At 59.1% G+C, this 81,874-nt stretch carries 75 protein-coding genes and 1 pseudogene (1 of these 76 cut by a window edge); 26 read left to right on the top strand and 50 right to left on the bottom strand.

Features of this window, described 5'->3' with window-relative positions; translation table 11 throughout:
* From HU743_RS15480 to HU743_RS15490, 3 genes are all read right to left on the bottom strand, one after another.
* Positions 1–359, bottom strand: the 5' end (the start) of a protein-coding gene (locus HU743_RS15480) for a fimbria/pilus outer membrane usher protein (protein WP_186649542.1). It extends 2,062 nt beyond the left edge of the window; only the first 359 of its 2,421 coding nucleotides appear in the window; it begins with the start codon at positions 357–359; its stop codon lies off the left edge, out of view.
* Complete coding sequence (locus HU743_RS15485) at positions 359–1,066, bottom strand: fimbria/pilus chaperone family protein (RefSeq protein WP_186649544.1); 708 nt, start codon at positions 1,064–1,066, stop codon at positions 359–361. The genes HU743_RS15480 and HU743_RS15485 overlap by 1 nt, the downstream gene beginning before the upstream one ends.
* Before the next feature lie 165 nt (positions 1,067–1,231).
* Positions 1,232–1,894, bottom strand: coding sequence for a DUF1120 domain-containing protein (locus tag HU743_RS15490; protein WP_186649547.1), 663 nt, complete (start codon positions 1,892–1,894; stop codon positions 1,232–1,234).
* 342 nt (positions 1,895–2,236) lie between these two features.
* Here HU743_RS15490 and HU743_RS15495 point away from each other — a divergent pair, with 342 nt between their 5' ends.
* A complete protein-coding gene (locus HU743_RS15495; protein ID WP_186630861.1) occupies positions 2,237–3,799 on the top strand; it encodes a phospholipase D-like domain-containing protein in 1,563 nt (520 codons plus the stop codon).
* Positions 3,800–3,932: 133 nt separating this feature from the next.
* Here the strand turns inward: HU743_RS15495 and HU743_RS15500 are convergent, their stop codons facing one another.
* Both HU743_RS15500 and HU743_RS15505 read right to left on the bottom strand, forming a co-directional pair.
* Positions 3,933–5,078 (bottom strand): MFS transporter, encoded by a 1,146-nt coding sequence (locus HU743_RS15500; protein WP_186649550.1) that lies wholly within the window; start codon positions 5,076–5,078, stop codon positions 3,933–3,935.
* A gap of 189 nt (positions 5,079–5,267) precedes the next feature.
* Positions 5,268–6,761 (bottom strand): aldehyde dehydrogenase, encoded by a 1,494-nt coding sequence (locus HU743_RS15505; protein ID WP_186549742.1) that lies wholly within the window; start codon positions 6,759–6,761, stop codon positions 5,268–5,270.
* A gap of 227 nt (positions 6,762–6,988) precedes the next feature.
* On the opposite strand from HU743_RS15505, the gene HU743_RS15510 reads away from it, so the two are divergent.
* Entirely contained in the window at positions 6,989–7,351 is a 363-nt protein-coding gene (locus HU743_RS15510; protein WP_186649552.1) for a cupin domain-containing protein, read from the top strand.
* Between the two features lie 203 nt (positions 7,352–7,554).
* Here HU743_RS15510 and rpmG read toward each other — a convergent pair whose 3' ends face one another.
* Positions 7,555–7,710: a 50S ribosomal protein L33 gene (gene rpmG / locus HU743_RS15515; RefSeq protein ID WP_016772554.1), complete on the bottom strand. Its 156-nt coding sequence runs from the start codon at positions 7,708–7,710 to the stop codon at positions 7,555–7,557.
* 11 nt (positions 7,711–7,721) lie between these two features.
* Entirely contained in the window at positions 7,722–7,955 is a 234-nt protein-coding gene (gene rpmB, locus HU743_RS15520) for a 50S ribosomal protein L28 (protein WP_007920377.1), read from the bottom strand.
* A 446-nt stretch (positions 7,956–8,401) separates the two neighbouring features.
* Between rpmB and HU743_RS15525 the strand changes: the two genes are divergently transcribed.
* On the top strand, positions 8,402–9,991 hold the full coding sequence (locus HU743_RS15525) for an ABC transporter substrate-binding protein (RefSeq protein WP_186649555.1): 1,590 nt from the start codon (positions 8,402–8,404) through the stop codon (positions 9,989–9,991).
* 78 nt (positions 9,992–10,069) lie between these two features.
* Here HU743_RS15525 and radC read toward each other — a convergent pair whose 3' ends face one another.
* Positions 10,070–10,744 (bottom strand): DNA repair protein RadC, encoded by a 675-nt coding sequence (gene radC, locus HU743_RS15530; protein WP_186619256.1) that lies wholly within the window; start codon positions 10,742–10,744, stop codon positions 10,070–10,072.
* Between the two features lie 133 nt (positions 10,745–10,877).
* On the opposite strand from radC, the gene coaBC reads away from it, so the two are divergent.
* The 4 genes and pseudogenes from coaBC to argB all read left to right on the top strand — a co-directional run bounded on the left by coaBC (position 10,878) and on the right by argB (position 15,175).
* Positions 10,878–12,086, top strand: a complete 1,209-nt coding sequence (coaBC, locus tag HU743_RS15535; protein WP_186630862.1) for a bifunctional phosphopantothenoylcysteine decarboxylase/phosphopantothenate--cysteine ligase CoaBC — start codon at positions 10,878–10,880, stop codon at positions 12,084–12,086.
* A 5-nt stretch (positions 12,087–12,091) separates the two neighbouring features.
* Positions 12,092–12,547 (top strand): dUTP diphosphatase, encoded by a 456-nt coding sequence (gene dut, locus HU743_RS15540; protein WP_186649557.1) that lies wholly within the window; start codon positions 12,092–12,094, stop codon positions 12,545–12,547.
* A 301-nt stretch (positions 12,548–12,848) separates the two neighbouring features.
* A pseudogene (locus HU743_RS15545) lies at positions 12,849–14,252 on the top strand (phosphomannomutase/phosphoglucomutase); the annotation flags it as partial.
* A 17-nt stretch (positions 14,253–14,269) separates the two neighbouring features.
* A complete protein-coding gene (argB, locus tag HU743_RS15550) occupies positions 14,270–15,175 on the top strand; it encodes an acetylglutamate kinase (protein ID WP_150593448.1) in 906 nt (301 codons plus the stop codon).
* Between the two features lie 196 nt (positions 15,176–15,371).
* Here the strand turns inward: argB and pyrE are convergent, their stop codons facing one another.
* Entirely contained in the window at positions 15,372–16,016 is a 645-nt protein-coding gene (gene pyrE, locus HU743_RS15555) for an orotate phosphoribosyltransferase (protein WP_008062842.1), read from the bottom strand.
* 81 nt (positions 16,017–16,097) lie between these two features.
* Between pyrE and HU743_RS15560 the strand changes: the two genes are divergently transcribed.
* Complete coding sequence (locus HU743_RS15560) at positions 16,098–16,877, top strand: exodeoxyribonuclease III (protein ID WP_007920349.1); 780 nt, start codon at positions 16,098–16,100, stop codon at positions 16,875–16,877.
* A gap of 63 nt (positions 16,878–16,940) precedes the next feature.
* Here the strand turns inward: HU743_RS15560 and gltS are convergent, their stop codons facing one another.
* The 3 genes from gltS to rph form a co-directional block, all read right to left on the bottom strand.
* Complete coding sequence (gene gltS / locus HU743_RS15565; RefSeq protein ID WP_186649563.1) at positions 16,941–18,149, bottom strand: sodium/glutamate symporter; 1,209 nt, start codon at positions 18,147–18,149, stop codon at positions 16,941–16,943.
* A 371-nt stretch (positions 18,150–18,520) separates the two neighbouring features.
* A complete protein-coding gene (locus HU743_RS15570; protein ID WP_016772541.1) occupies positions 18,521–18,889 on the bottom strand; it encodes a DUF4870 domain-containing protein in 369 nt (122 codons plus the stop codon).
* Between the two features lie 29 nt (positions 18,890–18,918).
* Complete coding sequence (rph, locus tag HU743_RS15575) at positions 18,919–19,641, bottom strand: ribonuclease PH (RefSeq protein WP_122594509.1); 723 nt, start codon at positions 19,639–19,641, stop codon at positions 18,919–18,921.
* 268 nt (positions 19,642–19,909) lie between these two features.
* On the opposite strand from rph, the gene HU743_RS15580 reads away from it, so the two are divergent.
* The 6 genes from HU743_RS15580 (at position 19,910) to HU743_RS15605 (ending at position 25,214) form a co-directional block, all read left to right on the top strand.
* Positions 19,910–20,773, top strand: a complete 864-nt coding sequence (locus HU743_RS15580; protein ID WP_186630703.1) for a YicC/YloC family endoribonuclease — start codon at positions 19,910–19,912, stop codon at positions 20,771–20,773.
* 12 nt (positions 20,774–20,785) lie between these two features.
* Positions 20,786–21,406 (top strand): guanylate kinase, encoded by a 621-nt coding sequence (gene gmk / locus HU743_RS15585; RefSeq protein ID WP_186619262.1) that lies wholly within the window; start codon positions 20,786–20,788, stop codon positions 21,404–21,406.
* A 168-nt stretch (positions 21,407–21,574) separates the two neighbouring features.
* The gene (gene rpoZ / locus HU743_RS15590) at positions 21,575–21,838 is read left to right on the top strand and encodes a DNA-directed RNA polymerase subunit omega (RefSeq protein WP_186649565.1); all 264 of its coding nucleotides are present in this window, start codon (positions 21,575–21,577) and stop codon (positions 21,836–21,838) included.
* 57 nt (positions 21,839–21,895) lie between these two features.
* A complete protein-coding gene (gene spoT, locus HU743_RS15595) occupies positions 21,896–24,001 on the top strand; it encodes a bifunctional GTP diphosphokinase/guanosine-3',5'-bis pyrophosphate 3'-pyrophosphohydrolase (RefSeq protein ID WP_007954439.1) in 2,106 nt (701 codons plus the stop codon).
* A gap of 24 nt (positions 24,002–24,025) precedes the next feature.
* Positions 24,026–24,406, top strand: a complete 381-nt coding sequence (locus HU743_RS15600; protein ID WP_186649567.1) for a RidA family protein — start codon at positions 24,026–24,028, stop codon at positions 24,404–24,406.
* A gap of 67 nt (positions 24,407–24,473) precedes the next feature.
* Positions 24,474–25,214, top strand: coding sequence for a hypothetical protein (locus HU743_RS15605; RefSeq protein ID WP_186649568.1), 741 nt, complete (start codon positions 24,474–24,476; stop codon positions 25,212–25,214).
* A 138-nt stretch (positions 25,215–25,352) separates the two neighbouring features.
* On the opposite strand, the gene HU743_RS15610 is transcribed toward HU743_RS15605, so the two are convergent.
* Positions 25,353–26,210, bottom strand: coding sequence for an SDR family oxidoreductase (locus HU743_RS15610; protein WP_186649570.1), 858 nt, complete (start codon positions 26,208–26,210; stop codon positions 25,353–25,355).
* Between the two features lie 188 nt (positions 26,211–26,398).
* Here HU743_RS15610 and exbB point away from each other — a divergent pair, with 188 nt between their 5' ends.
* From exbB to HU743_RS15640, 6 genes are all read left to right on the top strand, one after another.
* Positions 26,399–27,352, top strand: a complete 954-nt coding sequence (gene exbB, locus HU743_RS15615; protein WP_024014803.1) for a tonB-system energizer ExbB — start codon at positions 26,399–26,401, stop codon at positions 27,350–27,352.
* 6 nt (positions 27,353–27,358) lie between these two features.
* The gene (gene exbD / locus HU743_RS15620; protein ID WP_007920333.1) at positions 27,359–27,787 is read left to right on the top strand and encodes a TonB system transport protein ExbD; all 429 of its coding nucleotides are present in this window, start codon (positions 27,359–27,361) and stop codon (positions 27,785–27,787) included.
* Positions 27,784–28,530 (top strand): energy transducer TonB, encoded by a 747-nt coding sequence (locus HU743_RS15625; protein ID WP_186649572.1) that lies wholly within the window; start codon positions 27,784–27,786, stop codon positions 28,528–28,530. The genes exbD and HU743_RS15625 overlap by 4 nt, the downstream gene beginning before the upstream one ends.
* Positions 28,531–28,808: 278 nt before the next feature.
* Entirely contained in the window at positions 28,809–29,738 is a 930-nt protein-coding gene (locus HU743_RS15630) for a hydrogen peroxide-inducible genes activator (RefSeq protein ID WP_186546032.1), read from the top strand.
* A 9-nt stretch (positions 29,739–29,747) separates the two neighbouring features.
* Complete coding sequence (gene recG / locus HU743_RS15635) at positions 29,748–31,823, top strand: ATP-dependent DNA helicase RecG (RefSeq protein ID WP_186649574.1); 2,076 nt, start codon at positions 29,748–29,750, stop codon at positions 31,821–31,823.
* 79 nt (positions 31,824–31,902) lie between these two features.
* Entirely contained in the window at positions 31,903–33,303 is a 1,401-nt protein-coding gene (locus tag HU743_RS15640) for an aminoacyl-tRNA deacylase and HDOD domain-containing protein (protein ID WP_186649576.1), read from the top strand.
* A gap of 65 nt (positions 33,304–33,368) precedes the next feature.
* Here the strand turns inward: HU743_RS15640 and HU743_RS15645 are convergent, their stop codons facing one another.
* Together HU743_RS15645 and HU743_RS15650 are read right to left on the bottom strand one after the other, a co-directional pair.
* The gene (locus HU743_RS15645) at positions 33,369–35,987 is read right to left on the bottom strand and encodes a hypothetical protein (protein WP_186649579.1); all 2,619 of its coding nucleotides are present in this window, start codon (positions 35,985–35,987) and stop codon (positions 33,369–33,371) included.
* Between the two features lie 187 nt (positions 35,988–36,174).
* Positions 36,175–36,552 (bottom strand): helicase, encoded by a 378-nt coding sequence (locus HU743_RS15650; RefSeq protein WP_186619269.1) that lies wholly within the window; start codon positions 36,550–36,552, stop codon positions 36,175–36,177.
* A gap of 574 nt (positions 36,553–37,126) precedes the next feature.
* Here HU743_RS15650 and HU743_RS15655 point away from each other — a divergent pair.
* Entirely contained in the window at positions 37,127–37,498 is a 372-nt protein-coding gene (locus HU743_RS15655) for a DUF6124 family protein (protein ID WP_186649582.1), read from the top strand.
* 115 nt (positions 37,499–37,613) lie between these two features.
* On the opposite strand, the gene HU743_RS15660 is transcribed toward HU743_RS15655, so the two are convergent.
* From HU743_RS15660 to HU743_RS15820, 33 genes are all read right to left on the bottom strand, one after another.
* On the bottom strand, positions 37,614–37,775 hold the full coding sequence (locus tag HU743_RS15660) for a hypothetical protein (protein WP_186649584.1): 162 nt from the start codon (positions 37,773–37,775) through the stop codon (positions 37,614–37,616).
* Between the two features lie 37 nt (positions 37,776–37,812).
* Entirely contained in the window at positions 37,813–38,529 is a 717-nt protein-coding gene (locus tag HU743_RS15665) for an N-acetyltransferase (protein WP_238351747.1), read from the bottom strand.
* 119 nt (positions 38,530–38,648) lie between these two features.
* Complete coding sequence (locus tag HU743_RS15670) at positions 38,649–39,236, bottom strand: lysozyme inhibitor LprI family protein (RefSeq protein ID WP_346656523.1); 588 nt, start codon at positions 39,234–39,236, stop codon at positions 38,649–38,651.
* A 4-nt stretch (positions 39,237–39,240) separates the two neighbouring features.
* The gene (locus tag HU743_RS15675; protein WP_186649588.1) at positions 39,241–39,696 is read right to left on the bottom strand and encodes a cell division protein; all 456 of its coding nucleotides are present in this window, start codon (positions 39,694–39,696) and stop codon (positions 39,241–39,243) included.
* 137 nt (positions 39,697–39,833) lie between these two features.
* Complete coding sequence (locus HU743_RS15680) at positions 39,834–41,201, bottom strand: lysozyme inhibitor LprI family protein (RefSeq protein ID WP_186649635.1); 1,368 nt, start codon at positions 41,199–41,201, stop codon at positions 39,834–39,836.
* A gap of 99 nt (positions 41,202–41,300) precedes the next feature.
* Positions 41,301–42,161: a tetratricopeptide repeat protein gene (locus HU743_RS15685; RefSeq protein ID WP_186649590.1), complete on the bottom strand. Its 861-nt coding sequence runs from the start codon at positions 42,159–42,161 to the stop codon at positions 41,301–41,303.
* Between the two features lie 201 nt (positions 42,162–42,362).
* Positions 42,363–43,097 (bottom strand): hypothetical protein, encoded by a 735-nt coding sequence (locus HU743_RS15690; RefSeq protein ID WP_186619276.1) that lies wholly within the window; start codon positions 43,095–43,097, stop codon positions 42,363–42,365.
* A complete protein-coding gene (locus tag HU743_RS15695; protein WP_186649591.1) occupies positions 43,094–46,135 on the bottom strand; it encodes a hypothetical protein in 3,042 nt (1,013 codons plus the stop codon). Before HU743_RS15695 ends, HU743_RS15690 begins: the two co-directional genes overlap by 4 nt.
* Positions 46,135–47,136 (bottom strand): sel1 repeat family protein, encoded by a 1,002-nt coding sequence (locus tag HU743_RS15700; protein WP_186649594.1) that lies wholly within the window; start codon positions 47,134–47,136, stop codon positions 46,135–46,137. Before HU743_RS15700 ends, HU743_RS15695 begins: the two co-directional genes overlap by 1 nt.
* 38 nt (positions 47,137–47,174) lie before the next feature.
* Positions 47,175–49,211, bottom strand: a complete 2,037-nt coding sequence (locus tag HU743_RS15705; protein ID WP_186649595.1) for a type VI secretion system tip protein VgrG — start codon at positions 49,209–49,211, stop codon at positions 47,175–47,177.
* A 28-nt stretch (positions 49,212–49,239) separates the two neighbouring features.
* Entirely contained in the window at positions 49,240–50,241 is a 1,002-nt protein-coding gene (locus HU743_RS15710; protein WP_186649598.1) for a serine/threonine-protein kinase, read from the bottom strand.
* Positions 50,238–50,966, bottom strand: a complete 729-nt coding sequence (locus HU743_RS15715) for a PP2C family serine/threonine-protein phosphatase (protein ID WP_186619281.1) — start codon at positions 50,964–50,966, stop codon at positions 50,238–50,240. The genes HU743_RS15710 and HU743_RS15715 overlap by 4 nt, the downstream gene beginning before the upstream one ends.
* On the bottom strand, positions 50,966–54,505 hold the full coding sequence (tssM, locus tag HU743_RS15720) for a type VI secretion system membrane subunit TssM (RefSeq protein WP_186619282.1): 3,540 nt from the start codon (positions 54,503–54,505) through the stop codon (positions 50,966–50,968). Before tssM ends, HU743_RS15715 begins: the two co-directional genes overlap by 1 nt.
* 14 nt (positions 54,506–54,519) lie before the next feature.
* The gene (icmH, locus tag HU743_RS15725) at positions 54,520–55,395 is read right to left on the bottom strand and encodes a type IVB secretion system protein IcmH/DotU (protein WP_186546071.1); all 876 of its coding nucleotides are present in this window, start codon (positions 55,393–55,395) and stop codon (positions 54,520–54,522) included.
* Between the two features lie 5 nt (positions 55,396–55,400).
* A complete protein-coding gene (gene tssK / locus HU743_RS15730) occupies positions 55,401–56,732 on the bottom strand; it encodes a type VI secretion system baseplate subunit TssK (protein WP_186546073.1) in 1,332 nt (443 codons plus the stop codon).
* 2 nt (positions 56,733–56,734) lie between these two features.
* Positions 56,735–57,235 carry a type VI secretion system lipoprotein TssJ gene (gene tssJ / locus HU743_RS15735; RefSeq protein WP_186546075.1) on the bottom strand — a complete coding sequence of 167 codons (501 nt, stop codon included), beginning with the start codon at positions 57,233–57,235 and terminating at the stop codon, positions 56,735–56,737.
* A 5-nt stretch (positions 57,236–57,240) separates the two neighbouring features.
* Positions 57,241–58,437, bottom strand: coding sequence for a type VI secretion system-associated FHA domain protein TagH (gene tagH, locus HU743_RS15740; RefSeq protein WP_186649600.1), 1,197 nt, complete (start codon positions 58,435–58,437; stop codon positions 57,241–57,243).
* A gap of 18 nt (positions 58,438–58,455) precedes the next feature.
* Positions 58,456–58,596, bottom strand: coding sequence for a hypothetical protein (locus tag HU743_RS15745; RefSeq protein WP_003229566.1), 141 nt, complete (start codon positions 58,594–58,596; stop codon positions 58,456–58,458).
* 333 nt (positions 58,597–58,929) lie between these two features.
* On the bottom strand, positions 58,930–60,450 hold the full coding sequence (locus HU743_RS15750; RefSeq protein WP_186649602.1) for a sigma 54-interacting transcriptional regulator: 1,521 nt from the start codon (positions 60,448–60,450) through the stop codon (positions 58,930–58,932).
* A gap of 10 nt (positions 60,451–60,460) precedes the next feature.
* Complete coding sequence (gene tssH, locus HU743_RS15755; RefSeq protein WP_186649604.1) at positions 60,461–63,118, bottom strand: type VI secretion system ATPase TssH; 2,658 nt, start codon at positions 63,116–63,118, stop codon at positions 60,461–60,463.
* An 11-nt stretch (positions 63,119–63,129) separates the two neighbouring features.
* The gene (gene tssG, locus HU743_RS15760; protein ID WP_186649606.1) at positions 63,130–64,137 is read right to left on the bottom strand and encodes a type VI secretion system baseplate subunit TssG; all 1,008 of its coding nucleotides are present in this window, start codon (positions 64,135–64,137) and stop codon (positions 63,130–63,132) included.
* Positions 64,101–65,888 (bottom strand): type VI secretion system baseplate subunit TssF, encoded by a 1,788-nt coding sequence (tssF, locus tag HU743_RS15765; protein WP_186649608.1) that lies wholly within the window; start codon positions 65,886–65,888, stop codon positions 64,101–64,103. The genes tssG and tssF overlap by 37 nt, the downstream gene beginning before the upstream one ends.
* Before the next feature lie 27 nt (positions 65,889–65,915).
* The gene (locus HU743_RS15770; RefSeq protein WP_186649610.1) at positions 65,916–66,371 is read right to left on the bottom strand and encodes a hypothetical protein; all 456 of its coding nucleotides are present in this window, start codon (positions 66,369–66,371) and stop codon (positions 65,916–65,918) included.
* Complete coding sequence (locus HU743_RS15775) at positions 66,368–66,766, bottom strand: hypothetical protein (RefSeq protein ID WP_238351748.1); 399 nt, start codon at positions 66,764–66,766, stop codon at positions 66,368–66,370. Before HU743_RS15775 ends, HU743_RS15770 begins: the two co-directional genes overlap by 4 nt.
* Positions 66,767–66,768: 2 nt before the next feature.
* Positions 66,769–67,740: a DUF6402 family protein gene (locus HU743_RS15780; RefSeq protein WP_186649612.1), complete on the bottom strand. Its 972-nt coding sequence runs from the start codon at positions 67,738–67,740 to the stop codon at positions 66,769–66,771.
* An 11-nt stretch (positions 67,741–67,751) separates the two neighbouring features.
* Positions 67,752–68,276, bottom strand: a complete 525-nt coding sequence (locus tag HU743_RS15785) for a PAAR domain-containing protein (protein ID WP_186649614.1) — start codon at positions 68,274–68,276, stop codon at positions 67,752–67,754.
* 11 nt (positions 68,277–68,287) lie between these two features.
* Positions 68,288–68,695 carry a type VI secretion system baseplate subunit TssE gene (gene tssE, locus HU743_RS15790; protein ID WP_186649616.1) on the bottom strand — a complete coding sequence of 136 codons (408 nt, stop codon included), beginning with the start codon at positions 68,693–68,695 and terminating at the stop codon, positions 68,288–68,290.
* Positions 68,696–68,704: 9 nt separating this feature from the next.
* On the bottom strand, positions 68,705–70,180 hold the full coding sequence (gene tssC, locus HU743_RS15795) for a type VI secretion system contractile sheath large subunit (protein WP_016772499.1): 1,476 nt from the start codon (positions 70,178–70,180) through the stop codon (positions 68,705–68,707).
* Positions 70,181–70,208: 28 nt separating this feature from the next.
* Positions 70,209–70,712, bottom strand: coding sequence for a type VI secretion system contractile sheath small subunit (tssB, locus tag HU743_RS15800; protein WP_003229587.1), 504 nt, complete (start codon positions 70,710–70,712; stop codon positions 70,209–70,211).
* A gap of 32 nt (positions 70,713–70,744) precedes the next feature.
* Entirely contained in the window at positions 70,745–72,307 is a 1,563-nt protein-coding gene (tssA, locus tag HU743_RS15805; protein WP_186649618.1) for a type VI secretion system protein TssA, read from the bottom strand.
* A gap of 643 nt (positions 72,308–72,950) precedes the next feature.
* On the bottom strand, positions 72,951–73,226 hold the full coding sequence (locus HU743_RS15810) for an HU family DNA-binding protein (protein ID WP_003213368.1): 276 nt from the start codon (positions 73,224–73,226) through the stop codon (positions 72,951–72,953).
* A 190-nt stretch (positions 73,227–73,416) separates the two neighbouring features.
* The gene (locus tag HU743_RS15815; protein WP_186649621.1) at positions 73,417–74,565 is read right to left on the bottom strand and encodes an FAD-dependent oxidoreductase; all 1,149 of its coding nucleotides are present in this window, start codon (positions 74,563–74,565) and stop codon (positions 73,417–73,419) included.
* Positions 74,566–74,585: 20 nt separating this feature from the next.
* The gene (locus HU743_RS15820) at positions 74,586–74,753 is read right to left on the bottom strand and encodes a rubredoxin (RefSeq protein ID WP_003177199.1); all 168 of its coding nucleotides are present in this window, start codon (positions 74,751–74,753) and stop codon (positions 74,586–74,588) included.
* Positions 74,754–74,954: 201 nt separating this feature from the next.
* On the opposite strand from HU743_RS15820, the gene HU743_RS15825 reads away from it, so the two are divergent.
* Positions 74,955–75,515 (top strand): chorismate lyase, encoded by a 561-nt coding sequence (locus tag HU743_RS15825; RefSeq protein ID WP_186619289.1) that lies wholly within the window; start codon positions 74,955–74,957, stop codon positions 75,513–75,515.
* On the top strand, positions 75,515–76,405 hold the full coding sequence (gene ubiA / locus HU743_RS15830; protein WP_186649622.1) for a 4-hydroxybenzoate octaprenyltransferase: 891 nt from the start codon (positions 75,515–75,517) through the stop codon (positions 76,403–76,405). The genes HU743_RS15825 and ubiA overlap by 1 nt, the downstream gene beginning before the upstream one ends.
* Before the next feature lie 112 nt (positions 76,406–76,517).
* Here ubiA and HU743_RS15835 read toward each other — a convergent pair whose 3' ends face one another.
* A complete protein-coding gene (locus HU743_RS15835; protein ID WP_186649625.1) occupies positions 76,518–76,901 on the bottom strand; it encodes a hypothetical protein in 384 nt (127 codons plus the stop codon).
* Between the two features lie 150 nt (positions 76,902–77,051).
* On the opposite strand from HU743_RS15835, the gene phoB reads away from it, so the two are divergent.
* The 3 genes from phoB (at position 77,052) to HU743_RS15850 (ending at position 80,629) form a co-directional block, all read left to right on the top strand.
* Positions 77,052–77,741, top strand: coding sequence for a phosphate regulon transcriptional regulator PhoB (gene phoB, locus HU743_RS15840; protein ID WP_007896474.1), 690 nt, complete (start codon positions 77,052–77,054; stop codon positions 77,739–77,741).
* 137 nt (positions 77,742–77,878) lie between these two features.
* Positions 77,879–79,165, top strand: coding sequence for a phosphate regulon sensor histidine kinase PhoR (gene phoR, locus HU743_RS15845; RefSeq protein WP_189684900.1), 1,287 nt, complete (start codon positions 77,879–77,881; stop codon positions 79,163–79,165).
* A gap of 123 nt (positions 79,166–79,288) precedes the next feature.
* A complete protein-coding gene (locus HU743_RS15850) occupies positions 79,289–80,629 on the top strand; it encodes a hemolysin family protein (protein ID WP_186546126.1) in 1,341 nt (446 codons plus the stop codon).
* 172 nt (positions 80,630–80,801) lie between these two features.
* Here the strand turns inward: HU743_RS15850 and HU743_RS15855 are convergent, their stop codons facing one another.
* Entirely contained in the window at positions 80,802–81,698 is an 897-nt protein-coding gene (locus HU743_RS15855; RefSeq protein WP_186619293.1) for a M23 family metallopeptidase, read from the bottom strand.
* Positions 81,699–81,874 lie beyond the last annotated feature (176 nt).

Below are 81,874 nucleotides of genomic sequence, written 5' to 3' on the forward strand. Positions count from 1 at the left end.
ACGGCGTGGGTAAAACGCCGGGCAAACAGCTCGCATCCCGGCTCGGTTATTGCGCCGACGCGATCCAGCGGGCTGATGCCGCCACGCTCGAGCAACAAGGGCGAAAAACACAACTCGCCCTCGGCATCGAACGTCACCTGCAACCGCCCCTTGGGCACGCCATTGACCGCCAGTGTCACCGTCTGCGGGCCCTCGCGAAAGCGCGGCGCCTGACTGAAATACTCGGCCAGGCGCGGATCCAGCCCGCGCGACCTGAGCAGATTCTGATCGAACTGCACGCTGGCCGGCGCGGCGCTGCCAATCGATGAATAACCCAATGCGCCCGCCAGCAAGAGCCCGGCACCGCAACCCGGTCGCATCAGTCCGGTCCCAACGGGGCATCAAAGTGCGAAACGGCGAAACCGTAAGTGGTCACCGGGTACAGCCGTACCTTCGTCTGCGCCTGACCCGGCGCGGCAGGCCCAGCCAATGTCAGGGTTTCGCCGGGCAGGACGTAAGTGCGCCCCAAGTCCATCGCTTGCTGTTCCGGCAGCAACGTCACCGAGTGTCGCAGGCGTACAACATACGGGCTGGGATTGCGCACCTCGATCCGCTCGCCCTGGCGTGACCAACGCAAATGCTTCCATGGCTCGCGATCGACCAGCAGGTTCGCCGGCCGCAGAATCGCCGGGATATTCTGTCGCACGCTCAGATCCACCCGCGCCTTGCCCGTCGAATCCTGCGGCGCGATCCCTTCGAAGACCACACGTTTGAGACGCTCGGTCTTCAACGGCTCGGCGCTGCGCAGGATGAATCGCACCCGCTGGGTGGCGCCAGGTTCAACCCGGGCTACGGGCGGTGTGAGCAATAACAGGGACTCGGTGTCCTGCGGTACATCTTGGACCGATGTGTGCAGCAGCGCCGGATGTGACTCGCTGTTGGTGACATTGATTGCCGCCTCGCCCACTCCTTCCTCCAACACCATGACCGGTGTTTCCGGAACCATCCCCGCCGCCTGGCTCGCACCCGGCAGCCATGAAACAGCCAGCAGCACGCTGGCAATGACGTTGCGCACGAAGGCGTTCATCTCGTTTCCCACAGGCACGCGCGCAGCCGGCATTGATGCCGGGCCGCGGGCCAATTCGTTGTTTTGATTGAACGTAACAGGCCCGAAAAAAACCCGGCGCCGGTCGAAAGTCACTGCGTTTTTTCAGCACTGCCAACCCAATGCATGGCAGCAGTGCGCGTCACGTCAGAGGTAGAGCAGCTCGAATGTCGCCGAACCGTTAAGGGCGATCTCGGAGGTAATCGGAAGGTCCTGCGCGGGTCCGATAACCGGCACCAGCGTCATGGGAAAGATGTGCACGACGCCCGGTGTCGGGCCTGCCGCGAGGGACGCGCCCCATGAGTAGCGAAGGTTGCCACCCTCGGCGTTCTTGCCCACCAGTTTGGCCGTCTCGGGGCTGGTCCAGTTGTCCATACCCCCTTGCTTGTACATGACCATGGAAGGCTGACCATCAACAGTGGGTGTACCGAAGCGCAAACCGTAGCCACCGATCTTGGCGCCGGCCACTTCGCCAATGCCGTAGATGTACATCGCCCAGTCCGTACCATCGACAACAATCCCGGGCAACTGAGTACTGGCCTGGTTGTCATGCACTTTGATCGCCATGGGCGCGTTTGCCGAGCAATTGACGCTAAGCGTGATGTTGTGGTTTTGCAGCTCGGTCTGCCGGTCACGGTTCAGCGAACTGGCAGGAATATTGCCCAGCTCCACGGTATTTCCCCCGGAAAATCCAGGGATGCACGAGGTCGGGATGATGGTCCCGGTGATCGACAGATCCGCACTATCGGCCATGGCCAATGTCGGTATCAGGGCGCTTGCGACAGCAATTGCACGAAAGGTTTTGCGCATGAAAATTCTCACTCCATAAGAATCGAAAGATGACAGCCAAGTGGATTTCTTCTGCATGAAAAACGGAAATGTCCTTCTCTGCGTTGTCATTATTCCGATTACTTGCGCCCAGCGATGTAAGAGGAGGTAACAATGCATGTTGGAAAAATCGCTGCAACACGTAGCTGATCAGAGCCGGAAAATTCGTCAGTTTGTTGAATACCCTGCATCCGACCGACAGTCACAGACTACAAACCGCTCTGCCCTGCCCCACGGATCGACTGCCCTCGCCGCGAACAACACTTCATCACCGGCGTGCCATACTCCAGGCCCCACCCCTGAGCGGAGAAATCTGACTTGAGAATCGGACTCCCCCAGCCGCTGGTACCGTTGCTCTTGCTGCTACTTGCCGGTTGCGCGACTGTTGATGTCCCTCGGCAACCCAGCCAGGCTTTGCCGGCGAAAGAGTCAGCGTTCGGCCGTTCGATTCAGGCGCAGGCTGCCCCCTACAAAGGGCAATCGGGGTTTCGCCTGCTCTCTGACAGCGGCGAGGCGTTTACCGCCCGGGCGGAGCTGATTCGCCATGCCCAGGTCAGCCTCGATTTGCAGTACTACATCGTCCACGACGGCATCAGCACGCGGATGCTGGTGGATGAAGTGCTCAAGGCTGCCGACCGCGGCGTGCGTGTGCGCATCTTGCTCGACGACACCACCAGCGATGGCCTCGATCAGATCATCGCCACGCTGGCGGCGCATCCGCAGATCCAGATTCGCTTGTTCAACCCACTGCACCTGGGGCGCAGCACTGGCGTCACGCGGGCGGCGGGACGGCTGTTCAATCTGTCCGTGCAGCACCGACGCATGCACAACAAACTGTGGCTGGCAGATAACAGCGCGGCCATCGTCGGCGGGCGCAATCTGGGTGATGAATATTTCGACGCCGAACCCAATCTGAATTTCACGGATATCGACATGCTCAGCATCGGCCCGGTGGCCGAGCAGCTCGGGCACAGTTTCGACCAGTACTGGAACAGCGCGCTGAGCAAACCGATCGACGAATTCCTCTCCAGCCAACCCACTGCCAGGGATCTGCAGAACACGCGTACACGCCTTGAGGAATCGCTGGAAGAAACCCGCAAGCAGAACCACGCGCTGTATCAACAACTGATGAAATTCACCACCGACCCGCGCATGGACATCTGGCGCAAAGAGCTGATCTGGGCGTGGAATCAGGCGTTGTGGGACGCACCGAGCAAGGTGTTGTCCAAGGGCGAGCCAGATCCGCACCTTCTGCTGACCACGCAGTTAGGCCCGGAACTGACCGGGGTGAGCAAAGAGCTGGTCATGATTTCGGCATATTTCGTGCCGGGCCAGCCAGGGCTCGTCTACCTGACCGGGCGCGCCGATGCCGGGGTTGCCGTGAGCCTGTTGACCAATTCGCTGGAGGCCACCGACGTGCCAGCGGTGCATGGCGGTTACGCGCCGTATCGCAAGGCCTTGCTGGAGCATGGGGTAAAACTCTATGAGCTGCGGCGTCAGCCTGGGGATAACTACGGCAGCGGCCCGCGAGTCTTCTACAGCCGCTCGTATCGCGGCTCGGATTCCAGCCTGCACAGCAAGGCGATCATCTTCGATCGACGCAAATCGTTTATCGGCTCGTTCAATTTCGATCCGCGCTCAGTGCTGTGGAACACCGAAGTCGGCGTCCTGGTCGACAGCCCGGAACTTGCCGAGCATGTGCGCGCACTGGCGCTGCAAGGCATGGCGCCGACCTTGAGTTACCAGGCAAAACTTGAACACGGCCAGGTTGTCTGGGTCACCGAGGACAACGGCCAGATGCATACGCTGACCAAAGAACCGGGGAGCTGGTGGCGGCGCTTCAACTCATGGTTCAGCACCAGCGTAGGCCTGGAGCGGATGCTGTAATCAGACAGCGGACTAATTGTGGCGAGGGAGCTTGCTCCCGCTGGGCTGCGCAGCTGCCCCAAAGATCTTGTGAGCGCTGCGCACTCAAGCGGGAGCAAGCTCCCTCGCCACATTGTTTATCCGAAACGCCGTATCAGGCAGGCTCGGTCATCGGGCCGAAAGCGCCTTGGCGCAATAACAGCAGCACCAACCCGAACGCCCCCACCGCCATCAGCAGCGGCAACGCATGCCCGTTGATCCACTGACTCCCCGCCCCCGCCGCCAGCGGCCCGACCAGACAACCAACGCCCCACAGCTGGGCAATATGCGCATTGGCCCGCACCAGCGCGTCGTCGCGATAACGCTCGCCAATCAGGATCAGCGAAAGGGTAAACAAGCCGCCGGCACTCGCACCGAACAACACCCACAATGGCCAGATCAGCAGCGTATCGAGTAACGCCGGTATCGCCAGACTCGACAGCATCAACACCACCGCACAACCGGCAAACAGCGTGCGTCGCGACAGATAATCGGCCAAGGCGCCAATCGGCAACTGCAGCAGTGCGTCGCCGACCACCACGGTGCTGACCATCGCCAAAGCGATGTCCGCCGTGAAGCCCTGTTGCAGGCAATACACCGGCAACAAGGTCAGGATCATCGCTTCGAACGCGGCAAACAACGACACCGCCCAGGCAATCGCCGGCAACTCGCGGGCAAAGCCCCACAACTCGCTGAAGGTTACGCTGCTGGCCTCACTGCCGGGCGCGCCACTGCGCCCCAAGAGCAACAACGGCGAGACGGTCAGCAGACCGACCCCCACCCAAAAACCGTAATCATGTTCAGTGCCGAGCGCCCCCAGCAGCAGCGGACCGGACAGTTGGCTCAACGCGTAGCTGCTGCCATACAAAGCAACCAGCCGCCCGCGCCAGTTTTCGACCACCAACTGATTGATCCAGCTTTCGCCCAGAATAAACACGATGGTCAGGATCACGCCGATCATCAGGCGCAACACCAGCCAGATCGGGTAGCTCGGCAACAGCGCCAGCAAACCGATCGACAATGCCCCGGCCCACAGGCACAGACGCATCAGGTTCGCCGTGCCGAAATACGCGGCGAGGTGGCTGGAAACCTTCGCGCCCAGTAGCACCCCGATCGCCGGCATCGCCGCCATCACACCGATGGCGAACGAGCCATAACCCCAGCCCTCCAGGCGCAACGACACCAACGGCATGCTGACCCCAAGGGCCAGACCGACACTCAAGACAGACGCCAACACGGCGAAATACGTCGCCCACCGCATGTTCCACGCTCCTGTGGATTGTTTTTATGAATACGCCAAACCACTGTGGGAGCGAGCCTGCTCGCGAATACGGTTCCACATTCAGCGAATTTGCTGACTGGTACACCGCTTTCGCGAGCAGGCTCGCTCCCACAGGGGATCTGCTTCGTTTGGAGGATCTGCTCTCGCAAACAGATCCTTTTTAACGACCTACAGCTTGATCCAAGTCGCCTTCAGCTCGGTGTACTTGTCGAACGCGTGCAGCGATTTGTCGCGACCGTTGCCCGACTGCTTGAAGCCACCGAACGGTGCGGTCATGTCGCCGCCGTCGTACTGGTTGACCCACACGCTGCCGGCGCGCAAGGCCTTGGCGGTCAGATGCGCCTTGGAAATGTCCTGAGTCCACACCGCTGCGGCCAGACCGTATGGCGTGTCGTTGGCAATCTGGATGGCTTCTTCGGCGGTATCGAAAGCAATCACCGACAGCACCGGGCCGAAAATTTCTTCCTGAGCAATCTTCATGGCGTTGCTCACGCCGTCAAAAATCGTTGGCTCAACGTAGGTGCCACCGGTTTCCTGAAGGATGCGCTTGCCGCCCGCGACCAGTTTGGCGCCATCGCTGTGGCCGGATTCGATGTAGGACAGCACAGTGTTCATTTGCTGGGTGTCGACCAGCGCGCCGACGTTTGTCGCCGGGTCCAGCGGGTTACCCGGTTTCCAGGTTTTCAACGCCTCGATCACCATCGGCAAGAATGTGTCCTTGATCGAACGCTCGACCAGCAGACGCGAACCGGCGGTGCAGACCTCGCCCTGGTTGAAGGCGATGGCGCTGGCGGCGGACTCGGCGGCAGCTTGCAGGTCCGGCGCATCAGCGAAGACGATGTTCGGGCTCTTGCCGCCAGCTTCCAGCCAGACGCGCTTCATGTTCGATTCGCCGGCGTAGACCATCAGTTGCTTGGCGATTTTGGTCGAACCGGTAAATACCAGCGTATCGACGTCATTGTGCAGACCCAACGCCTTGCCGACGGTGTGGCCATAGCCCGGCAGCACGTTGAGTACGCCTTTCGGAATCCCGGCTTCAACGGCCAACGCAGCGATGCGGATAGCGGTCAGCGGCGATTTTTCCGACGGTTTGAGCACCACCGAGTTACCGGTCGACAGCGCCGGACCGAGTTTCCAGCAAGCCATCATCAGCGGGAAGTTCCACGGCACGATGGCAGCGACCACGCCCACCGGCTCACGCGTCACCAGACCCAGTTGGTCGTGCGGGGTCGCCGCGACTTCGTCGTAAATCTTGTCGATCGCTTCACCACTCCAGCTCAGCGCCTGCGCTGCGCCCGGTACGTCGATGTACAGCGAATCGCTGATCGGCTTGCCCATGTCGAGGGTTTCGAGCAGCGCCAGTTCTTCCGCATGCTGTTTCAGCAGGCTGGCAAAGCGGATCATCGTGGCTTTGCGTTTGGTCGGCGCCAGGCGCGACCAGACGCCGGAATTGAAAGTGGCGCGGGCGTTTTCCACGGCACGGTCGGCGTCGGCGGCGTCACAGCTGGCGATTTTGCCGAGCAGACGGCCATCGACCGGGCTGATGCATTCGAAGGTTTCGCCGGAGACGGCGTCGGTGTATTCGCCATTCAAAAAGGCGCGACCTTCGATTTTCAGATCGCGGGCGCGTTGTTCCCAGTCGGCACGAGTCAGGGTGGTCATTCGGGTGTCCTCCTCTTATTGAATACAAGCGCTGCGGCGCTCTTCAAGAATACTGCCCGGCCAGCCTGCACTTTCGGCCCAAGGCACCCGCCACCCTAAACCAGCGGCCGGGTTTGTTTCAATATATTTGACATAAGCCAGCGATACGGCCTTGCCGTGTTCATTTTAATAAACATAGACTTTGGCCCATTCCAGCCAACGCGCCGTCATTGCGGGAGAAAACAACAATGAACATCCAGAACGTCGTCGACATCAGCCAGGCCAGCAGCGAAGCCGAGCGCTATCGCCCGGACCCGACCAAAGTGCTCAAGGGCGACCCTGAGCAGGCGGTGTTTCACCAGTACGACAGCCCATGCGGGCAGATGGGTGTGGGCGTGTGGGAAGGCGCGGTGGGTCAGTGGACGGTGAACTACACCGAGCATGAGTATTGCGAAATTCTCCAGGGAGTTTCGGTGCTGCGTGACAGCGACGGCAATGCCAAGACCTTGCGGGTGGGCGATCGCTTTGTGATTCCGGCGGGGTTTCGCGGGACGTGGGAAGTGCTGGAGGCTTGCCGCAAGGTTTATGTGATTTTTGAACAGAAGGCTTGAGATGTTTGCTGGCTGATCGGCCCTCATCGCTGGCAAGCCAGCTCCCACAGGTTTTGTGCATGACACAGGTTCAGTGAGGACTGGCGATGAATGTGGGAGCTGGCTTGCCAGCGATGAAGCCCAACCGGTCACCGCAGAATCCAAGGCAAAAAAAAGGCCCGCATCTCACGATACGGGCCTTTTTCGCAGTCAGGAAAAATCAATTACTTGATTTTGCCTTCCTTGTACATCACGTGCTTGCGAACAACCGGATCATATTTCTTGATCTCGATTTTGTCCGGGGTAGTACGCTTGTTCTTGTCGGTAGTGTAGAAGTGACCAGTACCGGCGCTCGAGATCAAACGAATCAATTCACGCATGATTAGCTCCCTTAAATCTTGCCATCGCGGCGAAGTTCGGCGAGCACGACAGTGATGCCACGCTTGTCGATGATACGCATGCCTTTGGCAGATACGCGCAGACGCACAAAACGTTTCTCTTCTTCAACCCAGAAGCGGTGATGCTGCAGGTTCGGCAGGAAACGACGACGGGTTTTGTTGTTTGCGTGGGAAATGTTATTCCCAGTCACCGGACCCTTACCGGTAACTTGACAGACTCTCGACATGCCTCAGCCCTCTAAAACCACATGCCCAACCCGGCATGGGTTGGCCGCTTAATCTCTCAGTCATTTGGCGCCAGGCGCCGCGTTTCTTTAGAGGTCTTACCGGCTACACCTACAGTGAAGGAACCGGGCCCCTAGAAAAGAGCGCTGCTTTATACCAGAAAGACCGGGGAGCAACAACAATCGGTGTGCAATCAATCGGCAAAAAGGCGTTTTTTCCCGCTGCGAGCGCCTTGGACAAAGGCCGCAACCGATTTTGACCACTCGTCGCAGAAATCCCATCTTACAGGGGATTCAGACTTTTCATCACGCCGTTATCGAGCGGAACCGCATCAGCATGCCCCTGAAAATGCAAAAAGGGGATAGTCATTTGCAATCCAGAGCTCTAGGGTAGGACTTTTCCAGACTGCACTTGCAGATGGGCCTTCGATCTGTAAAGGAAACCGACCATGCGCCTCGCTGCCCTACCCCTGTTGCTCATCCCGTTCCTGCTCAGCCCATTGGCCCAGGCCGCCGCGTTGAGCGTCTGTACCGAGGCCAGCCCTGAAGGGTTCGATGTGGTGCAGTACAACTCGCTGACCACCACCAATGCCTCGGCAGACGTGTTGATGAACCGCCTGGTGGATTTCGATACCGCCAGCGGCAAGGTCGTGCCGAGCCTGGCCGACAGTTGGGAGGTCAGCAGCGACGGCCTGGCCTACGTCTTCAAGCTGCGTCCGAAGGTGAAGTTTCACACCACCGAGTACTTCAAACCGAGCCGCGAGCTGACCGCCGAAGACGTCAAATTCAGTTTCGATCGTATGCTCGACCCGGCCAACCCGTGGCACAAAGTTGCCCAGAGCGGCTTCCCTCATGCGCAGTCGATGCAACTGCCTGCGCTGATCAAAAAGATCGATGCGCTCGACCCGCTGACGGTGCGTTTCACGCTTGATCACCCGGATTCGACCTTCCTCGCGACCCTGAGCATGGGTTTCGCCTCAATCTATTCCGCTGAATACGCCGACAAGCTGATCAAGGCCAACGCCACGGACAAGCTCAACAGCCAGCCGATCGGCACCGGGCCGTTTGTGTTCAACCGGTTCCAGAAAGACGCGGCGATCCGCTACAAGGCCAACCCGGATTATTTCGGCGGCAAGCCCTCGGTCGATCCACTGATTTTTGCCATCACCCCGGACGCCAACGTGCGCCTGCAAAAGTTGCGGCGCAATGAATGCCAGATCGCCCTGTCACCGAAACCATTGGACGTACAGGCGGCGCTGAAAGAGCCGACGTTAAAAGTCGAAAAGACTGACGCATTCATGACTGCTTTCGTCGGCATCAACAGCCAGCACCCGCCGCTGGACAAGCCGGAAGTACGCCAGGCGATCAACCTCGCGTTCGACAAGGCCAATTACATCAAAGCTGTGTTCGAAGACACCGCCGAAGCGGCCAACGGCCCTTACCCGCCGAACACCTGGAGCTACGCCAAGAACCTGCCGGGCTACCCGCACGACGTAGCCAAAGCCAAGGCGCTGCTGGCCAAGGCCGGTTTGAAGGATGGCTTCCAGACCACCATCTGGACGCGTCCGTCAGGCAGCCTGCTCAACCCGAACCCGAGCCTTGGTGCGCAGATGCTGCAATCTGACCTGGCAGAAATCGGCATCCAGGCGGAAATCCGGGTGATCGAGTGGGGTGAGCTGATTCGTCGCGCCAAGGCTGGCGAGCATGACCTGCTGTTCATGGGCTGGGCCGGCGACAACGGCGACCCGGACAACTTCCTCACGCCGCAGTTTTCCTGCGCGGCGGTAAAGTCCGGCACCAACTTCGCGCGTTACTGCAACGCCGATCTGGACAAGCTGATCAGCGCCGGCAAGACCACCAGCGAACAAGGCGTGCGCACCAAGCTGTATGAACAGGCACAGGTGCAGATCCAGCAGCTGGCATTGTGGCTGCCGTTGGCGCACCCGACGGCGTATGCACTGACACGCAAGGATGTGCAGGGTTACTCGGTAAGCCCGTTTGGCCGGCAGGATTACTCCAGAATCAGCTTCAAGCCCTAAGCGGCAAGCCGCAAGCCAGAGCCCTCCGCGCAACGCTCTGGCTTGCCGCTTGGAGCTAGATGCTTGCCGCTGCTTTTGTTACATCCAGCCACACTCCGCCATCGACAGCGGCTCGCCATCGCCAATGATGAAATGATCGAGCACCCGCACATCGATCAGCTCCAGCGCCTTTTGCAACCGTTTGGTCAGCACACGATCCGCCTGACTCGGATCGGTATTACCGGACGGATGGTTATGACAGAGAATGACGGCCGCCGCGTTATTGGCCAGCGCCCGCTTCACCACTTCCCGTGGATGCACACTGGTATTGTCGATCGAGCCGCGAAACAGCGCTTCGAAGTTTAACACCTGATGTTTCGAATCCAGGAACAGGCAGCCGAACACCTCGTGCGGCTCATGTCGCAGCATGGCCTTGAGGTAGTCGCGTACGACCTGAGGGTTTTCCAGCGCGGGTTTCTGCCGCATTCGTTCTGCCAGATGCCGCCGCCCCATTTCCAGCACCGCCTGTAACTGCGCATATTTCGCCGGCCCCAGGCCCAACTGCTCGCTGAACGAGCCAAGATCGGCGTCGAGCAGAACGCGCAGGCTGCCGAATTGGCTCAAAAGGTGTCGCGCCAGATCCACAGCGCTTTTGCCGGAGACTCCGGTGCGTAGAAAAATCGCCAGTAATTCGGCGTCCGAAAGGCTTCCCGAGCCCTGTTCCAGCAGTTTCTCCCGCGGCCGTTCCGCCGCTGGCCAATCGCGAATACTCATACACACTCCCTGTCTGTGGGCGCCGCTGTTCCGTAGCGGTCGCTGTGATATCTTAGCCCATCTTTTTTGCGGTCGATTCAACCCTGGGGAGGGGCATCGCACTGCAGTCATCAACGAAATGAAAGGCAGACCTATGCAGCGGCTGTATCGGAAACGCATCGTTCTGGGCGTCGGCGGCGGCATTGCGGCCTACAAGAGCGCCGATCTGGTTCGCCGCCTGATCGACCAGGGCGCCGAAGTGCGTGTGGTCATGACCCATGGCGGCGCCGAATTCATCACCCCGCTGACCATGCAGGCCCTGTCCGGCCACCCGGTCCATCTGGACTTGCTCGACCCGGCCGCCGAAGCCGCCATGGGCCATATCGAACTGGCCAAATGGGCCGACCTGGTGCTGATCGCCCCGGCTACCGCTGACCTGATCGCCCGCCTCGCCCAAGGCATCGCCAACGATTTGCTGACCACGCTGGTGCTGGCCACCGACGCCGTCGTCGCCGTTGCGCCGGCAATGAACCAGGCCATGTGGCGCGACCCGGCGACCCAGGCCAACCTGCAAGTCCTCCAAAGCCGTGGCCTGAAGACCTTCGGCCCGGCCTCGGGCAGCCAGGCCTGCGGCGACGTCGGCATGGGCCGCATGATGGAAGCCACCGATCTGGCGCTACTCGCCGCCGATTGCTTCCAGCGCCTGGCCCTGACCGGCAAGCATGTGGTCATTACCGCCGGCCCGACCCAGGAAAACATCGACCCGGTGCGCTACATCACTAACCACAGCTCCGGAAAAATGGGTTTCGCCCTCGCCGAAGCGGCTGTGGAAGCCGGCGCCCGCGTCACCTTGATCAGCGGCCCGGTGCATCTACCGACCCCGGATCGCGTCACGCGCATCGATGTGGTCAGCGCCCGCGACATGCTCGCCGCCTGTGAGTCGGCGATCCCGTGCGACGTCTTCATCGCCTCCGCTGCGGTGGCGGACTACCGCCCGGAAGTCGTCGCCCCGCATAAACTCAAGAAAGATCCTACGAGCGGTGACGGCTTCGTCCTGCAAATGGTGCGCAACCCGGACATCCTCGCCACCATCGCGACCCGTCCCGACCGTCCGTTCAGTGTCGGCTTCGCTGCCGAGACCGAACACCTGCTCGACTACGCTGCGCGCAAGCTGAAAGACAAGAATCTCGATCTGATCGTCGCCAACGACGTGGCCAACCCGAGCATCGGTTTCAACAGCGAAGAAAACGCCTGCAGCGTCATCGACCGTGAGCTGCACGCCACGGTTTTCGCCCAGACCAGCAAAAGCAAGATCGCTCGCCAACTGGTCACTTTTATCGCCGAACGTCTGAACCAGGTTTAATTTACATGCACGCTTTGCAAGCCAAGATCCTCGACCCACGCATCGGCACGCAATTCCCGCTGCCGCAATACGCCACTCCGGGCTCCGCCGGCCTCGACCTGCGCGCGATGCTGGAACAGGACATTGTGATCAAACCGGGTGAAACCGTGCTGATTCCCACCGGCCTCTCGGTGTACATCGGCGACCCGAACCTCGCTGCACTGATCCTGCCGCGCTCGGGCATGGGCCACAAACATGGCATCGTCCTGGGCAACCTGGTCGGCCTGATCGACTCCGATTATCAAGGCCCGCTGATGGTGTCCTGCTGGAACCGTGGCCAGAGCGATTTCACCATGACCGTCGGCGAACGTCTGGCGCAACTGGTCCTGGTACCGGTGGTGCAGGCGCACTTCGAAATGGTTGAAGAGTTTGTCGAGACCGAGCGCGGCACCGGCGGTTTCGGCCACACCGGCACCCAGTAGCGCAGAAACACTACTGTGGCGAGGGAGCTCGCTCCCGCTGGGCTGCGCAGCAGACCCAAAATCTTGTGGGCGCTGCGCACCCAAGCGGGAGCAAGCTCCCTCGCCACAAATTTTGTGCAATGGATGGCGCACGGTTAAGCGCGGAATATCAAGGTTTTGCTGGCCGCAAGCCACGCCAGCCGAGGTGTCATGGCCCTTTCATACCACGAACTCTCTGTGGAAAACGCCGTCATACCCTTCAGTTTGAGCCTGCCGTCGAACGTTTCGCCGGTCTGTCCCGCCCTTTCGAGATGGAGCATTTCCGCAGATGAGCACCCCCGCCAAGATCGCCCCGAAGCTGCCTGACAGCATTTTCCGCGCCTACGACATTCGCGGCACCGTGCCGGAATACCTCAACGGTGAAACCGCTTACTGGATCGGCCGCGCCATCGGCTCGCAGAGCCTGGCCCAGGGCGAGCCGAACGTGTCGGTCGGTCGTGACGGCCGCCTGTCCGGCCCGGAGCTGGTCGCGGAACTGATCCGCGGGATCGCCGAAAGCGGTTGCCACGTCAGCGATGTCGGCCTGGTGCCGACGCCGGCGCTGTACTACGCCGCCAATGTGCTGGCCGGCAAGTCCGGGGTCATGCTGACCGGCAGCCACAACCCGTCGAACTACAACGGCTTCAAGATCGTGATCGCCGGCGACACCCTCGCCAACGAGCAGATCCAGGTGCTGCACGAGCGCATCAAGAACAATGACCTGAGCACCGGCCAGGGCAGCGTCACCCAAGTTGAAATCCTCGACCGCTACAACACCGAAATCGTCCAGGACATCAAACTGGCCCGCCGCCTGAAAGTCGTGGTCGACTGCGGCAACGGCGCGGCCGGCGTGATTGCTCCACAACTGATCGAAGCGCTGAATTGCGAAGTGATCCCGCTGTTCTGCGAAGTCGACGGCAACTTCCCGAATCACCATCCGGACCCGGGCAAGCCTGAGAACCTCGTCGACCTGATTGCCAAGGTCAAGGAAACCAACGCCGATATCGGCCTGGCCTTCGACGGCGACGGCGACCGCGTCGGCGTAGTGACCAATACCGGCAGCATCGTCTACCCGGATCGCCTGCTGATGCTGTTCGCCCGCGATGTGGTGGCACGCAATCCGGACGCGGAAATCATCTTCGACGTCAAATGCACCCGTCGCCTGGTGCCGCTGATCAAGGAATACGGCGGTCGGCCGCTAATGTGGAAGACCGGTCACTCGTTGATCAAAAAGAAAATGAAACAATCCGGCGCGCTGCTGGCCGGTGAAATGAGCGGGCACATCTTCTTCAAGGAGCGCTGGTTCGGTTTCGACGACGGCATCTACAGCGCCGCACGTCTGCTGGAGATCCTCAGCAAGGAAAAATCCACCGCGGAAGAGTTGTTTGCCACCTTCCCGAACGATATTTCCACGCCGGAAATCAATATCCATGTGACCGAAGAGAGCAAATTCAGCATCATTGATGCACTGCACGATGCTCAGTGGGGCGAAGGCGCCGACCTGACCACCATCGACGGCGTGCGGGTCGATTACGCCAAAGGCTGGGGCCTGGTGCGCGCCTCCAACACCACACCGGTGCTGGTACTGCGTTTCGAGGCCGATGACGAAGCTGAATTGCAGCGCATCAAGGATGTGTTCCACACCCAACTGAAACGCGTTGCACCTGATCTCCAACTACCGTTCTGATCCACCCGGAGCCCTGAATGACCCTCGAACGCGAAGCCGCCGCCAACACTGCCAAGGTCCTGTCCGAAGCGCTGCCTTATATCCGACGCTATGTCGGCAAGACCCTGGTAATCAAATACGGCGGCAACGCGATGGAAAGCGAGGAGCTGAAAACCGGCTTCGCCCGCGACATCGTGCTGATGAAAGCCGTGGGCATCAACCCTGTGGTCGTGCACGGCGGTGGTCCGCAGATCGGTGATCTGCTCAAGCGCCTGTCGATCGAGAGTCATTTTGTCGACGGCATGCGCGTCACCGACGCGGCGACCATGGACGTGGTGGAAATGGTGTTGGGCGGTCAGGTCAACAAAAGCATCGTCAACCTGATCAACCGCCACGGCGGCAGCGCCATCGGCCTGACCGGTAAAGACGCCGGGCTGATTCGCGCGAAGAAGCTCACTGTTACCCGCCAGACCCCGGAGATGACCCAGCCGGAAATCATCGACATCGGTCATGTCGGCGAAGTGGTCGGGATCAACACCGAGCTGCTGAACCTGCTGGTCAAAGGCAACTTCATCCCGGTGATCGCGCCGATCGGCGTGGGTGAAAACGGCGAGTCGTACAACATCAACGCCGACCTGGTGGCCGGTAAAGTCGCCGAAGCCCTGAAAGCCGAGAAGCTGATGCTGCTGACCAACATCGCCGGCCTGATGGATAAATCGGGCACCGTGTTGACCGGCCTGAGCACGCAGCAGGTCGACGACCTGATCGCCGACGGCACGATCTACGGCGGCATGCTGCCGAAGATCCGCTGCGCACTGGAAGCGGTTCAGGGCGGCGTCGGCAGCTCGCTGATCATCGACGGTCGCGTACCGAATGCGATCCTGCTGGAAATCTTCACCGACACCGGCGTGGGCACGCTGATCAGCAATCGCAAGCGTCCATAAGCGCCAGCGCCAACAAAAAGACCCCGCTCAGTCTGACTGAGCGGGGTCTTTTTATTGCCTGCAACTTTGGTGACATACCCTCTTTTGTGGCGAGGGAGCTTGCTCCCGCTGGTCTGCGTAGCGCCCCGGAAGGCGGGTGAGCGCTGCGCACTCAAGCGGGAGCAAGCTCCCTCGCCACACAAGCTCATACCACAGTTCAGACGCCGAACTGGGCGCGGTACGCTTCCACGGCCGGCAAGTGCTGCTTGAGCTGCGGATCGTCGGCGAGGAACTCCAGCACCTGATTCAGCGAAACAATGCTGATCACCGGGATACCAAAATCGCGCTCCACTTCCTGGATCGCCGACAGCTCGCCGTTGCCACGCTCCTGACGGTTCAGAGCGATCAGCACGCCGGCGGCCTTCGCGCCATCCTGGGAGGCGATGATCTGCATCACTTCACGGATGGCGGTACCGGCGGTGATCACGTCATCGATGATCAATACGTCACCGGTCAGCGGCGCGCCGACCAGGCTGCCGCCTTCGCCGTGGGCCTTGGCCTCTTTGCGGTTGAAGCACCATGGCAAGTCACGCCCATGATGTTCGGCCAGCGCAACGGCAGTGGTCGCTGCCAGCGGGATGCCTTTGTAGGCGGGGCCAAACAGAACGTCGAAAGAGATACCGCTTTCGGCGATGGCAGCGGCGTAGAAACGCCCCAGTTGCGCCAGGGCCGAACCCGAGTTGAACAGGCCGGCGTTGAAGAAGTAGGGACTGGTGCGTCCGGACTTCAGGGTGAACTCACCGAAGCGCAAAACCCCGCGATCGATGGCAAAACGAATGAAATCGCGCTGATACGCTTGCATGAAAAAACCCCAAATACCACGGATTTAGCTAATTAGCTTGACGCCGTGTATCATACACGCACGCGATTTTTGGGGCCATTTATGCGGATCATCAGTGTGAACGTCAATGGTATTCAGGCTGCAGTCGAGCGTGGTTTGCTCAGTTGGCTGCAAGCACAGAATGCCGACGTCATCTGTCTGCAGGACACCCGTGCCTCCGCCTTTGAACTGGATGACCCAGCCTTCCAACTGGATGGCTACTTCCTTTATGCCTGCGATGCTGAAGTCCCTGCCCAAGGTGGCGTGGCTTTGTATTCGCGGTTGCAACCGAAGGCTGTCATCAGCGGTCTCGGTTTCGAGACGGCCGACCGCTACGGGCGCTACCTGCAAGCAGATTTCGACAAAGTCAGTATTGCCACCTTGCTGCTTCCCTCGGGGATGAACGGCGATGAGGACTTGAACCAGAAGTTCAAGCTCATGGACGATTTCGGCAAGTACCTGGACAAGCAGCGACGCAAACGTCGCGAGTACATTTATTGTGGCTCGCTGTATGTGGCGCAGCAGAAGCTCGACATCAAGAACTGGCGCGACAGCCAGCAATCTCCAGGCTTCCTGGCGCCGGAACGCGCCTGGATGGACGAGATTGTCGGCAACATGGGCTATGTCGATGCCCTGCGCGAAGTCAGCCGTGAAGGCGACCAGTACAGCTGGTGGCCGGACAACGAACAGGCCGAGATGCTCAATCTGGGTTGGCGCTTTGACTACCAGATTCTGACACCTGGCCTGCGGCGCTTTGTGCGCAGCGCACGCCTGCCGCGTCAGCCTCGGTTCTCGCAGCATGCGCCGCTGATCGTCGACTACGACTGGACGCTGACCATCTAAGTCGTATCGCAGCCATTAAAAAAGCCCGCACCGTAAGATGCGGGCTTTTTCATGCGCCTCGTACTAGACGGCGGCAAAAAATGGCAAGGTCAGATAAAGCTTGATCACGATAACGTTGATGATGTCGATGAAAAAGGCGCCCACCATCGGCACCACCAGAAACGCGATCTGCGACGGCCCATAGCGCTGCGTCACTGCTTGCATGTTGGCAATGGCCGTCGGCGTGGCACCCAGACCGAAGCCGCAATGCCCCGCAGCGAGCACGGCGGCATCGTAGTTACCGCCCATCACCCGGAACGTTACGAAAATCGCGAACAGCGCCATGACCAGCGCCTGCACGGCCAGAATAATGAAGATCGGCAATGCCAGCGCCGCCAGATCCCACAACTTCAGCGACATCAGAGCGATCGCCAGAAACAGCGAGAGGCTGACATTGCCCAGCACAGAGACTTCACGTTCGAATACCTGATACAAGCCAAGCGCTGATAGCCCGTTACGCAACACCACGCCTACAAACAGAACACAGACAAAGGTCGGCAATTCGAAGACAGTACCGTGAAGCAAGCCATTCAACAGGTTGCCCGCGAGCAGGCTGACGGCAATCAGCGCCAGCGTTTCAACGAAGGAAAAGGGCGTGATCGAACGTTCCTTGTTCGGCTGCTCAAAACCTCTTGGTAGTCGCGGCACTTGTTGCGGACTGCAACCCGGCACTTGCACGCGCTTGATCAGCAACCTGGCAACGGGCCCACCGATGAGACCCCCCAGGACAAGACCGAACGTCGCCGAGGCCAGCGCCAGTTCCGAAGCCGAGGCCAAGCCATATTTCTCGCTGAATACCGTGCCCCATGCAGCGCCGGTACCGTGGCCGCCGGCAAGCGTGATCGAGCCCGTCAGCAAGCCCATCAACGGATCGAGCCCGAGCAGGGTTGCCAAGCCGATTCCCATGGCGTTCTGCACCACCAGCAATCCAATGACCGCCAGCAGGAAGACCCCGACAATCCGGCCGCCCTTTTTCAGACTGGCAAGGTCCGCACTCAATCCAATCGTGGCGAAGAAAGCCAACATCAACGGTGTTTGCAAGGACGTATCAAAGCGCACCTCAATATCAAAGGTGCGCAATATCAACAGAAGCAAGGCAACCACCAGGCCACCCGCTACCGGTTCAGGAATATTGTAACTTCGCAAAAAGCCAACACGCGTAACAAGTCCGCGCCCGAGCAGTAATACCAAAGAAGCGGCCACGAGCGTGCCGTAAAAATCGAGCTGAATCATGTGGATTATTCTTTGCTGAATATTCACGAGGCGAGCGTTTACCTGAGCTCGACTGGTGAATTGGCTGATTGTCTCAACACTGATTTCCGGGAAATTCAATAACCGTCGATGGCTTGAACATATCGAAATGTTTCAATCGAAACATTGCACGAACAACTTTAACAACCCTCTCACGCTAATAACAAGGACAGGTATAAGCACTTGCTCGCTCAGTTGTGACCAAAGGTGTAATGGCGAAACATGGATTAATAATTAGCAAACCGCACATCGCCAAGAGATTATTCCTACAACAAAAAAACAATTATTCAGTTGCACAAACAAAAATGCCCCGACAAGTCAGGGGCATTTTAATATTACAAATCAGCGGACCGTTACTTGATCAATCGCCAAGTGAACGGATATCGGTAAGGAAAACCTTCGTTGGCTTTGACACCTGCAATAATCGTCAGAACCAAAGCAGCAATCGCGAGCAAACCAAACAGGAAGAAACCAATGATCAAAAGCATGAGCAGGAAGCAGATCATCGAAGCAATCGCGACAGTGATCTGAAAATTCAGCGCTTCTTTGCCCTGCGCATCGATGAACGGATCTTTCTCGCGCTTCATCTGCCACAGAATCAAGGGTCCGATCAGATTGCCGAACGGAATCCAGATCCCCAGCAAGGCGGACAAGTGACAAAACATCGCCCACTGGCGAACCTCTTGGCTCGGCTTGGGCAGTAACTCTTGCTCATCACTCATCGCACTCTCCTTGTAGACGTGAAAACTGCTCAGTCAGCCAGCGCCGCCTTTTGCAGTTCAAAGATCTCGTTCATGCCTTTTTTCGCCAGCTCCAGCATCGCGTTCAAGTCTTCCGGCTGGAACGGCGCACCTTCAGCGGTGCCCTGTACTTCGATGAAACCACCAGTGCTGGTCATCACCACGTTGAGATCGGTCTCGGCAGCGGAGTCTTCCAGGTAATCCAGATCCAGTACGGCTTCGCCCTGGTACATGCCGACCGATACCGCGCCAATCATTTGCTTGAGCGGGTCGCCGCCTTTAAGGCCGCCGCGCTTCTTGATCACTTTCAAGGCATCAACCAGCGCAACCATGGCGCCGGTGATGGACGCGGTGCGGGTGCCGCCATCCGCCTGGATCACGTCGCAATCGACGTACAGGGTCACGTCGCCGAGCTTCGACATGTCCAGCGCCGCTCGCAGCGAACGGCCGATCAGGCGCTGGATTTCCAGCGTGCGGCCGCCCTGCTTGCCACGGCTCGCTTCGCGCTGGTTACGTTCGCCAGTGGCGCGCGGCAGCATGCCGTACTCGGCAGTCAACCAGCCCTGACCCTGGCCTTTGAGGAAGCGCGGCACGCCGTTTTCGACGCTGACGGTGCAGATGACTTTGGTATCACCGAATTCGACCAGTACGGATCCCTCGGCGTGTTTGGTGTAGTTGCGGGTGATGCGGATCGAGCGGAGCTGATCGGCAACGCGACCACTTGGACGTTTCATAGGGACACCTGTACTGAGGACGGAAAACTGCCAAGCATTATAGAGCGCTGCACCGCGCCTGGGCACTTGTTAAAAACGCTGGCCGACGGCCGAAGGCCCTGAGTCGCGCATAACCGACGGGCTGCAGCGCTTTGTCACACCGTGTGTTTGGGCGCATTCGCCGCACTGCGCTACAATCCTGCGCCTTTGCTGCCAGTCGGCTTAAATTCACTGAAATCGCGCCTGCGGAACACCCTGCTGCGCCGATCTGCATTGCGAGGTCACCGCCATGGTGCACAGCATGACCGCCTTCGCCCGCGTCGAGAAAGCCGGCGCTCAGGGCACCCTGAGCTGGGAACTGCGCTCGGTCAACAGCCGCTATCTGGAACCGCACCTGCGCTTGCCGGAGTCGTTTCGCGACCTCGAAGGCTCGGTACGTGAAGCGCTGCGCCAGGGGCTGTCGCGGGGCAAACTGGAGTGCACGCTGCGCTTCACCGAAGAAAGCACCGGCAAAACCCTGCAAGTCGATCGCGAGCGCGCCGCGCAACTGGTCGCCGCCGCGGAAACCGTCGCCGGGCTGATCAGCAATCCCGCCGCACTGAATCCGCTCGAAGTGCTGGCCTGGCCCGGCGTGCTGGTGGGCGATGCGACTGACCCGCAGGCATTGAACGCCGACGCGCTGGCCCTGTTCAATCAAGGCCTCAGTGAGTTGAAGGCCGGCCGCGAGCGCGAAGGCGCGGAGCTGGCACGGCTGATCAATGAGCGCCTGACCTCCATCGAAGCGGACGTCGTGACGCTGCGCGAACTGGTGCCGCAGATGCTTGCCACCCAGCGCCAGAAAGTCCTCGACCGCTTCGCCGACATGAAGGCCGAGCTCGATCCGCAGCGCCTGGAACAGGAAATGGTCATGCTCGCGCAAAAGAGCGACGTGGCCGAAGAACTGGATCGCCTGAGCACCCACATCATCGAAGTTCGCCGGGTGCTCAAATCCGGCGGTGCGGCCGGGCGACGCCTGGACTTCCTGATGCAGGAGCTCAATCGCGAAGCCAACACCCTGGGCTCCAAGGCCTTCGACCCGCGCAGCACCCAAGCCGCCGTCAACCTCAAAGTGTTGATCGAGCAGATGCGCGAACAAGTGCAGAATATTGAGTAAGGCTACCCTGACATGAACCACCACACCGGCACCCTGTACATCATTTCCGCGCCATCGGGCGCGGGCAAAAGCAGTCTGGTCAAAGCGTTGACCGACGCCAATCCAGAGATCCGCGTTTCGGTCTCGCATACCACCCGCGCCATGCGTCCGGGCGAAGTGGACGGCGTGAACTACCACTTCGTGACCCGCGAAGAGTTCGTGAAAATGGGCGAGCACGGTGATTTCCTTGAGCGCGCCGAAGTCTTCGGCAACTTCTACGGCACCTCGCAGAGCCGCCTGCAACAGACGCTGGACGAAGGCCACGACCTGATTCTGGAAATCGACTGGCAAGGCGCCGAGCAAGTGCGCAAGCTGATGCCGCAGGCGCGCTCGATCTTTATCCTGCCGCCGTCGCTTCAAGCCCTGCACCAGCGCCTGACCAACCGCGGCCAGGACAGCGACGAGATCATCGACGGCCGGATGCGCGAAGCCGTCAGCGAGATGAGTCATTATGTCGATTACGACTACCTGATCATCAACGACGATTTCGCCCACGCGCTCGACGACCTGAAGGCGATTTTCCGCGCCAATCAGCTGCAACAGAAACGCCAGCAGGTACGTTTCGGCAAATTGCTGGCCGAATTGCTCGGTTAAAACAGCACTTCCCAAAATGCCTGCAAGCGCTTTACATTGGTGCTTGCAGCGCGTTGAAGGGCTTGGTCAAAAAATCAGCGCTTCCCTAATCGCTGGTGATTTTTTAAACTGCTCAGTCCGCTCGCCCAACCGGGCAGCGCGCATATTGCATTCGCTCCGAGGAATACCATGGCCCGCGTAACCGTTGAAGACTGCCTAGAACACGTGGAAAACCGCTTTGAGCTGGTCATGCTCTCTACCAAGCGTGCCCGTCAACTGGCCACCGGCGGCAAAGAGCCATTGGTCCAGTGGGAAAACGACAAGCCGACCGTTGTCGCGCTGCGTGAAATTGCTGAAGGCCTGATGAGCTACGAGTTCATCGCCGAGCAGGAAATCGCCCAGGATGAACCGCTGTTCGCAGCGTTCGAGGACGAGTCGAACGAGGCCGTCTAAGCCTATGCCTGGTCGACGTAGCACGGCGCGGGGTCAAAGCTTTCGGCAGGAATCATCATGCCGAGCATAGACGCCCTCGCCGATCGCTTATCGACCTACCTCGGCAACGACCAGGTCAACCTGGTCCGCCGAGCGTACTTCTACGCCGAACAAGCCCATGACGGTCAACGCCGTCGCAGCGGCGAGGCGTACGTCACGCACCCTCTTGCCGTGGCAAATATTCTTGCCGACATGCACATGGACCATCAGAGCCTGATGGCCGCGATGCTGCATGACGTGATCGAAGACACCGGGATTGCCAAAGAAGCGCTGCAGGCGCAGTTCGGTGAAACCGTGGCCGAACTGGTCGATGGGGTCAGCAAACTGACTCAAATGAACTTCGAGACCAAGGCCGAAGCCCAGGCGGAAAACTTCCAGAAAATGGCCATGGCCATGGCACGCGACATCCGCGTGATCCTGGTCAAGCTCGCCGACCGCCTGCACAACATGCGCACGCTGGAAGTGCTGTCCGGCGAAAAACGCCGGCGCATCGCCAAGGAAACCCTCGAAATCTACGCGCCCATTGCCAACCGCTTGGGCATGCACGCGATCCGCATCGAGTTCGAAGACCTCGGCTTCAAGGCCATGCACCCGATGCGTTCTGCGCGGATTTACCAGGCGGTCAAGCGCGCCCGGGGCAACCGCAAGGAAATCGTCAACAAGATCGAAGAATCCCTCGGCCATTGCCTCGCCATCGACGGCATCCAGGGCGAAGTCAGCGGTCGGCAGAAACACCTCTACGGCATCTACAAGAAAATGCGCGGCAAGCGTCGGGCCTTCAACGAAATCATGGACGTCTACGCGTTCCGGATCATCGTCGACAAGGTCGATACCTGCTACCGCGTTCTGGGTGCTGTACATAATTTGTACAAACCGTTGCCGGGGCGCTTCAAGGATTACATCGCGATTCCCAAGGCCAACGGCTATCAGTCGCTGCACACCACGCTGTTCGGCATGCACGGTGTACCGATCGAGATCCAGATCCGCACCCGTGAAATGGAAGAAATGGCCAACAACGGCATCGCCGCCCATTGGCTGTACAAATCCAGCGGCGACGAGCAGCCCAAAGGCACTCACGCCCGCGCCCGGCAATGGGTCAAAGGCGTGCTGGAAATGCAGCAACGTGCCGGCAACTCGCTGGAATTCATCGAGAGCGTGAAGATCGACCTGTTCCCGGACGAGGTCTATGTGTTCACGCCAAAGGGCCGGATCATGGAGCTGCCGAAAGGCTCCACGGCGGTCGACTTTGCCTACGCCGTACACACCGACGTCGGCAACAGCTGCATCGCCTGCCGGATCAATCGCCGCCTCGCACCGCTGTCCGAACCGCTGCAAAGCGGCTCAACGGTGGAGATCGTCAGCGCCCCGGGCGCACGGCCGAACCCGGCATGGCTCAACTTCGTGGTCACCGGCAAGGCGCGTACGCACATTCGCCACGCACTGAAACTTCAGCGCCGCTCGGAGTCCATCAGCCTCGGCGAACGCCTGCTGAACAAGGTCCTCAACGGTTTCGACAGCGCTCTGGAGCAGATCCCGGCCGAACGCGTCAAAGCGATGCTCACCGAATACCGCCTCGAACTGATCGAAGACTTGCTCGAAGACATTGGCCTGGGCAATCGCATGGCTTACGTGGTCGCCCGGCGCCTGCTCGGCGAAGGCGAGCAACTGCCAAGTCCGGAAGGCCCGCTGGCGATTCGCGGCACTGAAGGTCTGGTGCTCAGTTACGCCAAATGCTGTACGCCGATCCCGGGCGACCCGATTGTCGGTCACCTGTCGGCGGGCAAAGGCATGGTCGTGCACCTGGACAACTGCCGCAACATCAGTGAAATCCGGCACAACCCGGAAAAATGCATCCAGCTCTCGTGGGCCAAGGATGTCACCGGCGAATTCAACGTCGAACTGCGCGTCGAACTGGAGCACCAGCGCGGCCTGATCGCCCTGCTGGCCAGCAGCGTCAACGCCGCCGACGGCAATATCGAGAAAATCAGCATGGACGAACGCGATGGCCGCATCAGCGTCGTGCAGTTGGTGGTCAGCGTCCACGACCGTGTGCACCTGGCTCGCGTGATCAAGAAGTTGCGCGCCCTGACAGGAGTGATCCGCATCACTCGCATGCGTGCATAACTCAAACCTAACAAGGAGTCCTACATGACCAAGACTGTTATCACCAGCGACAAGGCCCCGGCCGCCATCGGCACTTACTCCCAGGCGATCAAGGCAGGCAACACCGTGTACATGTCGGGGCAGATTCCTCTGGACCCAAAGACCATGGAACTGGTTGAAGGCTTCGAAGCCCAGACTGTCCAGGTGTTCGAGAACCTCAAGGCCGTGGCCGAAGCCGCTGGCGGTTCGTTCAAGGACATCGTCAAACTGAACATCTTCCTCACCGATCTGAGCCACTTTGCCAAGGTCAACGAGATCATGGGCAAGTACTTCGGCCAGCCCTACCCTGCTCGCGCCGCCATTGGCGTGGCTGCCCTGCCGAAGGGTGCGCAGGTTGAAATGGATGCCATTCTGGTCATCGAGTGATGCGCACGGCGCGGCCTTCAACCGTCGCGCCGACTGCTGCAAGAAAAGGTTTTGAAAGGATTCCACCATGCGCAAAGCGCTAGCTCTCTCGCTGCTCGCCCTCTTCCTTGGCGGCTGCGCCAGCGACCCTGCCGACCGTGACATCAGCGGCACCTGGATCAACCAGGTGGCGATCGATGCCGCTGCCAAGGGCGGCCCCCTGCGCGAAGCGCTGCAGGCCTACGGCCCGAACCTGGAGTGGGACGTCAACACCAAGGCCGGTCAGGCCCGCTACACCAACGGTTTTGAAAACGTCGAAGGACGGCTGCTGGGCGAACATTCCGGCGCCTGGAAAGTCGATTTTTACGGCAGCTCTGCCAGCGAATTGAAACGCGACGGCAACCACCTGCAGCAAGCCGCCAGCGACAACGAACCGGAACAGCTGTTCGACCGCGCACAGATCCCGGTACCGGAAGGCGCGCCGATCGGTGCCAGTTTCGAACGAGCGCTGTACTCGGCGTATCTGGGCGGCAACTGGACCATCGCCAGCGGTCAGGGCGAAGGCGGCACCGTACAGTTCCAGGCCGACGGGCAAGTGACCGGCCTGCCGGGCGCGGATCGGTATGCCTTGTGCCTGGCCGGTGACTGCGCGTCGATGAGCAATGGCAACGACAGCATGTGGCTGCAGCTCAATGGTCAGGGCAATAACTGGATCTTTGTGCGCAAGGGCAAGGAGCTGGAAATCCTGCAAGCAGTCAATACCGCGCTGGCGGATGAGCAGCCGCAGTTTGCGGCGGGTGAGCGCAAGTGGTTGCTGGAGAAGCAGTAACCGTCTCTGAATTCGCAGAAATCCCCCTGTAGGAGTGAGCCTGCTCGCGATAGCGGTGTATCAGACACATCGATATTGACTGATACACCGCTATCGCGAGCAGGCTCACTCCTACAGGGGTTTTGCGAGGCCAGAAAGTCAGCAGCGACCTTCAAGAATCGCTGCGTAACCTTCCCGGTAACTCGGATACTTCGGAGTCCACCCCAATGCTTTCGCCCGCGCATTGCTGCAGCGCTTGCTGCCGGTGCGCCGTACGCTGGCGTCTTCCGCCCATTCAGTCACGCCCAGATACTCGCGCAACCAGCCCACCACCTCAGCCAACGGCGCCGGCGCATCGTCGACACCGATGTAGAATTGATCAAGCGCCACACCCTGCCGATCTTTCTCCAGCAGAAACGCCAGCAACCCCGCCGCGTCATCGGCATGAATCCGATTGCCATACAGGGGCGGCTCGACCGCCACGCGATAACCGCGACGCACTTGGGTCAGCAGCCATTCGCGGCCCGGGCCGTAGATACCGGTCAGACGCAACACGCTCGCCGGGATGCCGCTGTTGAGCGCGACCTGCTCGGCCTCGAGCATCAAACGCCCCGAATAACCGGCCGCGACGGTCTCGGAGGTCTCATCGACCCACACGCCGTCCTGCTGGCCGTACACACTGCTGCTAGAGACGAAGACCAGTCGCTCAGGCACTTGCCCATAGTCGCCCAGCCAACTCAGCACATTCTGCAAGCCTTGAACGTAAGCCTTGCGGTAGCCCTCTTCATCGTGATCGGTCGCCGCAGCGCAATAAACCACATGATCAACGGCGCCTACCGGCCAGGTCGCCGGGCATTCTTCGTTGAACAGGTCCCCGGCAACGCCGATCACACCCTCCGGCAGCCTGGAAACATCCCGGCGCAGGCCGTAAACGTCCCAACCGGCTGCCAGCAATTGCGTGGCCAGACGACTGCCGACATCACCACAACCGGCAATCAAAACAGAAGGCGCGGACATCAGAAAACTCCCATCAGAAAGGCACAGACTAGCGCTGGCGCAGGACGAACGGCTAGCGATCAAGGAAAAAAAGTTACTCTATTACTTTTGTTAACAAGAATTACTTGCAATAATGCACGCCACTTTTGTTCTCGGCCTCACGAGGCCTGGAAGAGCAATAACGTTTTTCAATCTCAGGTCCGGCCAGCATGACACGTAATCAAACTCCCGCTTCGCCAACCACTCGACCTCGCGCCTGGAGCGCTGTCGCGGCTCTGTTGCTCAGCCTGATGCTGGCACCGACCGCTGCTTTCGCCGACGCCCAGGCACCCGCCACCCCAGCCGCCACCGAACAGAGCGCACCGGCTGCCGCTCCGGCTGCACCGGCGGCCACCGATCCGGTGCAGGCTGTCGATGCGGCAGACGCACCTGAAGTCCTTGAAGCCGACAACACCTTGGGTATGGCCCACGACCTGTCGCCATGGGGCATGTACCAGAACGCCGACATCATCGTGAAAATCGTGATGATTGGTCTGGCCATCGCCTCGATCATCACCTGGACTATCTGGATCGCCAAAGGCTTCGAGCTGATGGGTGCCAAGCGCCGTCTGCGTGGCGAAATCGCCGCACTGAAAAAAGCCACCACCCTCAAGGAAGCCAGCGCCACCGCTGGTAAAGAAGGCACCCTCGCCAACCTGCTGGTGCACGACGCGCTCGAAGAAATGCGCCTGTCGGTCAACAGCCGCGAAAAGGAAGGCATCAAGGAACGCGTCAGCTTCCGCCTCGAGCGCCTCGTCGCTGCCTGCGGTCGCAACATGAGCAGCGGCACCGGCGTCCTCGCTACCATCGGCTCCACCGCGCCGTTCGTCGGTCTGTTCGGTACCGTATGGGGCATCATGAACTCCTTCATCGGCATTGCCAAAACCCAGACCACCAACCTTGCCGTCGTAGCGCCGGGTATCGCTGAGGCGTTGCTGGCCACTGCCCTGGGTCTGGTTGCAGCGATCCCTGCCGTGGTCATCTACAACGTCTTTGCCCGCTCCATCGCCGGTTACAAGGCGCAGGTGTCCGATGCCTCGGCAGAAGTCCTGCTGCTGGTCAGCCGCGACCTCGACCACCAGCCTGAGCGCAGCTCGCAGCCGCACATGGTTAAAGTGGGGTAATCGGCCATGGGCCTGCATTTGAAAGAAGGCGCAGACGACGATCTGGCCGAGAACCACGAAATCAACGTCACGCCGTTCATCGACGTGATGCTGGTGCTGTTGATCATCTTCATGGTGGCCGCACCGTTGGCCACTGTGGACATCAAGGTCGACCTGCCGGCCTCGACCGCCAAACCGGCGCCGCGGCCAGAAAAACCGGTGTTCCTCAGCGTCAAGGCTGATCAGCGTTTGTACATCGGTGACGACGAAGTGAAAGCCGAGACCCTTGGTGCAGTGCTCGACGCCAAAACCCAGGGCAAGAAAGACACCACCATCTTCTTCCAAGCCGACAAAGGCGTGGATTACGGTGATCTGATGAGTGTGATGGACAAATTGCGCTCGGCCGGTTACTTGAAGGTCGGTCTGGTCGGACTTGAGACGGCAGCCAAGAAATGATCACGACGCGCCATAAGCTGACGCGTTACAGCGGTAGCCTGGCCGTGGTGCTGGGCGTTCATGCGCTGGCCATCGCGCTGACGCTGAACTGGACCAGCCGCCCGCCCATCGAGTTGCCCCCACAGGCAATGATGGTCGAGCTGGCTCCGGTGCCTGCCCCGCCACCGCCGGCTCCGCCGAAAGTCGTCACACCGCCGCAGCCACCGGCTCCGGTTGAAGAATTGCCGATTCCGAAACTGGCCGAAGCACCAAAAGCGGAAATCGCGGTACCGAAACCCAAGCCGAAGCCCAAGCCCAAACCGCCGAAGCCAGTGGAGAAGAAGCAGCCCGAGCCGCCGAAGGAGAAGCCTTCCGAAGAGAAACCGGCCGACACCCAGCCGACCCAGGCACCCACGGAGAAATCCGCCCAGCCTGCGCCGGGTCCGTCGCCAGCACAATTGGCGGCCAAGGCCAGTTGGCAAGGCACCCTGCTCGCGCATTTGGCCAAGTACAAGAAATACCCGGCCAGCGCTCAGGCACGGGGCAAGGAAGGCTTGAACCGTCTGCGCTTCGTGGTTGATGGCGAAGGTAATGTGCTGTCGTTCGAACTGGTAGGGCGCTCCGGCAACGCCGATCTGGACCGGGCGACCCTGGAAATGATCCGCCGCGCCCAACCGTTGCCCAAGCCACCGGCTGACATGCTGAACAACGGCTCGATCGAAATTGTTGCGCCGTTTGTTTATTCGCTCGAACGCCGCCGCTAAGCAACACCGCAATACCCTGTAGGAGTGAGCCCGCTCGCGATAGCGGTATGTCAGACGATGATTTTCTGCCTGATACACCGCAATCGCGAGCAGGCTCACTCCTACAAGGGATCTCTGCAGCCGGGAGATAGGATAATAAAGGCACCGAAAGGTGCCTTTTGCGTATCTGCCAGCGGCAAACCCACCTAGGCAGGTGTCGCACTCAGCCCTCAGTCTGATAACGTGCGTCTATCGATTGCAGCCGGTATGCTTGGCGCGCATCTTCATGGACGCTTGCTATGACCCTCACAGAATTACGCTACATCGTTACCCTCGCCCAAGAGCAGCATTTCGGCCACGCGGCCGAGCGTTGCCACGTCAGTCAGCCGACGCTGTCGGTGGGCGTGAAGAAACTTGAAGACGAACTCGGTGTGCTGATTTTCGAGCGCAGCAAAAGCGCCGTGCGCCTGACCCCGGTGGGCGAAGGCATCGTCGCTCAGGCGCAGAAGGTCCTCGAACAAGCCCAGGGCATCCGCGAACTGGCCCAGGCTGGCAAAAACCAGCTGACCGCACCGCTGAAGGTTGGCGCGATCTACACGGTCGGCCCGTACCTTTTCCCGCACCTGATTCCACAACTGCACCGGGTCGCCCCGCAGATGCCGTTGTACATCGAAGAAAACTTCACCCACGTGCTGCGCGACAAACTGCGCAACGGCGAGCTCGACGCGATCATCATCGCCCTGCCGTTCAACGAAGCCGATGTGCTGACGCTGCAGCTCTACGACGAGCCGTTCTACGTCTTGATGCCGGCCCAGCATCCGTGGACGCAGAAAGAAACCATCGACGCCGGCCTGCTCAACGACAAGAGCCTGCTGCTGCTCGGCGAAGGCCACTGCTTCCGCGATCAGGTGCTCGAAGCCTGCCCGACCCTGACCAAAGGCAACGACGGCGCCAAGCACACTACGGTCGAATCCAGCTCGCTGGAAACCATTCGCCATATGGTCGCGTCCGGTCTGGGCATCTCGATCCTGCCGCTGTCGGCAGTGGACAGCCATCACTACGCCCCGGGCGTGATCGAAGTGCGTCCACTGTCAGCCCCTGTACCGTTCCGCACCGTGGCGATTGCCTGGCGCGCAAGCTTCCCGCGGCCCAAAGCCATCGAAATTCTCGCCGACTCCATTCGCCTGTGCTCGGTGGCCAAACCCGCCGCGCCGGTTAAAGCCGGTTAAGCCACGGTCATGACGGAGCTGTCGCAAGTGTCGGTGACGGCACTCAAGGGTGTCGGCGAGGCCATGGCCGAGAAACTGGCCAAGGTCGGCCTGGAGAATCTGCAGGACGTGCTGTTTCATCTGCCACTGCGTTATCAGGATCGCACCCGTGTGGTGCCGATCGGCGCGTTGCGGCCGGGACAGGACGCCGTGGTCGAAGGCACCGTCAGCGGCGCTGACGTGGTCATGGGCCGTCGCCGCAGTCTGGTCGTGCGCTTGCAAGACGGCACCGGCGGCCTCAGTCTGCGCTTCTACCATTTCAGCAACGCGCAGAAAGAAGGCCTCAAACGCGGCACGCGGGTGCGCTGCTACGGCGAAGCCCGGCCCGGCGCGTCAGGGCTGGAAATCTACCACCCGGAATACCGCGCGATTACTGGCGACGAACCGCCGCCGGTGGATGAAACCCTGACCCCGGTCTACCCGCTCACTGAAGGCCTGACCCAGCAGCGTCTGCGCCAGTTGTGCATGCAGACCCTGACGCTGCTCAAGCCTAGCACCCTGCCCGACTGGCTGCCGACCGAGCTGGCCCGCGACTACCAACTGGCGCCGCTGGCCGACGCGATCCGCTACCTGCACAACCCGCCCGCCGATGCCGATGTCGACGAACTCGCGCTCGGCCATCACTGGGCGCAGCATCGTCTGGCCTTCGAAGAATTGCTCACCCATCAACTGTCGCAGCAGCGCCTGCGCGAAAGCCTGCGTTCCCTACGCGCCCCGGCGATGCCGAAAGCCACCAAACTGCCACCGAAATACCTGGAGAACCTCGGCTTCAACCCGACCGGCGCGCAGCAACGGGTCGGCAACGAAATTGCCTACGACCTCAGCCAGCACGAACCGATGCTGCGGTTGATTCAGGGTGACGTCGGCGCAGGTAAAACCGTGGTCGCCGCCCTCGCCGCGTTGCAAGCGCTGGAGGCCGGTTATCAGGTCGCGCTCATGGCACCGACCGAGATTCTGGCCGAACAGCACTTCATCACTTTCAAGCGCTGGCTCGAACCGCTGGGCATTGAAGTCGCGTGGCTGGCCGGCAAGCTCAAGGGCAAAAACCGCGTCGCCGCGCTGGAACAGATCGCCAGCGGCACACCGATGGTGGTCGGCACCCACGCGCTGTTTCAGGACGAAGTGCAGTTCAAGAATCTCGCACTGGTGATCATCGATGAACAGCACCGTTTCGGCGTGCAGCAGCGTCTGGCGCTACGGCAGAAAGGCGTTGGCGGGCGCATGTGCCCGCATCAACTGATCATGACCGCCACACCAATTCCGCGGACGTTGGCGATGAGTGCCTACGCCGATCTCGACACCTCGATCCTTGACGAACTGCCGCCCGGTCGAACCCCGGTCAACACCGTGCTGGTCACCGACACCCGTCGCGTCGAAGTCATCGAGCGAGTGCGCAGCGCCTGCGCCGAGGGTCGTCAGGCCTACTGGGTCTGCACGCTGATTGAAGAATCCGAAGAGCTGACCTGCCAGGCTGCCGAAACCACGTTCGAAGACCTCACCGCCGCCCTCGGCGAACTGAAAGTCGGCCTGATTCACGGGCGCATGAAGCCGGTCGAGAAAGCCGCCGTCATGGCCGAATTCAAGGCCGGCAACCTGCAACTGCTGGTCGCGACCACGGTGATCGAAGTCGGCGTCGACGTGCCCAACGCCAGCCTGATGATCATTGAAAACCCCGAGCGCCTCGGCCTCGCGCAACTGCACCAGTTGCGTGGTCGCGTCGGCCGGGGTAGCGCCGCCAGCCACTGCGTGCTGCTCTACCATCCGCCGCTGTCGCAGATCGGTCGCCAGCGCCTGGGCATCATGCGCGAAACCAACGACGGTTTCGTCATCGCCGAAAAGGACCTGGAGCTGCGCGGCCCCGGCGAAATGCTCGGCACCCGCCAGACCGGCCTGTTGCAATTCAAGGTCGCCGACCTGATGCGCGATGCCGATTTACTGCCCGCCGTGCGCGACGCCGCGCAAGCATTGCTGGAGCGCTGGCCGACCCACGTCAGCCCATTGCTCGACCGCTGGCTGCGGCATGGGCAGCAATATGGCCAAGTGTGAGCACGGTCGCAGTTTCTGACAGAACCTTCCGAGCAAGCTGGTTATACTCCTGCCATTGTTTCAAAAACGGATACAGACCATGACTGACGCAGCTCTCGCCCCCGAATCCCCGCACGCGCCGTCTGTTATTCGGCTGTTGCTCGGCAAGCTGGGTATCGCCTACGAAGAAGTGCTGGAGCACCACGGCCTCAACGCCTCGCGCAAGGTGCAAGCGGTGTTGCTGGACGATGCCGTGGGCGCGCTGATGGTGCTGTTTCCGCAAAGCCAGTTGCTCGATCTCAATCGCCTCGCCGAGCTGACTGGCCGTCGTCTCACTGCAGTGTCCACCGAGCGTCTGGAAAAGATGCTCGGCAAACACAACCTGAGCCTGCTGCCAGGCCTGCCGGCGCTGACCAGCTCGCCGTGCCTCTATGAAGAAAGCCTGCTGCGCGAGCCGAAGCTGCTGATCAATTCCGGCGAACCGGGCCTGCTGCTGGAAATCAGCAGCGAAGACTTCAAGACCATGCTGACCAAGGCCAGCGCCGCCAACTTCGGCGAAGCCCTGAGCAGCATTCGCCCCAACCTCGACCGCCCGGATGATGACCGCGAGGAAATCACCCAGGCCGTGCAGGCGTTCACCGCGCGGCGCATCCAGCAGCGACTGGAAGCAACCATCGAAATTCCGCCGCTGGCTGAAACCGCACAAAAAATCATCAAGCTGCGCGTCGACCCCAACGCCACCATCGACGACATCACCGGCGTGGTCGAAACCGACCCGGCGCTGGCCGCGCAAGTGGTGAGCTGGGCCGCATCGCCGTACTACGCTTCGCCGGGCAAGATCCGTTCGGTGGAAGACGCGATCGTTCGCGTGCTGGGGTTTGATCTGGTGATCAACCTGGCGCTGGGCCTGGCCCTCGGCAAGACCCTGAGCCTGCCCAAAGACCACCCGCAGCACACGACGCCGTACTGGCAGCAATCGATCTACACCGCCGCCGTCATCGAAGGCCTGACCCGCGCCATGCCGCGCGCCCAGCGCCCGGAAGCCGGCCTGACGTATCTGGCCGGCCTGCTGCACAACTTCGGCTATCTGCTGCTGGCCCACGTGTTCCCGCCGCACTTCTCGCTGATCTGCCGCCATCTGGAGGTCAACCCGCACCTGTGCCACAGCTACATCGAGCAACACCTGCTGGGTATCAGCCGCGAACAGATCGGCTCGTGGCTGATGCGCTACTGGGACATGCCGGATGAGCTGGCTACCGCCCTGCGCTTCCAGCACGACCCAAGCTACGACGGCGCCTACGCCGAATACCCGAACCTCGTCTGCCTGGCCGTGCGCCTGCTGCGCAGCCGCGGCATCGGCTCCGGGCCGGATGAAGATATTCCCGATGCCCTGCTCGAACGCGTCGGCCTGAGCCGCGACAAGGCCAACGACGTCGTCAGCAAAGTGCTTGAGGCTGAAGTGCTGTTGCGGGAACTGGCCTCGCAGTTCAGTCAGGGCTGAATGCAAAGCGGGCAAGCAACGCCTTTTGGAGCGAAGCTTGCCCGCGATGTGCCAACCGGCGCGGCTTATGCCGACTCGTCCAGATAACGGATCACCCAGCCTTTCTCATATCCCGTATCCGTGACGAACACTCCGCCCACCACGATGCGCCCGTCGTCCATTACGGCCATGCCGTGAGGGTATTCAAATCCGTCGTTTTCATTGAAAACGGTGAATCCCGTGCCGAAGAATGAGGTGTCTGGGGAGCCATCCGCCAGGAAACGTGCGGTGACTGCACTGAGATCATCGTCAAGTGCGCCGACACCACTGCCGCCGCAGACGATGATTGAGCCATCCGCTCGCGGCACGCAGTGCAGCCATCTGACGCCTTGGGAGACGGGTAAAGAGATTAGTGGTTGCCCACCATTGAACACTCGATTGTAAGAGCCGCTGAAATTGAGCACTGCAATCAAGCCCTGAGGGACGCCCTCCACCGCCGCACCGCCGGCCACAACGATTTTGTCAGCGACTATTTTCGCAACGTCCAGGCTGATCCATTGGGTATGGACGATGTCTACCACTCCGTTGTTGCCAAAACCTGTGTCAATCTTGCCCGTGGTATCAAACCGAATGACGTAGCCGCCATGAACACTCGCGGCGAAATAATTACCGCAGACCACCACTCCACCGTCGGTATGGGCTGCCACGGATTGCCCGACGGTGTCCGCAGATGAAATGCCTGCAAGCTCCACAAAAGCAAAGCCTGCGCCATTGAATGTCGTGTCAGGTAAACCGTTCGAATCGAATCTCAGAACGATACCTTTACTGCGGCCGGTAACATCCTCAACAGTGCTGACGACGACAATTTTTTCGTCCGCTTGTTGAGCGACAGTCCCTGCTGTGCCAGCCGCCGCAGCAGCGCTTGGAGATTCTTCCGCCAATCCGGTATGTCCGCCGCCTCCCATCTCCTCGTAAGCCAGGTAAAGCACACCTTGTTCTGCGAAAGACGTCTCCAGTTGCCCGTCCTCGCGCTGTCTGACTAGCGCCAGGCCCGCTGAGTAATTTTCGCCTTCCGCGGTGTACTGAGCCACAACCAGCCAGCCGCCATCGCTAAGTGGCGTAAAGCCGAGGATGCGGCTCATGAAGAAGTCATCTTTCAGCCTGATCTCGACATAGCCGCTGTTCTGCCCGCCGAAGGCTCTGTCGAGTGCACCGTTTTCAAGCAGACGGACGATTTGCGTAGGCGCGCCGGCCGTCGAGAGGCGAACGGCAACCAGCAGTTTTTTTTGCGGCAGCGCCAGCAGCGCCCGCACGTCGTACCCTGTGAACCCGGGAAATGGAAATCTCAGGATGCCGCCGTCGCCGAACGTCGGGTCGTTGCTTCGAGTCGCGGAGCCGGCCAGGTAGCGCACGACCCGTCCTTTCACTATGGATGGATCAGCAAAATTCGACAGCCCGATACAGACGACGATCCGACCGTCGTCCAGCACTGCCAGACCTCGCGCACCGGCGTCCCCAGCGCTGTCTTCAAACAGCGCATGTCCCGTACCGTTGAAGGCCGTGTCTGGTTTTCCGTCAGCGAGAAAACGCGCCGTCACCACGGCCGTTTCACCCTGACCGACAACGATGATCGAACCACCCAGTTGCGAGCATTGCGCCCACGCCAACCCTTTTACCAACGGTGAAAAAACCGGTTTGCCACCATTGAACACAAGATTGGCAGCACCGCTGGCGGTAAATGCGGCGCTCAGGCCACCGCGGACACCGTTACGCAAGGCTTGGCCTGCAACAACGATCCGGCCATCGCTTTCACGCACCGAGACAGATTGCAGATAGTTCTCGCCCTCGTCGTCGGGAATCAGCACAGCCAGGCCATTGTTGAATTGATTGTCCAGCGTGCCACTCGCATCCAGACGCGCCACAAAAATTCCGTTGCCTCCCGATCCGTCCCGATATGAACCGCAGAGCACCACTTTGCCATCGGCTTGAACGGCGATGCCGCTGGCGGTGTTCGAGATGGCGCCGATATCCAATTCGACATAGCCGGTACGATTGAAAGATTGATCGAGCAAGCCATCCGCCAGCAGGCGTATGACCATAGCCACTGGTGGCAGTGGCGACTCATCCTTGAACACGGGATGGAGCAAGATCATCGTGCCATCCGCCTGCACGATCACTGCCTGCGACGAAGCCTGCGCAGTCTGAGAGGACCTGGTGCTCGGGTGACTCGCCTCGCGCGGCGTGCTGGCGGACTGGGGAACGCCATAATAGGAGATAAACCGCACGCCTTCGGTGCCAAACGACTTGTCCGGTTCACCGGTATTTTTCAGGCGGACCAGTGCCAGGCCAACGTCATTTGAAGTGTTCGAGAAATACTGAAGGTGCAGCAGCCAATCGCCACCCTCAAGCGCCTCGAGACCCGATACATGACTGATTCGAGCACCATTCAACGCTATTTCAACGAAACCTTTGCCTGCTGTACCGAACGTCGCGTCCAGCGAGCCATCCTCATTCAGTTTTGCAATGGCAACCGGAGCATCCGCTCCGGTGACAGGTATCGCAACCAAGAGTTTTTTATCGGGAAGCGCTAGAACGGCCCCCGCTTCGTCGCCCGTGATGCCAGGTAGCGGTAAGGCCAACACGCCGCCCTGAGCAAATGTCGGATCAAGGGACTTGAGGGTCGAAAAACTTTTTGCCAGTGCCATGAGCTTGCTCCATCAAGTCAGTAAAGTCCCTGTGCGGGAACCGGAACCTGAGTAGAGCATCGCTATCGCAGGCAAAACACCTGACAGAAATGACAGTTCGAGCGTCTTTACGAGCCTGAATTATGGCTTCACGAGACAAAGCACGCTGTCACTCAGGACGCATGCCTGGACTTGGTCAATCCATTTCTTACGCTTTCGCCTTCCTCGGCTTCAAATACTTCATCAATCCCTGAAACCACATCACCAGCGCCGGGTTGCCCTTGAGCTGAATCGACTTGTCCTGAATCCCCTGCATAAACGCCAACTGCTTGTTCTTCGCCTGCATCGTCGCAAAGCCATAACCCGCATCTTTAAACGCAATCGCAAACGCCGGCTCCGCCACCACGCCGGACTTGCTGGTGATGCGCTGATCCTTGATCACGAAATGCCGTGCCACTTTCCCGTCCAGCGTCTGTAGCTGAAACACCAGATCCTTGTCACCCAACTGCTGCTGGAACGCCGGATTGGTCCGGCTGGCCTTGGCCATCAACAAACCCATCATCCACAGAAGAAAACGAAATTTCATGCGCACAGCCTCAAAAGGAAAATGAACGGCCGGGGCAGTGTAAGGGATTCGGACGATAACGCCAGTATCTGACACTGTTGGAGGAGGATGCAGACCAATACCCGCACGATGACCGCCAAGTCACGTTTCCACGCTCCCCAACTGATCGCTCCCACGCTCCGCGTGGTAATGCATCCGAAACGCTCCGCGTCTCACCCCATACACCTGTTGAAACACAACTCTGTAGGAGCTGGCGAAGCCTGCGATCCTTTGATCTTCCGGCCCGCAAACCTATGGGAAATTTCCTGCGAAGTGCGGGGCTGTCCATGAACTAGGCGAGTTGGCTGGCTATCGATAGGCTCTGTTTGTCGCCGCAGATTGGCGATACGGATGTGCAAGTCCGGCTGGAGTACACATTGGTTATGGCAATTCGCCGAGGGTTTTCCTATGCTCGCGGATCGTTATGGCTGCTGTGTATGGGAGACCTTCGGGTCTGCCGGGTTACTCCACCGGTCTTGCACACCTATGCACAGCTGCCACCACTTTCGAAGTGCGAGCGAAACGGTGTCGGCTCCTTAAACTGGAGTAAGACCGAATGATCAAACCATCACCCAATCCCCCAGAATCCCCTGACGTCTCACCCTACGAAACCCTGGAATCAAAGAAATTCCACGAAGCCGCCGAGCGCGCCCTCGACCACCATTTCAAACCAGCCGTCGATCCACACCCCAAACGCGAAACCGGTCTCTTCAAACTTTCCCCCGGCACCGACGCCGAAGCCCTCATGGCCAACGCCTCCGAAGATCTCCTGTCCATCAGCGTCATCGCGTGTGACCTAGCCGACGATCTCCACGGTTCACGCCGCTCGGTGGCACTGGCCCTGAGCAGAATGGCGGACGGAGTGAGATTGATGGTGGAAGGGACGCTTGATCATATTGAGGTGAAGAGCGCGGCGGCGAAGTCGTAGCGGGATTTATGGTTGAAAAAAGGGGACGCCGAGTCCCCTTTCAGCAACTGTTCGTAAAAATCCAAGCATAAAAAAGCTGCCAACGAGGGCAGCTTTTTACAGAGTTCCGAAAGCTTCAACCGGCCAGTCGACCGACAGGCTCAAAATCGATGCCTTTTGACAGTGCAGCATCGAGAAAGCGGCTGCGCTTACCGGAGCGTTTGGCCAAGACTTCACGAGCTTCAGCCTGGAACCGGGCAGCCATCAATGGCTTGGGTTCGTGTTTGGACTTTTTCATGGAAACCTCTCGGGTCTCGAAATTTGACTGGATAGTATTACCGCTCAACCGCAATAACAAGCCGGCCCGTCGGATCAAAGCCAAACCCTAAATTCTCGTATAGGGGTATAGCGCCGACTGCCGGCTCTTGAACTTCAATTTCTGTACAGCCAATCAAGAGAGCGTAGTTTTCAATCGCGGTTAATGCCAAAGCAGCCACTGTGCCCCGCAACGGATGGGATCTTTCCGGCTTGCCCTCCAGAATCACGATCTTGATGCATAGTTTGCTCTTGCGCGGTGACGCATAACACAACCCACACAATTCGTGGTTGAACCAAAGCGAGACATCAAAGCCACGGGGGTCAGCCTGTTTCCATTGATGCACATCGTGCCACGGGTACAGCGTAGCCTCATCACCCCAAAGCTCGGCAGCTTCGATGGCAAAAGGAGTAATAGGCTCATACCGAATTTGAGTAGTTTCGATACCTCGGATTTTTAGATTCTGGCTTTCACGCGCCATATCTTCCGCAGCCTTGCGCGCCTCAGATCGCCAGATCTGATAGCGATACCCGTTACCTCGAATCTTGGACATGGACAACCACTGGCAATCTTCAAAGGCCATGAGGGTAGCGCCGTTTCCAAGCTTCTGAACATAAACAGAAATAACCTGACACTGATTACTTGGTCCGAGCATTCCGCAGCCTTCGAGCCTCAACCGCCGACGCAGTCGCTCATCGGCAGGACGTAAAAGGCTATTGAAGGAACGCTTGACCACGCTGAAGTACCGAACATGGCAACCGCTTTAGCTGTGTAGAAACTTCACTATGGGCAGTCAGTGGTACTAGCAGCAGAGCAGAGATAAACGCACGCGAAAACTTCAAATCGGAAATTCATTTAACGATTCATAGGCAACTGAAAGCGCATCCGCACCCTGCAATTCGCAAAATCCTCACGGAACAAACGCTCGCTCATTTTGCAGTGCCCATCCGCGTATTGCTTCCAAAGCGGATCATCGAGCTCTTCCCCTCCCAGCCGCTCAATCGAGGCCGCTAAATTTCTCTCACGATCCTTCCCTGCAAGTGCAGATACCGCTTTGTAAAAACCGTCCAGCGGTAAGCCCGTTTGTAGAGCAATCAATTCACCCAAACGGGCGTTGGTCGTTTGCACAAGGCACCCGAGCTTCTCGATCGGCGCCTCAGCGCCCGGCAACGCGGCTTGATAAAGCTCTCCGCAAAACGACTCTTTGAAGCGCACCCAGCTCTTTTGCACATCTCTCAGATGGTTTTGCTCCGCAGGAGCCAGAGTCGACAGCGCTTTTTTGTATTGCTCGTTCAAGACACCATCGACTTTCTTGAAGGTTTGCTGGCCGCAGGTGATCAAGTCCGGGTTGGACAAACTGTCTGGGTTGCACGTTTCTGCAGCAAACAATGGGGAGAACGCAGCAGAGATCAACCAACCGAGGAGAATCGAAAATACTTTCACGCTGTCACTCCTTCCCTTGACGGTCATGTCTGTACAGCCAAAACAGCGGCGGCAACAACACTAACAACGCAACCCCATCAAGCCACACGTGAGACCAGACTTGCTGTTGCGCCGAGAGCCACATGTCCTGCGGCGCCCATAACAGGATTCCTGCGATCAACCAGCCCCACACTGCCGGGACTTTCAAGCGATTGCCCAAGTGCACCAGCGCAAGCATGTACAGCGAATAACTCTGCAGCGTCGCGCCGAATAGCGCGAGCCACCAGACTTGTTGTTCGTGGCCGGCAACAGGGACTGCATCGCCCCCCCAGAACGAAAGTTCGAGGACTTGCAGGTAGCCATCTAGCAACCCGGAGTTACCGGCCCAGGTAAGGGTGACACCGGCGAGGATGTGCGTGATCGCAGCGGCATATAGCCAAAGCACCAACGCTGGGCGAAGCGAGGAAAAAGGGGCTGGCATTCCGTGTCCTGAGCGCGTTCCTTGGGGGTGGGGAGTTTAAAGGAAAAGCGGGGGTGTCAGATGCTCAAAAATTAAACGTTTTACCTTGGCTGATTCAGGCTCGGTGCGTGCGAAAAAGCAGCAAGCATTATCCTGCTTCAAATGCAGTGACTTGCCTTGATCGGCTCTGTGCCGAGCGAGCCTAATCGTTTCAACTGCTCCATCGCTTGGGGGTCATCTTTGTCGGCCGCCATTTGATAACAAGCCAGTGCGCGTGACACATCCTTTGTTCCCAACTCTCCAGCCTCGAGCGTTGAAGCCAGATAAATCATCGCGTCCGTTGAACCCATCTCAATGGCGCGAATGACCTGCTCTTCTGCCTGCTTGGGATGAAGGCAAGGACCGTTGTAGTCGGTGGAGTTTCCGATGCAAAAAAACGTGGCATAGGCCAACGCGCCGCGCGGTATTTTCGATGCAGCTTTGAACAGCGCCTCGACCTTAGGGGTTTCCAATTGAGATGCCATTTGCGAAAGACTAAGGCTTGCCGCCGACAGGCTCGCCTGTGCATCACCCGACTCAGCAGCACACACAAAATTTTCCAGGGACGCCTCAATCAACTCCGCAGTCAGCCGGTATTGCTCGAGAAACCCCAGCCCACCCAACGCTTCGGCACGCTGATAACAAACGTTTTCGGCGCGGCTCATTCCCGGGTTCTCTGTTGCGACAAGATCCTTCTCACTGATCGACCAATCCTCAATCCCCTCAAGCACCCAGCACGCCTGACGAGAGAAGTTGAAGATTTTCACATTGCTGTTACCCGCCCGTTTATCCACCACGTTGACGTGACGGTCATCAACCTCTTCGATCTCGACTCCAGGTGTCTTGCCGGGCGTGATTGCAGCCATCAGCGGATAGGTGAAAGTAGCTCCACTGACACCCGAGGTCGAAGGCTCAAAGGTACTTCGATCCTTCCCCGCTACCGGTTTCAACACCAGCGACTTGACCGTCATAGCAGTGAGCCGACGTTGTGATTCGCTGTTGGCGGAAAACGCTTTCAGAAAAGGAGCGAACTCCTCCGACGGGCAAGCGCCGCTGGCAGGGGACGTCAAAGCGCTCTTATCGGATGCAAGAGCAGGGACGATCTTGTCCAGATACGCCGAGCGCTCGCGACTCATTCTGGCAATGCACGAGTTAACGGCGACCACATGCGCCGGCATCCCCGTCTCGATCTCGAACGCCTCCAAAGGGCAGTTCGCATCGCGCAGTTTTAGCCACGCACACTGCGACTCTTTAACCTTCGCCGCGTACTCCGCGCCCAACGCCGGATCCGTTCGATAGTCAGACTCAAGCCGCGACATCAATTGCTTGTAGCTGAGGTTCAACTGCGCATCGGCAGCTTTCTTCTCCGCCTCCGAGCAGGGCAACATTTCCAGACTTGAGGTGACGTGGTTGCAGTCGTCCTGCGCATAGACCAATGAAACTGGCAGCAGCAGCGCGGCTAGCAGGGTAAAAACAAAACGGTTCACTGTGTTCATCCTTGAGTCATTCAGGCTTTGCGTTTGGCAAATGGAACACGTACGGCTGTGGTGCGTATGCCGGCCAGCATCGCGGCTTCCCTGGTGCTGTTATTTTGCCCGCTCAGCAACGCGCGCAGGTACTTTGCCGGCCTTACCTTCCGCGATCATAGCGTCAGAGTATTTTTTGTAATACTGCGCAGCCTCGGAAGTTTTTTTCAAATTCCACAAAGAGTCCGCGATATTCAGCATCAGCACAGTCCGCTTACCGACTACTTCGATACCCCGATAAATCTTCAGCGCGGACGAATCATCACCTGCTTGTGCCAGATAGAAGCCAACATCGTTCAAGGCCTGGACGTTTTTAGGGGCTGGATAGCAACTCATATAAGAGTCGGGGCCCATGAATAGTTGATCCTTTACAGCAAGCCCTTTCGCAGATGTATTAGCGATCGTCGCCACTGACTTTATTAAGTTAGCAGGGGAAATCGTTTCCAACTTCGGCGCAATCACCTCTCCCCCATCAGCCAACCAATTTCCATCCTTCCAACTTCCAGAACAAGCTTCGGCAGGACGCGATAAAAGTACGCAACCAGTATCCATTGAAACCATGTCGCAATAGTTATTCTCGGTGGCCTCCACATCTTGCCACTTGCTTAACTCTCCAAATACAGTCCGCTGAAGCATCGCATATTTTTTGTTGGGTGAAAGAGAGTCAGAGTTAATGCCTACGCCAATGGAAGATTCAACCCCACTCTCGTATAAATCATAGCTGCTATTCATCTTGGAAAAGATGGCACGCTTCCAAACGGCGGCATTTTGATCCCAAGTAAAAAACTTGAGCGCCGTACCATCGGCACCCGTCAGACTCGAATCTGCGGCATTACAAAAAGACCCGATTGAAAACAGCAGACATGTGCCGATAAATAACTTAGCCTTTAACACTTTCACAGCCCTGCCTTTAAGAGGCATCTTGTTTTCTTCAAAAGCTAGCGATCCCTATCATATAGGTAAATAGCTAGCCATTTACATAATCGATACAGATCATAACAGGCGAACATATTTATGCATCGAATTGAATAAACGAGACAGATCTATTCTTAGTTTAGCCTAAAAAAGCAGCCACCAACCGCCAATAGATCCGCCCGCGCTCCTATTAAGAAAAATATCCGTTCAGAACAACTTGTTCATAGCAGACTGATCATATCTTACGAATGAGCTGTTAAGCTTTTCAGACGAAACATCAAGATAAAGCGGATTAACTAAATCTTTTGGCGAATAAACGGGGAACACGTAGTGAGTGCTAAATGAGTGCCTACTACTATCTTTCTTTACAATACTTTCAGGGGGAGAAAACTTGAGTTCATCTGGAGTGCGGTAGATCCGATATAGCTTCATTTCACCGACAACCGAGTCTTCAACCTCAATCGATTGAGGCGGCGTCGCCAACAATGAGTTTATAGCAACCTTGTTGGTTGAATTCTTCCACTTATCTGAAAATTCAGACACTACTTCCTCATACTCGTCCGCTAACGGGCGCTCCAGGCCACAAACCGCCTTATTTATTAGAATGCCGTTCCGCTCATTGCGAATGTTTGTGTAAACGCAATCGATGAGAATCTCCGCGCCATGCCTAGTCAAAGTAAAATAGGCTTCATAAGGAGCACGTGACGCCAAATTTTCATAATGGAGGGCCTTACCTCCATTAAATTCAACCAGCTGTCTAGTTGTTTCGCCTTGGCTGCCGACTACGCCTTCTATTGTTTTACTACCACCTGACCAAGTAACGGTAAGAGACTGGGCGTCGACATCGGCTGAATACACGTCATGCGGCTCGGCGACTGCAACATCTGCCAATACGAAAGATACAATAGCCAACCCTACGTGCAATTTAATCTTCATACTCATTTGGTCTCCGGCGCAATTGATGTGGCCTTCAGTATCGCTTCGAATTTCACGGCATAACTCGCGATCAGTGCTTTTTGGTCAGAACCGTTGATTACCTTTCGCGCCCCTTCATAGTCCTTGGCACTATTATTTACATAATCGCCGAGTTTTTTCCCAGTAAATATACCTTCTTTCATACCCCATATCATGATGGGCACGGAGTTTTCAAACCCGGCGGCCTCATCGGGATGTTCGACAAAATCAATTCCGAAATAATCTTTCGCCTTTTGATAGTTATTTTTCCAAGTCAAATGAACGAGACCACGCCCCCGGTATTTGTAACCGTCCCCTTGTACCGTGTTACCGTTGCTTATCGCCGTTTGTCTGCGTGTTGCGTTATCTGCAAGCACAGGGTCATATTTATCGAAATAGGCAACCGGCCCATACTCGGGAGCAGCACTAAAATACTCACCAATCATAAACTGATAAGCCTCGTGACGCGCCGTTGCGAACATATAAGACAATTCATAGACGGTATAAACTTCTTTGGTTTTATCTAGATATTTATTAATATTCTCTGCAATCTTGCGCAAATTAGACTTGGACGCGGCAGAAAGCGGAGGCGCATCAGCCTGAAACGAAGCATGTTGCTCAGCATACATGGCTACAAACCGCTCGACATCTATAAATTCGGAGCGACTCATGAAGTTACTCAGCATTTCAATAGGATGAAAATGCCAAACCAAGGCCGTACTCATGGTGGCCTTGTCTTTCAGATCCTCCCAAAACACATACTTAGTGATTCGTTCTTTTTCGTGCTTCAAGGTTTTCGGAGTGTCTTCTAGAATTACATCAAGTCGATTCCATTTGGCAGCATCTGCTCCTTCTTTCCATTCCGTAGGATGACGGGCGATCAGCTTGGCCCAGTTCGCTCTTGTCTCTGCATTTTTCAATGCAACGGCAAGCTCTGCAGGGTCAACTTCCTTATCGTCATTGGTATCCATCTTCAGGAATAGCTCTTTGAAGAACTCCGGCATGCTATCCGGATCAAGAAATCCATCTGCCGTTGCGTTTGCTTCCTCAACAATAGTGAAGCCAAGTTTTTCCCAGTCGTGCTGCGTGATTAGTTTGGTTTCTTTTTTATTTACCAGCCCGGCTAAGGGCAAGCCGTCTTCGATGATGGAAACCTGATAATAATCCTCAGCGCCTTCTTTGATGGCGCGGGCTTTGTTCAGATCAACGGCATGCGCTTTCTTGAGCGAAGTCAAATCTGTCGCTGGCGCATTTGTTTTCAGATTTGTTCCTGCTAACAAGTGAAGATATTGTTTACCGACTTTCAATCCCGCGCTATTCTTCAAAAAGTCCGTTACATGGGTTTCTGCTGTGAAGATCTCGACATGAACCTGATGTTTGCTTGAAACACTACCGTCCTCTCCAGACACATTTTCCGTTAGACCAAGATAGCCAATCGGATCGCCAGCCTTGATCCCCGTACCCGTGAGCTCGACGGAATCAAAACTTGTTGGAATGACATCCCAAGCGACAAATTCATTCTCCACGAATGCCCAAAAACTAGTTGTCACCTCACCCGCGCCCGCAAGGTCGCCACTGATTTTCGTGCATTTCGCCATTCGTCGAGTAACTCCCGACACCGTCAGGTTCAATACATCTTTACTTTCAAACTCAACAACGCTTCCCGGATTAAGCTGCATTGTTCCTTTTCTGGGGCCTGCGGGCTGCCCATTCTGCAGTGAAGCCGGTTCTTGATACAGATCCAGCTTTTTGATAGCAGTACCTTTTACCTTCCCCTGCCAATATTTTGGTTTATTACGCTCAGGAATCGGGTCGGCACGCCATATACGCTTTTGCTGCGAGTTCTTAAATGGCTCACTATTTTTCAGGTAAGCAAACCAGACCACACTGCCTGACAAGCGCACTTTTTGTGCGTTGTTCTTGACGCTTCCGGAAAGAATCTTACCCTTGGCATAGGTAATATCCCCTGTGGTTTTTTCCTCCAATACTTCAAGTTTTGTCCCGCTAGTCAACTTTCCTGGAGAGGGCCAGCCGGATGCTTCGGGAAAGCTATCGTAGGCCTTAAAATCGTCAACCTGCATTGTCACCTTAGGCTTAGGAGTTTCCTCCTCCGACAGCGGATAACGCTTATAAGGCAGCAAATGCATATAAAGGCTGAAAAAATTCAGCTTATTTTGCTTGCCCTTGTTTGGCCCATCTTCAGGATTAGGCTCGGATTTATACTCATGGCGTACAAGACAAAACGAATTGGAATACTTCAGTTTTTTTTCATTCTCGCCAAATGTCGACTCCAAATAATCTTCATTGAGACGATATGCCACGACCTCGCCATCGGCCATGCAGCGAATCGGTTCATTCAAAATGCATTGAGGGGCGCTGGCATCGCTGATGTGAATGCCACCGTGCCAGAATTTGTTGCTGCCCAGCAAATAATGCCCGGCACTCTCGTTTTCGAGAGCCTTGTAAACCTCATCCGCATCAGAAAACTGCTTACCGTCAGCTTTTCTGAATGGATATTGGAAGCTCATCAGCGGAGCGGGGCCTGCCGGTGCAGGAGCCGGCGCAGGAGTAGGAGTAGGTGCAGGTGCTGGTTGTGCGCCTCTGAATTGGGGCTTCGGGCGTAAAAACTTTTCAGGCATTGGCCAGTAACCACTACCCGCCCCATATTTGGCAGATTTCGGTCCGCTTGAAGACTGTGAACCGAAAAAATTTCCCTTATTTCGAACAGGCGACCCGGAGATGTCTTCGATGACCCCCGTGTGTCCGTGAAAGTTTATCCACAGCGCAATATCGCCAGGCTGTACTTCCGCAAGCGGGATCACATCAAAATAAGTAGTGTCGGTATTCAACCCTGATGTTGTGAGGTAAGGGATCGTATAGCCCGCATCCTTCAGCATTCGATACAGAAGCCCGGAGCAGTCGATTTCCTTCTTGCCATCGTTATCATGGTCAGTCTCGCCCTTGAAAGGGCCGTACTCGTAACCAGTGCGATATTGCTGCCTTTGTTCAAGTAGTCCTGTGCTCATCAAAAGCTTCCTGCTTCAAAACATTGAATAGAGTTATCGCTGACGACGCCTCGGGCTGCCAAGCGCTCAACCAAAGCGGTAGCCGTCTTGGGATCGGTTTTCTGAATATTCCGGTAACACGCCATCGCGCGTGGCAAGTCAGCCGCTACGAGGACTCCCGCTTCGTACACTTCACCTAATCGAATCAGTGCGTTAGTCGAACCTAGGCGGGCGGCACGCTCCAATGTCGCTATTGATTCTCTGGGATTAATACAACCGTGACTTTCGTCGTATTCACCTTCATCGCAATAAAAATCTGCGAGAGTCAAGCCGGCATCCGGCACTTGCTCTGAAGCTTGAATCAATAACGCCACGATTCTGGAATTCTCCAAGCGTGGCGCCTGCCCAGAAAGGCTGATTCCCGCAGCAGCAAATGCTGCTCGCGCCGAACCCTTCCGGGCACCATCTAAATAGCTATCCAATGCCGCGGCGTATAAATAGATTCCTGATTCGGCAGACGCTTTATTGACCAGTCTGTCAAATATGACGCCTTTTTTGAGTTCTACCTCACCGGGCGTTAGTTTCTCAGACTGAGTGATCTCTTCCATGACCGAATCGATTGCCCAATCCTCCACTCGACTCAGAGTCCAGCAATCACCATGTTTGAAGACGAAAATCTTTAAAAAATGGCCCGCCTCATCACGCACGACCACTCTGTCAGGCATCTTGGTTTCAATAGTGAAACCCAACTTGGCAGCATTTTCCGGACGCAGCATCTTCAACTCATCGGCGTAAATCGAGCCCAAGCTCCGTTCGACAACCTTCGGTATTTTCCCATCAGCTATCACGTGAACATGCTTCAGAGGAGACGCAATAAACGCTTTCTGTGTCTCTGGCTCAGATGCGAAAACTTTTACGAAATCAGCAAAATTGCCGCTTGGACATTGGGCGGTGCTGGACGAAGAAGCAAAGGCCTCCGAAGTCATCCCCCAGCACAACAAAACAATCGAAAACCACTTCATCTGCCTTACGTACCTGTTTGTTGTCTTCACGACATTCATCACTCAGAAAACACAAAAAAAGCCTTCGGCTTAACCTTCTCAGGCGGCGAATTCCCCAACGCCTGATCCATCAAACTCCCCGCCTTATCCTTATCCGCCGCCCCCGGCAACACCGGCGGCTTAATCCCAATCCCAGTCCCCGACCCAGCCGAACCCCCCGCATTGATCTTGATCACCGGCCCAACCACCGTAACCCCACCGCCATCCAGCTTGATAAAGCTCCCACCCCCAAGAATGGTCAGCTCCGTCCCCGCCTCAATAACAATCTTGTCCCCAGCCTTGAGATGAATCTCTTTCCCCACACTGGTCAGTTGCGCCGTCCCCAGCTTCACATGCTGGTTCTGCCCAATCGTCAAATGATCATCCAGCTTCGCCTCAACCTTGCGGTCGGCGATGGTGGTGCGGTGCTCCTCGGCCTTGAGCTCGGTGTAGGTGTTCTTCACCACCGTATCGTGGCGTTCATTCCCGACCCGAATCTTCTGGTCGTGCTCGACGTTTTCATCCCAATCCCGCTGGGCATGAATGTAAATCTGCTCCGCACCTTTCTTGTCTTCAATGCGCAGTTCGTTGTAGCCACCGCCACCCGGAGAGCTGAGTGTCTTGAACACGCTGCGCGTCTTGTTCGCCGGCAGTGCATACGGCACCGGGTTTTCCTTGTGGTACAGGCAGCCGGTTACCAGCGGTTGGTCGGGGTCGCCTTCGAGGAAGGTGACGAGGACTTCCATGCCGATGCGCGGGATGGAGATGGCGCCGTAGCGGTCGCCCGCCCAAGAGCTGGAGACGCGCAGCCAGCAGCTGGTTTTGTCGTCGGCCAGGCCTTCGCGGTCCCAGTGGAATTGCACTTTGATGCGGCCGTACTGGTCGCAGTGGATTTCTTCGCCTTTGGGGCCGGTGACCATGGCGGTCTGGCTGCCGAGCACGCGGGGTTTCGGGTGTTCGAGGGCTGGGCGGTAGAACACGTCCCACGGGATGGCGAGGAAAGTGTTGCGGTAGCCCTGGTGGAAGTCGTCTTTTTCGTCCGTGGTGTCGCTGGTCACGCCTTCTTCGAGCACTTGCGGCTGTTTGCCTTCGTGGAAGATCTCGGTGAGCAGCCACAGGTCGTTCCACTCGCTGCGCGGGTGATCGGACATTTCCATGAATTGGCCGCTGACCAGTTTGGTCTGGTCGCCGCGACCTTCAGCCTGACGATAGTCGGCACGGTGGCGTTCGAGGGCGCGCTGGCTGAGGAATTTGCCGCGCGCGCGGTCGATGAAGCGGCCGGGGTAGTCGTAGTCTTCGAGATCCGGTTCAGTGCTGTCGCCATCGGGTTTGTACGCGGCTTCCATTTGCAGGCGCGGCTTTTCGAAATCGTAGTCGCGGCGCGTGGTGCGGCTGGTGCGGGTTTCCAGGCGTAGCTTGAAGGCTTTGATCACCGGCTCGTCGGCGACCATGCCGCTGCCCTGCACATAAGCAGTTGGCTGCCCGAGGTTCTGGAACACGGTCTGGTCGTCGCCGAATACCAGCAGGTGAGCTTTTTCGCTGTGCTGGAAGTGGTAGTGAATGCCTTCTTCTTCGCACAGGCGCTGGACGAAATGCAGGTCGGTTTCGTCGTACTGCACGCAGTAGTCGCGATCCGGGCATGGCTGGCTGAGCTGAAAGCTGTACGCGTTGCCCTTGATGCCGTGTTCTTCGAGGATCAGCGCGATGATTTTCGGCGCCGACATCTGCTGGTAAATGCGCTGGTTGGTGCGGTGATGCAGGTATTGCAGTTGCGGCACGATCGAGACTTTGTAGCGGGTCAAGCGCTTGCCGGCATCGCCCTGGGCGACGCGGTAAATCTGCCCGTGAATGCCCGAGCCTTGTGGATCGAATGCCAGAAACGCCTGCTTGTGCAGCAGTTGCTCAAGATCCAGATCCGGATTTTCGCTGACCAGTTCGAGGTCGAAACGATACGCCTGGCTGATGCCTTCGGTGCCGGTGAACGACAGCACTTGCAGGTCGCCGACGTAGTCTTCGACCTTGAGGCTGAAGTGGGTTTCGTTAGCTGAGTTGAACATCGTGTGCTCCCTGTTCGAATGTCATCCGTTACGCCCGAAGTCGCAGACGTTGCAGCCAGGACGAAGTGGCGCCCAAGGCGTCACGCAATTGTGCGGCAGTGATGTTGCGCTCTGCCGGATTGAAGCTCAGCGCGGTCTGCAGCGCTGACCAGCCGTGTTTCGCTAGATTTTTCGGTGCGTGCAGCTCGCGCTCCAGGTGCTCGTCGCGGGCCTGGGTCGAGGGCAAGCGGCGGAAGGGGTGTTTGCCGCTCGCCAGCTCGTAGATCACGCAGGCCACGCCGTATACGTCCGCGCTGGCCGACAAGGGTTGGCCTTCAAGCAGTTCGGGGGCGGCGTAGCCCGGGGTCCAGGCATTGAAGCGCTCGCGGCTCAGGTGCGGCAGGCCGGGCAAGGCGCCCTCTTCTGCCTGCCCCAGGCCGAAGTCGAACAGGCGCAGGCCGTCTTCGCTGAGCATGACGTTGCTCGGTTTCAGATCACCGTGCAGCACGCCGCGACGGTGGGCGTAGGCCAACGTGTCGAGCAGCGGCAGGACGATGTCGCGCAGTTCTTTCCACGGCAGGCCGAGGGGCCGCTCGCAGAGCAATTTGTCCAGGGTCAGGCCACGCATGTATTCCATGGTGATGAAGGCCCGCTGGCAGTCGGTGTCGACTTCAAAGGTGTGCGCACGCACGACGTTGTCGTGGCGCAGACGCCGGGTCAGGGCGAACTCGCTGTAGAGCAAGGCACTGGCGTCCGGCGATTCGGCAAATTCTTCGCTGAGGATTTTCAGCGCAACGTAAGGGTCGGGATCGCCAAACTGCTCGTGCAGCAAATCCCGCGCCCGGTAAACGGCGCCCATGCCACCGGCCCCGAGCAAGCGCTCGAGGTGGTAGCGACCGGCGAGTACATCCGGCAGCGCGCCGATGCTGGCCTTGGTCGGCGCCAGCAGCGGTTCGGCCTTGTTGCCCTTGGCGAAGGCGAAGTAGGTCAGGTTGTTGGCCTGTTCTTCGCTGATCAGCAGGTCATCGATGGGCGATTCGAGTTCACTCATTGGCGGATCACCACGGCAGTCAGGTTGTCACGCGCAGCGCCACGCAGGGCGCCGTCGAACAAACGTTCCAGCGCCACGTGCGGCGCGCTGAGGCTGAGGGCGTTGCCGAGGGCATCGCTGCTCAGGCCCTGATACAGACCATCGCTGCAGAGCAAAAACGCATCGCCCGGATAGACCTCGAGTTCGAGTACATCCAGGGTCAGTGTTTCGGCGGCGCCAACGGCTCGGGTCAACGCCTGAGCCGCCGGGTGCGCTGCCGCTTGCTCGACGCTCATTTGCTGCTCGTCGATCAGTTGCTGCTGCAGCGAATGGTCCTTGGACAGCTGATACAGCCGCTGCCCGCGCCACAGGTAGCAACGACTGTCGCCGGCCCAGATGCAGGCCGCGCGATTGCCTTCCACCAGCAATGCCACGACGGTGCTGCCCATGATGCTGTCGTGGCGTCCGGCGGTGACCGTCAACTCCTGCCCCAAACGCCGGTTCAGCCAGTGCAGGCACTGGCGGATGGCTTTGAGGCGTTCGTCGAAGTCCTCGTGTTGCGGCAACTCAGCCAGGCTGGCGACGATCAACTGGCTGGCGATGTCGCCACCCTGATGACCGCCCATGCCGTCCGCGACCACCCACAGCCCATGCTGCGGGGAGTCGAGGAAGGCATCTTCGTTGCGCGCCCGCACCTTGCCCGGGTCGGTACGCGCCGCGCTGCGCCAGGGACTGGCCACCAGCATCAGAGCTGCACCGGCATACGGAAGGTGCGCAGCACGCCCAGGTCAAACGGGTTCGGCGAGCGCTGGCTGGTCAGCAGGTAGTTGGCGCGCAAGCCACCTACGTCCGCCTTCAGCACCAGCACGTCGCGACCGGTCAGGTACTCGGTCTGCATCAGGTCGAACAGACGGAACAGCGACCAAGGGCCGGAGTTCTTCTCGATACCGATCGGGCGCCCGGCCATCTTGTCCATGACCAGGCTGGTGCGACCGTCTTCAGCATCGGTCGGCCACTTGAAGGTCATTGGCAGGATCGGGCCGTGACGGTATTCCATGGTCTTGTCGCCGAACTTGAATTCGGAACGGCTGACCGCCGGATCGAGGGTGTACGGCTCCAGCTTGAACTGCACGGTCGGCTCGGCCGGGTTGATCGAGAAGAAGCTCTGACGAATCGTCAGCGCAGCGGCCATCTGGTCGAGGTAGACCTTGGACACCGGCAGGCTGTGACCGTCGACGCTGCGCATACGGTAGTTGCCCGGATCGCCGCTGACGAACGGACGCATGTAGCTGTCGAAGAAACGGTCGACAATGCCCTGCGCCTTGAAGAACTCGCGGAAATCGCTGATCGAAACATCGCTGGTGCTGCTCGCGCTGAACGGATAACGCTTGCTGATGGTCTTGCCATACACGCTGTACAGCTCGTTCTGATAACGACCGTTCAAGTATTGGTAGGCATCGTTGAGTACCAGGCGCCACGAGTCTTCGGCCAGCACGTTGAACCACACGCTCAGCGGACGCGGCAGGCGACCGGACGCGTTGCGCAGGTTGGTCAGCGCATCACGCTGGCCGCTCATGCGCGTCTTGGCCATTTCAAACGCAGCCTGTTCCGGCGTGCTGGAGCGAGCCAGACCGGCCAGTTGCAGTTGCAGGTCGTTGAGCGCATTGAAGGCTGGCGTCAGGTCAGCGCCCGGGCCGTTGTTGTCATCGAGCAAACGATGCAGCGGCTCGAAGCGGCGTTGCAGGGATTTCTTCGCAGTGTCCGGCAGGTTCTTCGCCACGTTCAGCGCCGAAGCCTTGTCGGCGGCAGCAGCGGCAAGTTTGCCGACCTTGCCCAGTTTGCCCTTCTGCCCGGCCAGCGCATCGGCGGCTTCGCCGGCTTCATCGACCGGATCGGCCGCGGCTTCGAAGCGAGTGTTTTCACGCACTTCGGTGAGCAACGCGAGTACCGGCGAGTTGGCCGAAGTCAGGCCCGCCAGTTGCTCGGCGCCTTCGCCGGCGTCGCTGATCGGCGGCAATGCCACCTGCCCAACAGCTTCGCTCCAGTAGTTGGCGTAGTCGCGGAAGTACAGTTGCTCCAGCTCGACCATCAGGCGACGCAAGTCCATGTCGCTGATGCCCGCGCCTTCGCCCAGCACCCAGTTGTCACGCAGGATATCGGTGACCAGCGCCGCGCCCTGTACCGAGAAATACTGCTGATAACCCTGCTGGGTGTAGAAACCCGGGATCACGTATTCGGTGCCGATGAACAGCGAGCCTTGTGGGCCCAAGTGTTGGCTGAAGCGATAGTCCGGCAGGTTGCGCGCCTGCTCGCGGAGCATGCGGTAAACCACGTTGGCCAACGATTCGCTGCGCAGAACCTGACGTGCCTGTGTCACCAGTTGGTCGTTCAACGGATAAATGAACGGCTGCTTGAGCAAGCGCTCGAGGTGAGTGTTCAGACCGTTCTGCACCGCGGTGTTGCCGGTGTAGCGCTGCGACCAGTCAGTGGCGATCCAGTCCTTGAGCCACGCCGCATCGCGACGGTCCTTCATGTTCAGCATCAGGTACGCGCGCAGGCTGTTGAGCAGGCGATCGCGGTCCTTCATGTTGGCGCGAATCTGCCCTTCGAGCAGGGTAGCCACCCGTGGCAACAGTTGCGCTTCAAGCTCACGCTCGTAGGCAGTCTTGACCACCGGATTGATGTCTTCGCCCTGATACAGGCCGCCACGCTCGTGGTACGACACGTCGCTTTTGCTCGGGAACACCTGGGTCGCGGCGTAACTCGTATCCAGGACTTTCAGCACGCCCATGGCGTCATCGCGCGGCGACACAGCCGAGCGTTGCTGAGTCCAGTTCTGCGCCAGCGTGCGCAGGTTTTCCAGACGCTCGTAGTTGGCCGAGAAACCACCGGCCCAGAGCATACCGAACAGCGCCAGTGCTGCCAGTGCGCCGACGTACAACGCACGCTGGCCCCAATGAATGCGGCTGCGCTCGCGCTTGTCCAGACCGGCCAGATCGGCTTCGGGGAAAATCACCTGGCTGAGCAAGTGGTGGATGAAACGCGAACGGCCGCTGCGCAGGGTCGGCAGCACACCGGCGTTCATGCCGAGGCTGGCGCCGATGCCGGCGGTGGTCGAATCCATTTCCTGGGTCAGGTGCGGTGCGCTGGTCAGGTAGAAACCGCGCAATTGCGTGGCGCGTTGATAACGGTTGCCAGTGAACGCCATGTCGACGAACAGGCACAGGCGCTCGCCGATCTGCCCGAGTTGATGCGGGAAGTCGAGGATGCGCCCACGGCGCTGAGTGTCGCGCTCGGAGTGCATGCGCATGATCACTTGGCTGTTCAAGCGTCGCAGCAGCTCTTCGAACTCGTTGCGCAGAACCGCCACGTCGGTGCCGACCTGATCCTTACGGAAACTGGTGCCGAGCACTTGATCGCTTTCTTCGCGGGTCAGCTGATCGAAGAACTCGTCGAAGCCCAGCAGCTTGTCAGCCTTGCTCAGTACCAGATACACCGGCACGTCGACGTGCAGTTTCTGATGCACGTCTTGCAGGCGACTGCGCACCTGACGCGCCAGGGTGTCGATGTCCTGCTCACTGCCGCCGGTGAGGGTTTCCACCGGAATGGTCACCAGTACGCCGTTCAACGGACGACCGCGACGACGCTTGCGCAGCAGCTCCAGCAGAGTGGTCCAGGCGCTGCCATCAACTTCGGCGTCCGGCTGAGTGGTGTAGCGCCCGGCGGTGTCGATCAGCACACCGTGGTCGGCGAAATACCAGTCGCAATGACGAGTGCCGAGGGTGTCGCGGGTCAGCTTGCGGTCGATCTTGTTGATCGGAAATTCCAGGCCGGAAAAATCCAGCAGGCTGGTCTTGCCCGAAGCCTGCGGACCGATCAGCAGGTACCACGGCAAATCACTGCGCCAGCGCTCGCTGCGGCCGCGATACAGACTCGACGTTTTCAGGGTTTTCAGTGCGTCCTTGAAACGCGCCTTCAACTCCTTCTGCTCTTCGTCGATCAGCTCTTCGCGGCGAATGCGGTCCTGGCCATCCTCGCTTTCTTCCTCGGCTTTCTTGCGGATACCGGCGCGCCAGCTGACGAAGACCATGGTCAGGCCCCAGATCAGGAACAGCACGCTGATGGTCAGCAGGCGCGAGGTCGCGCTTTCCCAGAACTTGTAATCATCGACCGCCAACAACGGGCCGACGAACCACACCAGCAGCGCCACGAACAGCACCAGCAGCAAGGTCCAGACCCAGGTCTGGCGCAGGAAGGCGCCGACTTTCTTGAAAAACTTTTTCATCACACGTCCCTGTTTTACGGCTGCGCCTGCGGTTGGACCGCGGCTGGATCAAGCGGCTGATAAGGTTGCAGAACGGTGTCGCGCTGCTCGCCCAAGACCCAGGCGAAGCCCGAATACATCACCACCAGGCAGACCAGTGTGAACAGCACCACCATCCACGCCGGCACGATGCGCACCAGATTGCGGCGCTGATCGTTGAGGCCTTCCCAGTGCGGCGACAACTCGCGCGGCACGTCGCCACGCAGCTGACGAATCTGCCGATACAAGGCGTCGCGGATGCCTTCGAGCTCAAGCATGCCGCGCGCCTGGACGCGGTACTTGCCCTCGAAACCGAGGGACAGGCACAGGTACATCAGTTCGAGCATCGGCAAGTGCTTGACCGGGTTTTTCGACAGCCGATCGAGCAGCTGGAAAAACTTCTCGCCGCCGAAGGTTTCGTTATGGAAGCTGCTCAGCAGGCTCATCTGCGACCACTCGCTTTCGTTGCCCCACGGCGTGGTCACGACAGCTTCGTCGACTACGGTGCAGAGCACGTAACGCGCGGCCATCACCTGGCTGCTTTCGGCGCCGTTGTGCAAGGCGCGCACTTCGAACAACTTCAGCCCGGCGGTCAGGCGCTCGTTGAGCGCATACAGATCTTCGCGGGTTTCGCTGTGCTTGAGGCGCACCACTTCCGAGAGCAGTTCGGACGAGGCCGCGACCAGCGAATTGAGGCTGATGTTGAACGCCTCTGCCGGGCGCAGGCGCGCGGCGTAGATCATGCGTTCTTCCAGTTGCTCGAAACGCGGCGGCGCGGCGAAGTCGGTCAGCGGACTCGACGCCGGCCCGTGGCCCTGACGGTCGAGCAGAACGGTTTTGTCGTCCTGGTTGTAATCCGTTTCCTTGATCATGTCGGTCAGTTCCTGATGGCCCAGAATTTCAGTTCAAGCTCGGCGAATTCGCCGGACACGTGGAACGCGAAACCGCCGGAGCGCTCGAGTTGTGCCAGGTCTTCGGAACTGAGTTCGAGGATGAAATAGGTTTTGTTCGAGTGGAACGCGATCTGCCGCGGGGCCACCGGCAACGGTTTGACCTTGATCCCCGGCAGGTGCAGGTTGACCAGTTGGCGGATGCGCTCCACCGGGCCGACCTTGAGGTGCGCTGGCAAGCGGTGGCGCAGTTCTTCGGAGTCGCAGTTGGCACTGGCCGCCAGCACGAACGAGGCCGAGCCGAGCAGTTTGTGGTCGTGCAACGGCGACACAATGATGCCGTACTGACGCGCCTGCAGAATCAGTTCGATGGCGTGCTGTTCGAGCACCATCGACAGCACCTGACGAATCGCTTCCATCAGTTTGCGGAAGCTGCCGCCCTGGTCCGCGTGGGAATAGCGGCTGTCCAGACGCGGGCGTTTGCTCTCGCCGGAGAAGGTCGCCAGATCGCCGAGCATGGTCAGCAGCGTGCGGTACAACTCTTCGGGATGCACCTGCTCAAGGCCGAGGTAATGGCGCAGCAGCAGTTCGGTGCGGTTGATCAGTTGCAGCATCATGAAGTCGCCGACTTCGGCACCGCCAACCTTGCCGTTGGAGCGAATCCGCTCGGCAATGGTGTCGCCACGGTGGCTGAGCATGCTGATGACTTCTTTCAGGCACGACAGCAGATAGCTGGAAGCGTGGGCCTGAATGTAGGTCGGGACGAAATCCGGGTCGAGGCTGATCACGCCATCGGGCGTGGTGTCGAGCACGTCGCAGATCTTCAGCTTCACGTAGGCCTGATCGCTCTGCTGCTCGCCGAGCAACAGTTTGAAGTCCGGGCGCCCACAACTGACCTGACTGGCGGAATCGTCGCCGGCGTTGGAATCAGCCACCTCGGCGTCATACGCGGTGTAACGCGCCAGCACGTCGGATTGCTCCGGGCGACGGGCCTCGATGTGGTTGCCGGTGACTAGTGGCAGCGCCAGATAGATCGGCGTGTTGCCGGTGTTCGGCGGCACGTCCAGCGCCAGCGGTTCGGTGTTGCCACCGAGTTCGAACAGGCTGCCGTCCGGCAGAATCCCCGAGGCTTCACTGATCACCAGTTTGCCCATGTTGAGGAACTGCAAGTCGATCTCCAGATTGAGAAAACCCCAGGTGTAGCCACCGAGCAACTGGGTGCGGGTTTTCATCTGGTGATCGTAATAACGATCGTTGTGCTGGAAGTGCTGCGGTCGCAGCAGCATGCCTTCCTGCCAAATGACTTTATGGGTGTTCATGATCAGTCATCCGCCTTGGCGAGCACTTGTTGGGTATTGCGGATACCGGCCTGATCGAGGGTCAGATCAGCTTCGGTGAGTTCCAGCGGAGTGATCTGCACGGTGTAGCGCCATTGCGTTTCCGGCAGGTCACGGTAGGCAGCGAGGACGCCCACGTAACGGCTGCCCTCCTCCACGCTGAGCTTCATTTCCACGGTTTCACCCGGGCGCAGTTCGAGTTCTTCGCTGGCCACCAGATCCGGGTTGAGGGATTCCTTGGCGCGCTCGTAGAGGCTGAAGAAGTCAGCATTTTCGAAGGTCACCGGGTGCTTGAGTTCGAACAGGCGCACGACAATCGGCGACGGACGACCGTTGAGGTCCGGGTTGAGCTGATCGCTGCCGGTCAGCTTGAGGTTGAGCTTGGTCACTTTCGAGTACGGCGACAGCGACGAGCAACCGGCAAGCAGCACCAATAAGGTGAGCGCAGTCAGCGTCTTGAAAAAAGCGGTCGAGCGGCGAGACATGCGCATCATCCTTGGTGGTCGGTGTGGAGGGTGGAGATCAGGCGGATCTGTTCTTCGTAGGCCTGGGCGAAGTCGCGGGCCAGCAGACGCTCGCTCCAGTCATCGTCCTGACGCAGGGCCTGGTGATAACGGCCGAACGCTCTCCAGCGCCCGCCCGAAGTAGCGATCAACGGCTTGCTGTCGCGCTCGAAACGCAGGGTCAGTTGCTCTGGCGAAAAATGCTCCAGAGTGCCGCGTACGGCGGCGCGGCTGGCGGTCAGCAAGGCCACTTGATGCGCCTGCAAATCACGGAACGCGCGGGAAATCGCTTGCTCGGCCGGCAGGTGCCCGGGCTTGCTTGGCTGCAACAGAATCTCCAGTGCTTCGCTCGGATCGACGGCGAATTTCAGTGGATTCTTGTTGGTGCCTTGTACGGTGGTCTGGGCCAGACGCAATTCGTTTTTCAGCTCCGAGCGGGTGCGCAGGCTCTGCTGCAAACCACCGATGCTCTGACGCAGCAGGCGCGCGGCGTTGAGCGCCAGGGCTTCGCGTTCGTCGTGGCTGAGGCCTTTGACGTCCACGCCCAGCGCCGCACCGAAATGCTCCCAGAAACCTTCACTCTGGCGCTCAACGGCTTTGGGCGCCGGAGCAGGCTCAGGTTCGACGGGGGCAGCGATCAGCTCCGGCACCATCAGGCTTTCCATGTCGATGCGTGCGTAATCGGCGCGCTGACGCGAGTCTTCCGGCTTGGTATTGGGCGCCAGCAGCTCGTCGATTTCCGAGTACACGCGCTCTTGCTGTTCGAGGGCATTGAGCGGGTCGAGGTCGAGGAACGCGTCGTCCGGAATGATGCTGCCGGCAGGCCGCGGGCGACCGACCTCGCCGTCAAAGGTGGCTGGATCGCGCACCAGTCGCGCGCGTATCTCGAAGTCGCCGAGAACGTAAGTGCTGCCGTGCTCGATGCGCACCGGCTCGCCCTTGTGCAGGCGCGCGCCGCTGCCGCCGTCCTGGACACCGTTGCTGCTGGTGTCGGTGAGGAAGAACGAGCCCTCGCGGTAACTGACAATCGCGTGGTGGTTGGACAGGTGACGCTTGCGGTCAGGGATGATCCAGTCGCAGTCCTCGCCCCGCCCGATCACGCCGCCGGCCTGTTTGAAGGTCCGCTGGCACGACTCGGTGGGCACGAACTGCTTGGTGTTCAGCATTTCGAAAACCAATTCCATGTTTGATGCTCCTTGCGGTCACTTGCCGCGATTGACCGCTTGCGGATCACCCAACGGGCGATAGTCGTTGTCGTTGAATTTGTAATTGCCGCTACAGCCGCCAAGGCCGCATAGAACGACGAGGGTCAGCAGGACAGCGTGCCAGTGACGAACAGACATCAGAGGGTCTCCAGGTGTAGACAAAGCACAAAGCGCCGACCCTTGCGGGCGGCGCCGTTAATAGCGAATTCATTGTTTTGCGAGGCTCTGAACCGGGGCCTGGAGCCATGCCGGGGAGGAGCGACAACCTCCTGTGGCGAGGGAGCTTGCTCCCGCTGGGCGGCGAAGCGGCCCCAAAACCAGCCACCGCGGTGCTTCAGGAAAAACGCGTTTACCGAGCTACGACTGCTGCGCAGCCGAGCGGGAGCAAGCTCCCTCGCCACAGGTAATCTGCAAGCTCTAAGCAAATCATTGGCCACAGAAAGGCGGCTCGCCGCAGAGATCAGCGCCAGATCAACCATCAAAGTCACCCAAATTGATATTCAGGCGCCCGAGGCGGTACAGCAGCGTGCGCCGCGGCAGGCCCAGTTCGCGGGCGGCGAGGGTCTGGTTGCCATCGTTCTTGCGCAGGCAATCGAGTAGCAAAGTGCGCTCGACCTGCTCCAGCCGTTCGCGCAGATTCAGGCCGCTGTTGTCCTCGGGCATCGGTTCCAGACGCAGCGAGAAATGCTCGGCGAGCAACTCGCCGCCTTCGCATAAAAGCACCGCGCGTTCGACCAGTGCCTTCAGCTCGCGGACGTTGCCGGGGAAGGTGTAGCCGCACAGGTGTTCCAGCGCGGCGTCCGACCAGCGCACCGGATCACGTTGCAAGAAGGTGCAGGTTTTCTCGGCGAAGTGACGGGCCAGATCGAGGATGTCGCCTTCGCGCTGACGCAGGGCCGGTAGCTCGATCGGGAATTGCGCGAGGCGGTAGTACAAGTCCTCGCGGAATTTGCCTTCGCTGACCAGGACCGCCAGGTCACGGTGCGTCGCGGCGATGATGCGCACGTCGATCTTGTGCGTGTCGTTGGAGCCCAGCGGACGGATCTCGCCTTCCTGCAGCACGCGCAGAATCTTCGCTTGCAGCGACAGCGGCATGTCGCCGATTTCATCGAGCAGCAGCGTGCCGCCATTGGCCGCGTCGAACAGCCCGGCACGATCGCGATCGGCACCAGTGAAGGCACCTTTGCGGTAGCCAAACAGTTCGCTTTCCAAGAGATTTTCCGGGAACGCCGCGCAGTTCTGCACGATAAACGCCTGAGAGCGACGCGGGCCGCAATCGTGAATCGCCCGCGCAACGACTTCCTTGCCGGTACCGGTCTCACCGCGCAACAGCACGGTGTACGGGCTGTGCAAGACTTTGCTGATCAGCGAGTAGGTCTGGCGCATTGCCGCGCTTTTGCCGATCAAACCGTAGCCACTGATGCTCGGCACACTGCGCGTGACGGTGGCCGATTCAGCCAACGGCTGGCGCAGGCGCTGCAGCAAATGCAGCTGACCGAGCACGAACGAGCCGAGCTGGCCGAGGGAATCGGCAAAGCCTTGCAGGTCGGTGCGATGGTGGCTGGCGCACAACAACAGACCTTCAACCGCCTTGTGCTGATTGACCAGCGGCACGCACAACAACGACTGCCACGGCGCGGCCGCCGCCGGCAGGAAACTGGTCTCGTGCAGGCTGGCGCTCAGGTCATCAAGGCACACCACGCGGTTCTGGCACAGGGCGAATTGCAGCAGTTGCTCACCGTTATAGTCCGCCGGCAGGCTCGCCGCCTGGCGCGGTTGCAGCGCGCCGTCGAGGCACTCGGCGTTCATCCCCAGGCAGGTGTGAGTGGCGTCGAGCAGGTACAGCTGAGTCAATTCGCAACCGCTCAGTTCAGCCAGACCACGGACGAATTCACCCAGCAACGCAGCACCGTCCGCCGCCCGCGACAGACTGGCGAACTGCGCCAGCAACGCTTCGGCGTAGACCAGTGGCTGCGGCACCTGAGTGAACATCACGCCCACCTCAGGCGAACTCGCACATCACGCTGGCGTTGCCGTCGAGCGTGGCATGCACACGCTTGAGGCTTTCGCCGGTCGCCATCGCGTCGAGCAGACGATCGGCCACCAGCGGCAGCACGTGCTGATCGAGCAAATGGTCGATCAGGCGCGCGCCGCTTTCGCTTTGCGTGCAGCGCTCGGACAGGTGATCGACGAGGTTCTGGCACCAGCTGAATTCCAGCTGACGACGGTTCAGACGCTCGCCGAGACGGCCGAGTTTGATCTCGATCAGCTCGCGCAGCACCGGGCCGCCCACCGGGTAGTACGGCACTACTTTCATCCGCGCCAGCAGCGCCGGTTTGAAGTGCTTGCTGAGCACCGGGCGAATGGTTTCTTCGAGCACTTCGGCGGTTGGCCGCGCGCCGTCTTCGCAGAGGTCGCTGATCTTGTCGCTACCCAGATTCGAGGTCATCAGGATCAGCGTGTTGCGGAAATCGATCTCGCGACCTTCGCCGTCGTTGGCCACGCCCTTGTCGAAGATCTGGTAGAACAGGTTGAGCACATCCGGGTCAGCCTTCTCGACTTCATCAAGCAGTACCACCGAGTAAGGCTTCTGGCGCACGGCTTCGGTGAGCATGCCGCCCTCGCCGTAACCGACGTAGCCCGGCGGTGCACCGATCAGGCGCGAGACGGTGTGCTTCTCCTGGAACTCGGACATGTTGATGGTGGTGATGAAACGATCACCGCCGTACAGCAGGTCAGCCAGGGCCAGCGCGGTTTCGGTCTTGCCGACACCGCTCGGGCCGACCAGCAGGAACACGCCGACCGGTGCATCAGGCTTGTTCAGACCGGCAGCGGTGGCGCGCATCGAGCGGTCCAATGCGTGCACGGCTTGTTCCTGACCACGGATACGCGTGCGCAGATCGGTAGCAAAACTGGCGACCTTGGCGTTGTGCTCGCGGGCCAGTTGCGCCAACGGCACGCCGGTCCAGGCGCTGATCACTTCGGCGACCAGACGCGGGCACACTTCGAAACTGACCAGACGTTCTTTGACTTGCGCAGCGGTCAGCGCGGCGTGGGTTTCATGCAGCTGAGCTTCTAGCGCTTCGACGCTTTGGCCTTCTTCGACTTCGGCGGTCACGGTTTCGATCACAGTGCCTTCGGCGTCTTCTTCAACGCTGACGGTCGGCTCGACGGCTGCGGCTTCGCGGGCCTTGGCCAGTTGCTGACGCAGCTCCAGCAGGCGCTCGGCCAAAGCTTTCTGCTCAGTCCACAAGGTTTCCAGCGCGACCATTTCGCTTTCGGCTTCGTCCAGCCGCGCTTCCAGTGCGTCCAGCGCTTCGTGGTCGATCAGCAAACCGGCCTCGGCATCGCGACGCAGAGCCTGGCGTTGACGGCCGCCTTCAGCCAGTTCACCGCGCAGGCGCTCAAGGCTTTCCGGGGCAGCAGCAAGGCTGATGCGCACGCGGGCGCACGCGGTGTCGAGCACATCGACGGCTTTGTCCGGCAGTTGCCGACCGGCCAGATAACGAGCGGACAATTCGGCGGCGGACACCACCGCGTCATCGCGCAGGTAAATGCCGTGGCTCTTTTCATAGACCTGGGCCAGACCACGCAGAATGGTCACCGCTTCGCTGACGGTCGGTTCGTGCAGTTGCACTGGCTGGAAACGACGGGCCAGTGCCGGATCTTTCTCGAAGTATTTCTTGTACTCGGCCCAGGTGGTCGCGGCGATGGTGCGCAGTTCGCCACGGGCCAGCGCCGGTTTCAGCAGGTTGGCCGCGTCGGAACCGCCAGCGTTGCCGCCAGCGCCGATCAGAGTGTGGGCTTCGTCGATGAACAAAATGATCGGTTTCGGCGAAGCCTTGACTTCGTCGATCACGCCTTTCAAACGGCGCTCGAACTCACCTTTGACGCTGGCGCCGGCCTGCAACAGGCCCATGTCCAGCGACAGCAACTCGACACCCTTAAGCACCTGCGGCACTTCACCGGCAGCGATGCGCGATGCCAGACCTTCGACAATGGCGGTTTTACCGACACCGGCCTCACCGACGACGATCGGGTTGTTCTTGCGACGACGGGCAAGGATGTCGACCATCTGCCGGATCGCACCGTCACGGCACAGCACCGGGTCGAGTTTGCCGTCGCGGGCCTGTTGGGTCAGGTTGTGGGTGAAGCGCTGCAACAGCGATTCGCCCTGCGCCGCCGGTTTGCCATTGGCCGCCGGTTGCTCCTGTTGCGACAGGGCAAATTCCTTCAGGCGATCGATGTTCAGCTTGGCGAGCAGCGGCTGATAACGGCTGCCGGCATAACGCATCGGGTTACGCAGCAAAGCCAGAATCAGCGCGGCGTCTTCAACCTGGGTCTGGCCCAGTTCAAGGTTGGCCACCAGCAGCGCATCTTGCAGCCATTGCACCAGTTCCGGGGCGAACACCGGGTTGCGTGAAGCGCTGTGCTCGACCCGCGATTGCAGTGCAGCGGTGAGTTCACCGGCATCGACGTCAGCATCTTGCAGGGCGCGGCTGAGCAAGCCGTTCGGACGCTCCAGCAGGCCAAGCAGCAAGTCTTCTACAAGAATCTTGCTGCCGCCACGGGCGACGCAACGCTCGGCCGAACGTTCCAGATCACGACGGGTTTCGGCGTCCAGCGCCTGGATGAGTTGTTGCAGGTCTACGTTGATCATGGCTCACGTCCTTAATGAATTTTGCTGCCCAGGGTCACCACGCCGTCCGCTTTTTCGCGGCCCAGCCAACTGGTCCAACCGAGGCGACAGGCGTTCTGCTCACCGATGCGCAGTTCGCGGATTTCTTCCTGGCGCAGCACCAGGCGAATGTCGTAGTCGAGCGGGTCACGCAAGGTGAACCGCACCAGCGCGCAGAGCGGCTGGTAGCCGAAACCGATCGGCAAGAATTCATGGAATCGCTGCCAGTCGAGTTCGGTAATGTGAATGCGGAATTTGCCGCTGCGGTCGCGCACGTGTTCGCCCAGCACCAGGTCTTCGCCGAGCAGGCTGTTGGCGCGGCCCAAACGATTGCGCTGCTCCTCGAGAATTTCCACGCGGCGCTCGATGCACTGCTCGATGACCAGGTCTTCGTGCTTGAAGTAGTAACGCAGCACGGCTTCGATCAACGCCGCCGAGTGCGCCCGCAGGCTGAGCAGGCCGAGGTACGGCAGCAGGCGTTTCCAGTTGAGTTCCTTGGCCTTGCGGATCTCTTCGCCGCCCAGGCCGATCAGGGCAAACAGCTGCGCGGAGAACGGGTCGATCGCGCCGCTCTGGAAGCTCGCGCGGTAGCGGTACTTGCGCCAGATCGGCAGCATCAGCCGTTGCAGGCGATGGTGGAACAGATCAAGGAAATTGCGCGTCGGGTTGCCGTCCTCGCTGTCGCCCAAGGCCTGCTCGCCGTAGAACGCCGGCAACGGCGAACCGGAGCCGACCAGGCCGATCAGGTTGAAACGCACGCGCGCGCGCATCTTGCCGTGCTCTTCGAAAAACTCCACGCGATCGACGTCACTGCGCGGAAAGCCCAGGCTCGGGTTGGCCTGGAACTCGACCTGGTCGTACAGATCGTCTTCGCTCAGATGCGGGTGGGCCTCGCGCAGCCGGTCGATCACCAGCAGCACGGCCTGAAACAGCGAGTACTCGCGTATTACCTTGGTCAGCCCGCTTAAAGCAGGGGCTGCAGGCCCATACGTGGTGTCCATTGGTACACCTCTCCCTGTGTGCTTTTTACCCGCAGCTCATGGAATGAATTGAGACTGGCGTAAAGCGCGAAAAACTCGTTGAGAACCGAAGCGAAGACGAACAGGTCGCCTTCGCCGATATAGCCTTCCGGGTCGATGGTCAGTTCGGTGCGCAAACCGCGCACCGGCAGACCGCGATGCAGCCGGTCGACGTGATGATGTTTGATGTGCTTGAGGCCGCCGAGCAGGCGCTTGCTGACCTTCTCCGCGTGCTGGTCGTAGTAGCGCGGCAGGTCGTAGGTTTCCAGAATCACCTTCAACGCATTGACGTCCGCCAGCGACAGATAGTTAAGCGACATGTTGCTGATCAGCTTCCACAGGAAGTCACGGTTCAGCGGCGGCGCGAAACTCGGGGTGGCCGGGGTGATGTTGCGGAAGCTGAGGAATTCCGGGGTCTGCTCGCTGGCCATACAGATGTCGCCGAGCTTGAGCTTTTTCGGCAGGTTCTGGTTGGTACACATCAGCTCGATCGACAGGGTTTCGTGGGCTTCGGTGTGGCGAATGCCAAAGCTCAGGTAAGTGTCGAGGCCGTCGTGCAGCAGCGACGAACGCTGGCGGATGCTGTAATGCGGACGGCTGTTGGGCACGTCGAAACTCGGGTCGTGCTCGAAGGACTCGAACGGCACGTATTCCTGATAACCGAGACCGCCGGGTTTCCAGCCGGTCACGGTTTCCACCGAGAACACACCGCAGTTTTCCAGATCGAACTCCGCCGGCAGCAGCAGGTATTCGTCCTGCTTGCCGTCGAGACGGATCGGCAGTGCGTCGTGCTCGAACAGGTTCACAATCGGCGTGCAAAACAGCTTCACGTTGTCCAGGGTCGGACGCATCCGCATGATGCCGCTCTTGCGAATGTCGAAGCGCAATTCAAGACCGCGCATTTGCTTGAGCGTGTCTTCCGGCAACGCCTTGAGGATGTCGAGGCCGTTGACATCGACGAACAGGAATTTGTCCTGGAAGGCGAAGTATTCCTGCAAATAGCGATAGCCACGGAAGGTGTTCAGCGGATACGGGATCAGCGCCTCTTCTTCGGCAAAACCCACCGGTTTCACCCGGTCGCCGGGAATCTTGAACGCCATCGGCTTGCCGCTGACGCCATCGATCGGCTGGCCGGCGCCGTCGAGCGGGATCAACTCGATGCCGTCGAGGTTGCGCAGCAGGCTCAGGTACAACATCTGGCTGATGTAGCGCTCACCGGCAAAGTGCAGGCGCAGTTTGCTCAGCTCCAGTTCGCCGAGATGGCCGTCGGCACTCATTTCCAGGCGCAGGCTGAGCAACGAGCCATCGCCCTTCACCGAGTAATTCAGCGCGGCCAGATCCAGCGGCAGCACTTCGGTCGGGTAGCAGGTGCGGAAGCGGCAACGCACGTCTTCGATCGGCTTGCTCTCGACCGGCGTATCGCGCTCAACCAGCAGCGCCGGCCCGGAACGCTTGAGCGGATCGAACTGCAGAATGCTGAACGCCGGCAGCGGGCGCATGTAGTTAGGCCACAGCAGTTGCATCAGCGAATGACTGAGCTCCGGCAGCTCGTCATCGAGCTTCTGCCGCAGGCGCCCGGTCAGAAACGCAAAGCCTTCCAGCAACCGCTCCACATCCGGATCCCGCCCGGCCTGCCCCAGATACGGCGCCAGCGCCGGACTACGCTCGGCGAAACGGCGACCGAGCTGGCGCAGTGCGGTGAGTTCGCTTTGGTAGTAGTGGTTAAAGGACACGGGTTACCTGCCTGATAGTGGAACTCATCAAAAAAATATCCTGTAGAGCGCGACGGTGAGCCCGGACACTACGCAGCCTACGATGAGCAAGGTCGGAACATATGCCAGCCATTCGATCAGCATCGTGCCCTTGATGGGTTGACCACTGAGTCCTTGCGCCAATCGCGAAAGCATCCAGTTGGCGGCGTAAAAAGGCATGAAGATCAGCGGCCCGAGCCAAATTCGATTAATTACCTGCTGCTCAGGCTTATTCCGCAGGAGGCGCATTTCCAGGCTCGCAAAAGCAATGTAGGCAGGAACTCCAAGAATCATTCCTAAGGTTTCAAAATTCAGAGCAACGGAAGACTGCTCATTCAGATGGTCATTCAGGACCATGAGCGAGAGAACAACCAGCGGAAACCACAGAGCTGCCACGAGTAATCGACGACCTCCTGAGCTCAAATATTGAACATTGGGATTCTTCCATGCCCCATACATATTCATTCCTCACCGCTTTCTAACGGTGCGCATGCTGGAATATTCCAGCCTTCATAGCCTGATGAAGTTGGATAGATCGCATGACCATTGACCCATTGCGAGCGTTCGTCTGTCGTGAATTCACTTTGCCAGAGAAGCCACTCGGAGGACTTCAGCAACTTACCTTCACTGTTATACACACGAAAAAAAGCCTCACTTGTAAAAAGCTTCACCAACTTCCCAGCAACACCAAAACTCGAATACCTAGGAATATATGAGTTTATATAGCAAGTCTTTGAATCATTCCATTTTGTCGAATAAATCTCTGCCGCTTCGGCAGCACTCCGCTTTATATAAAGCCAAACAAAAATAGGTGTTCCCACCACCAATAAAAATAACAAGATTTTCGAAGGCGCCTTCATAATCACCTCGACCCTGAGCGAGAAAGATATTCGTCAAAATCGATTGGCCCAAGGTGAATGATAAACGAGACGTCATATAATTTAACGTCCGTATAGATCATGAAATCGCCACCCCTGCCGTGCAACTTGCGATACTCATTAAACTTTCCATTCGTCACCTTATAGTATCCGACCCCGCCCTTTTCGATCAGCTTCGGCTCGGTGACATAATCAATTGGTCCAGGCCTGATGACGCCCTCTTCCGACCAATAGCCCAGCAGTTGATCATCCCCAGCATTGAGAAAATCATATGTATCTCGGACATAAAGTCCGATCTGTTCGATCTCTATTGCCGGAAAGCCATGATCATTTGAAATTGTCCGAAATTTTGTAGCTGCAACCTTAACGACAAAGGTTCCTAGCGCGCCGTAGACATCGTCCAGAGCATCGGTGGCTTTTTCCCAGTCTGTAGCCCCGAATCTAATCAAGTTAAACTGCGATATTTCTTCGAGTTCCAGCGCTGTTTTATCGCTATAATCCAAATAAGCGCTTTTCAACTTCTTTACTTTAGCGTCTAGCAACCCGAGCCGTTGAAGGCGAGTCATTAATACGATGAGGCCCTTGGAGAGCTCGTCCAGAGAGCCTTTTAATCTACCGACGCTACTATTAAATTCTGACGATGATGATAGCGCCGCAACGAACTCATCAACTTTTGGCTTTACTCGTTTCGACCCTGAAAACAGCCAATCAAATGGTATATCTGTAAGAAGCTTTTCCGCACTTAATGTGCTCGCTGCAAGATCGCCCTGCTTGACAGACTTTGACAATTCATAAGGCTCGCCAGCAAACCATTTACGCATGACACGAGCAGATACCGCCCACCCCAACTTATCCATAACCACTGGAATTGAAGAAATCTGAAAGTCCTTTACCTGAACACTTTGACCTTCTTTATTTGCAGCGGGTGTCAGTGCAGTTGTGATAGGGGCTGGCATAAAAATCAGTCTCAGGAAATGGCTATCGAGTCTTGAGGATCCAAAAACAAAGTGACCCCTTCAGCGATGGAGGAGCCGATTACCGAGGTTTTGCCTTCACTGTCCGTTACACCCGTAAGCTCTTTTCCCGATTCCGTACGGATGGTGTATCCGCGATTAGCTACCGGCGCGCCTGTCTCGGGATCAGTAACAACGAAGTGCTCCGTAAACGGCCACTTAATCTCCACCGGCAACGGCGGCACAAACGGCGCTGGCGAATGCGAATTCCCGATGATCACCGTCCCGGACCCCGCCGTGACCTTGTTGCCGTGAGATCCAACCGAACCTACGGTCGCAGCCGGTTTGCCGTTGATCAAAACGGTAGTGGCAAGGTCGCCGACCAGCGCACCACCACACGCCGAGGCATCGCCTTGGCGGGCGGCCGCGAGGCCGTCGAAGAACACGTCGCCGGAACCGGCGGCGATCGGGTTCGTACCGTGGCCTGGAAGTGGGCAAGCGGTAGGGTCGGATACGCGTGCTGCGGGTTTGCCAGACATCGGGGATCTCCTTAGGTGACCTTGACTTGACCGCTGCCATCCAGGCGCGCGGAAAAACTGACCTGACGCTTGAAACCCTCGATTTCCAGCAGGCCTTCGATACTGAAGGCCAGGCGGAGCTGATCGTGGTCACGCGGCAGGGAAATGACACGCACGTTGCTCAGGCGCGGCTCGTAGGCTTCGATGAAGCTTTCGATGGCCAGGCGGGCCTGACTCAGCGAGTCGTGCAGGCTCAGGCGCATGTCATTGAGATCGGGCAACCCGTAGTCGGCCAGCGTTTGCACGCTGCCGGCCCGGGTGCTGAGCATTTTGGCCAGATGGGCAGCCACCGACGTCATGGCGCAAACCTCGAGGCTCTTGCCATTGCGTAGTTGTGCGTCGCCATTGAGGCGTTCGAACAGGCTGCCGTATCCGTCCATGAGTCGCTCTTACTCTTTGTCCAGCTTGCCAACCAGCGACAGGGTGAAATCGGCACCCATGTACTTGAAGTGCGGACGCACGTTCAAGCTCACGCGGTACCAGCCCGGCTCGCCTTCAACGTCGCTGACGATCACTTGCGCAGCGCGCAGCGGACGACGGCCACGGACTTCGGCGCTCGGGTTTTCCTGGTCGGCAACGTACTGACGGATCCACTTGTTCAGTTCCAGCTCGAGGTCGGTACGCTCTTTCCACGAACCGAGTTGCTCGCGCTGCAGCACTTTCAAGTAGTGAGCCAGGCGGTTGACGATCATCATGTACGGCAGCTGGGTGCCGAGCTTGTAGTTCAGCTCAGCGGCCTTGCCTTCTGCGCTGATGCCGAAGAACTTCGGTTTCTGCACCGAGCTGGCGGAGAAGAACGCCGCGTTGTCGGAGCCTTTGCGCATGGTCAGGGAGATGAAGCCTTCCTCGGCCAGTTCGTATTCACGACGGTCGGAAACCAATACTTCGGTAGGAATCTTGGTTTCGATTTCGCCCATGCTTTCGAAGTGGTGCAACGGCAGGTCTTCAACCGCGCCACCGCTCTGCGGGCCGATGATGTTCGGGCACCAGCGGAATTTGGCGAAGCTGTCGGTCAGCTTGGTGCCGAACGCGTAGGCCGTGTTGCCCCACAGGTAGTGCTCGTGGCTGTTGGCAACGGTTTCCTTGTACACGAACGATTTGACCGGGTTTTCTTCCGGGTCGTACGGGTTACGCAGCAGAAAACGCGGAACGGTCAAACCAACGTAGCGCGAGTCTTCCGAGGTACGGAAGCTCTGCCATTTGGCGAATTGCGGGCCTTCGAAGTGGTCTTTCAGATCTTTCAGATCCGGCAGGCCGGTGAAGCTTTCCAGACCGAAGAATTTCGGGCCGGCCGCAGCGATGAACGGCGCATGGGACATGCACGAAACGCTGGCCACGTACTGCATCAGCTTGACGTCTGGCGAGCTTGGCGACATGTAGTAGTTGGCAATGATCGCGCCAACCGGCTGACCACCGAACTGGCCGTATTCAGCGGTGTAGATGTGCTTGTACAGACCCGACTGCATGACTTCCGGCGAGTCTTCGAAATCGTCCAGCAGGTCTTCTTTGGAGACGTTGAGGATTTCGATCTTGATGTTTTCGCGGAAGTTGGTGCGGTCGACCAGCAACTGCAGGCCACGCCACGACGATTCCAGCGCCTGGAAATCCGGGTGGTGCAGGATCTCGTCCATCTGACGGCTGAGCTTGGCATCGATCTCGGCGATCATGCGGTCAACCATGGCTTTCTTGACCGGCTCACCGTTGTTCTGCGGCTTGAGCAGCTCTTCGATGAACGCCGACACGCCACGCTTGGCAATATCGTAGGCTTCGTCGTCAGGCGTCAGACGGGTTTCGGCGATGATGCTGTCGAGAATGCTGTATTCGCCGCTGGCGGCGCTCTTCTCTTGTGCTGCGCTAGTGCTCATTGTGTTGGCTTCCTTGGCTACTGGAGTCTCAAGCGTCCGGGGCTGCGGCGTTCAGGCCCAGCTCACCGAGTACGCGACCGCGGGATTCGTCGTCAGCGAGCACGCCTTCGATGGCTTTACGGAAAGCAGGTGCGTTACCCAGCGGGCCTTTGAGGGCCACCAGCGCGTCGCGCAGTTCCATCAGCTTTTTCAGCTCAGGCACTTGCTCGACCAGGCTGGCCGGGTTGAAGTCCTTCATCGAATTGACGCGCAATTGCACGGCCAGCTCGTCGGCCTCGCCATCTTCCTGCAGACGGTTCGGCACGCTCAGCGTCAGACCCAGCTCTTGCTTGGCCAACACTTCGTCGAAGGTCATCTTGTCGATGCTGATCGGCTTGCGATCTTCGATTTTGCGATCGTCCTTGCGGTGGGTGTAGTCACCGATTGCCAGCAGCTTCAGCGGCAGTTCAATCTCTTCCTGAGCACCGCCGGTGGCGGGTTTGAAGGTGACGTTGATGCGTTCCTTGGGGGCTACCGAGCCTTCTTTGGCCATGGCTTTTCTCCTTGCGGTTGTGGCCCTGGGGCCTATTCGAGTACCACTTCGAGGTCGAGGTGGCACAGCCTGCGATAAATCTCTTCCTTGCGTTCACGTACGGCATGGTTCTGCGGCAACAACTCGCAGCAACTGTGCAGCAGGTGCAGCACTTGCAATGCAAGATCGGGCTCCCAGGCGTGCAGGCCTGAGTCCAGTAATGTCTGATCGAGGGTTTCCAGCTGGTTTTTGGCCAGTTCGTATTTCTTGGCCAGGAAGCACAGCCGCGCGAGGGCGAACTGCCAGAAGAAGCGTTCGCGGCCACCGTGGGCCGATTGCAGACCCTGCTTGAGGATCTGCACGGCAGGCTTCAAACCTTCCTTGCGCAGAATCGGCTGGACATCCTCGAGGGCTTTTTCCCAGGCCGGCTGGGTTTCGACGTTCTCGCTTTCGACCTTGCGCGGCGCGCTGGCGCTTTGCAGGTGCGGCATGACGTTGGCGGCGATCCACGCCCGGGTGGACGGATCGGCAAACGGCGCGCCGTCATGGAAGCGCAACTCGATGATGCCCGGCAGGCGCTGAATCAAAAGCGCGAAGTGGATTTCCACTTCGCGCATGGCCAGCTCGGCGTTGAGGTTCTGGAGACATTCCCAGACCATCCTCTGGCCATCGAACCAGAACGGCGCCTTCGCCAGGCTCGCCTCCAGTTCCACCAGCAGGTCGGCATATTTGCCCTGATCGAAACGGTCCTGATAGAGCTTGAGCTTTTCCAGCGGCAGGCCGCGCAACACGGTGATCTGCTCCGCGTTACGCTCGGGCACCGCGTCGATGGTCATCCACAGCAGCGTACGGTTCAGGCGCAGGGCGCGCAGGTCGGTGGCCTTCTGTTTCAGCCACCAGGCACACAGTGGGCGGGCGCTCTCCTGCTGGGCGCGCAGGGCTTTGTGCGCATCGCGTTCGTTGTCGATTGGCGCGCCAGGGGTCAGCAACTGGCTCGCCGCCTGCTTGACCTGCGCCACCGCCGCGCCGACCACGCCGGGGGCCGGCTGGTTGTCGGCGGCGCGCTGGATCATGGTCTTCAGGCGGCGGGAGATCGGCAGCAGCAGCGGCGCGTCATCGCCCAGATGTTCAGTACACGCCGCCTCAAGGCCGGCCAGGTGCTCGGAGAGCTGCCGGAACATCGGCAACTGCTCTTTGATCGCAATGTTTTCGGTGATGACCTGCTCGAGACGCGGCACCAGCCAGCCGATTGCGGCGGCACGGGTGCGGGGTTTGAGCGGGTGAACGTCGGCCCAGTGATTTTCCGACAAATGGTGCAACAGACCGAGGCCGGCGAGCAGCCCGGGGAAGGATTCACGCTGGTACAGCGACCAGGTCAGCCAGGCGCCGACACGCAGATCCTTGGACTGGGTACGCAGCAGATTTTCGCTGTTTTCGCGGATTTTCAGCCAGTCGATCTGCCCGCTTTCGTGCATCGACGAAGCCTTGGCCAGCTCACTTTCCAGCGCCTCGAATTCGCTCGAAAAACGAACGTCTTCGCCCGCGAAATTCTCTTTGGAAACAGAGAGTTTGGCGAGTTCGAGGTAATGGGCGGAAAGTTTGCTTGAGTAGGACATCCATGGCCTTTATTAAGGATTACAGTCATGCGCGCAAAGGGAGTTGCAGCGACGCGGGACAGTATCGAAGAGCAGTTATGCGACTCATCCAATTGAGATGTGCTCTTTCAAGTGGGCGCATCGTAATCACAATGATGGCCACTAGCAAGCATCCGATTAAACAACAAGACGAAGTGTTCTTTGTTTGTTGTAGGAGGTTTCCCTATATTCCGTCAGGGAATCCCCTACCCCCATTTTTTAAGCCGATCGACCCGGAGGATGCCTGAAAAGCCTGATTTAGAGCTGGCGTACCAAATCCATGAGACATACGGAAAAACGGCAATCAGGATCCGGGCAGAGCATGACGGTATTTGCAAAATCCGGATGTAGGATGATTCCGAAAGATTTCGGTATTGTTTCAACAAAACGCGGCGAGACAATCGATAACTATAAAAGTGCCATCATTATGATGGCCTTTATATATACGCGTATTTCGAACGCATCTGGCGACGGCGAATAACCCACCGATGCGTCGCTGGGTATAAAGGGCAGAACAGTGACTGCATGTCTGGCTTAATCCGCACACATAAAAAATGGGCATTCGACCGCAATCGATATGCCCATTTTTCCTTGCGGTTCTCCCCGTCCGGGGAGTACGCCGCAATTATGGATTAACGCTGTCTTTCAACGATTTGCCTGGCTTGAACGCCACGGTGTTGCTGGCCTTGATCTTGACCGGTTCGCCGGTTTGCGGGTTTTTGCCGGTGCGGGCACCGCGGTGGCGTTGCAGGAAGGTGCCGAAGCCGACCAGCGTCACGCTGTCCTTGCGGTGCAGGGCGCCGGTGATTTCTTCGAGGACGGCGTTGAGGACGCGGTTGGCCTGTTCTTTGGTCAGGTCTGCTTTTTCAGCGATTGCAGCGGCGAGTTCTGGTTTACGCATTAGTGAAGCCCCTTTGACGGTTTTTTGTTGTTATGTCCGTGCTGTTCTCGTTGGAACAGCGCCCAAGGCGCCGCAGGCTCTACTCTGCGGCAGACGGGAGTGAGAATGGCACGCCGCCAACGGCGGCGCCAGTCTCCCCACGACCTTTGTCGGGGCAAAAGAGCGGCGATTGCGACAGAACGGCTGGTATTTACGCCAGCAGCGGCGGAAGCTGTTTGTTCAGGGCCAGTTTTTCCATGACCGCTGCACCGGTCAGGGCATAACCGAGCAATTGTCCGTCGGCGCTGTGGCACAGAACCTTGATATCGGCGCCCTGCCCTTCAACGCTCCAGACGCCTTCGCTGCCCCGTGGCGGCGGCGACACCACCAGCGGACACACCGGGGTTTTCACGGTGATCGGCATCGGGCCGTAGCTCACCGCCGTAGGGTTTCCCGCCAGGGTTTGCGCCAGCGCACGTGCGCAGCTCATCAGCGGCATCACGTAGAGCAGATTGAGCCCGTCGACTTCGGCGCAATCGCCCAAGGCGAAGATGTTGGCGTGGGAGGTTTTCAGGTAGCGATCAACCGCCACGCCCCGATTGACCTGCACGCCGGCCGCCGCTGCCAGATCAATACGTGGACGCAGGCCGATCGCCGAGACCACCACGTCGCACGGGATGACCTGACCGTCGGACAGATGCGCTTCCAGACCGTCGGCGACTTTCTGCAGACGGGTCAGCACCGGGCCGAGGTGAAACTTCGCCCCGATACTTTCCAACCCGGCCTGCACGGCCGCCGCCGCAGCGGGATGCAGCAGCATCGGCATGACTTGTTCGCACGGCGCGACCAGTTGCACCTCGTAGCCACCGAGAATCAAGTCATTGGCGAATTCACAGCCGATCAGCCCGGCCCCGAGCAACAGCACCCGGCGCTTGCCCGCCGCTGCAGCACGGAAGCGCGCGTAGTCTTCGAGATCGTTGATCGGGAACACCCGGTCAGCGCCATCGCCTTCGATCGGCACGCGTACGGTTTCCGCGCCCCAGGCGAGAATCAGGTCGCGATAGGGTACGGCTTCTTCGCCGATCCACAGGCGTTTGTGGCCGGCGTCGATGCCGCTGATGCGCGTGTGCGTGCGTACTTCGGCGTTCAACTGCTCGGCCATGGCGCCGGGTTCGGCCATGCTCAGGCCGTCGGCGTCCTTGTTCTTACCGAAACCGGTGGAGAGCATCGGCTTGGAGTAAGAGCGGCCGTCATCGGCGGTAACCAACAGCAGCGGGGTTTCGCTGTCGAGCTTGCGAAACTCCCGGGCCAGGTTGTAGCCCGCAAGCCCGGTGCCGATGATGACGACTGGTGCGCTCATGCCTTACTCCTCTGTTTTGCTTAGTTGATTTCGATCATTTCGAAGTCCATTTTGCCGACGCCGCAGTCGGGGCACAGCCAGTCTGCCGGTACGTCTTCCCAGCGGGTGCCCGGCGCGATGCCGTCATCCGGCCAGCCGTCGGCTTCGTTATAGATCAGGCCGCAGACGATACATTGCCACTTCTTCATTCAGGTACATCCTCAGGGTTCAGGCGTAGTGCCGGCGCGGACGGTCGATGGGTGTTGCGCTGCCATCCGGCTCAGGGCGTTTTGTACTGAGGGTGCCGGGCAGATGCAAGCCTGTTCGGCGCAATGGCGGCCGGCGCCGATCAATATCGTGATCTGCCATGGTAAGCTCGCCGCCTCATTTGCGGCCAATAATGACTCATTGTGCAACATTCAAATGCCTGCCCCGCCCCGCTCTGGCTGACCCAAAACCGCCTGACGCCCTGCCCCGATTCGTTGACCCTCGACTGGTTGTTCGACGAAGGTTCGCTGACCCGTCGCCTGACCCGTTTGTCCAACGATGGCTTCAGCGTGTCGCCGTTGTTTGAAGGCTGGGACACCCTGCGCGCCGATGAATGCGCAGCGCTGGAACTGGCCGAAGGCAGCGAAGGCTGGGTGCGCGAGGTGTATTTACGCGGTCATGGCGAGGCTTGGGTGTTTGCCCGCAGCGTCGCTTCACGCGCGGCCTTGCAGGGCGACGGCCTGCACATGGACGAACTGGGCAGCCGATCGCTGGGCGAATTGCTGTTTTGCGATCAGGCGTTCCAGCGCCGCGCCATCGAAGTTTGCCACTACCCTGAACAATGGTTGCCGCCCGCCGACCGAGCACCCGAGCTGTGGGGCCGGCGTTCGCGTTTCGACCGTGGCGCGCTGAGCGTCCTGGTCGCGGAAATTTTCCTGCCGAGCCTGTGGCGCGCCGCCCGCGCCCATCCGGAGAACTGCTGATGTATCAGAGCCTGCTCAAGTCGCTGAACCGCTTGAACCCGCGCGCCTGGGATTTCATTCAGTTGACGCGCATGGACAAGCCGATCGGCATTTATCTGCTGCTGTGGCCAACGCTGTGGGCGCTGTGGATTGCCGGCAAAGGCTCGCCGTCGCTGGCCAACGTCGCCATCTTCGTCCTCGGCGTGGTGCTGACCCGTGCCGGCGGCTGCGTGATCAACGACTGGGCTGATCGCAAGGTCGACGGCCACGTCAAACGCACCGCGCAACGGCCGTTGGCCAGCGGCAAGATCAGCTCGAAGGAAGCACTGGTGTTCTTCGCGGTGCTCATGGGCATCAGTTTTCTGCTGGTGTTGTGCACCAATGCACCGACCATCTGGTTGTCGCTGGGCGGGCTGGCGCTGGCGTTCACCTACCCGTTCATGAAGCGCTACACCTATTACCCGCAGGTGGTGCTCGGCGCGGCGTTTTCCTGGGGCATGCCGATGGCGTTCACCGCCGAGACCGGCGAGCTGCCGGCGGCGGCGTGGCTGCTGTGGATCGCCAACCTGCTGTGGACGGTGGGTTACGACACCTATTACGCGATGACCGATCGTGATGACGATTTGAAGATTGGCGTGAAGTCCACGGCGATTCTGTTCGGCGAGGCGGACCGGGTGATCATCCTGACCTTGCAGGCGCTGTCGCTCGGCTGCCTGATGCTGGCGGGGGCGAAGTTCGAGCTGGGCATGTGGTTCCACCTCGGCTTGCTGGTGGCGGCGGGCTGTTATGCGTGGGAGTTCTGGTACACGCGAGATCGCGACCGGATGCGTTGCTTCAAGGCGTTTTTGCACAACCACTGGGCGGGGTTGGCGATTTTTGTCGGGATTGTGCTGGATTACGCCCTGCGCTAAACGCATATCCTTGTAGCAGTGAGCCTGCTCGCGATAGCGGTGTATCAGTCGGCATTTTCGTTAGCTGACACACCGCTATCGCGAGCAGGCTCACTCCTACATGGGTGTGCGTTTATTTGGCTTTGGCGACTTTCCAGGCGCCGTCCATTTTGCCCTCGCCGGTCATGTCGCCGGCCTTCTTGTCCATGACGAAGGTGTACAGCGGCATGCCCTGGTAGGCCCACTGCTTGCTGCCATCGTCGCGCGTAATCACCGTCCAGTCGCCCATCGATTTATCGCCGACCTCAGCCATCAACGGCGGCCAGTTCGCCGCGCATTTGTCGTTGCAGGCAGACTTGCCAGCGGAATCCTTGGCGAATGTGTACAGGGTCATGCCCTTGTGGTCGGTGAACATGCCGTCCTTTTCCATCGCCGGATCGGCCGCCATGGCCAGTCCAGGCAGAGCCAGCGCAGCCGCCAGCAACAGTGCTTTCAAGCAAACAGTCATCTGAGTCATGGAAACCTTCCGGGGTGGTTGTCAGGTTCGGACTTAGAGCTTAGCCCAGGATCCCGATAATCGCCGTCCGACTAAAATACTGTCACACGACTGCAATAATTCCGTTATCTAATGCGGCGCAAGACAGTTAAATGACAAGAGGATTAAGGCATGGTTGGCAGGAGCATTCTGATCGTCGACGACGAAGCGCCCATTCGCGAAATGATCGCCGTTGCATTGGAGATGGCCGGCTATGACTGCCTCGAGGCAGAGAACTCGCAGCAGGCCCACGCCATCATCGTTGATCGCAAGCCGGACCTGATCCTGCTCGACTGGATGCTGCCCGGCACCTCCGGCATCGAGCTGGCCCGACGCCTCAAGCGTGACGAGCTGACCGGCGACATCCCGATCATCATGCTCACCGCCAAGGGCGAAGAGGACAACAAGATTCAGGGCCTGGAAGTCGGCGCCGACGATTACATCACCAAACCGTTCTCCCCGCGCGAGCTGGTCGCCCGCCTCAAAGCCGTGCTGCGCCGCGCCGGCCCGACCGATGGTGAAGCGCCGATCGAAGTCGGCGGCCTGTTGCTCGACCCGATCAGCCACCGCGTGACCATCGACGGCAAACCCGCCGAGATGGGCCCGACCGAATACCGTCTGCTGCAATTCTTCATGACCCACCAGGAACGCGCCTACACCCGTGGCCAATTGCTCGATCAGGTCTGGGGCGGCAACGTCTATGTTGAAGAACGCACCGTCGACGTGCACATCCGCCGCCTGCGCAAGGCCCTCGGCGATGCCTACGAAAATCTGGTACAAACCGTGCGCGGCACCGGCTACCGCTTCTCCACCAAAGCATAAAAAGCAGCTGCAAGTTTTCAGCTACAAGCGGCAAGAAACAGCGAGCCGCTCTGACTTGCAGCTTGTAGCTTGAAACTTGACGCTGCGGCTAAGGACGCCCCGTGAATCAAAACTGGCATGGCACTCTGATTCGCCACATGCTGTTGCTGGTCACCGCCTGCCTGGTGGTCGGCCTGATCAGCGGCTATTACGGCTGGAGCCTCGCCGCAGGTCTGGGTCTTTACCTGGCCTGGACGCTCAAGCAATTGCTGCGTCTGCACGAGTGGCTGCGCCAGCACCAACCCGACGAAGCACCGCCCGATGGTTACGGCCTGTGGGGCGAGGTGTTCGACAGCATCTATCACCTGCAACGCCGCGACCAGCGCGTACGCGGGCGTCTGCAAGCGGTGATCGACCGGGTGCAGGAGTCCACCGCCGCGCTGAAAGACGCGGTCATCATGCTCGACAGCGACGGCAACCTGGAATGGTGGAACCGCGCCGCGGAAACCCTGCTCGGCCTCAAGACCCCTCAGGACAGCGGCCAACCGGTGACCAACCTGGTGCGCCATCCGCGCTTCAAGGAATACTTCGAGCAGGACAACTTCGCCGAACCGCTGGAAATCCCCTCGCCGACCAATGATCGCGTGCGCATCCAGCTGTACCTGACCCGCTACGGCAACAATGAACACTTGATGCTGGTGCGCGATGTCACGCGGATACATCAGCTGGAACAGATGCGCAAGGACTTCATCGCCAACGTTTCTCACGAATTGCGCACACCGCTGACGGTGATCTGCGGCTATCTGGAAACCCTGCTCGACAATGTCGAAGAAGTGAATCCGCGCTGGAGCCGCGCCTTGCAACAGATGCAGCAACAGGGCGGGCGCATGCAGACGCTGCTCAATGACTTGCTGCTGCTGGCGAAACTGGAGGCCACCGATTACCCGTCGGACAACCAGCCCGTGCAGATCGACACGCTATTGCAGTCGATCACCAGCGACGCGCAGCAATTGTCCGGCGCGAAGAACCAGCACATCACGCTGCAAGCCAATGCCGGCGTGATGCTCAAGGGCAGCGAAGCGGAGTTGCGCAGCGCGTTTTCCAACCTGGTGTTCAACGCGGTCAAGTACACCCCGGCCGAGGGCAACATCCGCATTCGCTGGTGGGGCGACGAGCAGGGCGCGCACCTGAGCGTGCAGGATTCCGGGATCGGCATCGACAGCAAGCACCTGCCGCGCCTGACCGAACGCTTCTACCGCGTCGACTCGAGCCGCAACTCCAACACCGGCGGCACCGGCCTGGGCCTGGCCATCGTCAAACATGTGTTGCTGCGCCATCGCGCACGCATGGAGATCAGCAGCGTGCCCGGTCACGGCAGCACGTTCACCTGCCATTTCGCCCCGGCTCAGGTGGCCAGCACAAGGGCTATCAGCGCCGCCGAGTGATGCCGCCCGGCACACGCCACTAGGCAATTGCCCAGTCAGCCGCTACATTGGCTGACTTGTGCCTGCCTTTCAGGCGCTGTTTTCCCCTACTTTCGAATCACACGGAACCCGCAAAACTCCATCATGGACCCTTCCCCTGGCTTGTCCCTCGCTACGCTTTTCGCCGATTTCGGCATGATCCTTTTTGCTCTGATCCTGGTGTTGCTCAACGGCTTTTTCGTTGCGGCAGAATTTGCCATGGTCAAACTGCGCTCGACCCGGGTCGAGGCCATCGCTGAACAGCACGGCTGGCGCGGGCACATCCTGCGCACCGTGCACAGTCAGCTCGATGCCTACCTGTCGGCGTGCCAGCTCGGCATCACCCTCGCCTCCCTTGGCCTGGGCTGGGTCGGCGAACCGGCGTTTGCGCACATCCTCGAGCCGCTGTTGAGCGCGATCGGCGTCGACTCGCCCGAGATCATCAAAGGCGTGTCGTTCTTCACCGCGTTTTTCATCATTTCGTATCTGCACATCGTGGTGGGTGAACTGGCGCCGAAGTCGTGGGCGATCCGCAAGCCCGAGCTGCTGTCGCTGTGGACGGCGGTGCCGCTGTACCTGTTCTACTGGGCGATGTACCCGGCGATCTATCTGCTCAACGCCAGCGCCAACGCCATTTTGCGCATCGCCGGCCAAGGCGAGCCCGGTCCGCACCATGAACACCATTACAGCCGCGAAGAACTGAAACTGATTTTGCACTCCAGCCGTGGCCAGGATCCGAGCGATCAGGGCATGCGCGTATTGGCCTCGGCGGTGGAAATGGGCGAGCTGGAAGTGGTCGACTGGGCCAACTCCCGGGAAGACCTGATCACCCTGGAATTCAACGCGCCGCTGAAGGAAATCCTGGCGATGTTCCGTCGCCACAAGTTCAGCCGTTATCCGGTGTACGACAGCGAGCGCCAGGAGTTCGTCGGCCTGCTGCACATCAAGGATCTGCTGCTGGAACTGGCCGCCCTGGATCACATCCCCGAGTCGTTCAACCTGGCCGAACTGACCCGCCCGCTGGAGCGCGTGTCGCGGCACATGCCGCTGTCGCAACTGCTGGAGCAGTTCCGCAAGGGCGGCTCGCACTTCGCCGTGGTCGAGGAGGCTGACGGCAACATCATCGGCTACCTGACCATGGAAGACGTGCTGGAAGTGCTGGTCGGCGACATTCAGGACGAACACCGCAAGGCCGAACGCGGCATCCTGGCCTATCAGCCGGGCAAGCTGCTGGTGCGCGGTGATACGCCGCTGTTCAAGGTTGAGCGCCTGCTGGGCATCGATCTCGATCACATCGAAGCCGAGACCCTCGCCGGGCTGGTCTACGAAACCCTGAAAAGGGTGCCGGAAGAGGAAGAAGTGCTGGAAGTCGAAGGCCTGCGCATCATCATCAAAAAGATGAAAGGGCCGAAGATTGTGCTCGCCAAGGTGTTGATGCTGGATTGATCACGATTGCGGGGCAGCTTTTTGTGGCGAGGGAGCTTGCTCCCGCAGGGCTGTGAAGCGGCCCCAAACCCTGCAACCGCGTCGGATCAGATATACGCGGCACACCGGTTTTACGACTGCTGCGCAGCCGAGCGGGAGCAAGCTCCCTCGCCACAATTGATCTCCACTGCCTTTATTGTTTGCCCAACGCAAAGTTGGGCAACGCCCCCAGCGGCTGGTTGAACTGATACGGAATCGACACCAGCCCTTCCCCGGTATTGCGCTGCACCACAAAGTGCAGGTGCGGGCCGCTGCTGTTGCCGGTGTTGCCCGACAGCGCCAGCGGGCTGCCAACCTTCACGCGCTGACCTTCGCGCACGCTCACCGAACCCTGCTTGAGATGCAGGTACACGCCCATGGTGCCGTCATCGTGCAGGACCCGGACGAAATTGCCCGACGCATCGGTGCCGCGCCCGCTCTGTGAATTCTCGGTCTTTACCACCACCCCGGCCCGCGCGGCGATGATCGGCGTGCCCACCGGCATGGCGATGTCCATGGCATAGCGATTCTTCGGCCCGTAGTGGCTGTACTGGCCGTTGGCGCCCTGGCTCAGGCGAAACGGTCCACCACGCCAGGGCAACGGATAGCGATAGCTCTGCGCGGTGCCTGCGGGGTCACCCAGCGAATATTGGAACTGCGGCGAATACACCAGCGGCTTGTCACCGCTAATCGCCGTCAGCAGCGCCAGACGGGTATTGCTGCGCGCCGGTAGCACCCGGCGGATCGTTTTGGCCGGCGCGCCACGCACGTTGCTCATGCCGATAAAGGCCAGGGCAACCTCGACGGGTGCATACAGATCGTTGCGCGCAAACACCACGTCGACGCCTTTTTGCTTCTTGATGTCCAGGTACACCTGTCGCTCCAGGCGTTCGACCATGCGGTCCTGGAACACGAACACTTTCGCGCCTTTGCTCGGCTGGTCACTGTACGAGACCACGCCGTTGGCATCGGTGGATTTGTAGATGGTCATGGCCATCGCCAAGTGGGAGGCCAGGCAAAGACCACAGAAAAACAGCAGGCGCGCGAGCATGGGCAAAAGTCTGTCGAAGGGAGGCCTGGGAATCAGCCTAGCAGCTGAGACAGACCAGGCTAGTCGACAGATGTTTCAAATTGGCCAGCGCAGGAGATGCGCGGTGTTCTTTGACGACCCCTTCGCGAGCAGGCTCGCTCCCACATGTGAAATGCATTCCAGGGTGGGAGCGAGCC

The sequence above is a fragment of the Pseudomonas sp. SWRI99 genome, from assembly GCF_014270125.1.
In the GTDB taxonomy this organism is placed as follows: Bacteria; Pseudomonadota; Gammaproteobacteria; order Pseudomonadales; family Pseudomonadaceae; genus Aquipseudomonas; species Aquipseudomonas hamedanensis.

Coding starts and splice junctions, on each gene's coding strand:
- HU743_RS15485 (WP_186649544.1), bottom strand. CDS start 1,066: ATGAACGCCTTCGTGCGCAACGTCATTGCCAGCGTGCTGCTGGCTGTT.
- HU743_RS15490 (WP_186649547.1), bottom strand. CDS start 1,894: ATGCGCAAAACCTTTCGTGCAATTGCTGTCGCAAGCGCCCTGATACCG.
- HU743_RS15500 (WP_186649550.1), bottom strand. CDS start 5,078: ATGCGGTGGGCGACGTATTTCGCCGTGTTGGCGTCTGTCTTGAGTGTC.
- HU743_RS15505 (WP_186549742.1), bottom strand. CDS start 6,761: ATGACCACCCTGACTCGTGCCGACTGGGAACAACGCGCCCGCGATCTG.
- HU743_RS15510 (WP_186649552.1), top strand. CDS start 6,989: ATGAACATCCAGAACGTCGTCGACATCAGCCAGGCCAGCAGCGAAGCC.
- rpmG (WP_016772554.1), bottom strand. CDS start 7,710: ATGCGTGAATTGATTCGTTTGATCTCGAGCGCCGGTACTGGTCACTTC.
- rpmB (WP_007920377.1), bottom strand. CDS start 7,955: ATGTCGAGAGTCTGTCAAGTTACCGGTAAGGGTCCGGTGACTGGGAAT.
- HU743_RS15525 (WP_186649555.1), top strand. CDS start 8,402: ATGCGCCTCGCTGCCCTACCCCTGTTGCTCATCCCGTTCCTGCTCAGC.
- radC (WP_186619256.1), bottom strand. CDS start 10,744: ATGAGTATTCGCGATTGGCCAGCGGCGGAACGGCCGCGGGAGAAACTG.
- coaBC (WP_186630862.1), top strand. CDS start 10,878: ATGCAGCGGCTGTATCGGAAACGCATCGTTCTGGGCGTCGGCGGCGGC.
- dut (WP_186649557.1), top strand. CDS start 12,092: ATGCACGCTTTGCAAGCCAAGATCCTCGACCCACGCATCGGCACGCAA.
- argB (WP_150593448.1), top strand. CDS start 14,270: ATGACCCTCGAACGCGAAGCCGCCGCCAACACTGCCAAGGTCCTGTCC.
- pyrE (WP_008062842.1), bottom strand. CDS start 16,016: ATGCAAGCGTATCAGCGCGATTTCATTCGTTTTGCCATCGATCGCGGG.
- HU743_RS15560 (WP_007920349.1), top strand. CDS start 16,098: ATGCGGATCATCAGTGTGAACGTCAATGGTATTCAGGCTGCAGTCGAG.
- gltS (WP_186649563.1), bottom strand. CDS start 18,149: ATGATTCAGCTCGATTTTTACGGCACGCTCGTGGCCGCTTCTTTGGTA.
- HU743_RS15570 (WP_016772541.1), bottom strand. CDS start 18,889: ATGAGTGATGAGCAAGAGTTACTGCCCAAGCCGAGCCAAGAGGTTCGC.
- rph (WP_122594509.1), bottom strand. CDS start 19,641: ATGAAACGTCCAAGTGGTCGCGTTGCCGATCAGCTCCGCTCGATCCGC.
- HU743_RS15580 (WP_186630703.1), top strand. CDS start 19,910: ATGGTGCACAGCATGACCGCCTTCGCCCGCGTCGAGAAAGCCGGCGCT.
- gmk (WP_186619262.1), top strand. CDS start 20,786: ATGAACCACCACACCGGCACCCTGTACATCATTTCCGCGCCATCGGGC.
- rpoZ (WP_186649565.1), top strand. CDS start 21,575: ATGGCCCGCGTAACCGTTGAAGACTGCCTAGAACACGTGGAAAACCGC.
- spoT (WP_007954439.1), top strand. CDS start 21,896: ATGCCGAGCATAGACGCCCTCGCCGATCGCTTATCGACCTACCTCGGC.
- HU743_RS15600 (WP_186649567.1), top strand. CDS start 24,026: ATGACCAAGACTGTTATCACCAGCGACAAGGCCCCGGCCGCCATCGGC.
- HU743_RS15605 (WP_186649568.1), top strand. CDS start 24,474: ATGCGCAAAGCGCTAGCTCTCTCGCTGCTCGCCCTCTTCCTTGGCGGC.
- HU743_RS15610 (WP_186649570.1), bottom strand. CDS start 26,210: ATGTCCGCGCCTTCTGTTTTGATTGCCGGTTGTGGTGATGTCGGCAGT.
- exbB (WP_024014803.1), top strand. CDS start 26,399: ATGACACGTAATCAAACTCCCGCTTCGCCAACCACTCGACCTCGCGCC.
- exbD (WP_007920333.1), top strand. CDS start 27,359: ATGGGCCTGCATTTGAAAGAAGGCGCAGACGACGATCTGGCCGAGAAC.
- HU743_RS15625 (WP_186649572.1), top strand. CDS start 27,784: ATGATCACGACGCGCCATAAGCTGACGCGTTACAGCGGTAGCCTGGCC.
- HU743_RS15630 (WP_186546032.1), top strand. CDS start 28,809: ATGACCCTCACAGAATTACGCTACATCGTTACCCTCGCCCAAGAGCAG.
- recG (WP_186649574.1), top strand. CDS start 29,748: ATGACGGAGCTGTCGCAAGTGTCGGTGACGGCACTCAAGGGTGTCGGC.
- HU743_RS15640 (WP_186649576.1), top strand. CDS start 31,903: ATGACTGACGCAGCTCTCGCCCCCGAATCCCCGCACGCGCCGTCTGTT.
- HU743_RS15645 (WP_186649579.1), bottom strand. CDS start 35,987: ATGGCACTGGCAAAAAGTTTTTCGACCCTCAAGTCCCTTGATCCGACA.
- HU743_RS15650 (WP_186619269.1), bottom strand. CDS start 36,552: ATGAAATTTCGTTTTCTTCTGTGGATGATGGGTTTGTTGATGGCCAAG.
- HU743_RS15655 (WP_186649582.1), top strand. CDS start 37,127: ATGATCAAACCATCACCCAATCCCCCAGAATCCCCTGACGTCTCACCC.
- HU743_RS15660 (WP_186649584.1), bottom strand. CDS start 37,775: ATGAAAAAGTCCAAACACGAACCCAAGCCATTGATGGCTGCCCGGTTC.
- HU743_RS15675 (WP_186649588.1), bottom strand. CDS start 39,696: ATGCCAGCCCCTTTTTCCTCGCTTCGCCCAGCGTTGGTGCTTTGGCTA.
- HU743_RS15685 (WP_186649590.1), bottom strand. CDS start 42,161: ATGCCTCTTAAAGGCAGGGCTGTGAAAGTGTTAAAGGCTAAGTTATTT.
- HU743_RS15690 (WP_186619276.1), bottom strand. CDS start 43,097: ATGAGTATGAAGATTAAATTGCACGTAGGGTTGGCTATTGTATCTTTC.
- HU743_RS15695 (WP_186649591.1), bottom strand. CDS start 46,135: ATGAGCACAGGACTACTTGAACAAAGGCAGCAATATCGCACTGGTTAC.
- HU743_RS15700 (WP_186649594.1), bottom strand. CDS start 47,136: ATGAAGTGGTTTTCGATTGTTTTGTTGTGCTGGGGGATGACTTCGGAG.
- HU743_RS15705 (WP_186649595.1), bottom strand. CDS start 49,211: ATGTTCAACTCAGCTAACGAAACCCACTTCAGCCTCAAGGTCGAAGAC.
- HU743_RS15710 (WP_186649598.1), bottom strand. CDS start 50,241: ATGAGTGAACTCGAATCGCCCATCGATGACCTGCTGATCAGCGAAGAA.
- HU743_RS15715 (WP_186619281.1), bottom strand. CDS start 50,966: ATGCTGGTGGCCAGTCCCTGGCGCAGCGCGGCGCGTACCGACCCGGGC.
- tssM (WP_186619282.1), bottom strand. CDS start 54,505: ATGAAAAAGTTTTTCAAGAAAGTCGGCGCCTTCCTGCGCCAGACCTGG.
- icmH (WP_186546071.1), bottom strand. CDS start 55,395: ATGATCAAGGAAACGGATTACAACCAGGACGACAAAACCGTTCTGCTC.
- tssK (WP_186546073.1), bottom strand. CDS start 56,732: ATGAACACCCATAAAGTCATTTGGCAGGAAGGCATGCTGCTGCGACCG.
- tssJ (WP_186546075.1), bottom strand. CDS start 57,235: ATGTCTCGCCGCTCGACCGCTTTTTTCAAGACGCTGACTGCGCTCACC.
- tagH (WP_186649600.1), bottom strand. CDS start 58,437: ATGGAATTGGTTTTCGAAATGCTGAACACCAAGCAGTTCGTGCCCACC.
- HU743_RS15745 (WP_003229566.1), bottom strand. CDS start 58,596: ATGTCTGTTCGTCACTGGCACGCTGTCCTGCTGACCCTCGTCGTTCTA.
- HU743_RS15750 (WP_186649602.1), bottom strand. CDS start 60,450: ATGTTCACTCAGGTGCCGCAGCCACTGGTCTACGCCGAAGCGTTGCTG.
- tssH (WP_186649604.1), bottom strand. CDS start 63,118: ATGATCAACGTAGACCTGCAACAACTCATCCAGGCGCTGGACGCCGAA.
- tssG (WP_186649606.1), bottom strand. CDS start 64,137: ATGGACACCACGTATGGGCCTGCAGCCCCTGCTTTAAGCGGGCTGACC.
- HU743_RS15770 (WP_186649610.1), bottom strand. CDS start 66,371: ATGAATATGTATGGGGCATGGAAGAATCCCAATGTTCAATATTTGAGC.
- HU743_RS15775 (WP_238351748.1), bottom strand. CDS start 66,766: ATGAAGGCGCCTTCGAAAATCTTGTTATTTTTATTGGTGGTGGGAACA.
- HU743_RS15780 (WP_186649612.1), bottom strand. CDS start 67,740: ATGCCAGCCCCTATCACAACTGCACTGACACCCGCTGCAAATAAAGAA.
- HU743_RS15785 (WP_186649614.1), bottom strand. CDS start 68,276: ATGTCTGGCAAACCCGCAGCACGCGTATCCGACCCTACCGCTTGCCCA.
- tssE (WP_186649616.1), bottom strand. CDS start 68,695: ATGGACGGATACGGCAGCCTGTTCGAACGCCTCAATGGCGACGCACAA.
- tssC (WP_016772499.1), bottom strand. CDS start 70,180: ATGAGCACTAGCGCAGCACAAGAGAAGAGCGCCGCCAGCGGCGAATAC.
- tssB (WP_003229587.1), bottom strand. CDS start 70,712: ATGGCCAAAGAAGGCTCGGTAGCCCCCAAGGAACGCATCAACGTCACC.
- tssA (WP_186649618.1), bottom strand. CDS start 72,307: ATGTCCTACTCAAGCAAACTTTCCGCCCATTACCTCGAACTCGCCAAA.
- HU743_RS15810 (WP_003213368.1), bottom strand. CDS start 73,226: ATGCGTAAACCAGAACTCGCCGCTGCAATCGCTGAAAAAGCAGACCTG.
- HU743_RS15815 (WP_186649621.1), bottom strand. CDS start 74,565: ATGAGCGCACCAGTCGTCATCATCGGCACCGGGCTTGCGGGCTACAAC.
- HU743_RS15820 (WP_003177199.1), bottom strand. CDS start 74,753: ATGAAGAAGTGGCAATGTATCGTCTGCGGCCTGATCTATAACGAAGCC.
- ubiA (WP_186649622.1), top strand. CDS start 75,515: ATGTATCAGAGCCTGCTCAAGTCGCTGAACCGCTTGAACCCGCGCGCC.
- HU743_RS15835 (WP_186649625.1), bottom strand. CDS start 76,901: ATGACTCAGATGACTGTTTGCTTGAAAGCACTGTTGCTGGCGGCTGCG.
- phoB (WP_007896474.1), top strand. CDS start 77,052: ATGGTTGGCAGGAGCATTCTGATCGTCGACGACGAAGCGCCCATTCGC.
- phoR (WP_189684900.1), top strand. CDS start 77,879: ATGCTGTTGCTGGTCACCGCCTGCCTGGTGGTCGGCCTGATCAGCGGC.
- HU743_RS15850 (WP_186546126.1), top strand. CDS start 79,289: ATGGACCCTTCCCCTGGCTTGTCCCTCGCTACGCTTTTCGCCGATTTC.
- HU743_RS15855 (WP_186619293.1), bottom strand. CDS start 81,698: ATGCTCGCGCGCCTGCTGTTTTTCTGTGGTCTTTGCCTGGCCTCCCAC.